The following is a 113,942-nucleotide window of genomic DNA, read 5'->3' on the forward strand; positions in this document are numbered from 1 at the left end:
GCTCAAAGCACTGCTTTGAGGTTGTGGATAGAACTGACGAGGTCAGTAACCATAGCTACGGTAAGGCGACGCTAACGTGGTTTGAAGAGATTTTCGAAGAGTATTAGATAAGTGAAGTGTTTTAAAGGAATAAAAAGGAGAAACAGAATGAAAAATAAACGTTTAATTGGAATTGTCGTTGCATTAGCAGTCTTAGTAGCAGGAAGCTTGATTTACTCTTCAATGAATAAATCAGAAGCTCAGAATAATAAGGATGAGAAGAAAATAACCAAGATTGGTGTGCTTCAATTTGTGAGCCATCCATCCCTTGATTTGATTTATAAAGGGATTCAAGATGGACTTGCAGAGGAAGGGTATAAAGATGATCAAGTTAAAATCGATTTTATGAACTCAGAAGGTGACCAAAGTAAGGTTGCGACAATGAGTAAACAATTGGTTGCAAATGGGAATGACCTTGTGGTTGGTATTGCAACACCAGCAGCCCAAGGTTTAGCTAGTGCAACAAAAGACTTACCGGTTATCATGGCCGCTATTACAGACCCAATTGGTGCTAACTTGGTCAAAGATTTGAAAAAACCAGGTGGCAACATTACAGGGGTATCTGACCACAATCCAGCTCAACAACAAGTTGAACTCATCAAGACTCTAACACCAAATGTGAAAACAATCGGAGCTCTTTATTCAAGTAGCGAAGACAATTCAAAAACACAGGTCGAAGAATTTAAGGCTTATGCTGAAAAAGCAGGTTTGACAGTAGAAACATTTGCAGTTCCTTCAACAAATGAAATTGCCTCAACTGTCACTGTTATGACTAGCAAGGTAGATGCTATTTGGGTTCCAATTGATAACACCATTGCATCAGGATTTCCAACGGTTGTCTCTAGCAATCAAAGTTCTAAGAAACCAATTTATCCAAGTGCGACAGCTATGGTAGAAGTAGGTGGTTTGGCATCCGTTGTAGTTGACCAACATGACCTTGGTGTGGCAACTGGAAAAATGATTGCGCAAGTCTTGAAAGGTGCAAAACCAGCGGATACTCCAGTCAATGTATTTTCAACTGGCAAGTCAGTAATTAACAAAAAATTGGCACAAGAGCTAGGTATTACGATTCCTGAATCTGTTCTAAAAGAAGCAGGACAAGTCATCGAATAAATAAGGTAGGGAGGAGGAGACTCTTCCCATTTTTTAAAAAGATGAATATAGAAAGGATTAAATAAAATATGATTGTTTCCATTATTTCTCAAGGATTTGTCTGGGCTATTCTAGGTCTGGGAATCTTTATGACATTTAGGATTTTGAACTTTCCAGATATGACGACAGAAGGTTCCTTCCCTCTTGGGGGAGCTGTTGCTGTCACTCTGATAACCAAAGGCGTGAACCCTTTTTTAGCGACACTGCTTGCTGTAGGAGCAGGTTGTTTAGCTGGAATGGTAGCAGGACTTCTTTATACAAAAGGGAAGATTCCAACCTTGCTCTCAGGGATTTTGGTGATGACTTCCTGTCACTCTATCATGCTCTTGATTATGGGACGTGCAAATTTAGGCTTGCTTGGAACCAAGCAAATTCAGGATGCCTTGCCTTTTGATTCAGACTTGAATCAACTTTTGACAGGTCTTATCTTTGTGAGTCTTGTCATTGCTCTCATGCTCTTTTTCTTGGACACCAAACTCGGACAAGCCTATATTGCTACAGGTGACAATCCTGATATGGCTAGAAGTTTCGGGATTCATACTGGGCGCATGGAGCTGATGGGCTTGGTCTTATCAAATGGTGTGATTGCCCTTGCAGGTGCCCTCATTGCCCAGCAAGAAGGTTATGCTGATGTATCTCGAGGAATTGGTGTCATCGTTGTGGGGCTTGCAAGTTTGATTATTGGAGAAGTTATCTTTAAGAGTTTGAGCTTGGCAGAACGTCTGGTTACCATCGTTGTCGGTTCTATTGCTTATCAATTCTTAGTGTGGGCAGTTATCGCACTTGGCTTTAATACAAGTTACCTTCGTTTGTACAGCGCCGTGATTTTAGCAGTCTGCCTCATGATTCCAACATTTAAGCAAACCATCTTGAAAGGAGCCAAGTTAAGCAAATGACAGCAATTGTAGAATTAAAAAATGCAACCAAAATCGTTAAAAATGGCTTTGATGAAGAAAAGATTATTTTAAATGATGTTTCCTTAGAAATTTTTGAACAGGATTTCATCACGATTTTAGGTGGAAATGGTGCTGGAAAATCAACTCTTTTTAACACTATTGCAGGAACCTTGTCCTTAACCAGTGGAACCATCCGTATTTTGGGTGAAGATGTTACCAAGTTTTCACCAGAGAAGCGTGCTAAGTATCTGTCTCGTGTTTTCCAAGATCCAAAGATGGGGACAGCTCCTCGTATGACGGTGGCTGAAAATCTTTTGATTGCTAAGTTTCGTGGTGAAAAGCGAGGACTCTTTCCAAGACGTTTGGCTAGCTATAAGGATGAGTTTCAGGCCACCATTGAAAAAGTGGGAAACGGTCTTGAGAAACATTTGAATACACCGATTGAGTTTTTATCAGGTGGTCAAAGACAAGCCTTGAGTCTCTTGATGGCAACCTTGAAGCGTCCTGAATTACTCTTGTTAGACGAGCATACTGCAGCCCTTGATCCAAAGACCAGTGTGGCTTTGATGGAATTGACAGATGAATTTGTCAAGAAAGATCAGTTGACAGCGCTTATGATTACCCACCATATGGAAGATGCTCTCAAATATGGCAATCGCTTAATTGTCATGAAAGAAGGACGAATTATCCAAGATTTGAACCAAGAAGAAAAAGCAAAAATGAAAATCTCTGATTATTATCAGCTCTTTGAATAAAGTAAGGAAAATGAGTGAAATGGTTTACTTTTTTTCTGAAATAAAGTATACTATATAAAGTAAACTATGATAACATGGAGGTATTGTGTATGGTTGACAAACAAGTCATTGAAGAAATCAAAAACAATGCCAACATTGTGGAAGTCATAGGAGATGTGATTTCTTTACAAAAGGCAGGACGGAACTATCTAGGGCTCTGTCCTTTTCATGGTGAAAAAACACCTTCTTTCAACGTTGTAGAGGACAAGCAGTTTTACCACTGTTTTGGTTGTGGCCGCTCGGGTGATGTCTTTAAATTCATCGAGGAGTACCAAGGGGTTCCCTTTATGGAGGCTGTCCAAATCTTAGGTCAGCGTGTTGGGATAGAGGTGGAAAAACCGCTTTATAGTGAACAAAAGCCAGTTTCTCCTCACCAAGCTCTTTATGATATGCACGAAGATGCGGCTAAATTTTATCATGCTATTCTCATGACAACGACTATGGGGGAAGAGGCCAGAAACTACCTTTATCAGCGTGGTTTGACAGATGAAGTGCTCAAACATTTTCGGATTGGTTTAGCACCTCCAGAACGCAACTATCTCTATCAACGTTTGTCTGGTCAGTATCGTGAAGAGGATTTCCTAGATTCAGGACTGTTTTATCTCTCGGATGCCAATCAATTTGTAGACACCTTTCATAATCGCATTATGTTTCCCCTGACCAATGACCAAGGAAAGGTCATTGCCTTCTCAGGTCGTATCTGGCAGAAAACGGATTCACAAACTTCTAAGTATAAAAATAGCCGATCGACTGCAATTTTTAACAAAAGTTACGAATTATATCATATGGATAGGGCAAAAAAATCTTCTGGTAAAGCCAGTGAGATTTACCTGATGGAAGGGTTCATGGATGTCATCGCAGCCTATCGGGCTGGAATCGAAAATGCTGTAGCGTCTATGGGAACAGCCTTGAGTCGTGAGCATGTTGAGCATCTGAAAAGGCTAACTAAGAAGTTGGTTCTTGTTTACGATGGCGATAAGGCTGGGCAAGTCGCGACTTTGAAAGCGCTGGACGAAATTGGTGAGATACCTGTGCAAATTGTCAGCATGCCTGATAACTTGGATCCAGATGAATATCTACAAAAAAATGGTCCAGAAGACTTGGCCTATCTATTAACGAAAACTCGTATTAGTCCGATTGAGTTCTACATTCACCAGTACAAGCCTGAAAATAGTGAAAATCTGCAGGCTCAGATTGAGTTTATTGAAAAAATAGCTCCCTTAATTGTTCAAGAAAAGTCTATCACTGCTCAAAACAGTTATATTCATATTTTAGCTGACAGTCTGTCGTCTTTTGATTATGCCCAGATTGAGCAGATTGTTAATGAAAGTCGTCAGGCACAAAGGCAGAATCGTATGGAAGGAATTTCCAGACCGACGCAAATCACTATGCCTGTTACCAAGCAGTTATCGGCTATTATGAGGGCAGAAGCTCATCTACTTTATCGGATGATGGAATCCCCTCTTGTTTTGAACGATTACCGCTTGCGAGAAGACTTTGCATTTGATACACCTGAATTTCAGGTCTTATATGACTTGCTTGGTCAGTATGGCAATCTTCCTCCAGAAGTTTTAGCAGAACAGACAGAGGAAGTTGAAAGAGCTTGGTATCAAGTTTTAGCTCAGGATTTGCCTGCTGAGATGTCACCGCAGGAACTTAGTGAAGTAGAAATGACTCGAAACAAGGCTCTCTTGAATCAGGACAATATGAGAATCAAAAAGAAGGTGCAGGAAGCTAGCCATGTAGGAGATACCGACACAGCCCTAGAAGAATTGGAACGTTTAATTTCCCAAAAGAGAAGAATGGAGTAATAATGGCAACAAAACAAAAAGAAGTAACAACATTTGACGTACAAGTAGCAGAATTTATCCGTAATCATAAGCAAAAAGGGACAGCAACAGATGATGAAATCAATGCTAGTCTTGTCGTTCCTTTTACCTTGGACGCTGATGGGATTGAAGATCTCTTGCAACGGATTCAAGATGCAGGAATTTCTATCACAGATAACGAAGGAAATCCAAGTGCGCGTGTTCTTAGCACTGAAGAAGAGCCAGAACTCAGCGATGAGGACTTGATTGGTTCAACTTCGGCTAAGGTCAATGACCCTGTTCGTATGTACTTGAAAGAAATCGGGGTCGTTCCTCTCTTGACCAATGAAGAGGAAAAAGAATTGGCACTAGCTGTTGAAGCTGGTGATATTGAAGCCAAACAACGTCTTGCGGAAGCCAACCTTCGTTTGGTTGTTTCTATTGCTAAGCGTTATGTCGGTCGTGGTATGCAGTTCCTTGACTTGATTCAAGAAGGGAACATGGGCTTGATGAAGGCGGTTGACAAGTTTGACTATTCTAAAGGATTCAAGTTTTCAACTTACGCAACTTGGTGGATTCGTCAAGCTATCACTCGTGCCATTGCGGATCAAGCTCGTACCATCCGTATCCCAGTCCACATGGTTGAAACCATCAATAAATTGGTTCGTGAACAGCGTAATCTTCTTCAAGAATTGGGACAAGACCCAACACCAGAACAAATCGCTGAACGTATGGATATGACCCCTGACAAGGTTCGTGAAATCTTGAAGATTGCCCAAGAACCGGTATCCCTTGAAACTCCTATCGGTGAAGAGGATGATAGCCACCTTGGGGACTTTATCGAAGATGAAGTGATTGAAAATCCAGTGGACTATACAACTCGTATCGTCTTACGTGAGCAGTTGGATGAGGTCTTGGATACTCTTACAGACCGTGAAGAAAATGTTTTGCGTCTGCGTTTTGGGCTAGATGATGGTAAAATGCGTACCCTTGAAGATGTGGGTAAAGTCTTTAACGTGACTCGCGAGCGTATCCGTCAGATTGAAGCTAAAGCTTTGAGAAAACTACGCCAACCAAGTCGTAGCAAACCGCTTCGTGATTTTATTGAAGATTAAGAGTGAGGATGAATATGGCTTATACAGAAGAGCAAATTGAAAACATCAAAACACGGATTTTAACAGCCTTAGAAGAAGTCATCGACCCTGAGTTGGGAATCGATATTGTCAATCTTGGTTTGATCTATGAGATTCGTTTTGACGGAGACACAGGACAAACAGAGATTGATATGACTTTGACAACTATGGGTTGTCCCTTGGCAGACCTTTTGACAGACCAGATTTATGATGCCATGACAGAGGTTCCAGAAGTAACGGATACTGAGGTCAAATTAGTTTGGTATCCAGCCTGGACTGTTGAAAAAATGAGTCGCTATGCACGCATTGCCCTAGGCATTAAGTAAACATATAAAAGCATGTGAGAGATTATTGGAAGAGCGAGGAAATTTCCCCCTCTTTTCCTCTAGTCTCTCCTTTCTTTTGCTGATTTTATTCAAAGAAAATGATATAATAGTAGTTATGGAAAAAAAGAAATTACGCATCAATATGTTGAGTTCAAGTGAGAAAGTAGCAGGACAAGGAGTTTCAGGTGCCTACCGTGAATTAGTTCGTCTTCTTCATCGTGATGCCAAGGACCAATTGATTGTTACAGAAAATCTTCCAATCGAGGCCGATGTGACTCACTTTCATACAATTGATTTCCCCTATTATTTATCAACATTCCAAAAGAAGCGCTCAGGGAGGAAAATTGGCTATGTACATTTCTTGCCAGCTACGCTTGAGGGGAGTTTGAAGATTCCATTTTTCTTAAAGGGAATTGTGAAACGCTATGTATTTTCTTTTTACAACCGGATGGAGCACTTGGTTGTGGTCAACCCGATGTTTATTGAGGATTTGGTGACAGCTGGTATTCCACGTGAGAAAGTGACCTATATCCCTAACTTTGTCAACAAGGAAAAATGGCATCCACTTCCACAAGAAGAGGTAGTCAGATTGCGAACAGAGCTAGGTCTTAGTGACAATCAGTTTATCGTAGTAGGTGCTGGGCAAGTTCAGAAACGTAAAGGGATTGATGACTTTATCCGTCTGGCTGAGGAATTACCTCAGATTACCTTTATCTGGGCGGGTGGTTTCTCTTTTGGGGGCATAACAGATGGTTATGAACGCTACAAGAAAATGATGGAAAATCCCCCTAAAAATTTGATTTTTCCAGGTATTGTATCGCCAGAGCGGATGCGCGAATTGTATGCCCTAGCGGACCTTTTCTTGTTGCCTAGTTACAATGAGCTCTTCCCTATGACTATTTTAGAGGCTGCTAGTTGTGAAGCTCCTATTATGTTGCGTGATTTGGATCTCTATAAGGTAATTTTAGAGGGAAATTATCGGGCGACAGCAGATAGAGAAGAGATGAAAGAAGCTATTTTGGAATATCAAGTAAATCCTGTTGCTTTAAAAGATCTCAAAGAAAAAGCTAAGAATATTTCTAGAGAGTATTCAGAAGAGCATCTGTTACAAATCTGGTTGGACTTTTATGAGAAACAAGCCGCTTTAGGGAGAAAGTAAAAAGTGAGGTAATCTATGCGAATTGGTTTATTTACAGATACCTATTTTCCTCAGGTTTCAGGTGTTGCGACCAGTATTCGAACCTTGAAAACAGAACTTGAAAAGCAGGGACATGCTGTTTTTATCTTTACGACGACAGATAAGGATGTCAATCGTTATGAAGATTGGCAAATTATCCGCATTCCAAGTGTTCCCTTCTTTGCTTTTAAGGATCGTCGCTTTGCCTATCGAGGATTCAGCAAGGCGCTTGAAATTGCTAAACAATATCAACTGGATATTATCCATACTCAGACAGAATTTTCTCTTGGCTTGTTGGGAATTTGGATTGCGCGTGAATTGAAGATTCCAGTCATCCATACCTATCACACCCAATACGAAGACTACGTGCATTATATTGCGAAGGGGATGTTGATTCGTCCTAGTATGGTCAAGTATCTGGTTAGAGGTTTTTTGCATGATGTGGATGGGGTGATTTGCCCGAGTGAGATTGTCCGAGACTTGCTATCTGACTATAAGGTTAAGGTTGAAAAACGTGTCATTCCAACTGGGATTGAATTAGCCAAGTTTGAACGTCCAGAAATCAAGCAAGAAAATCTAAAAGAACTGCGTAGTAAATTAGGGATTCAAGATGATGAACAGATGTTGCTTAGTCTCTCCAGAATTTCCTATGAAAAAAATATTCAAGCAGTTTTAGCAGCTTTTGCAGATGTTCTGAAAGAGGAAGACAAGGTTAAACTGGTGGTAGCTGGGGATGGTCCTTATCTGGATGACCTCAAAGATCAAGCTCAGAAACTAGAGATTCAAGACTCCGTCATCTTTACAGGCATGATTGCTCCTAGTGAGACGGCTCTTTATTATAAGGCGGCAGATTTCTTCATCTCGGCATCGACAAGTGAAACCCAAGGCTTGACCTACTTGGAAAGCTTAGCTAGTGGGACGCCTGTCATTGCTCATGGAAATCCTTATCTGGACAATCTCATCAATGACAAGATGTTTGGAACCTTGTACTATGGAGAACATGATTTGGCTGGTGCTATTTTGGAAGCCCTGATTGCAACACCAGACATGAATGAGCATACCTTATCAGAGAAATTGTACGAGATTTCGGCTGAGAACTTTGGGAAACGGGTGCATGAGTTTTATCTGGATGCCATCATTTCAAATAACTTCCAGAAAGATTTGGCTAAAGATGATACGGTCAGCCAGCGTATCTTTAAGACAGTTTTGTATTTACCGCAAAAGGTGGTCGCTGTACCGGTAAAAGGCTCTAGACGCATGCTGAAGGCTTCAAAAACACAGTTAATCAGCATCAGAGATTATTGGAAAGACCATGAAGAATAGAAAGAGGAACAGTATGAAAAAACAATTAATGAGAAGCGGTCGTGATAAAAAGATTGCTGGTGTTTGTGCCGGTGTGGCTTATTATTTTGATATAGATCCTACTATTGTTCGTGTAATATGGGGTGTTCTTGCTTTTGGTTACGGAGCAGGAATTATAGCCTATATCATTTTATGGATTATTGCACCAGTAGCAAGCGACTATTGAAAACTAGCTCAATTCATGCTAAGATAATAGAAAATAGAATATAACGAAGGAGAGAAAAATGGCATTTGGAGATAATGGAAAACGTAAAAAAACTATGTTTGAGAAATTAACCTTGCTTATCGTACTTATCATGTTAGTAGCAAGTATTTTGGGGATTTTTGCAACTGCAATTGGTGCCCTCAGTAATCTATAAAATAGATTCAAGAAAATTTAGTGACTGGGATTTCCCAGCCCTTTTTTAAAGTGAGAAGAAAAAATGAGTATGTTTTTAGATACAGCCAAGATTAAGGTCAAGGCTGGTAATGGTGGTGATGGCATGGTTGCCTTTCGCCGTGAAAAATATGTCCCTAATGGCGGTCCTTGGGGTGGTGACGGTGGTCGTGGAGGGAATGTCGTCTTCGTTGTAGACGAAGGACTACGTACCTTGATGGATTTCCGCTATAATCGCCATTTCAAGGCTGATTCTGGTGAAAAAGGAATGACCAAAGGGATGCATGGTCGTGGAGCTGAGGACCTTAGAGTTCGAGTGCCACAAGGTACGACTGTGCGTGATGCTGAGACAGGCAAGGTCTTGACAGATTTGATTGAACACGGGCAAGAATTTATTGTAGCCCACGGTGGTCGTGGTGGTCGTGGAAATATCCGCTTTGCGACACCAAAAAATCCTGCACCGGAAATCTCTGAAAATGGAGAACCAGGTCAGGAACGTGAGTTACAATTAGAACTAAAAATCCTTGCGGATGTCGGTTTGGTTGGTTTCCCATCTGTAGGGAAATCAACACTTTTAAGTGTTATCACATCTGCTAAACCTAAAATTGGAGCCTACCACTTTACGACAATTGTGCCAAATCTAGGAATGGTTCGTACCCAATCAGGTGAATCCTTTGCAGTAGCCGACTTGCCAGGTTTGATTGAAGGGGCTAGTCAAGGTGTTGGTTTGGGAACCCAGTTCCTCCGTCACATTGAGCGTACACGTGTCATCCTTCATATTATTGATATGTCAGCTAGTGAAGGCCGTGATCCTTATGAGGACTACTTAGCTATCAATAAGGAGTTAGAGTCTTATAACCTTCGTCTCATGGAGCGTCCACAGATTATCGTAGCCAACAAAATGGACATGCCTGAGAGTCAGGAAAGTCTTGAAGAATTCAAGAAGAAATTGGCTGAAAACTACGATGAATTTGAAGAGTTACCAGCTATCTTCCCGATTTCTGGATTGACCAAGCAAGGTTTGGCAACGCTCTTGGATGCGACAGCTGAATTGTTAGACAAGACACCAGAATTCTTGCTCTACGACGAGTCAGATATGGAAGAAGAAGCTTACTATGGATTTGACGAGGAAGAGAAAGCCTTTGAAATTAGCCGTGATGACGATGCGACATGGGTACTTTCTGGTGAAAAACTCATGAAACTCTTTAATATGACCAACTTTGATCGTGACGAATCAGTCATGAAATTTGCCCGCCAACTTCGTGGTATGGGGGTTGATGAAGCCCTTCGTGCGCGTGGTGCTAAGGATGGGGACTTGGTTCGCATTGGTAAATTTGAGTTTGAATTTGTAGACTAGGAGACTGGTATGGGAGATAAACCGATATCTTTCCGAGATGCGGACGGCAATTTTGTTTCCGCCGCAGACGTTTGGAATGAAAAGAAATTGGAAGAACTGTTTAATCGTCTCAATCCAAATCGTGCTCTGAGATTGGCACGAACTAAAAAAGACAATCCATCTCAGTAAAGAAGCTAAAAAATCCCGTGCCTCATCAGATACGGGATTTTGTGGTACGACGGGATGTATAGCAAACTGAATCTGGAATAGCACAGCATATCTTCTAAAATATTGTTATCAATTGATTTGAATTTCAAAATTAAATTGTTTGATTCTTATTTCACTTTGTTATAGTATATCTGATGTCAAAATTCTCGGCGAGTCAAATAGCGATTCCCAAGCCTGACTATCGTGAGGTAGCGGATTAAAACGGTCTGGGGATAGATCGTTTTAAGTCTGACGCTGGAAATAAGAATCGTCAGGGGAAGGGATAGCGAAATCGTGGCTCTACGAACAGGAACGTGATAGTAAGGCGTATATAGTGGATAAGGGAGCTCAAAACTCTAAAGTCCAAAAAGGTAGTCGTAACCTATATACATAAAGCACGAGAGTAATTGAATTCGGACTAAGATTTTCTATTTTCACTGTAACCTTTTAATGTCCTCATATCTTGTATACACGAGGAAAGATGTATGACTTATCCCGTGAGGTCTATCACTATAAAGAGAAAACGACAGATAGAGGTGATCCTGAGTCACGGTTATCTTTAAAATAGATTGTCTGATAGGATGCTAGCCTGAAAACGTCTTGTTCATGAAATATAGGACGCTATGTATAAAACGCTTCTGTGAACTGAGAGAAGGGGGAGAAGTTCTTTCTAAAGTTTAGTTGAACAGCCGTATTCCGATACTTAGATAAGGGGGTTAGTCTTAGCTCCTACTCGATTTCAGGGGACAAAAAAGGGGTAATAGCGATTCGAGAAAGATTATACTCTTCGAAAATCTCTTCAAACCACGTCAACATCGCCTTGCCGTATATATGTGACTGACNNTCTTTGATTTTCATTGAATATTAGTAATTCAGTTACTAACTCGTCAACTTTGATTTATCCAATAAAATTGAAAAGAATGGAAAAAAGGTTGCATTTATGATATAATTTATTTTAAAGACCTTATTAGAAATCTTGAAAGAGTATTAAAAACTTAGAATGAGAAAAATTGTTATCAATGGTGGATTACCACTGCAAGGTGAAATCACTATTAGTGGTGCTAAAAATAGTGTTGTGGCCTTAATTCCGGCTATTATCTTGGCTGATGATGTGGTGACTTTGGATTGCGTTCCAGATATTTCGGATGTAGCAAGTCTTGTCGAAATTATGGAATTGATGGGAGCTACTATTAAGCGTTATGACGATGTATTGGAGATTGATCCAAGAGGTGTTCAAAATATTCCAATGCCTTATGGGAAAATTAATAGTCTTCGTGCATCTTACTATTTTTATGGGAGCCTCTTAGGCCGTTTTGGTGAAGCGACAGTTGGTTTACCGGGAGGATGTGATCTTGGTCCTCGTCCGATTGACTTACACCTTAAGGCGTTTGAAGCTATGGGTGCCACTGTTAGCTACGAGGGAGATAACATGAAGTTATCTGCTAAAGATACAGGACTTCATGGTGCAAGTATTTACATGGATACGGTTAGTGTCGGTGCAACGATTAATACGATGATTGCTGCGGTTAAAGCGAATGGTCGTACTATTATTGAAAATGCAGCCCGTGAGCCTGAGATTATTGATGTAGCTACCCTCTTGAATAATATGGGTGCCCATATCCGTGGGGCAGGAACCAATATCATCATTATTGATGGTGTCGAAAGATTACATGGGACACGTCATCAGGTGATTCCAGATCGTATCGAAGCTGGAACATATATTTCTTTAGCTGCTGCAGTCGGCAAGGGAATTCGTATAAATAATGTTCTTTACGAACACCTAGAAGGATTTATTGCTAAGCTGGAAGAAATGGGAGTGAGAATGACTGTATCTGAAGACAGCATTTTTGTCGAAGAGCAGTCTAATTTGAAAGCAATCAATATTAAGACAGCTCCTTACCCAGGCTTTGCAACTGATTTGCAACAACCGCTTACCCCTCTTTTACTAACAGCTAATGGTCGTGGTACAATTGTCGATACGATTTACGAAAAACGTGTAAATCATGTTTTTGAACTAGCAAAGATGGATGCGGATATTTCGACAACAAATGGTCATATTTTGTACACGGGTGGACGTAATTTGCGCGGGGCCAGTGTTAAAGCGACCGACTTAAGAGCTGGTGCAGCTTTGGTTATTGCTGGTTTGATGGCCGAGGGACAAACTGAAATTACCAATATCGAGTTTATCTTACGTGGTTATTCTGATATTATCGAAAAATTACGTAATCTAGGAGCGGATATTACACTTGTTGAGGATTAAGCCGTAGAGGTGTTTATGAATATTTGGACCAAATTAGCAATGTTTTCTTTTTTTGAAACGGATCGCTTGTATTTGCGTCCTTTCTTTTTTAGTGATAGTCAGGACTTCCATGAGATAGCTTCGAATCCAGAAAATCTTCAATTTATTTTCCCGACTCAGGCAAGTCTGGAAGAGAGTCAATATGCGTTGGCCAATTACTTTATGAAGTCCCCTTTGGGAGTATGGGCTATTTGTGACAAGAAAACTGAAAAAATGATTGGTTCTGTTAAGTTTGAAAAGTTAGATGAAATCAAAAAAGAAGCTGAGCTTGGCTATTTTTTGAGAAAAGATGCTTGGTCGCAAGGATTTATGACAGAGGTTGTTAGAAAAATTTGTCAACTTTCTTTTGAGGAATTTGGCTTAAAACAATTATCCATCATTACCCACCTTGAAAATGAAGCAAGTCAAAAGGTTGCTCTTAGGGCTGGATTTCGTTTGTTACGTCAGTTTAAGGGAAGTGATCGCTACACAAGAAAAATGCGGGATTATCTTGAATTTCGGTATGTAAAAGGAGAATTCAATGAGTAAACATCAGGAAATTCTAAGCTATTTGGAAGAATTACCAGTAGGTAAAAGGGTCAGTGTTCGTAGCATTTCCAACCATCTAGGAGTTAGTGATGGAACAGCCTATCGGGCTATTAAAGAAGCTGAAAATCGTGGAATTGTGGAGACCCGTCCTAGAAGTGGAACAATTCGTGTTAAATCCCAGAAAGTTGCTATCGAAAGATTAACTTTTGCAGAAATTGCAGAAGTGACTTCTTCTGAGGTTCTGGCTGGGCAAGAAGGTTTAGAGAGAGAATTTAGTAAGTTTTCAATTGGTGCCATGACCGAACAAAATATCTTGTCTTACCTTCACGATGGGGGGCTCTTGATTGTCGGAGACCGAACCCGTATCCAACTGTTAGCACTTGAAAATGAAAATGCTGTTTTGGTTACAGGTGGGTTTCATGTCCATGATGATGTGCTTAAACTGGCCAATCAAAAAGGGATTCCTGTTCTGAGAAGTAAGCATGATACTTTCACTGTCGCGACCATGATCAATAAGGCCTTATCAAATGTCCAAATCAAGACTGATATTCTGACAGTTGAGAAACTTTATCGTCCGAGTCATGAGTATGGTTTTCTGAGAGAGACCGACACCGTTAAAGATTATTTGGACTTAGTTCGTAAGAATCGTAGCAGTCGTTTCCCTGTTATCAATCAATATCAGGTTGTTGTTGGGGTTGTTACTATGAGAGATGCGGGAGATAAGTCACCAGGTACCACAATTGATAAGGTCATGTCTCGTAGTCTATTTTTAGTTGGATTATCGACAAATATTGCCAATGTGAGTCAACGGATGATTGCTGAAGACTTTGAAATGGTACCGGTTGTTCGGAATAATCAAACCTTGCTTGGAGTTGTGACACGACGAGATGTCATGGAAAAGATGAGTCGTTCCCAAGTTTCGGCTCTACCAACTTTTTCTGAGCAGATTGGTCAAAAACTTTCTTATCACCATGATGAAGTCGTCATTACAGTGGAACCCTTTATGCTTGAGAAAAACGGTGTTTTAGCTAACGGTGTATTGGCGGAGATACTGACTCACATGACCCAAGATTTAGTTGTGAATAGTGGTCGCAATCTCATTATCGAGCAAATGCTAATCTACTTTTTGCAGGCTGTTCAGATAGATGATATACTGCGCATTCAAGCACGTATTATCCATCATACGAGACGATCAGCTATTATTGACTACGATATTTATCACGGTCATCAGATTGTTTCAAAAGCAAATGTGACCGTTAAAATTAATTAGAAACTAGGAGAAATAATGATAACATTAAAATCAGCTCGTGAAATTGAAGCTATGGATAAAGCCGGTGATTTCCTCGCAAGTATTCATATCGGCTTACGTGATTTGATTAAGCCTGGCGTAGATATGTGGGAAGTTGAAGAATACGTTCGCCGTCGTTGTAAGGAAGAAAATTTCCTTCCACTTCAGATTGGGGTTGACGGTGCCATGATGGACTATCCTTATGCTACCTGCTGCTCTCTTAATGATGAAGTGGCTCACGCTTTCCCTCGTCACTATATCTTGAAAGATGGTGATTTGCTCAAGGTTGACATGGTTTTGGGAGGTCCTATTGCTAAATCTGACCTGAATGTCTCAAAATTAAATTTCAACAATGTTGAGCAAATGAAGAAATACACTCAGAGCTATTCTGGTGGTCTTGCAGACTCATGTTGGGCTTATGCTGTTGGTACACCGTCCGAAGAAGTGAAAAACTTGATGGATGTAACTAAAGAAGCCATGTATAAGGGGATTGAGCAAGCTGTTGTTGGAAATCGTATCGGTGATATTGGTGCAGCCATTCAAGAATACGCTGAAAGTCGTGGTTACGGTGTAGTGCGTGATTTGGTTGGTCATGGTGTTGGCCCAACCATGCACGAAGAACCAATGGTTCCCAACTATGGTATTGCAGGTCGTGGGCTTCGTCTCCGTGAAGGAATGGTATTAACCATTGAACCAATGATCAACACAGGCGATTGGGAAATTGATACAGATATGAAGACTGGTTGGGCGCATAAGACTATTGACGGTGGCCTATCTTGTCAGTATGAACACCAATTTGTCATTACGAAAGATGGACCTGTTATCTTGACTAGCCAAGGTGAAGAAGGAACTTATTAATAAAAAGTGAAAAGACTACTGGAAGTTTATTTTGATAAAAAATCCAGTAGATCTTTTTATAATAAAATGCATTGTATCAAGCTTTTAATGCCTGGTATAATGCGTTTTTCTGATTTTAAGATTTTTTTCAACTCTGTTTGTAACCACATCATAACAGAGGATCTAGGATTCAGGGCTCTCCTCCTATATACTATTAGTAAAGCAAAACTAGGGGAGAATATTTTAGTGTCGCAATCTATTGTTCGTGTAGAGGTTTTACGATATCGTTGTTTTGGTTTTAAAAAGATAAATGGAATTCTTTTTAACGTTCGTATTGCCAATCTTAAATTTACCTTTTTTATATTGAGGTATTGAGCTAGATCATGAAAAAATTGAGTGAAAAAGTCGAGTGTTTTAGAAACCCACAGTGTAGTATTCTAGTTTCAATCCACTATATTTTGCTACTCCCCGTAAAGTTTCTATTTTCCCTGAATTCTGATATAATAGAAATATTGACTTCAAGAGTAAGGAAGAGAAGATGAACGCATTATTAAATGGAATGAATGACCGTCAGGCTGAGGCGGTGCAAACGACAGAAGGTCCCTTGTTGATCATGGCGGGGGCTGGTTCTGGAAAGACTCGAGTTTTGACCCACCGTATCGCTTATTTGATTGATGAAAAGCTGGTCAATCCTTGGAATATCTTGGCCATTACCTTTACTAATAAGGCTGCGCGTGAGATGAAAGAGCGTGCTTATAACCTTAATTCAGCTACTCAGGACTGTCTGATTGCGACCTTCCACTCCATGTGTGTTCGTATTTTGCGTCGTGATGCGGACCATATTGGCTACAACCGCAATTTCACTATTGTAGATCCTGGGGAGCAGCGAACGCTCATGAAACGCATTCTCAAACAGTTGAACCTGGATCCTAAAAAATGGAATGAACGAAGCATCTTAGGAACCATTTCCAATGCTAAGAATGATTTGGTTGATGATGTTGCCTATGCTGCCCAAGCTGGCGATATGTATACGCAAATCGTGGCCCAGTGTTACACTGCTTACCAAAAAGAGCTTCGTCAGTCAGAGTCGGTTGACTTTGATGATTTGATTATGCTGACCCTGCGTCTCTTTGATCAAAATCCTGATGTTTTGACTTACTATCAGCAGAAGTTTCAATACATCCACGTTGATGAGTACCAAGATACCAACCATGCCCAGTACCAACTGGTCAAACTCTTGGCTTCACGCTTTAAAAATATCTGTGTGGTTGGGGATGCGGACCAGTCTATTTACGGTTGGCGTGGTGCTGATATGCAGAATATCTTGGACTTCGAAAAGGATTATCCCCAAGCCAAGGTTGTTTTGTTGGAGGAGAATTACCGCTCCACCAAAACTATTCTCCAAGCGGCCAACGAGGTCATTAAAAACAATAAAAACCGCCGCCCTAAGAATCTCTGGACTCAGAATGCTGAAGGGGAGCAAATCGTTTACTATCGTGCCAACGATGAGCAGGATGAGGCTGTATTTGTAGCCAGAACTATTGATGAACTAGGTCGCAGTCAAAACTTCCTTCATAAGGATTTTGCAGTTCTCTATCGTACAAATGCGCAGTCTCGTACTATTGAGGAAGCCCTGCTCAAGTCAAACATCCCTTATACCATGGTTGGAGGAACAAAGTTCTACAGCCGTAAGGAAATTCGCGATATTATCGCTTATCTCAACCTCATTGCTAATTTGAGTGACAATATCAGTTTTGAGCGTATTATCAACGAACCGAAACGTGGAATTGGGCCAGGCACTGTTGAGAAAATTCGTGATTTTGCAAATATACAAAATATGTCTATGTTAGATGCTTCAGCAAACATCATGTTGTCTGGCATCAAAGGAAAAGCAGCCCAGTCTATCTGGGATTTTGCCAATATGATTCTGGATTTGCGGGAGCAACTGGACCAGTTAAGCATTACTGAGTTGGTTGAGGCTGTTCTAGAAAAAACAGGTTACGTTGATATTCTTAATGCCCAAGCGACTCTAGAAAGCAAAGCTCGGGTTGAAAATATCGAAGAGTTCCTCTCTGTAACGAAAAACTTTGACGACACTTCTGATATGCCAGAAGAAGAAACTGGTTTGGACAAACTAAGTCGTTTCTTAAATGACCTGGCCTTGATTGCCGACACAGATTCAGGCAGTCAGGAGACATCAGAAGTGACCCTGATGACTCTGCATGCTGCCAAAGGTCTAGAGTTTCCAGTTGTCTTCTTGATTGGGATGGAAGAAAATGTCTTTCCGCTTAGTCGTGCGGCTGAAGATCAAGATGAATTAGAAGAAGAACGCCGTCTGGCCTATGTGGGAATTACGCGTGCAGAGAAAATTCTCTATCTGACCAATGCCAACTCGCGCCTGCTTTTCGGTCGTACCAACTACAACCGTCCGACTCGTTTTATTAACGAAATCAGTTCAGACTTACTTGAGTATCAAGGTTTGGCTCGTCCAGCAAATACAAGCTTTAAGGCATCATATAGCAGTGGTGGTCTTGCCTTCGGTCAAGGTATGAGTCTTGCGCAAGCACTTCAAGACCGTAAACGTAGTGCTGCCCCAAGAACTATCCAATCAGGCGGTCTCCCATTTGGTCAATTTGCAGCTGGCGCAAAATCAGCGTCTAGTGAGACAAATTGGTCCATTGGTGATATTGCCCTCCACAAGAAATGGGGAGAGGGAACTGTTCTGGAAGTTTCAGGTAGCGGTGCTACGCAGGAATTAAAGATTAATTTCCCAGAAGTTGGCCTGAAAAAACTTTTAGCTAGTGTAGCTCCAATTGAGAAAAAAATCTAATTTTTTATCCTTCTCACGAATAATAAAGTGAGGAGGATTTTTATGTACAGTATTTCATTCCAAGAAGATTCACTATTACCAAGAGAAAGACTGGCCAAGGAAGGAGTAGAAGCGCTCAGTAATCAAGAGTTGCTAGCTATTTTACTCAGGACAGGAACACGTCAAGCTAGCGTTTTTGAAATTGCCCAGAAAGTCTTGAGCAATCTTTCAAGCCTAACTGATTTGAAAAAAATGACCCTGCAGGAGTTGCAGAGTCTGTCTGGTATTGGTCGTGTTAAAGCCATAGAATTACAAGCTATGATTGAGCTGGGTCATCGTATTCACAAACATGAGACCCTTGAAATGGAAAGTATTCTTAGCAGTCAAAAGCTGGCCAAGAAGATGCAGCAGGAGTTGGGACATAAAAAACAAGAGCACTTGGTGGCGCTCTATCTCAATACTCAAAATCAAATCATCCATCAACAGACCATTTTTATCGGTTCTGCAACTCGTAGTATTGCTGAACCACGAGAGATTCTTCACTATGCTATCAAGCATATGGCGACTTCACTCATCTTGGTTCACAATCATCCTTCAGGAGCGGTAGCGCCTAGCCGAAATGATGATCATGTTACTAAACTTGTCAAAGAAGCCTGCGACCTGATGGGAATTGTCCTCTTGGACCATTTGATTGTCTCATATTCTAGTTACTTTAGTTACCGTGAAAAAACAGATTTAATCTAAAGTTCATTAACGACATAGTCAAAGAGGTTTTTATCTTTGGGACGATTTTCAAAAAGAAACTCTGGATGCCATTGGACACCGAGAAAGGCGACATCATCCGTACTCATAACAGCTTCTATAATACCATCTTTAGGATCATGAGCCGCAATCTTTAAATTTGGTGCTAAATCCTTGATGCTCTGGTGGTGGAAGGAGTTGATATGGGAGATTTCTCCATAGATTTCTCGAAGAACAGTATTTGGTTCTGTCACCAAGCGTTGAGTTGTGTATTCGGCAGAACAATCCTGCCAGTGGTCTTCTATATCTTGGTACAAAGTTCCACCCATGGCAACGTTAAAAAGCTGAGTCCCACGACAGACAGAGAAAATCGGCTTTTGCTGTTTGATAGCTTCCTTGATGAGGGCTAGTTCGAATATATCTCTTTGAAGGTGGTAGTCATCGCTATCAATAGTTTTTGGTTCACCATAGAATTTTGGATCAACATTTTGCCCACCTGTCAAGATGAGCTTGTCAATCATACTGATATAGTGGCAGGCCATTTCTTGATCACCAATCGGTAGGATGATGGGAATCCCTCCAGCGTCTTTAACGCCTTCAACAAAGCCTTTTGCTGCGTAGCTCATCATGATGTCATCATCTGGATGAGTTTTTTCGTTTCCTGTAATCCCTATAACTGGTTTTTTCATAAAATGATTTTCGCTTTCTAATCCTCTTTTCTCATGAAATAGAGGAGGGTTTGGAGTTCACTTGTCAAATCGACATACTGAACGACCACGTCCTTTGGTAAATGCAGATGGACTGGTGAAAAACTGAGAATTCCTTTCACGCCAGCATCCACCAAGAGATTGGCAACCTCTTGTGACTTGACGCTGGGAACGGTCAGGATAGCAGTTTTGACATCAGCATCCTTGATTTTATCCTTGATTTGAGAAATTCCGTAAATGGGAATCCCATCAGGAGTTTGGCTACCGACTTCAGGATGGTCATCCAGGTCAAAGGCCATGATAATCTTCATCTTGTTACGCTCATGAAAGCGGTAGTGGAGAAGGGCATGGCCCATATTTCCAATACCAACCAGCATGACATTGGTGATGGAGTTATCATTAAGCAAATCGGCAAAAAATGTCATTAGTTTTTTGACATCATAGCCAAAACCACGACGACCTAGTTCACCAAAATAGGAAAAATCACGACGTACGGTCGCTGAATCAATACCGATAGCCTCTGCAATTTGTTTAGAGTTGGCACGTTCAATCTTTTCTGCATGAAATCTCTTAAAAATTCGATAGTAGAGAGAGAGTCTTTTCGCTGTAGCCTTTGGAATAGCAGACTGTTTATCTTTCACAAAATCACAACCTTTCTATTCTTCTATTTTATAGAAACATTGTGAAAAAATCAACAAAAACAAGAAAAAACTAAGAAAAATCTTAGTTTTGATGTAAAAAATCTGCATGTGATAGAAAACGGTAGAGGTCTCCGACCAGACCCTGATAAACTTTCTGGCCATTAAAAGTCAGAGAAGTTACATAAAGTGTATCTGGCAGGGTCACACATCCTGACAAAGCCAGCATGAGTGCCTCATAATCTTCATACTTGAGAGTCCGCTCTACATGATAGCTGTCTTTATAGGTCAGTTCAAACATATGGGACCTATCTTTCAGATTTTGTAAAGACACCACGTTCTACTAAGCTATCCATGAGGAAGTAGAATTTTTCCTGATGAATGTGGTGGTCTTCTGATTTGAAAATATCAACCAGACGAAGACCAAACTTGTCAGTGATATTGATTTTAGCTCCTGTTAGTTCTTTATTGATAATGATTTTGAGTTGGAAGCCCTCACCGCTGTTTGGTACCTTTTCAAGTAGGTGAGTCAGTTCATAGTTACCAACTTTTGTCTCAAAAAATGTGTTGTCTTTGAGGGTGAATTTTTTTACAGAAGGGCTAAGAGTATAGTCGTAACGACAATTTTTTAATTGAATGGTTTTTTCAAATGCCATATGGCTAACCTCCGATAATTTCTTTTAAGGTTTTTGCGAGGGTTTGTAGATCTTCAACAGTATTTTGTGGCGACAAACTGATACGAACGGATTCCTTCAGACGTTCTGAATTTGCCCCGTACATGGCTTCAAGAACATGGCTGGATTGGACAATGCCTGCCGTACAGGCTGAGCCAGTAGAGATTGAAATTCCAGCTAAATCTAGCCGAAGGAGTAAGAGGTCATTTTTCTGACCAGGAAATCCAATATTGAGAACATAAGGGAGATGATGTTCTCCTCTATTCACGTAATACTGAATTCCTTCTAGCTCTGCCAGAAAGGCAGTTTCTAGATTTTGTACATGTTGAAAATGTTCTTCTTGTTTTTCTAGGTCTTCTTTTAGGGCTGCAACCATGCCTATGATGGCAGCTAAATTTTCAGTTCCTGCACGTTTTTTCTGTTCTTGGTCTCCGCCATGTAGATAGGAATCAAAATCCATGCTAGACGCGTAGAGAAAGCCGATTCCCTTAGGACCATGGAACTTGTGGGCAGAAGCAGTGAGAAAATCAATGCCCAATTCTTCTGGGTGTATAGGGATTTTACCAATAGCCTGAACTGCATCGACATGATAGGCAGCTGGGTGTTGCTTGAGTATTTGGCCAATTTCAGCAATGGGTAGTAGGTTTCCTGTCTCATTATTAGCAAACATGGTAGAAACCAAAATCGTATCATCACGTAAAGCCTTTTGAATTTGCTGGGCTGTGATTTCTTGATTTTCTGGCTGGATAATGGTTGCTTCAAACCCAAAGTGTTGAACCAAGTAATCAATTGTTTCAAGGACAGCATGGTGCTCAATGGCAGTTGTGATGATATGTTTTCCTTGTTCTTGATGACGAAGGCAGTAGCCAATGATGGCAGTATTGTTGCCTTCAGTCCCACCAGAAGTGAAAAAGATATGTTGAGGTTTTGTCCCCAGTAACTGAGCTAGTTCCTGACGGGCTTCTCGCAAGAGTTTGTCAGCTTGACGACCATGTCCATGAATACTAGAAGGATTTCCATGGGTTTCTTGCATCACCTTGGTCATAGCTGAAATAGCAACTGCTGACATAGGAGTCGTTGCAGCATTGTCCAAATAAATCAAAGAATCACCTTATTTCTTTTTGTTGTAGGCAAAGAGTGGGCTGACTGGTTTTCTTTCGTGGATACGGACGATGGCATCACCAATTAACTCACTAGCAGTGATGTAGCATACGTTTTTAGGAGTTTTTTCTTTTGTTGCTACTGAATCAGTCACAAGAATTTCCTTAATATTAGTATTGTCAAGAAGTTCAGCAGCTCCTTCGACGAAGAGACCGTGGCTAGAAACAGCATAAATTTCTGTAGCTCCTTCACGTTCAACGATTTTAGCAGCTTCAGAGAAGGTACGTCCTGTATTCAGAATATCATCAATCAAGATAGCTTTCTTACCTTCAACATCACCAATAATGTAACCTTCGTTACGAGTTGCATCGTCTTGAGGGTAGTCGATAATGGCGATAGGAGCATCAAGATACTCAGCCAAGCTACGAGCACGTTTCACACCTGAATTTTTAGGGCTAACCACGACAACATCTGACCCAAGTAGACCTTTATCGCAGTAATGTTTTGCGAATAGGGGCACTGTGAAAAGATTATCGACAGGAATATCAAAGAAACCTTGAACCTGAACGGCATGTAAATCAAGAGTCAGGATACGATCAACCCCAGCCTTAACCAGCATATTGGCAACTAGTTTTGCTGTAAGTGGCTCACGTGGTGAAGCAATGCGGTCTTGACGTGCATAGCCAAAATATGGAAGGACAACGTTGATACTGTGGGCACTTGCGCGAACACAAGCATCTACCATGATTAACAATTCCATTAGGTGGTTGTTAACAGGGAAACTTGTTGATTGGATGATGTAAACATCATAACCACGGACACTTTCTTCGATATTCACTTGGATTTCTCCGTCTGAAAATTGACGTGACGATAGTTTTCCAAGTGGGACACCAACAGCTTGGGCAATTTTCTGTGCAATCTCTTGGTTAGAGTTGAGTGCGAAAAGTTTCATGTTTTTTCTATCTGACATTATAGACCGTCCTCTGTAAACTTTATAAATCCTAGTGATATTTGCCTTACATATATGAACTAGGATTAGTGTATTTTTATCTTTTCTATTTTACCAAAAAATGGAGATTATTTCAGCTATTTTTCATGCTTTTGACAAATCGGACCAATTTTGAAGGAGCTTTTTGATAAGAAATCTGATTTTCCTCTAAAAATTGCTGGAAATCTTGTTTCCCTTGCTCGTGATTTTCAACTTCAAGCTCTAATTCGTAATCTGTCATATCAAAGTACTGACTCTCATCCAATGCCATGAGACCAATAGCTGTTTGCATTTCATAGCGAAGTGTCGTTAGACAACCAAGAATCTGCCATTCACTAGTTTTAATACCATGTTTCGCCAATTCATCGAGCACAAGCCCCTGAGGAAGTTCTTCCTTAGCCAGATAGTTCTCAGCATCTTTTAGTTGCAATTTTTGATTGTATTCCATGTTTCCGACACTTTGTGGGACTTTGAGTGTCAATTCTGCCCAGTCTTCAAAGGTTCGAATGCGCATAGCAACTTTTTTTTCTCGCAGTCCAAAATCAGGTGTGTCGATGTAGTAATTTTTTTGAAGAACAGGAGTGACACCTGTGAACTGGTCTTTTAGACGATTGTATTCATCTTTTTTCAAGAGTGTTTTCAATTCAATTTCTAAATGTTTCATTTTTCTTACCTTTTCTTTATCGTTGAAAGCGGATTTATGGTATAAACTGCTCACGTCTTCCTAGTCCCTTGAAATCAGTGGGTTTTCAGTAGGTCAACTAAAAGTGAATACGAGATTGAATACGGCATGACTTTTAGCTGGAGCGGATGAAATTCATGAGTTGATCGACGACTTCAAAACGTTGATTATCATTGATGTGGGTATACATATCAAGAGTGGTTTGAACATTGTTGTGACCTAATCTGTCCGAAATGATTTTGGCTGTAACACCTGCTTCAAAGAGGAGAGAAGCGTGTGTGTGCCTGAAACCGTGAGGAGTGATTTTTTTGACATCCTTATGTTCACAAAAGAACCTTCTAAGTCTCTCTTTCACAGCTGAAGGAGAAATCCAACCTCCGAAACTATTCGTAAAGATATAATTCGAATCATGTTTGTAAGGCACACCAGACTTAAAATATTCTTTTATTTGCTGACGTTTCCAGAGTTTTAATACATTCAGAGTTTCATCATCTAAAGTGATAACCCTCTTACTCCTTTTGGTTTTAGGGTCCTGAACAGTTTGTTTTTTATTAACAACGACAGCCGTACGAGAAATATCCAATCGTTTATTTTCAAAATCAACATCTGACCAGATGAGTCCGATAGCTTCTCCAGTCCTCAATCCTGAAAAAGCGAGTAAGTGGAAAAAAGTGTAGTCTACTGGTTTGCAATTTGCTTTGTAAACTTTAAGGAACTTGGTTAGCTCCTGCTTTGTATAGTAGTTTTCTTTGGCCTTTAAAGGCTTGTTTTTAGGCTTGATAATCTTGTCCAAGGGATTTGACTTAATGATGTCAATAGAAGTGGCATACTTGAAAATACGGCTAATGACAGAGTAGTAATTGGCATAGAGGATATAGCGATTGCTTAACTTGATAGCAACCTTTTGACAATAAGCTACACTGATCTGCTGGATTTTCATATCTGTAAAATACAAGTCAATCATAACATCAAGTTTTTTTTAACGTTCTGATAGGTTGTTGGTTTTACAGTACTCTTATAGCTATCAAGCCATAACTCAGCAACTTCAGCGAAAGTAGGGTTCTGGAAATCTTCATTATTTGAAAAACCATTCTCTTCAACGTCTAAGAGAAGGTCACGTTCGGCAGCCTTTGCCTCTTTTATGGTTTTAAAACCACGGCGTGTAGTGCGTTTTTCTTTTCCGGTAGCTGGATCTATGCCCAGATATGTTTGAAAGAGATATCTAGTCTCTCCTTTTTTTGTAATATATTTTTTTATCATAAAAAGTCCTTTCTTTTCGATTGCTTGCCCGCATAGTTGAAAAGGTGTAGAACTTATGATAAACTATAGGTGTATTTTTTTATCATCCTTTCCATTGCTTGCTTGATGGAAAGTTGAATCCTCACACTCAAAGTTTGGCGATGGAGAGTGTGGGGATTTTTTATTTAGACGATAGGAATAAGTTCACCGCCTATTTGTTGGTTTATATAATCTCTATCTTCTGGATATTTCAACAGATAGGAGTTGATAGCTTCCATAATCTGGAAGTTCAATAATCCAACTGGTGATACCGGACCCCAAGTTTTGAATAAGGTTAGGGAAAATATGAGTGTTCTCAAACCGTTTTGTCCTTGCCCATTCTTGTAATCTTCTTCTGTGATGTGCAATCGATTGTGAAAGAATTTATTGTAATTGATTTTGTTCTTTTCTGTTGTGAAGTTATAAACTCTTCCAAGATGGGCACATCTGTTTCGATAGGAGAGTAAGAAGTAAAATACATTGATAAACAATTGTTTAATATCATTATCTATATTTTCTTTGTCTAGTCCTGTCATGCGCTGAATAACTTCTGTCTTTATATGCGACTTTTGTAGTTTATAAAAAGTGATTAGGTGACCAAAAGTCATCCCTTTAACAAGAATCCAAGGCGGTACGTTGCCATGCTTTTCTCGATAATGTTTATATGGTTGAGTCTTATCTTGGGTGATTTTATAGCATTTACGTAGAAACTTAGAACGTTCAGACTCTTTGAATTTTTTAGCACCTCGTTCATAGTTCTCTCTTTGAAGGTATTTATTTTGGTCTGCAGTGTAATGTTCTGCGACTACGTAGGAAAGAACGGTTCTAAGATGAGCCTCGATTTCTTGTAATGCTAGATTGATATTTGTTCGTATGCTTTTGTCCATGAGGAAAAAGTCTACGAGTTTTTCAAATGTTGCGCCCTCTTTAAATTTCTCTCCTTGTTCAATACCAATTTCTTTATAGCCGTTTATGATTTCGTAATAGCTGTATGTCGATAAAATGCTGATTGCCCTGTTTTCATCTCGGATGGTAAGCCCTCGAGATTTTAGGAGTTCTATCTGCTCTCGAAATGTTTTAAAAGGTTTTGTTTCCATATCTCTCCTCCGTAAATCAAAAAGAGCCTCTGTATAGATACAAAGACTCTTCTAGGCTCCCAGGGGGGAGCATTCACTTAGATTAATTTAATTATAGAGTCTTTTGTTGTTTTTGTCAAGCTTTTTGTTAAATTTGGTTTTATTCCCCTCTATACACTCCAACAACTGCATAGATCTTGATGTGTGTGTCTTCGGCTGGTGGGAAGTCTAGGATGATGTCTTCGTACTTGTCATTGAGTGATACGAGGCGTAAGCGTCCGTTTTCGGTATAGATCTTCTTGAAGTAAGAACGGTCTCCATATGCGATAACTGCCAAATCTCCGTTGTAGGTAGTCAGTCCCTTGTCTACTAAATAGAGAATATCTCCGTCCTGGTAGTCAGGTTGCATGGAGTCTCCGCTGACCTTAGTCGCAATATCGTGACGTGGTGGTTGCTCGTCAACCTCTATAGTCTCTCTGTCTGTATCGTCGTAGCCAAATCCATAGTTAAATCCACAAGCTGCTGCCGTCTCAGATACAACCTCAACTTGGTACAAGCTGATAACTTCCGATACTTCGTTTTTCTTCGTTTCTTCTTCGTTTTGCTCTGTGTACATCTCGCCGTTTGCTTTTTGCCTCTCCAGAAGCTCCTCAGAAGTCCGTAGGACGATTTTTTTATTATCTGGGGTTAATTGTACAACCTTGTCCGTTATCTGCTGTGTCAGCAAATCTGGAGTGTCTGGGAGGGAGTTGGTTGATTCTTCTTTAAAAGTAGTATCTATATCTGATTTTTTAACACCGAAATAATCAGCTAATTTTTGGATAACACCAAAAGAAGGAGCGCTTCTTAACTTCATATAGTCTGTCATAGTACTTGCTGTAATTCCAACTTCTTTAGCCAACTCCTTTTGGGTGATGCCACGTTGCTTTCTAAAGTGTGTAATGTTTTCAGCAATAATTTGCATTCGTTTTTTTTCATCCATTTACGATTACCTCGTATTTTTTATAATTACATTATATATCATTTTTGATTGATAAACAATCAAAAAATACGAAAAAATCCTATTTTTTGACAAAAAACTATTGATAATACGAAAAAATCATATTATAATTAAATCAAGCTTAAGGAAAAGGAGGTAAGGCAAATGATGGAACACATCATAAAAAGCCTAGCAACCAAGGACACTGCAACCGTCATCTTGGCACTAGGCTTAGTCAGAGAAGCTCGTCTTTGGCATAAGCAGTACTTAGCTTACAAGCTCAAAGACAAAGAGCTTAAGAAAAAGTAGAGAAAGGGGCGGAAGCCCCAACCTCTACTTGATAGTGTACCATCATTTGCCGTGAAAAGCAATGGATGAAAATGTTGGTTTGATAATCCTAGCAGGATTTGTGATTGTGTCTTTCACTATTCGTAAGATAGTGGAATACCGATGTGATAAAAAAGATAAGGAGTAGAGAAATGGATAGTGTTCTTTCAGCGATTCTCGTCTCAGTAATTACTTCATTTTTGGCGACGGCAATGCTATTGCGAGGATATTCGAATAGATTGACCGAAATGCTTGAAACTTTCTTCAACGAGGAATGGCAAGCAAGAAAAGAGCTACGAAAACTTGTTTTAGATACAATGGATAGAATTGCTAATAAAAAAATTCACTAAATAGGAGTAGAAGATGACTGAAGAAGAAACAATTGAATTATTGAAATTCTTATCGACAGACTACGGACGAGGGTATCTAGCTGGGTTAGCTAGTGGACTTTCAATACTTTTGAAAATTTTAAAAAAAGCAGAGTAAGTACCCTACTTTCATCAAATTATTTTTGAAACTTATCTACAGCTTTTTGAAGTTCAGCGATTCCGTTAATAGCTTTAGTAATATTTTTGATATCAACTTCGCCTGTAAAAAATTTTGAAGCGATGTCTACTTGTTGGCTTTGTTTCAAGGCATCCAGTTTCAATTCATGTTCTTTTTCAAGTCTCTGTAACTCATTTTCAGATTGTGTTTTTAATTCTTTTATTTTGGCGTTTGTTTGATGTTTATTAGTGAGATAAACAAGAAATGCAGGGACGCAGGAAGTTAAAAAAGTTATTGCAATTTGATTGAAATCCATAATTTTCTCCTTTCTATTGGAATTTTGACTAAAACGGGAGAGGTCTTAGTCAAGAATATTATAGCATAATCTAAATTAAATAACAATATGTAGTGTTTTTATATGTTTAAAACACAATATATTGGGAAAGGAACAATGTGTGTGGAAGAAGTTTAAGCATTTGTTGATTGAAAAAGGGATGACACAGAAGGCATTAGCTGAAAAAGCTGGTATCAGTCCAAATACAATCAGAAATATCAAAACCGAGCGTATTTCTTTTAAGAATATGTGCAAAATCGCTGATGCACTGGAAGTCAGCATAAATGAATTAAGATAAGGAGGTGGTAATGTGCAGTGGACTTTAGAGGCTATGAGAATCAACAAAGGACTTACTCAAGCAGAGTTGGCAGAAAAATTTGAAGTTTCAAGTCAAACAATTGCTAGATTGGAAAAAGATAGCTCTGATATTGGTTATCAACTATTGAAAAAATACATGTTTTTTTTCAATGTGAAATTTGATGATATTTTTTTAGGGAAAAAATACGAAAATTTCGTAAAAACCTAAAAATAAAAAGCACCCGACAAAGTCAGGCGCATATCAATGTTAATTTGAGAAAGGAGAGGTATGAATGAACAAGCGAGAGTTACAGAAAGGGGCTTAAATATGAGGTATGCCGTACATATTCAGAAACACTCATGGGAATTACACATCTTTGAATAATGCTTATGCTCAAGACAAACGCTTAAAGGCAACAACGATAGGTATCCTTACAGTAATCTTGATGAATAAGTCTGATTGGGTTGTGTATCCTGACGAGATTGCACGACGTCTAGGAATAAGCAGGCGCACCGTAGATGAGCACTTTAAGCTTTTAGAGAAAGCAGGCTATCTCAGGGTATACCGCTTAGGGTTAGGCAGAGGCAAAGGCGTAACGGTACATAGATTTTTTTCAGATATGCCTATTTCAGATGATTACTTTGAGTATCTAAAAACTAATCTTGAGAAAGAGTTATCCACAGATAACGGAGTTTAAAAATACAGTTGGAAAATATTGCCATGTGTAAAATTGCCCTCTAATAAATACTAACTATACAACAAGTACTAACTATACAACAATCTAAGCCTTACGGCACTAACTTAGTAATAATTACTAACTTTACAACAAACTACTACTTATCTAAATAAAAAAGGAGACTGTATGACAGACTTTAAAAATTTAGATTGTCAATTCATCTTTCAGGAATCCAACTGATGACTACACAGCTGTTAGTAATAGTTTTATCAACGACCCTGCGTTAGATTTTACAGCTGTTGGCATCATGATGGTGGTGCTGGCTAATCACCCAAACTGGCAAGTCTATCCAGAGGAGATAGGCAAGCGAAAAGGTGTTAATCGGAAGACAATCGATAAGTATTTCAAAATCTTTGAAGAGGCTGGATATTTGCGAAAAATCAGAAAAAAACCTCCTGGAAATGGAGGGAGTCATATATTCAGATTCTTTTCAGATGTAAAAATATCTGATTTCCAATTCGATATTATGAAACAGAGATTAAACCTGTCTATCAAAAAGGCGTCTATGAATTATAATTCTGACATTCCAAAAAGTGAGATGTCAGAAAGTGAGATGTCAGAAAGTGAGATGTCAGATTTTGGGCACTAATAAATATTAACTAACAACAAGTATTAAATAACAATAAATATTAAAAGACAACAAGTCCTACTTCTCTAAATAAATAAAAGAGAGAAATTTAAAATTTAGGATTTTTGTTTGAAAGGAGTAGAGATGGAAGAAACAATAAAGGAATTCCTGAAATTCAGAAGCCAATTTACAAAACGAGAATGGCTTGAAATTAACCAAGCCGTGGAAGTTTATTTAAACCAAAAAGCCGACCAGTTGAAACTGGACGACATAGATATAGAAATCATTTCTAAAAGGCTAGAAAGGAAAAAACGATGAACGATATTTCTCTAATCATAGTAACAATCGTAAATGTAGTTTGTGCTGTCATAAATCTATTTTGCTTTATTAAAGACAGGATGGAATGACTTGGATTTGAAAATGAAACGAAAGGAATGGATTATAAATATGAGACCAAGAAAATATCCGTATAGTGGGAAAAAAGAGTCCGCCTTTGTAAAGGCAGACCCTGAATTAGTTCAAGATATACTGATAGATTCAAAAAGTCTGACAACAACTTTGGATACAAAGAAAATTAGTTGTCGCTCTTTAGAAGTCCAAGTTCTAGCATGGAATTTACCAAAGTAACAATGGTGCTTTTAGAAGTTGATTTTGACACATATTCAATAATGTTGACAATATGTTGAGCTTGTTCAGTATTGATGTCGAGATCTAACGAATTTAATTCAGTTACAACGTAGTCTACTAGTTGGTTGTTTGAATTAAAATTTTGATCTATGTGTTTTGAGACAACTTCCATAAATTTATTAGAATCCATATTAAATCTCCTTTCTGTTGAAATTTTGACTAAAACGGTGAGAGGTCCTAGTCAAGATTATTATAGCAATTTAGGAGGATATTACATCAGTCTTGAGACTGATGTAGGAGGTTGAATGGAAGATAAAGTCATTGAACTTGCTGATTATTTCATCAGCGAATCGACAACGTACAGAGAAGCTAAAATAGCGTGTGAGAAGCTATTGAAACAAGTCAGCCATGAGATTGAGCTCAGGGCGCTGGAAAGCAAGACTTTTTAAACAAAAAAGCACCTGACGGCAATCAGGCGCTAATCAAAAATTACTAATTAAATTATATCACAAAAATGCTTGCCCGCATAGTTGAGAGGATGTAGAAAATGGAAGGTATCACGTTACAATTACGATTGGACGGTGAAAGTGCTGAATTGTTCACAAATCAATTACTGGCTTTTGCTGAAAAGCAGGTCAAGGAGCAGTTAGAGAATGACCGCATGCCAATCAATCAACAGGCTTTGATGAAGAAGTTTGGCTTTAATCATGCCTATGTTAAGAAGTTAGAACGCAAAGGATTAAGATTTCGTAAGCAAGGGAAAGATATTATGTATGATGTCAATGATGTTTATGAAATTTTGGAGTTAGAGAAAGAAGTACGAAAATTAAGAGTGTAAGGAGATTAAAAAATGTTTGAACCACCATTAGTTAGCCAATTATTAGGAACTGGCACAGTGATTTTAGGATTTATCGGTACAGGGCTTCTAGCTCGTCAGATGGATAAGCAGGAAGAGGAGAAAATCCGCCAGAAGGAAGAAGAGAGACGAGAAGAGCAAGAATTTGCGTCTATGATTATCCAAGGTTACAACCAAGCATACGAACGTGGTAGAGAGGTACAGCGTCAAGAAATCCGCAAGAATATCCGTCGGGAGTTCAAAGGCTTCACATTTGATAACGAACCGCCTGTAGGCTTGCGCCCTGAACCGTTAGCTTTGCCAGAACCACGAAGAGCACGCTATGCAAAGCATTTGGGATAGAGCAAAGGAGACGCTAATGACTAGAATTGAACTTGAAAACCGTGTGTGGCTTTTGGCCAATCATGAAGAAAAAAACGAATTACTGGATCTTGGACTAACATCCAAGGCCAGATATGTGAAGCGAGTGCTGGAACTTGGAAAGGTGTATGCGCATGTTTAATTATGACAGAGATATGATGCAACCACCTGAACCACGAGAAGAACTCGACTCAAGCGAGTATGTATATATTGGGTGTGGGCAGTATCGATATGTGGGTGATGAAATATGATCCAGGAGCTACACGAAGAAATCGACAACTGGAGAGCTGAATATATTCATCTTGGCCGAGAGCTGGGGCAAATCATCAACGACCAACAGGATATTATTTTGAAATTACAAAACGAAAATCGACGCTTAAAGCGTGAAAATTGGAATTTGAAGAAGACGAAAGGTAGAAAGAAATGACAAACGAACTAACACAAACAAAAGGCGCATATCTAACAGACTTGCAAAAACTAGACGGAGCAACATTGCGAAATTTTGTTGACCCAAAACATCAAGCAAGCCCACAAGAATTACAAACTTTACTGGCTATCGTGAAAAATCGTAATTTAAACCCATTCACAAAAGAAGTTTACTTTATCAAGTACGGAAACAATCCTGCACAGATTGTTGTCTCAAAGGACGCTTTTATGAAGCGTGCGGAACAAAATCAAAATTATGACGGTTTTGAAAGTGGAATTATCTACGAAGATGCAAGTGGAGAGTTAAAAAATAAAAAAGGCGTCATCTTACCTAAAAATTGTACTCTAATCGGTGGTTGGTGTGAGGTTTATCGTAAAGATAGAACTAGACCAGTATATCGTGAAGTTGAGTTGTCAGCGTATAACACTGGGAAGAACTGGTGGCAAAAAGCGCCAGGGCAGATGATTGAGAAAGTTGCAATTGTTGCAGCAGTCCGTGATTCGTTCTCAGAAGATGTGGGAGGACTTTATACAAGTGAGGAAATGGAACAAGCAGCTCCTATCGATGTAACTCCTCAAGAATCTCAAGAAGAAGTGAGAACGAGGAAAATGGCTCAGATTGAAGAGATGAAGCGAGAGCAGGAGAAACATCAAACATCAGCTTATCCAGAAGATGAAATTCCTGATTTTGAAGACGAACCACTACAAGGTGAACTCTTAGAGGAAATGGAGTACTAACATGCAAGAATTACAAGTTATTGATGATAAGAAAATCAATAAAATTTATGAAATGATTACAACGGATGAGCTTACTAGAGAGTCTTTTGAAAAAGACCTCATAGAGGCTACTGAAAAGTACAAGGACTATATTCCTACAGCTAGCACTCTCAAAGACGACAAGGCAAAGCGAGCTGAATTTAATAAGCTAATTGAGTCTAAAAATCGTATCCGTATCGACACTAAAAATTTGCTATCAGAGACGGCTAATACATGGGATAGTTATGCAAAGTCAATTATTGAACCATTTGCAACCGTAGTTAGTGAATTTGATAAAGGTATCAAGGAAATTGAAGAACATCACAGACAACTAAAAATAGATACGGTTAAGAGTTACATAGCCAATAAATCAGCTGAGTACATGCTAGATCCTCGTCTATTTGACGAGAAAGCCCTTGAGTACATCAAGGCAGGCGATTTCATGGCTGACGGTGTGACACTCAAGAAAGTAACGATGAAGTCGCTTGATGACATGATTACATTTGAGTTTCAGAAACAGCAAGAATTTGAAAAGGCTAAGTCAGCTATTTCAGGGTTATGTGCTGAGTATGGCATAACTGACTCACCTTACATCCGACAGCTGAAAGACTTGACGCTTGCTGAGGTCTTTGAACAAATTAAAGCTGATTATGAATTTGAAAAGCAAAAAGAAGAAGTTAGATTGGCTCAAGAGCGAGCTGAACGAGAACGTGAGGAAGTTTTAGCTCAGCAACAAGAGCAAGCGCCAAAATCAACGGAGACCGCAAAATTTGACCCAGAGACGGGCGAAATCTTAGACGGTGGGCAATTATCCCAAAATCGACAAGAAGTCGTCAGAGGGGCTGAAAATGACTTAAAACGATATACCCAAAAAATGACCTTGGAAGTGTATTTCACTGACACGGAAGAAAAAGACTATTTCAAGAATAGCCTTGCGGATTTGGGATTTGAATACAAGAAAAACTACACTGTTCAAGGTTATCAACGAATTGAACCGTTGACACAGGCAGAATTGGATGAACTGATTAAATAAAACAACGTGCCGTGAACCACGAAAAAAGCGAACTAGAAAATGCGTCAGTAAAGGTTATGTAACCTTGGACGAATGACGCAAAGAATTTCACTCACGCTTGCTTTGCTCACAATTTGGCAGGCGTGGGATTTTGGTAGGAAGTATGGCAGAGAGGAGATTATGAAACTGAATGAGGTCCTTGGATGAATAGACTAAAAGAATTGAGAAAAGAAAAAAAGCTAACTCAAAAAGAGTTAGCTGAAAATATCAGGGTTCATTATCGGACTCTTCAAAATTGGGAAAACGGAGAAAGCCAAATTAAACCAGAAAAAGCCCAACAACTAGCTGATTACTTTGGGGTAAGCATTGGGTATCTGTTGGGGGATGAAAGTAACCCATTGGAACGACTGGAAAGCTTAGTTGATGAACTAAAGGAACACAAGGACTTGATAGGAGTTCTGGATTGGTACACAGTTTTTGATTTAGCTAATGACATCCTTGCAATAGCAAGCGTGGAAAAAGCTAGGTGTTTAGGGAGGTTGAATGAAGGAGAGATTGATTCTTAAATTTGAGTTAAACAGAAAGCAGATGATTAACTCAAATGATAGACCGCACTTTCATCAAAAGGCTAAAATCACTAAGTTTTTACGGCAGTTAGCTGCATATGAGGGCAACAATGTACTGAGAGATTACTTTGGGCTGCCTTACAGCGAGGACAAGCCTTGCAAGGTTAAGGTTCGGATATATCCTCCGACAAATCGGAAGTATGACCCACCGAACTGGTCACCTACAAGCAAGGCTTTGTTTGACGGTTTGACGGACGCTAAGATTTGGACAGATGATAATTACAACGTGATAGTATCGACTGAGTTCATGCACGGTGGCAAGTCCGGAAATAAGAATTATAGGATTGAGCTGGAGATTTACGAATATCACGAGATATTGCAGAGGATAGTGGATGGGATTTGATAAGCAATAATTGATAAAAGGTTATCAACGCACAATCAAGCAAAACGAAGAGAAGATAATCGAGTATTCGAAGCCGTGCGATGCACGGAAAAGACGCATTAGAGCGCTGGAGCGCGATTTGTTGAAGAAAAAGAATAAAGAATTAAGGCAGAAAGTAGAGGAGTTGAAAGATGAATAAGCAGGAATTGATTGAGAAATACGAAGCGGTTGAATGTCTTGTAGGTATTGTTAGCGGAAAAACTATTCTAAAAAGCGTTCTAAGAGACTTGCAACAACTAGACGAACCAGAAAAAGTCAAGGTTCCGCAGTTTGTGGCGGATTGGATTGAGTATTGTAAAGTCAAGAAAATCACTTTAGCTCACGCATTCTATCGTTCTGAAGAAGCAGAAAACAAAAACGTTTTTAGTTGGATTGTCAAAGACTCAGGCAACCAAGAAACATTCGCACAAGCTTGGATTTTCGGCTACGAGGTCGAGAAAGAGAAGCGGTATTTGGTGAAAGTGAAAGGTATCGTAAACGCATTGAGCTTTTTGAGCTATCACAAAAATGCTGATATATGGACGGTCACAGATAAAAATAATTCAGACGGACACGGAGCACACCACACCCGAAAAGAACTAGAAGAAGCTGGTTTCGGCTGGGTATTCGATTGCCCAGGGATTGAGATTGAGGAGGTGGAGTGATGAATATAAAAGATTTGGAAAAAGCAGGAGAAATCAGGCAACAGATTAAAGAACTTGAAAAGTTTATCAATCACAAAAAAACGCCCCTTGAAGAAGCTTTAATATTGAGACAAGATCCGAAATTTAGGTTATCAATTAAAAATTGTACATTTTATTCTGATACAACGTTGTTTATTACATCTGAAGTTTTATCAGATGCGATTAAGGTTGTTTTGACGCGAACAATCGAGGATTTAAAAGAGCAGTTGATAGAGTTAGGAGTTGAAGTAGATTGAAACGATTCATAGCTATCTGGATTCTGCTATCTGCTGGACTAAACATCTGGCAGATGGACAGGATTCGAGATTTGGAAGAGAAGAAGCCAATGGTTATCTACAAGGCGGATAACGCAGGCGCGGAGATATTTGGTAAGGTTGTTGAGAAAGGACGACACGGCAAGCTATATACGCTTACCATTCGTGACTACGGTGTGTTCGTGGTTACGAAGGACGTGTATGAGAAAGTGAAAGTTGGGGATGAGGTGATGTTATGACACCAGTTGAAATTTGGGCTAGTCAGGAGCTAGATACTAGTTCTGAAAAACTAGCGGAACTAGCAGCGTTATTTGAAATATAAGCTATGATTTTGTTCTTTGAAAACTGAATAATGAATGGGTGCGAGAACTTTTTTGTTGAAAAATAAAAAAGCTGTACAAAACTATTGACATGTACAGCGTTAAGTATTATAATAGTCTATGTAAGGTTGAGAAATCTAACAAATCCAACAGAAAGGACTTAGCAGATGGCTAAACACGACAAGAAGAAAAAGCGATTAAAACTAAATGAGATCACAATCACCCTCGATCTCGTAGTAGTTAAAATCACTTTTAAACTTTTGTAAGGTAGTAGGAGCGAAAGCTCCTCGCTACTGTTTAGTTCATTCTAGCATAAGGAAAGGTAAAAAGCAAATGAAAGACAATGTACTTTACCACAAGAAGTTCAAGCGTGCAGAAATTACGATTGAGCGGACGACCTTGAAAGAAAAAGTTCAAGGTGTTGTTGGCATTGCCGTCCTTGCCTTGGCTATTTGGTATTTTACTAGATAGTTATGGCAAAGAAAATGGGGCGACCTCTAAAAGGAGAGAGCAAGCGAGATAAGCGCGTCACGATTCGTTTGACTGAAGATGAGTTTGCTTTTGTTGATGAAGTATCTACAAAAGTTGGACTATCAAAGACTGAAACGATATTAACAGCCGTCGAGTTGCTCTACACCTCATTAGAGGAATAAAAAAATACCATGTAACTAGTCGGATTGGCGTTTGAGTAGTTACATGGTGCCTCGCACCCATTCATAATGAATAGGATACGCATATAGTATATCATGCGTACCCTTATTCATGCAACAGTTTTATAGAAAGGGTACGCTTTTTGTGTACAGAAAATCATGGAAAATCAAGATTTTATCAACGAATTACATATGGCCTTTAGATCAGAAGCAAGGACTGAGGAGTTAGAAAAGTGGGACGCACTTCTAGCTGCAATCATCAGAAAACATTTTCCAGAGGAACAGGCGAGAGTATTCTTTGATGTTCAGGCAACTTTTATGGCAGTTTTTGCCAATGATCTAATTAATTTTATTATTAACTATTTTACAGAAGAAGAGGAAACAAATGAATAACGTAATTTTGCTGAATAATCAGCAAGAAGTAATTAACGAAGAACCTTGGACTTATAAACAGTTCAAAGATTGGGTAGATAATCAAGTTGACTTTGCAGAAGCTATGAGTTTACCTGCTAATAAAAAAGTGCTTGATATTATGATGGAAAAAAATGCAGAGGCTTGGGCGGAAATTGCAGATATGCTTGATAACCGCGAGTTGATTTATAAGATGAAGAAAGGATAAAGGAAATGGAATTACAAATTTTTAAAAATGAACAGTTCGGTCAAGTTCGTATGGTAGAGATTGAGGGTCAACCTTGGCTAGTCGGGAAAGATGTTGCGGATATTCTTGGATATGTAAATTCAAGAGATGCTCTGGCAAAACACGTTGATGAAGATGATAAGCTGACGTCGCAAATCGCGACGGCAGGTCAGATGAGAAATCAGACAGTCATCAACGAATCTGGTCTTTACTCGCTCATCCTATCCAGTAAGCTCCCACAGGCTAAGGAGTTTAAACGCTGGGTGACTAGTGAAGTGTTACCGTCTATCCGCAAGCATGGAATGTATGCGACAGACCAGCTACTTAACGATCCAGACCTAGCTATTGCAGCTTTTCAAGCTCTGAAAGCAGAACGAACAAAAAATAAGGAACTTGAAGTGCAGAATAGTAAATTGCAATCCGAACTAGACGAAATGAAACCAAAAGCAGACTATGTAGATGTAATGTTGGCTAACAAGGGTTTAATTTCTACAACTGCTATTGCTAAGAACTATGGAGAAAGTGCTAAAAAATTCAATTTGCGACTGAAAGACCTAGGTATTATATTTAAGCAAGGGAAGGTGTGGCTTCCTTATGCTAAATATCATACTAAAGGCTATGTGCATATTGAACCGCATCCTATTACACATAAAAATGGTATACCAGATGTCTCTTTGCATACGAAATGGACAGTGAAAGGGCACTTCTTCTTGTATGAAATTTTAAAAGACAATGGCATTCTGCCGTTAATTGAACGTGAAGATGTAGCTTAGGTAGAACAAAAGCCCAATCCATAAGGACTAGGCTTCGAAGATGAAATTGTAGAGTTGGACAACCTTCTGAAAACTGGTTGTATCCATGGTTGTGATTTTTTGAGCCTTGCGCTCTCTAAAGTCAAAAGTATAGAGTTGGAGTGGATTGACAGAGCCATCTACATTATTGGAACGCACAGGAACGAGCAGGCCTTGTTCTTCTAGTCTGTTTTGACCGTGTGTAATAGGGCATACAGCCACAAATCCCGTCCGCTCCGAATATTCTCTACGCGAGACGACAATAGCAGGACGGCGTTTCTGAATCTCACGTCCAACAGACGGGTCAAAGTCAATCCAGATGATGTCCTGTTTTTCTGGGATGTAATCATATTTCGCTGTCAAGGAATTTCACCCCCTCGAAGTCATCTTCCATACGTAGGTCTGCATCGCCACTAAATGGGTCTGGAATTTTTGGAGCAAGGACAATGACATTATCCACCCCCTTGTAGACAAACATCTCCTGCCCCTCTGGAACGTTGAGTGTTTTTGGGATGGTCACAGTGACAGAGTTCCCAACCTTACGAGTTTTAACAGTATTCATTTGTTTCTCCTTTATTTTGTATACATACAGTATACACCTAAAAAGGGAGTAAGGCAAGAAAAAAGCCAGCACAGCTGACTTCTCGTGTTATAGTTTCGCATAACTATTATATCATGAGGAGGAGTTCGTGTGCAAATAGAGTTATTGGATATCATCGATGAAAAGAAAACCAGAAAGGAAGCTATCAAAGTCCTAAAAAAATACAGTCGTCTGAGACGGATTGCTGGAGAAGAATACGCTCCGAAAATAACAATATCCTACTCACTTGAGCCAAGATCATCAAGTGGTCAGACAAGCAAGCAGGTAGAAAGCATGGTCTTGCGTAGAGTATCAGCTCAGCAGGATTTAGAACTAATCGCTAAAGCAATCAACAATCTTTCCGATATGGAATATACACGTATCCTAATCGAACGATATTGCAGGAAAAAGAGGAGGGAAGACTACAGCATCTACTCAGAACTAGGCTACTCATCCAGTGAGTATTATCGGATATTGAACAAAGCTCTATTAGAGTTTGCGGAGTCCTATCAAGCCAGCAACCTTTTGGTCTACAAGTGATTTCTGGGAAAATCTTGGGAAAAATCTGGGAAAACCTTGGGAGAATTGGAACGGAAAAACGTGCTAAAATAGTATTATCCAATGATTGACAACGAACAGTCATGAGGACTCCTAAAAATATAGAGGTTTCGGCCTCTTAGACAGTAAGGATAGGTTAGCAGGTTGTTTGGGTCTCCTTGAAACTTTTACCAAACGTGCGTTTTACTGCTAGACCAGCTGGTTCAATTCCAGCTACTGTCATATTCAATGCCGCGACTAGTGGCTTTTTTGATTATTTGAAAAGGTGGTGATGGACATTGGGTTAAATCAAAGACAAAAGATGTTTGCGAGCGAGTATTTGAGGACTGGAAATGTCTATCAATCCGCAATATTCGCAGGTTATAGTGAAGCGTATGCTAAGACAACCGCTAGTAAATTGCTAGAAAATGCAAGCGTTAAAACGTTTATACAAACCGAAACTGAAAAGATGCATGATGAAAATATTTTGAGTGCTAAAGAGGCTCTTTCAATTCTCTCAGACATCGCAAGAGGCCAGCGACTTGAGGAAGTTTTGATAATGAACCCTGTCACTGGTGAGGTGGATAGAGTTACGAAAAAGGCAGATAATAACACAGTTATTAAAGCGATAGCTGAGATATTGAAGCGTTATCCGACTGCTAAACAAGCTGAGAAACTAGAACTTGAAATCGAAAAACTTAAATCACAAATCGGTGTGGATAATGAGCAAGACGATAAATTGATAGAGTTTGCTAAGGCTTTGAGAGGTGCTTTTGACGACAAATAAATTTACGAAACGACAAGAAGAAGTACTTACACGAGTATTGAATGATGATTTTTTTATCTGTGGTCTCCATGGTGCAAAACGTTCAGGTAAAACTGTTCTAAACAATATGGTCTTCATGAATGAGATTGCACGAGTGAGAGAAACAGCGGATAGATTAAACATAGATGAGCCAATGTATATACTAGCTGGAACATCTTCAACATCGATACAAAACAATATCATTCAGGAACTGTATAACATGTTTGATATTGAACCTAAATACGATAAGCACGGAGCTTTTACCCTTTGCGGTGTCAAGGTAGTTCAAGTCTACACTAGTTCTATATCTGGTTTAAAGCGCGCCCGTGGCTTTACTGCTTTTGGAGCTTATGTAAACGAGGCATCTCTTGCTAACGAACAAGTATTTAAAGAAATCATCTCACGTTGCTCAGGAGAAGGCGCAAGGATTGTTTGGGACAGTAACCCAGACATCCCAACTCACTGGCTTAGACGGGATTATATCAACTCAGGCGACGATATGATTATAGACTTTCATTTCAAGCTAGATGATAATACATTCATGTCTGATAGATACCGTGAGAATATCAAAAATGCTACGCCAGCTGGTGTCTTTTATGATAGAGACATCCTTGGTTTGTGGGTAACTGGCGAAGGTGTGGTCTATCGTGATTTTAGTGAGAATATGTTTGTGGATAACGTACCAGAAGATATCACTAAAGTCTACGCTGGTGTTGACTGGGGATATGAACACTTTGGCTCTATCGTTGTTGTTGGAGAAACATCTGACGGTTCGGTTTATCTGTTAGAGGAACATGCGCATCAGTACAAAGAGATAGACTTTTGGGTAGACCTCGCTAAGAATATCAAGGTACGATACGGGAATATTACGTTCTGGGCAGATAGCGCACGACCTGAACACGTTGCAAGATTTCAAAGAGAGCAATTAAGAACATTCAACGCTAATAAAGCGGTATTGTCTGGTATTGAAGAAGTAGCCAAGCTGATGAAAGCTGGGCACTTTTTTGTTGTATCAAACAAGGTCAGCAAGTTCAAAGATGAGGTCTATCAATACATCTGGAACGAAAAGACAGGCGAGCCAGTAAAAGAAAATGATGACGTTCTGGATGCAGTGCGTTATGCGATTTACTCGCAACATACGCAACCAAAAGCAACTGTCCGCAGACGTTCTGATTATGGTCTATAGAGAGGAAAGACATGTACCAATATTTAACCTATCCACGGGATGGATATGATGAGGGTTCTTTGAAGAAAGACCTGATTTATAAATTGATAACGAAGCATAGCACTGAAGGCTCACGTTTGAAGAAGCTTAAAAGCTACTACTTGGGTGAACATGCTATCTTAAATCACAAGAGACGCAACGAGAACGCACCCAATTACAGGACGGTAGCTAATCATGCCAAGGATATCGCAGACACGGCTACGGGCTATTTTATGGGCAATCCTATCAAGTACAATAACACTGCTGACGGTGATATTGATGAGCTGCTTACAGCTTTTGATGGTGCTGAGATTGACCAAGTAGATGCGCAGAATGCTTTGAACATGGCTATCTATGGTCGTGCTTATGAATACATCTATGCTAAAGAGGGATTGACTGAGTTGGACTCAACTAGTATTGATCCAGAGAATACCTTCATGGTCTATGATGATAGCATTGAGCGGAAGCCTTTGTTTGCGGTCTATTACTATCAAGTTAAAGATGATACGAAAGACACGACTAAGTATCAGGCTGAGGTCTTTACAGAAAATCTGCATTATCACATGGTGCTGAGAAGTACAGATTCAGGAACAACTCAGAACGAGCAAGTAGAACCTCACAACCTTGGTCAAATCCCAATTATCGAGTATCGCAATAATCACTTCGCGATTGGCGACTACGAGCAACAGATTAGCTTAATTGACGCTTATAATTCCTTGATGGGTAACCGTGTCAATGATAAGGAGCAGGCAGTAGAGTCTATCCTTGTCTTATATGGTACGCAGTTAGCTGACACGCCAGAAGATGCCAAGGTAGCGATGAAGATTCTTTCTGAAGAAGGTCTTTTGGAATTACCGGGCGATAGTGCAAGAGCTGAGTTCTTGAAGAACACGCTGGACGAAAGTGCTACTGAAATCTTGCGTACAGCTCTGAAAGAAGACATCTACACATTCAGCCATGTGCCTAACTTGACTGATGAGAACTTCGCAGGGAATACGTCAGGGGTAGCCATGGAATTCAAGCTGATGGGTCTTGAGATGATTACCAAGACCAAGGAGGCGAACTACAAGCGAGGATTACGTCAACGGATTGCGATTTTTGCTCATTATTTAGGTATGAAGCAGATTGCACTAGAGTCTCATTCAATTGTTCCACAGTTTAGCCGTGGTTTACCTAAGAACTTACTGGAAATCTCTCAGATTGTGAACAACTTGGAAGGCAAAGTGACCAATAGACAACTTATTTCTCTCTTGCCGTTTGTGGAAGACCCTGACGCTGAGCTGGAAGCCTTGGAAGAAGAAAAAAAGAAGAACATGGAAAGAATGCCAATGTTCAACCAAGACAACACGAAACCCGAAGATGAGGTAGAGGATGAAGAATCAGGAGTACTGGGCGAAGAGGAAAGCCAATCTGATTTACCAGCAGATGGACAAGGCCGAAAAGCAGGCAGACCAGTTCGATAAGGTCTATCAAGAAGCTAAGACATACTTGGATAAGGAAATCAATAAGATTTTTGATAATTTCCAACGTGATTATGGTTTAAGTCAGGTAGATGCTAGACAAGTCTTGAAGAACATGAAAGATAAGAAAGACCTGAATGAACTTCGTAAGGTGCTTGAAGCGAGACCGAATGACCCGAACATTCAAAGGCTACTGGCTGACTTAGATAGTCCGGCTTATTCTTTTCGTATGAAGCGCCTAGAGCGTTTGAACAACGATTTAGATCGTATGCGTGAGTCTATCTACCGCTCTGAGAAAACGGGCTCAGATGCCTTTTATAGCGACTTGATGAAGGATAGTTACTACAAGGCTACCTTTGACCTGCAGCAGCAGACAGGACTAGCATACGGCTTTTCTGGGCTTCCTGAGAGCGAGATTAAACATCTACAGTCTTTTAGTTGGGTAGGTGACGGAAGTACCTACTCAACAGACATCTGGAAGAACACAGGGAAGCTTACTTCAAGCCTAAAAGATGAACTCCTCATAAGCCTTATGACAGGCCGAGGAACACGAGAAACTGCACAAGCGATTGCTGAGCGGTTTAATGTAGGTCAGAACGATGCAAGGCGTTTGGTTCGGACGGAATCAGCCTTTTTTCATAACCAAATGGAACTACTCAGCTATGAAGAAGCAGACATAGAAAAGTATATCTTTGTGGCCGTCTTAGACAAGCGTACATCACGCATTTGCCAAGAGCATGACAATCAGGTCTATGATAGGGATAAGGCTGTCCCTGGCGTCAATTGTCCGCCTATGCACCCTTGGTGTAGGTCTACTACTGTTGGATACGACGAGGACGCAGACTACAGCAAGTTGAAGCGCAGAGCAAGGAATCCAGTGACAGGTAAGACCGAGCTAGTGCCTGCCGATATGACTTATAAAGAGTGGTATAGCAAGTATGTTGCGAAAGACGGGGAAAAGGTGTATAATCAAGATACAAGAGAAGCCAATGCGAAATTTTATAGCGAACAACTATTGTCCAAAATTTCAGGAGTTGAGCCAAAAATTACAAGTGATATGCAACGTATCGCAGGAGAAAACAAATTGGCAGGTCTTGAATTTAGGAAGAAAACAGTTGAGTCGTTATCACGTAAAATTATTGCAGATAGCCTAGTTGAAAATATAAGTTTGTCAAAAGCCGTGAGTAAGATTAATGACGCCTTAAGGTACACAACTATTTTCGATTCCGATACTTTTACAGAAGAGTATTTGAAGATGAAACAGAAGCTTGTCGCAGAAGGTTATAAAATTGTAAAAGTAAAAAACACTTGGTTAGTAGATGGACCATACAAAGGTGTGAATACAGTCGTTGAAAAAGATGGTATCAACTTTGAAATGCAGTATCATACTCAGGAAAGTTTCGACTTAAAAAATGGTTCATTACATGAACTCTATGAGAAGTATCGTGATACGAATACATCTGATCTAGAACGCATGAAATTATTTAAGGAAATGCTTGATTTAAGCAATGGGCTTGAGATTCCTAAAAATATAGAGAGGGTGAAGTGATATGAAAGATATTAAATACTACCGCACAACGACGAACAATGCTCAAGTACTTCGTTTGATTGATGGTGTCATGCAAGTTTTTGACATTGAAAAAAAGTGGGTTAATAGCATAGATTGGTTTAATAAAATCTTTTTTAATGACTTTACGGATTTTGAAGAAATTTCAGAAAATGATGCATTTACTTATATTGACAGGATGGTAGCGGCATGATTGATATTGCCTTGGTTATCGCTAAAAAAGCACATGCAGGGCAGGTAGATAAAGCGGGTGTTGATTACATACAGTATCCTCTCTATGTGGCCAGTCAAGTCAACACTGAACAAGAAAAAGCTGTCGCTCTTTTACATGATGTGATTGAGGATAGCGATATAACTGCTGCCGATTTATTAGCGTCTGGTTTGTCAAATGAAGTTGTTGCAGCGGTACAAATTTTGACAAAGAAAAAAGGTCAAAGTTATCAAGAATATCTTGGGAAAGTAAAATCAAATAATTTAGCAAGAGTTGTAAAACTTGCAGATTTGAAACACAACTCAGATTTATCACGTTTGAAATCTGTTACCAATACAGACTACGAGCGTGTTAAAAAATATAAAAATGCAATTTATTACTTAAGCACCTAGAGAAATCTAAGCGCTTTTTTCGTGCTCGGAAAGGATTGAAAATGAAAGTTAAAGAACTTTGTAAAGTGATAGAAAAAGAGTCTTATGTAACTGTTGAACATCACGGCAAACAATTGGAGGGCGACTATCCTTGTTGCTTTCTTGATTGTGAGTTAGAAGTCAAAAGAGTTTCCGTCATAATCGGAGATGTTATCCTTATAGAAACATAAAAGAAAGGAACTAAAAATGGAAGATTGGAAAGAACGCTTTAAAAAAGAATACTACGAATTGAAAGAACGATTCCAGAAGTTAGACATGATGATTGGTCGATACGAAAAAGGGCAACTTGAGTTTGAACCTAGATGTCCTATCGATTTGTTAAAGAGGCAACGTTCGGTTATGTGGGATTACCTTTCAACTCTAGAACAGCGTGCAAAAATTGAAGAAATTAAACTATAAAATCTAACCGCATCGAAATCGAGGCGGTTTTTATATTGTCCAAGCATTGAAGACTCTAAAAGCTATGGAAATTACAGTCGGGGACGACTTTAAAAATAGGAGGTTCGCAATGAACGAAGAAACACAAACAGTCGAAACGGTTGAAGAACAAAAGGTACCTGCAGAACCTGCACAACAACCGCAAGACGAGAAGAAGTACACGGACGCAGACGTCGATGCTATCATCGATAAGAAGTTTGCCAAGTGGAAATCAGAGCAAGAAGCCAAGGAAAACGAAGCTAAGAAGCTTGCTAAGATGAACGCTGACGAGAAACAGAAATATCAGTTAGACCAGCGTGAGCAAGAACTAGCTGACCGTGAAAAGGCTATTGCTCGTAAGGAATTGACCGCAGAAGCTAAAGCAATGTTAAGTGAACGTGACTTACCTGTTGAGTTAGTAAATGTAGTTGATTTGACAAGCGCAGAGACGGTATCTGAATCTGTCGCTGTATTGCAGAAATCATGGGAACAAGCCGTGCAGAAAGGCGTACAAGAAAAGCTAAAAGGCGGAGCTCCAATGAAGCAAGCGCCAGTTGACAGCGACGGTATCACAAAAGAAGAATTCGCTCGTATGGGTTATCAGAGTCGAAATGAACTCTATCAAAAGAACCCAGAACTCTATAAGAAATTGAAAGGTTAAAATAAATGACAGCAGGACAAACTAAATTAGCCACTATGGTTAACCCAGAAGTGATGGCGGACATGGTTTCCGCTAAACTACCTAAATTGATTAAATTCACTCCACTTGCTTATGTGGAAACAGCACTCCAAGGCCAACCAGGGAATGCCCTAACAGTTCCAGCATGGGAGTACGCAGGAGATGCGGCTGAGGTTGGAGAAGGTAAAGCTATTTCTCCAGACCAATTGACTACTAAAAAGACTACTATGACCATCAAAAAGGCTGCTAAAGGTTATGAAATTACCGATGAAGCTCTTTTGTCAGGTCTTGGTGACCCACTAGGTCAAGCGACTTACCAGCTTGGTTTGGCTATTGCTAACAAGATTGATGATGATTTGGTCGCAGTAGCTAAGACTGCAACACAGCACGTTGCAGAAGCTCCTACAACAGGAGCAGCTCTTGATAAAGCACTTGCTATTTTTGACGATGAAGAAGATGCAAAATATGTAGCTCTTATCAATCCAGCAGATGCCATTGATTTGCGTGCTAACACTGTGAAAGAATGGATTTCAGGCACAGAAGTAGGAGCGAATACAGTTGTTTCTGGTACATTTGGAGAAACACGAGGTGTTCAAATTGTGCGTACTAAGAAAGTTGAAAAAGGTAAAGGCTTTATCGTCAAGGTGTCTCCTAGCCAAACTCAGACAGATGACGCCAATAAATACGGTGCATTTGTTATTATGCTAAAACGTGATGTGGCTATTGAAACAGACCGTGACATCCTTAAAAAGACAACAGTTATCACTGGTGATGAACACTACGGCGTTTACCTATACGACCCTACACGAGTTGTAAAATTCGGTGAGTAAGAGGTGGCGATATGAGCTTATTGCTACGACGTCATTATATCCAAGAGGAGCAGGCTAACCAGTATTCTGATTTAGAGAATAAGACTTTAGAAGAGTTGAAGAATCTAGCTAAGGAAGCTGGCATAACTGGTGCCTATAAGTTATCAAAAGCCGAAATTGTAGAGGTGTTGGAGGATTTAAAAAGTGAAATTTAAAGTCAAACAAGATTTCTATGATTGGGAATCAAATGTGAAACGACTGGTAGGGGAGGAGCTTGAGATTACTGAGGAACGATATGCCGAGCTGGCTGACAATTTTGCTAGCAATGGTGTCACTATCTCAGATGTTCTTGAGGAAATCTTTCCTGAACCTGAGTTCTTAGAAGAGGATTGATATGTCTATAGAGTTGCTGAAGAAATTAACAGGCGAAGAAGATACTCAGCTTCTCATGTTGCTCCAAACGAGGGCTACAAATCTTATCTTGTCAGAGACTAATCGCACATCTTTGACACCTGCTTTAAGTCTCTTAATACCTGAGGTTGCTATCGAGCTCCACAACCGCTCAGGAGCGGAGGGAGAGCGCTCTAGAACCGAAGGTGGTATAGCAGTAGTCTACGGAGAAAACGGCCTGTCTACGGGTCTTTTACAGCGTATACGCATGCATAGACTAGCAAGGGTGGCAGGCCATGTTTTTGAAGCAGAGTAGACTGAAACCTTATCCAATGCGGCGGTTTGAAAAGACTGTCACAGAGGAGGGAGTCGCAAAAGAAGGGTATGCCAAGGAAGCTGAGACAGTCCGCCTTGAATTGTGGCCAGCTAGTAGCAAACTACAATCTGAATTGTATGGCGAGCGTGTCAATGACATTTTGAACGCAAATGCCAACAAGTCAGCTACTATCAAAGTAAAGGATGGTGTGTGTATCGATAGCCCGACGGAAGTTACTCACAGGGTTATTTCTAAAAAGGTCTACACACATCATCAAGTTTTGGAGTTAGAGCGTGTCAGAGCTACTAGGGGCAGATAGGCTTATAGCTAAATGTAGACGATTGGCTAGCAAAAAAACTGGCGAGGGTATCGTCTTACGTGCGGTACACAATGCTGCTATAAAGGTTGTCCAAGCTGATGCTAAAAGACTTGCACCAGGCAACAATGGAAAGCTTATAATTAGTATCAAAACTAGAGCAAAAATGGACGGAGATAGGGCTATAGGTGAAGTTTACACTAATCTAAAATATGCTCCTTACGTTGAATTCGGAACAGGACCAAAAGGGCAGGCTAGCCATTCTGGTATCTCTCCAGAAGTCAGCGTGACTTACAAGTCTAATCCTTGGTATGTGCATGAAGACCAAATCAATGTAGGGCCTTACCACTTTCAAAAGATTGGGGAGTTCTACAAGATGTATGGTCAACCTGCACAGCCTTATCTTTATCCAGCTTTGAGAGACAATCAAGAGCGTGTGTCTAAGAATATTTCGAATTATGTGCGTAGAAAGATAAGAGAACAAATAAAATGATCAATATCAAGCCTGTTATTTATAAAGAATTGCAAAAGGTCGCAGATAATGTGACTGATACTTATCCTAGCGATTGGGAGACTTTTCCAGTCGTTATTTTTTTGGAAGAACAAAACAAGCCCGGAGAGTGGTTTGACGACCAGGAACAAAAATCATCTATCCGCTACAAGGTGGATATCTTTGATGATACTAGCACTAGTGAGTTAGCTGTTAAAATCAATCAGATTTTTGAATCTTTAGGTTTGCGAAGAACCGACTGCCAAGACGTACCAGACCCGTCTCATTTGAGACATAAGGTCATGCGTTTTGAAGGTGTCGTTGACTTACACTCAGAGCTTGTTTTTCAATTTAGAATGGAGAATTAAACATGTTAGCAAATGGAATTACGCTTTCTTATAGCAAAACAAAAGGTGGCTATACTAAGCTTGTTGGATTGAAAGAAGTACCAGAATTTGGTATCGAACCTGAAAAAGTAGAGAATACTACTCTTGAAGATAAAGTTAAGAAGTATGAGTTCGGTATTGGAGACGCAGGGGAATTGGAATACAAATTCTCTTACAAGAACGACGGAGAAACTGCACCTTATCGTGTATTGCGTAAAGCGGCAGACAATAAGGAAAAACTCTTCTTTGAACAGACTTATCCAGATAACACGAAAGTTCATTTTGAAGGTCAAGTATCTGTTAAGCTTGGCGGTGGCGGTGTCAATGCCGTTATCGAGTTTACCCTTAAAATTGCGTTACAGTCAGAGTTGGAATTTACAGATGGTCTTGGAGGTTAATTAAATGGCGTTAAAATACACAACTTGGAAAGTTACTGATGAAAAAGAGTTGAAGCTACGTTTGACATCTCATCAAGCTGCAACTGTGGAAGAAAAAATCGGCATGAACTTGTTAAAGATTTTTATGCCTGAAGCTGGTGAAGAATTCACTTTACCGCCTTTGAAAGTTATGTTGTTGTTAGTTCATGGAGCCTTGCAGCAGTATGAACATGGGTATTCCTTTGAGGATGTCTACGATCTATGCGATGAATACGTGGACAACGGTGGAGACCAAACAACCTTCATGTCAGAGGTTTTAATGCCACTCTTTGAAGTATCGGGTTTTACTCCACGAGGAAGCAAGGACAAGAAAACTTCCAAGAAGAAAATGACAGTAGTCGAGTAATCTTAACGGTAACGCAGATTATTGAGAGGCTTTACCCTATGTTTTTGGACATCGGGGGTAAGCCTCTTGATTTTTGGGATTTGACGGTGCTTGAAATCAGAGAAATGATAGAAAGCTACAACCGTGTCAAAATCCGAGAGCGTAAAGAGAAGATTATTGACTCATACAGACTTTCGCAGATGATATCTAACCACGTTTCCTTATTGTTATCCAAAGATGCCAAGGTCTTTGAGTTCTGGGAATATGCGCCTGAGTTATTTGTAGAAGAGCAACAAGCGATAGAACAGGAACGGCAGAGACAAGCGCTTTTGCTACATAAGGAACGAATGCGTGAATTTGCAGAAAGACATAATCTCAAAAGGAAGGAGGAAATGAATGGCAACTCTTGACGAATTGAAAGTCATGATTGACGCTGAGATAGCGCCTTTCAGGAAGAAGATGAAAGAAGTCGAGAATCAGGTCAAAGGAACATCTGACCAAGTGAAGAATGCCACTGCCAAAGTTCGTGAACAGTCGAACTCTATCGGTAGTGCGTTTGGTAAACTAGCCAAGTTCGCTGGTTTTGCAATCCTTGGTAAGAAATTGCTTGATGTTGGGATGTATTCAGCGCAGACGGCTCTTGAAGTATCAGCGTCTATGAACCAAATCAAGCGACAGATGGGCGAGAGTTCGCAATCTTTCTTAAAATGGGCTAACGATAACGCTAACGCTATGAATATGGGGGTGGGTGAGGCTACCAACTACGGTGCAGTCTACTCAAACTTATTTTCTGGATTTATAAAAGATACCAACAAGCTAAGCGCCTATACTGCTAAGATGCTGCAGACATCGGCAGTTGTTGCTGAAGGTTCAGGGCGTAGCATTACAGACGTTATGGAGCGGATTCGCTCTGGTTTACTAGGTAACACCGAAGCAATTGAGGACCTAGGAATCAACGTTGAAGTTGCTATGATTGAGTCCACTGAAGCCTTTAAGAAGTTCGCAAACGGACAGAGCTGGCAACAGTTGGACTACCAAACCCAGCAACAAATCCGCCTTATGGCTATTCTGGAACAGGCTACAGCCAAGTATGGGAATACCTTGTCCAATTCTGTAAATGGACGTATTAGTCTATTTAAGTCTCTGATGAAGGACGCTGCATTGAACCTTGGTAACTCTATGTTGCCGATTATCAATGCCATTATGCCTGTCTTGAACTCTTTTGCCATGGTCTTAAAGAATGTTACTGCTAAACTCGCTGAGTTTATCGCTTTGATGTTCAACAAGAAAGCGACAGTTAAAGATGGTGTTGGTGGAGCAGTTGGAGACATGGGTAACGCCATGAAAGACGCTGCAGGCGGAGCAGGAGACCTTGCTGATAATCTTGGAGACTCGGCCAAAAACGCTAAGAAGGCCGCTAAAGAGTTGCTAGGTCTTTTGGGATTTGATGAGATTAACATCTTGCAAAAACCAAAAGACGACGATGCAGGCGGTTCTGGAGGCGGTGGCGGAGGCAAAGGTGGTAAAGGAAAGGGAGGCGGTGGTGGACCTTTCAAAGACATCTTGCCAGAAGTCGAGTTGACCGACATGGACAACCAATTCAAGAGCATTTTCGATGGCCTTGGGGATAAGCTGAAAGGGTTGTTTGACCTCTTCAAAAAAGGTTTTGATGCAGCCTTTAGACCAGAAGGTATTGAACGCATTAAGACCGCCTTAGACCAAATAGCTAAGATACTAGGAGAAATCGCCACTGACCCAAGGGTTGTGAATGCCTTTAACCGAATGGCTGAGAAAATTGCTTATGCTTTAGGGCAAGTGACAGGCTCAATAGCTACTATCGGTTTGGGTATCGGTGTTTTCCTTGCCGAAAGTATTGCAAATGGTCTTGGAAGGCAAAAGGAACGCATTATCAGGGCGCTAGTTGCTTTGTTTGATAATATTGGTAACATTGCAGAGGCAGTAGGAAACATCGCTCAGGCCTTTTCTAGTGCTTTCTACGATGTCATTACCTCAACTGGTGCGGTTCGTATCGGTAGCGCTATTGTGTCAACATTTTTGAGTTTGAGTTCAAAAGCTGTTGAGATTGGAAGCAAGCTTGGCGGTGATTTATTCAAGGGCTTAGAACGCATTGTGACAGATAACGCTCCGAAATTATCAAGTTCTTTACAGGGAGCTTTAGATGCAATTGCTCCAGTATTCGAAACAATAGAGAAAGCAGTGAACCGTTTCGGAGATGCATTTAGTCGTGTGTATGATGAGCATGTTAGCCCATTTATAACAACTATTTCTAGCGGTATTTCTCAAATTGTATCAGTCTTTCTAGACAGTTTTGACAACAATGTTACTCCAGCTTTACAAAGATTCTCAGATGGATTTGAAGATGTCTATAACAATCATATCGGTCCAGCAATTGATTCTTTAAGCCAAGCTTTTGGAGGACTGGTTGATGTTCTCAAACAAGTCTGGGAAGATAATATGCAATCTTTTGCTGAGTTTTTAGCTGATACATTCGGTATCAACATTGGTGAAGTTGCCGATGTGCTAGGCGGAGCTATTTTAGAGGCTTTAAAAATTCTAGCTGATACAGTAAAAGTCGTTAGCGATGCTTTCGTTGCTTTTTCCGATTGGTGTAAGGATAACCGAGAGATAGTTTCAGCCATGGCCACCGCAATCGGTCTGGTATCGACAGCTTGGGAAGGAATTAAATTCATGTCTTGGGCTGAGCAGGCTGGTGGTCTTGCAGCAGGAATTGGTAAATTAAGCGGAGCTTTCACTGATTTAGTTGGTGCTGTAAAAGGCTTGACAGTTGACAAAATCAAGGACTTTGCAGAAAGCGTGTATTTGAACACCTTATATGCAAAAGACTTTGTGGTCAATTCAGGTAAATTGATTGTAGAGTTAGGAAAAACTGCTCTAGAACTTGGGAAATCAGCACTAGCGTGGGGTGTTCATGCGGCACAAATGGGACTTGCAGCAGCCGCAGAAATCGCTCAATCAGTTGCAGCAGGAGTTGCAGCAGCCGCAACATGGGCGCTCAATGGAGCTATTGCAGTCTTGACTAGTCCGATAACTTTAGTTATTGCAGCAATCGCAGCCTTAATTGGTATCGGTGTCTTGCTCTACCAAAACTGGGACACTGTTGTTGAGTTTGCTAAAACTGCATGGCAAGGACTATGTGATTTTATCAGTGGTATTTGTCAAGCGATTGGCGAATTTTTCAGCGGTCTATGGACGAAACTACAAGAAATCTTTGAGCCGATAGGTCAATGGTTTGGCGAGAAGTTCCAGCAAGCATGGGATGCTATTGTAAACATCTTCACACCGATTGGCTCATGGTTTGGACAACGTTGGGCGGATGTGACGAGTGCTTTGGCTAATATCGGGGCATGGTTTACTGACATGTTCCAAAAAGCATGGACTGGTCTAACAAACATCTTCAGCAAACTAGGTTCATGGTTTGGCGAAAGATGGAACGATGTTACAAGTGCGCTTTCCAGCGTTTCAAACTGGTTTGGTGAGATGTTCACTAATGCTTACAACGCTGTAAAAGATGCTTTCAGTTCTATCGGAGATTTCTTCAGTGGAGTTTGGGAAACTGTAAAAGGTATCTTCGTAAACGCTGGCCAGATGGTCGGTGAGGCAGTAGGTGGAGCGTTTAAGAGTGCTGTTAATGCGGTTCTTGGCACCATTGAGAATGTGGTTAATGGATTTATCGGCATGATTAATGGTGTTTTAGATGTTGTCAGAAACTTACCTGGTCTGGGATGGATTGGAAGTGTAAGCACAGTTAGCCTCCCTCGTCTTGCCCGTGGTGGTATCGTCGATAGTCCAACTATTGCCATGATTGGTGAAGCAGGTAAAGAAGCGGTCGTACCACTTGAAAATACAGGATTTATCCAAACACTTGGGCGAGTTGTCAGCAGTGCGGTAGTAAATGCCATGGCTGGTGTAAGTCCACAAGGTGGATTTTCTGGTGACGGCGACATCGTTATCCAAATCGCAGGCCATGAGTTCGGACGGGTAGCCATCCAAGAAATTAACAAGGAACATGAACGAGCAGGTCAAACCTTGCTCAAGATTTAGGAGGTTAAATGGCACAATTGACAATCAATGGGGTGGCTGTGAAGCCTCCCAAATCTTTTCAGGTCGGAATTCAAGATATCGATGGAGAAACAGGGCGTAATGCCAATGGCGACATGGTGCGTGACCGTATCACGACTAAGCGAAAACTAGACTGTGAATGGGGCATGCTGACTCAGGAAGAAATGAGTCAGCTTTTAAATGCTGTTTCAGCAGTCTTTTTTGAGGTCTCATATCCTGACCCTGTTAAAGGTCAGACGACTGGGACTTTCTATGTCGGTGATAGGACAGCTCCAAGCTATACCTTTACTGAGAAGTTCAAACCTTGGTCTGGCGCTAAATTTAATCTGATAGAGAGGTAAGAAAATGGACGCTTTAACCAGACGACAATTTGACAGAGCCATGTTTGCCAAGGAAAGGACGCTGGCTATCCGTGTTGGTGATTATGCTTCACGAGATGTCAAAGAGGCTAGTTTTGAGTATGGCTATATAAAAGGCGATACTTATAAGCCCGGTGGAACGTGTGCTGGTAGCGGTAAGATTACCTTTACTAGCATCATAACCACATTCAATAAGCTGGATATCCTACACCCTGAGATTGGTCTACTGGTTGGGAATACCTACCAGTGGGTTAAGATGGGGGAATACTTCATTAATGATATTGAGATTGACCGAAACCGAAACACAACCACGCTGGAGCTCATGGACGGTATGTTTAAGCTCAATCGTGAGTATGTGACGGATTTGCGTTTCCCAGCTGAGGTACGAGAGGTTATTCAGGAAATCTGCCTGAAAACAGGCATTGAGTTAGCGAATGATTATTTCGGAATCAGTGCTATGCGTTATCATATTGAGCAAGTTCCTGAAGGCAAGAAACTTTCATTTAGGGATATGTTGAGCGCTATGACTCAGATGATTGGGATGTCTTGCTTTTTCAACCGAGAAGGCAAGATGGAAATCCGTGATTTAACTGAGTCCAACATCACGATCAACGCAGATAGTTACTTCTTGCATGGCTTGACCAAGAGTGAGATTGAGTATCAGATAGCTGGTATCACTTGTAAGACGGACAAGAAGTCTCTGACGGTCGGTATGAAGACAGGTCGATCTTTGGAACTGGACAATGTTTTCATGACCCAGAGCGCTTTAAATGACTTATATTACAAACTGAAAAACCTAACTTACTACCCTTATAATCTCAACTACCAAGGGCATTTACTGCTTGAGGTTGGGCAGTCGGTAACCATTCAGACTAACAAGAGAGAAACCTTTAAAGTTCCTGTCTTAAGTCAGAGCTTCACTTTTAAAGGTGGTCTGAGAGGTCGTATAAGTGCAGATAGTAAGGCTGGAAACGATACTCAGTATTCTTACGAGGGTACGATTACCAAGCAGATTAAGCAACAAGATGGCATTGAAGCGAAAATCCAAGCGCAGATAGAAGCAGCAGACGCAGCCTTTGAAGCAGAGTTTGAAAAGCGTAAAAAAGTGATTGATGATGCAATCGAAAAATACAAAGCAAATGCTGAAGAAATGGGCGCTAAAATTCACGAAGAAATGGAGAAAGAGCGTCCTGAGTTCGTGAAGCGCATCCGTGAGGAACTGATGAGTGGCGCTGACTCAATCGCTGAACTGAGTAAGAAACTGGAACAGGTCAGTGAGACTGCAAGGGTCAACGCAAGCCTGATTGGTGGTGACGGAAATACTCAGTACAATAAGAACCGCTTGAACGGTGGCACGGCTAAAAAAATCAGTTACGGAACGGATTTCGTGGAAGTCGGACACAACGGAGAGGGTTTTGAAATTGGCAAAAAATACGTCATCAGCTGGTCAGCAACCTGCACGCCTTACGGTAAGACAGATTTGACTGTGGTAGTCAATAAGACACCGTTTTACGGTGGACACGTCCATTTAGCGCCTGCTAATACAGTCATGCCAGCAATTGATAAAGACCTAACCCAGAAAGAGGAGCAGGTCTTGGCGGTCTACTACGGTGCCTATCGTCTGACCTTCTCAGGGGACTGGTATCAGAATGTAGAGCAGTCTGTGACGATTGACAATCAGACAAGACGGATTGAACTAGCGCCAGTCTACAGGACGGTTGCGGACGGGCAAAATGCTAGATATGAGGGAAGTTGGAGCGAGAGTCCAACTTTTATTTTTGACGGAGGAAGAACATGACAGAAACAATCCCGGTAAGGGTTCAACATAAGCGTATGTCAGCGAGTGACTGGGCAAGTAGCACTCTGGTCTTACTTGATGGAGAGTTAGGTATCGAGAGCGATACAGGAAAGGTCAAGGTCGGAAATGGCCGTGACCGATTTTCAGCTCTTCAATATCTGACGGGACCAAAAGGAGACCGTGGCGAACGTGGGGAAACAGGACCACGAGGCGCAGACGGAGTTATGCGGTTCGAGAACCTGACGAGTCAACAGAGAGAGGGGCTGAAAGGCGCACAAGGTCCACAGGGTGCGAGAGGTCCGGCAGGACCAACAGGACCAGCGGGTCCAACAGGCGCAGTAGGACCGAGAGGCCCAGAAGGTCAACGAGGACCCCAAGGAAATGTAGGCCCTGCAGGAGCGCCCGGCCAAAATATCATCAACCAGAACGGCGGTCAACCGATGAAGTATTGGTCTGGTACAAGGGCTCAATATGACGCGATTCCTAACAAGGATAGCAATACTATCTATGACATCTATAGTAGTTCGTAGGAGGTAGTATGGCTAGAGAAGGAATTTACGTGGGTGGCAAGGAAGTTGTTCAGCGTTATGTAGGAACACGGTTGGTTTGGGAAAAAAGAATACGAGTTTTAGAACTTTTTGGCAAAAGAGTTATCGCCTCTCCAAGTTACGGAGAGAATGTAATGCATATATACGATTATGCATTTGGCTTCCAGAACAATTCGATTGACGATGTTCGATTTATCGGTAAAACTGAATCAAATGTTATTCCAGTAACACTAGAACGAGGCTATAGTAACAACCACATTAAAGCCCGTTTTAGAACTACCGAAGATTTTGAGAAAGCAAAAAGTTTATTTAACTCATCAAACGGAGAAACTTATATGAGCTTCTATTCTACATGGAGGTAACACATGGATATTACCATTCAAAACGTTCGTTCGCCTGCTCTTGAGCACAACGGACGATATTACAAGGTCTTTCAGCCACGGACACGAGATGAACTATTAAAGCTTCATCATATGGGCTGTGTGGGTGACACGGTGCTGACGGATATCCAGCTGGAGCAGGGGGATTTCCCGACGAGTTTCGTGGAGCCTACTATAACGCAACGTACCTTGTCAGGTCTCTTCAAGGATATGCGTTCTATTGAACTGGAATTGAGAGACCCAAACAGTACTCTCTGGGGCAAAATCCAGCAGAATAATCAAGGGGCGCTGACCCAGTTCTTTGATACAAATGTAAAGAGTGCCATCGCTCAGACGGCCAAAGAAATCAGGCAGGAGGTGCGAGATGCTGCTAATAGTGCGAGGGTACGAGTGACGCCTGAAGGTGTGACCATCGGCTCTACCACTCTGACTGGTGAGCAGTTAGCTTCTACCATTTCCGCAAGTCCGAGAGGCGTTGACATCATCGCCCCAAAAGTCAGAGTGAAATCTGACATGATTGTTGATGGTGCGGTGACTGCTGGGAAGTTAGCAGCTGGGTCTGTGACTGCTGAAAATATCCAAGCTGGTGCCATTACGGGCGATAAAATCAGCGTAGATGATGCCTTGATTCGGAACCTGACCGCTAGAGATGCCTTGATTGACAAGCTGACATCCAAACAAATCTTCACAACCAAGATTGAATCAGTCGTGTCTAGTTCAACCTTCTTACAAGCCTATCAGGGTGAAATTGGAGGGTTTACCATCGGGAGTTTCCCAAACGGGAGTGGCAAGTGGATATCTGGCACAAATACGTTTGCGGTAGGAATGGGAAATGGTGGTGGTTTTGGCGAGACCAGAACAGCCTTCTGGGCGAATTGGGGGAGTAATTGGAATTACGCAGGACCTAATGCCTGGTACGTGACAACCGCAGGGGAAATGAAGTGTAAGAATAATGCGGATTTTAGCGCTAAGGTTGACTTTTCAGAGTCATCCAACGCTAGGTTTTATGGACGGACAGAATTTCAAAAATCGCCTATTTTTGTCAATGGGATTCATATGTACGAACAAGAAATTTTGGGAAATGGTTGGAGTCCGAGAGAGGGACATCAAAATAAGGTCGTGTGGTGGAACCAGGTAGGCGAGGGAACGGTAAAACACTGGATAGATAAATCTTCAGATAGACGCTTGAAAGAAAACATCACAGAAACAGCTGTGAAAGCCTTGGATAAAATCAACAGACTAAACTTGGTCGCTTTTGATTTTATCGAAAGTAAGAAACACGAAGAAATTGGTTTGATTGCTCAAGAGGCTGAGACTATCGTTCCAGAAGTTATCTCACGAGACCCTGAGAATCCAGATGGCTATCTACACATCGACTATACCGCATTCGTCCCCTACTTGCTGAAGGCTGTCCAAGAACTAGACCAGAAAATCAAAGAAATGGAGAACACACATGGATAATCACACAATCGACAAGCTAGTAGCTGAGTCGCTCGCTAACCGTTTGAGAGAAGGTGAATTGTATAGTGCGCATTTAGAAGCGCACTATACGCTGGCTTTAGCTGAATTGCAGGCCTTTAAGGCAGTTCTGGAATATGAACCAGCCCTCAAAGAACTATTTGACGAAACGCAAGCAAAAATGAAAGGAACTAACAAATGAGCTATGAACTTGCAATCAAGCCCTACTTGAAAGGTGGGGAAAATATAACAGTTGTCGCCATCAAGATGGAAAACAAGGGGCGCTATTCTTATGAGCAGTGCGAATTACTAGGTGACCATACACAGGATAGCGAGGATGCCCTTATCCAAGCGGTTTTGGAATTGGTTCGCACCGAACTTGACCCGACTAGCGCCATTGTCAAAAACCAAGAACAATTGGCTAAAACGACGGAAGCGCTGGAGAAAGCCAACCAACTCATGGATGGCATGCAGAAGGTCAATCTCCAGAACGCTCAGGATATTGAGGATATCTTAGCGCGATTGGAAGAGCTGGAAGCTCAAGGAGAGCCTGACCAGGGGGAGAAAGAGGAGGCAGGAGAGAACGCCCCTCAGGTTACGGACACAGAAAACCAAGCTGATGAAACAGAACCAGCACCAGTTCAACCAACTACTGAACAACCGGTAGTAGAAGCGTCTACACAACCAACCCCAGTAGCAGAAGAGAAGAAAGAAAGCGAGAAAGAAGATGACATTTCTGAAACGACAAACCAAGAGAGCCCTAGTGAAGACAATGGAGGTAGCAACGATGAGTAAGATTACACTAGACCAAGCAAAAATCGACATGTACATCAACCTACTGGAACGTGGAGCAGTTGACTTTTCATGGGTACATAAACGCTGGAAAGACCGTGTGCGCAAGGAATTGAAGCGACGTGGTTTGAGCCATCTAGCAAACTAGCGAGGTTTTTATGACAGAGATTGAGCACTTATTGATTCGGTTTCTCTTTTCTCTGATTCCTGTGGTTGTCTTGTACTTTTCCATGAAGGACAGGGCAACCAAACAGGAAAATCGCATGACAGCCATAGAAAAAGACATTGAGAACTTACGCGAATTTCGAATGTCGGCTAACAAAAGACTGGATAACCATGACGAACAAAATAAGGCTATTCTGGTGCTGGCTGAACAGGTCAAATCGCTAGGCGAAGATGTGAGAGAACTGAAAACCTTGATACAAAGTAAACAGTAAAGAAAGAGGTGCAGAATGGTCTGTAATCTCAATATGACCAATCTCGCACAGATTGACGGTGGTCACCTGATTAAGCAAGGGGACTTGGCTTCCACCTTTGGTTTTGCCCTCTTAGACGAAGACTACCAAGTGATTTCCTCTCTGGAAGGGGAGGAGGCGCTGATCAGTCTGACCAAGGAGAGCTACCAGTGGAAGAAGCAGGTAGCTGTTACCAGTCAAGGTGTGAGTTTTCATCTGGACGCTATCTTGCCCATTGGGAGTTATCGCTTGGAAATCACGGCTGGAGGCTATGTTTTCCCCAGTGATAAATCTGTCCATATCAAGATAGTCGCCTCAGATAAGGAATTGGTCACAGAAGAAGTCCATGCTTTAAAAGAGCTGGATATTGCAAAAGAAGTCGAAAAACAGCTTGCAGGTAGAACTGTAGGCGAGAGCCCAGCAGGTCAGGAATTGCCAGACCTGCTCTTTTATTACAATTTAGGAAAGGTGTAACACAAAATGGATACTACAAAATTAACAGCATTCGCACAGGCAGTGGGGGAAGATAACAAAAAGGTAAACGAAGAGCTGAAAACGAAAGTCAGCACGTCTGCCATGAACCAAGCTATCTCTCAAGCTAAATCCGAGGTTAAGGCTGAAATCTTGGGTGAAGGAGCGCCTGAGAATCTGGATACGCTGAAAGAAATCGCGGAAAAAATCACAAGTATGGGACAAGATGAAAATAGCGCACTTCTTGGCAAAGTAACTGAAGTCAGCGGACGTGTAGACCAGATTGCCAATGTTGACTTGGTCGCAACCTATAACGCAGCGAAAGCGTGAGTGCTATGAGTAACCTTGAAAATCTAGCAACAGCTATTGGTAGGGATGTCAAGGCTATCAAAGAAGACTCAGAGCTAAAGGATAGGGAGGTTCAGGGAAGGCTGGACTCCCTTGAGAGTAGACCGAGAGTCAATCCAGAAATCCTCGTTACAAAAGCGGAGCTGGAAGAGAAAGGCTACTTGACCTCCCACCAAGACTTGTCTACTTATGCCCAAAAATGGGAGTTGTACAATGATATCCCCATCAAGGCTAGGATTTCCGCCTTGGAAAATCGCCCGTCATTTGACAATCTGACCTCCAGTCAGAGAGAAAGCTTAAAAGGGGAAAATGGGCATAGTTTGAATGCCAGCGTTCGTATTGAGGGTTCTTATAAGAATGGCTCTACTAGCCAATTGAATCTGTTTGCGGATGTATTCTACGATGGCGAAGCAGTCACGAGTGGCTATACTCTTGATTATTACTACCGTGGTTTTGGGAATAATAGCTGGGGTGTTTTGAGAAATCAAACGCCTGATGCAAATGGTAAATTTGGTCAGTGGAATGCTACTCAGCGCTCTGGTGGCTGGTTCGAAGTCCGCATTGAAGTGAATTATAGAGGATTGAGAGCCTCTGCTTTTACCCATTTAGATAATGTTAACGATGGCGAACGAGGCGCAACGGGGGCGCCTGGTCAGAACATTGTCAATCAGAACGGTTCGCAGGCACTCAACTATTGGGCAGGTACGCAAGAGCAGTACGATGCTATTACTACCAAAGACCCTCACACGATTTACGATATTTTTAAGTAGGTGAAGCTATGAGAGATAGAGTAAGAATCATGTTAGGAAGTAGAGAGATTGTCAAGCGCTATATTGGCGATAGGTTGGTGTGGAAATTGGATCCGCTACAAAAAATCACGATCGTTGGTATTGAAACGAAATTATATGGTAGATTCATTGCGTTTCGTGTTAATGATCATTCTTCAAAATTTAATGGTAAGGTTATTAAAAAAATCCATATCGACGGCGCTAAAGAGGTTCTAAGAATACCTTCAAATTCCCAAACGCCACAATTATCAGGAAGTTCAATGTACATCAATAATATCAACGAAGATATTAAGAGATATTTCTCTGAAAACGGAGCTAGTAGTAGCGATTTCAAGTTTATGAATATTATATTTTTTGTTGAATAGAAAGGAAAAACATATGACACAATTTAATGAATTTATCATTGCCTTTGCGACAGGCTTTTTAGCAGTAGCAGTAGGCGGTATTGTAAAGGCAGTGAAAGACTACCTTTTGCGTAAAGGAGGAGAGAAAGCGGTTATTATCGCTGAAATCCTAGCTAAAAATGCAGTCAATGCAGTTGAGCAGGTCGCCACTGAAACAGGCTACAAGGGAGATGAAAAACTGGCACAGGCTCGTACTAAAATCCGTACTGAGTTGACCAAATATAATATCAGCATGACGGACAAGGACTTGGATACCTTTGTAGAGTCAGCCGTGAAGCAGATGAATGACGCTTGGAGGGAGTAAGGATGGATATCGATACAAGCAGACTACGTACAGGCTTGCCACAAGTCGGAGTGCAACCTTATAGACAAGTACATGCTCACTCAACAGGCAACCGCAACTCAACAGCTCAGAATGAGGCGGACTACCACTATAGAAAGGACCCTGAACTTGGGTTCTTTTCTCATGTGGTCGGAAACGGACGTGTCATGCAGGTAGGTTCTGTAAATAACGGCTCGTGGGATGTTGGTGGCGGTTGGAATGCTGAGACCTATGCAGCAGTTGAATTGATTGAAAGCCATTCAACTAAGGAAGAGTTCATGACAGACTACCGTCTGTATATCGAACTCTTACGCAATCTAGCAGATGAAGCAGGCTTGCCGAAGACTCTTGACACAGACGACTTGGCAGGTATCAAGACGCATGAATACTGTACCAATAACCAGCCTAACAACAACTCAGACCACGTTGACCCGTATCCTTATCTTGCGAAATGGGGCATCAGCCGTGAACAGTTCAAGCAGGATATTGAAAACGGCTTGACAATTGAAGCAGGCTGGAAGAAAAACGATACAGGCTACTGGTACGTACACTCAGATGGCTCTTATCCAAAAGACAAGTTTGAGAAGGTCAACGGAACCTGGTATTACTTCGACGGTTCAGGCTACATGCTTGCAGACCGCTGGAAGCAGCACACAGACGGCAACTGGTACTGGTTTGACCAATCTGGCGAAATGGCGACAGGCTGGAAGAAAATCGCTGATAAGTGGTATTATTTCGACGTAGAGGGTGCCATGAAGACAGGTTGGGTCAAATACAAGGACACATGGTACTACCTAGACGCTAAAGAAGGCGCCATGGTATCAAATTCCTTTATCCAATCAGCTGATAAAAAAGGCTGGTACTACATTAAACCAGATGGAACACTGGCAGATAAGCCAGAATTCACAGTAGAGCCAGAAGGCTTGATTACAGTTAAATAAATAGAAAGGAAACTTTCTAAAATGTTCTTTCACCGCAGGCTCAGGCTTGCGGTTTTTTTGTTTGCTCTGAAATTGACTTGTTGACATCAACAAATAGCTTCACAAAGCGCTTGGTTGTCAATTTTGTTGACGTTAACAAAATTAGAGTTTGTATTTCTATTTTGCAAAAACACGCATTTTGAACGATTAGAAATCAAAATCTAAATCCTATTGTTCAAAAAAGCGTTTTCTTGAAGAATAGGGAGGAGTAATGGCAGGGTATTATTGTCAAAAACGGTGTTTTGTTAAAAATAAAAAAACAGTGACCGAAATCACTGCTTATCAGTTGTAGCAAATTCATAAAGTTTTTCCGCTGTGAGAAGTGCCATTTTGTCCATACTTGTTTTTCCTTTTCTGAGGTCAGAAACGGTAGTCCATGGAACTCCAGCGCCTTGCGAAATAGCAGATGTAGACATCGAACTGTCTAACAATTCTTGAATAACTTTTCTCATCTTATTTGTCCTTTTTGTTTTTTAGATAAATGTATACATTAATTGCAATTATAAAAATAGCTATTGCACTAACCATTGCATTTCCTCGTTCCATTTGATAAAATAGAGGTGTGAGGGGCTTTCGCCCCAACCTCTTAGCGTTTACCTTTTTCTTTTGCGGGATTTCGGTTTACGCTTTTTGTTTTGCCTTGCGACCGTTATTGCGGTCACTAGACTTGCGATAGCAGTTACTGTTTCAGGAATATTGTCTATTGCCTTTTCAAGTAACCTAAGCCAATCTTCTTTGTTCAACTTCATCACCCCCTTTCCTTATCTTGATTATATTATATCACGGTATACCGAGAAAGTCAAGAGTTTTGATGGAGTTTTTTTATTTTATTTTTTAAAAAAAAGACCGTGAGTAATCACAGTTTTCTATTTGTCAACTATTGAACTTTAAGTTGGAACCTTCTCAACTATGCGGGCAAAAGTGAATACGATGATGAATACGATTAAAAAAAATGATAGCAATTAACGAAAATGATTTTAACGAAAAATAAGTAAAAACTCAACTATTTACAAGTGATGATAACTATTTGTAAACGTTTTTCACTTATGGTATAATAAGCATTGTATTTATTGTATATGAATCTGGAGAAAAAATCAAAGATATTTTTGAAGGATAATATGAGAACAAGGGAGAAGATATGACCTTAGAATGGGAAGAATTTCTAGATCCTTACATTCAAGCTGTTGGTGAGTTAAAGATTAAACTACGTGGTATTCGCAAGCAATATCGTAAGCAAAATAAGCATTCTCCGATTGAATTTGTGACTGGTCGAGTCAAGCCGATTGAGAGCATAAAAGAAAAAATGGCTCGTCGCGGCATTACTTATGCGACATTAGAACACGATTTACAGGATATTGCTGGTTTACGTGTGATGGTCCAGTTTGTAGATGACGTCAAGGAAGTAGTGGAGATTTTGCACAAGCGTCAGGATATGCGTATCATACAGGAGCGAGATTACATTACTCATCGAAAAGCATCAGGCTATCGTTCCTACCATGTGGTAGTAGAATATACGGTTGATACCATCAATGGGGCCAAGACCATTTTGGCAGAAATTCAAATACGTACCTTGGCCATGAATTTCTGGGCAACGATAGAACATTCTCTCAACTACAAGTACCAAGGGGATTTCCCAAATGAGATTAAGAAGAGACTGGAAATTACAGCTAGAATCGCCCATCAGTTGGATGAAGAAATGGGTGAAATTCGTGATGATATCCAGGAAGCCCAGGCTCTTTTTGATCCTTTGAGTAGAAAATTAAATGACGGTGTAGGAAACAGTGACGATACAGATGAAGAATACAGGTAAACGAATTGACTTGATAGCCAATAGAAAACCGCAGAGTCAAAGGGTTTTGTATGAATTGCGAGATCGTTTGAAGAGAAATCAGTTTATACTCAATGATAGCAGTCCGGACATTGTCATTTCCATTGGTGGAGATGGCATGCTCTTGTCGGCCTTTCATAAGTACGAAGACCAACTTGATAAGGTACGCTTTATCGGTCTTCATACAGGACATCTGGGCTTTTATACCGATTATCGTGATTTTGAGTTGGATAAGTTAATGACCAATTTGCAGCTAGATACCGGAGCAAGGGTTTCTTACCCTGTTCTAAATGTGAAGGTTTTTCTTGGAAATGGAGAGGTCAAGATTTTTCGTGCCCTCAACGAAGCCAGCATTCGCAGGTCTGATCGAACCATGGTGGCAGATATTGTCATCAATGGTGTTCCCTTTGAACGTTTTCGTGGAGACGGGCTAACAGTTTCGACACCGACTGGTAGTACTGCCTATAACAAGTCTCTTGGTGGTGCTGTTTTACACCCTACCATTGAAGCTTTGCAATTAACGGAGATTGCCAGCCTCAATAATCGTGTTTATCGAACGCTAGGTTCGTCCATTATTGTTCCGAAGAAGGATAAGATTGAACTCATTCCAACAAGAAACGATTACCATACTATTTCGGTTGACAATAGCGTTTATTCTTTCCGTAGTATCGAGCGAATCGAGTATCAAATTGATCATCATAAGATTCACTTTGTCGCGACTCCTAGCCATACCAGCTTCTGGAACCGCGTTAAGGATGCTTTTATCGGCGAGGTGGACGAATGAGGTTTGAATTTATCGCAGATGAACATGTCAAGGTTAAGACCTTCTTAAAAAAGCACGAGGTTTCTAAGGGATTGCTGGCCAAGATTAAATTTCGTGGTGGAGCTATTCTGGTCAATGACCAACCACAAAATGCAACCTATCTATTGGATCTTGGAGACCGCGTTACCATTGACATTCCCGCTGAGGAAGGCTTTGAAACTCTAGAAGCAATCGAGCGCCCACTGGATATTCTCTATGAGGATGACCATTTTCTAGTCTTGAATAAACCCTATGGAGTTGCCTCTATTCCTAGTGTCAATCACTCTAATACCATTGCCAATTTTATCAAGGGTTACTACGTCAAGCAAAATTACGAAAGTCAGCAGGTTCACATTGTAACCAGGCTTGATAGAGATACTTCTGGCTTGATGCTCTTTGCCAAGCACGGCTATGCCCATGCACGATTAGACAAGCAGTTGCAGAAGAAATCTATCGAGAAACGCTACTTTGCTCTGGTTAAAGGAGATGGATATTTGGAACCAGAAGGAGAAATTATTGCCCCGATTGCGCGTGATGAAGACTCCATTATTACCAGACGAGTGGCTAAAGGTGGAAAGTATGCCCATACTTCCTACAAGATTGTAGCTTCTTATGGGAATATTCACTTGGTTGATATTCGTCTGCACACTGGTCGAACCCACCAAATCCGAGTCCACTTTTCTCATATTGGTTTTCCTTTGTTGGGAGATGATTTGTATGGTGGTAGTCTGGACGACGGCATTCAACGTCAGGCTCTGCATTGCCATTACCTATCCTTTTATCATCCATTTTTAGAGCAAGACTTGCAGTTAGAAAGTCCCTTGCCGGATGATTTCAGTAACCTTATTAAACAGTTATCAACTAATACTCAATAAAAAATATTAGAGTATAATTTATTATTTTAAAGGAGAAAACTCATGGAAGTTTTTGAAAGTCTAAGAGCCAACCTAGTTGGTAAAAATGTCCGCATTGTTCTACCTGAAGGAAAAGAACCTCGTATTCTTCAAGCTACGAAACGCTTGGTAAAAGAAACAGATGTTATTCCAGTCTTGCTTGGTAAACCAGAAAAAATTAAAATTTACCTTGAAATTGAAGGGATTCACGAGGGTTATGAAGTCATCGATCCTGACCACTACGCTAAGTTTGACGAAATGGTTGCTGCGCTCGTTGAACGTCGAAACGGTAAGATATCAGAAGAAGAAGCTACTAGACTCTTACGTGAAGACGTTAACTACTTTGGTGTAATGCTAGTATATATGGGCTTGGTTGACGGTATGGTTTCAGGTGCACTTCACTCAACTGCTGCAACAGTTCGTCCAGCCCTTCAAATCATTAAAACTCGTCCTAATGTTACTCGTACTTCAGGTGCCTTCCTAATGACTCGTGGTTCAGAACGTTACCTATTTGGTGACTGTGCTATCAATATCAATCCTGATGCAGATTCCTTGGCTGAAATTGCGATTAATTCAGCAATCACTGCGAAAATGTTTGGTATAGAACCCAAAATTGCTATGTTGAGCTATTCAAGTAAAGGTTCTGGTTTTGGTGAGAACGTTGATAAGGTAGTAGCAGCTACACAACGTGCGCACGAACTACGCCCAGACCTTGAAATAGATGGGGAATTGCAATTTGACGCTGCCTTCCACCCTGAAACAGCAGCTTTAAAAGCTCCAGGAAGTAAAGTGGCTGGACAAGCAACTGTATTCATCTTCCCAAGTATCGAAGCTGGAAATATCGGTTACAAGATTGCAGAACGTCTCGGTGGTTTCTCTGCTGTAGGACCTGTTTTACAAGGTTTGAATAAGCCAGTTAATGACCTTTCACGTGGATGTAGTGCAGAAGATGTTTACAATTTAACCCTTATCACAGCAGCTCAAGCTGTTCATCAATAGTGAAAACTATAAAGCGATATACTATGCTATACTGTAGTTATGAAACTATGTACGAAAAGCACTGCCATTAACTCCTGAGAACTAAATTACTGATTGGTGTCAAAAAGGACAACTTCCAAGCGATGATATCCTGTCTATATACGACCTATAGAAATCTGTAATATACATGTCCGTAAAACGATAAATTCCCTTTTGGATTTTATACTCAATAAAAATCAAAGAGCAAACTAGAAAGATAGGCGCAGGCAGTACTTGAGTACGACAAGCCGACGCTGATATGGTTTGAATTTGATTTTTGAAGAGTATTAAATGAGTATGAAAAGAGAATTTTTTCATGAGAAAACGCATAATATTGAGTGTTTTGACACCTGATATTATGCGTTTTTTATAATTTTTGCACCTTTCTTAGCCTTTGTTATCGACAAGTATTGTTCTAGCTCCTTGTTTTTAGAATGGCAATTTCCCAGCGAAAGCACCCAGTTTTTTCTTGGTAGTTTCATCGATTTGTTCAAGAGCAGAATTGATGGCTTGAACGGTCATATCAGAAAGAGTTTCAAGGTCCTCTGGGTCAACGACAGCTGGATTGAAATCAATGCTGACAACTTTCTTATCTCCAGTTAAGGTCGCTTGGACAAGGTCTTGAGCAGATTTGCCAACAAATTGCATGGCAGCAAGTTCGGCCTGGCTTTGTTCCATTTGTTTTTGAAGTTTTTGTGCTTGACGCATCATGTTTTGCATGTTCATCATAAGATTTCTAAAGTTCCTTTCATCTCAAGGGGATAATCCCTGTTGTTAACAAGTGCCTGATTTTCTCTCCTAATTGTTATTAGTAGCATAGCTATCAAGCCCAAGTATTGATTTTATTATACCATTTTTTTAAGACATAGTCTTTTATTGATGAGAGTTATTTATGTCAAGGAGTGATTAGAAATCATTTAAAATAATGATTTTTGCTAAGAGGGGCTCTATTCTGGTTTCATGGAAATGATTTTACTAAAGGTTCGTATGCTTTGTTTACAAACATGTTACCTCTATCTATTTTTGGATAAATAGTTGTCTATTATTATTTTTATGCTAATAGTAAAATCTAAATGGTAGTCTACGATTTTTTAGAAAGAAAATGGTACAATATTTCTAAGAGAAAATACAATGGGAGGTAAAATGAGGTTATTACCTATAAGAAAAATATCACGTCAGTCTAAAAGGTTAGCACTTTTTTTGACGTTTTGTGCTGGATATGTGGATGCTTACACTTTTATTGTACGAGGGAATACCCTTGTAGCTGGACAAACTGGAAATGTCGTCTTTCTTTCAGTAGAATTAATTCAAAATAATGTTTCAGATGTTAGGGACAAGGTTCTTACCTTGCTAGCTTTTATGATGGGGGTCTTTTTATTAACTGTTTATAAGGAAAAATTGAGAATTGTAAAAAAACCGATTCTGTCACTGATTCCTTTGGCAATACTATCAATCATTATTGGTTTTGTGCCGCAAACTGTAGATAATATCTATCTAGTACCGCCCTTAGCCTTTTGTATGGGCTTGGTGACAACTGCCTTTGGTGAGGTTTCGGGTATTGCTTACAATAATGCCTTTATGACAGGGAATATCAAACGAACAATGCTGGCTTTTGGGGATTATTTCCGAACCAAGCACACTCCTTTTTTGCGTGAAGGGTTCATATTTGTTAGCCTGCTTAGTAGTTTTGTCCTTGGTGTTGTCTTTTCAGCCTATTTGACGATTTTCTATCATGAAAAGACTATTCTTGGTGTTCCTATTATGATGAGTATTTTTTACCTTAGCATGCTTTTTGCCTCTTGGCAGAAAAAAGTAAAAGAAAAAGCTTGATTTTAGGTGTTATTACTTGTAAGAAAATAGGAGATATGCTATACTTGAAGAGTTGACTATGCACGATCCTGTGCAACCGCACGAACATCGTTGCTTGATTATTCAAGTTTAAGTGGTTCGTCCCACGATGCTAGGCGAGTCTTCACAAAAAAATCGGGGAAACCCATAAAAATCATAGGAGGTGCATAATGAGCACATACGCAATTATCAAAACTGGCGGAAAACAAGTTAAAGTTGAAGTTGGTCAAGCAGTTTACGTTGAAAAATTGAACGTTGAAGCTGGTCAAGAAGTTACTTTTAACGAAGTTGTTCTTGTTGGTGGTGAAAACACTGTTGTCGGAACTCCACTTGTTGCTGGAGCTACTGTAGTTGGAACTGTTGAAAAACAAGGAAAACAAAAGAAAGTTGTTACTTACAAGTACAAACCTAAAAAAGGTAGCCACCGTAAACAAGGTCACCGTCAACCATATACTAAAGTTGTCATCAACGCAATTAACGCTTAATTTTAAGGAGAACACATGATACAGGCAGTCTTTGAGAGAGCCGAAGATGGCGAGCTGAGGAGTGCGGAAATTACTGGACACGCCGAGAGTGGCGAATACGGCTTAGATGTCGTGTGTGCATCGGTTTCTACGCTTGCCATTAACTTTATCAATTCTATTGAGAAATTTGCAGGCTATGAACCAATCCTAGAATTAAACGAAGATGAAGGTGGCTATCTGATGGTTGAAATACCAAAAGATCTTCCTTCACACCAGAGAGAAATGACCCAGTTATTCTTTGAATCATTTTTCTTAGGTATGGCAAACTTATCGGAGAACTCTTCTGAGTTCGTCCAAACTAGAGTTATCACAGAAAACTAACACGGAGGAAAACATTATGTTAAAAATGACTCTTAACAACTTGCAACTTTTCGCCCACAAAAAAGGTGGAGGTTCTACATCAAACGGACGTGATTCACAAGCGAAACGTCTTGGAGCTAAAGCAGCTGACGGACAAACTGTAACAGGTGGATCAATCCTTTACCGTCAACGTGGTACACACATCTATCCAGGTGTAAACGTTGGTCGTGGTGGAGACGATACTTTGTTCGCTAAAGTTGAAGGCGTAGTACGCTTTGAACGTAAAGGACGCGATAAAAAACAAGTTTCTGTTTACCCAATCGCTAAATAAAAAGGTTCAGTGAACCTTTTTATCCTGAGCCTTGAAATGTAAAGGCGAGGAAGCTAGAAATAGCATTAAATAAGGCTTTCCGAGTTTTCGGAGAGCCTATTTTTTTGTTTTGGTACCCATACTTTTTAATATGTATAGTGGATTGAATCTGGAATAGAACACTGCTAAAAATTGATTTGAGTTTCCTAATCGATTTCTTCAGATTCTCTATAAGAACTGTTATCTGGTTTCAAATATTGGCTTGTCGTCCCTTCACTTGTCTGAATGGCTTGAGCCGTTCCTTCTGATAAGGGAAAAGATATTCTTTAGCTGAAACTGTCTGAGAATCCAAGCTAACAGATGGAGAGAAAAATAGCGCCAGTCTGAAGCATACTAGATGAGAGTTGTTGGAAGGCAGTCATCTAGTTTTTCTTTTCTGCTTTGGCTTTTTTCTCTTTGTCATCAGGGAAAGTAACTTGTTTCAAATCAGGGAGTTTCGCAAACTCTTCAAACATTTTGTCCAAGTCGTCTCGTTTTGTAAATTTTACAGCCATAGGTGTACCTCGATTCTAAATTCTACCTTTTCAGCACCAACTAGTAATTTAAAGTTCTCAGGAGTTAGTTGCATTGCTTTTTCATACATAAGCATAGTATGACACTTTATGGTTATTGAACAAGTCTAATCACTCCTTTCAAACTTTTGAAGATGTCCTACAAGTTTTTGAGAAGAATATTGCAAAGTTCATAGTTGAGCAACGATAGAATGAAGTGCTTTTTGAAAACAGCTACACTTCAGGTTAAAAAAATGACATTTCAGATTTTCTGTTCCAGAAATAGCTATCGCTATGATATAATTAGTTTATGATTATTACTATTCCTATAAAAAACCAAAAAGATATTGGCACACCATCTGATTCAGTCGTAGTCCTTGGCTATTTTGATGGTATACACAAGGGGCATCAAGAATTATTTCGTGTTGCCAATAAGGCTGCGAGAAAGGATTTATTGCCTATCGTGGTTATGACCTTTAATGAATCACCAAAGATTGCTTTAGAGTCTTATCATCCGGATTTATTTTTGCATATTTTGAACCCTGCTGAACGTGAAAGAAAATTAAAGCGGGAAGGTGTAGAAGAATTATATCTCCTTGATTTTAGTAGTCAATTCGCTAGTCTCACGGCAGAAGAATTTTTTGCAACTTATATCAAGGCTATGAATGCCAAAATTATTGTTGCAGGTTTTGATTATACATTTGGTTCTGACAAAAAAACAGCAGAAGATTTAAAGGATTACTTTGATGGAGAAGTTATCATTGTTCCACCTGTAGAAGATGAGAAAGGAAAGATTAGTTCAACTCGTATCCGTCAAGCTATTTTAGATGGAAATGTGAAAGAAGCAGGAGAACTTTTGGGGGCACCGCTTCCATCAAGAGGGATGGTGGTTCATGGCAATGCTCGTGGTCGTACGATTGGTTATCCAACAGCTAATTTGGTGCTTTTAGACCGTACTTATATGCCAGCAGATGGCGTTTATGTCGTTGATGTTGAGATTCAAAGACAGAAGTATCGTGCTATGGCTAGTGTCGGGAAAAATGTGACCTTTGATGGAGAAGAAGCACGTTTTGAAGTCAATATTTTTGATTTTAATCAAGATATTTATGGGGAAACCGTCATGGTTTATTGGCTTGATCGCATTCGAGATATGACAAAATTTGATTCTGTTGACCAATTAGTGGATCAGTTAAAGGCTGATGAAGAAGTCGCTCGGAATTGGTCTTAAGAGTTTGAGTAAAGAAAAAAGAGGTTGTTTGTAACCCAAAAGATAGATGATTTAGTCTAACTTTTGAGGTCACGACATTACCTCTTTTTATTCTTTTTCAAAGGTAAATCCTTCTCCAAGGATTTCATGGGCTTCTGTAATGGTTATAAAGGCTTGAGGATCGATTCGATGAATCATTTCCTTCATTTTCACAATCTCATTCCTACCGACAATACAGTAGATAATCTTCAAATCTTTTTGACTATAGTAGCCTTGACCTGAGATGAAAGTAACACCTCTTCCTAGGTCATCATTGATCGCCTTAGCAAGTTGGTCAGGACGTTTTGTGATAATCATAAAGCCTTTACCTGCGTAGCCACCTTCGCCAATCAAATCAATAACACGCGAAACGATAAAATCAAATAAGAGTGTGTAGGAAACCAATCTCAAATCCTTGAAGATAAGGAGAATGAGCATGAGAATACAAAAATCTAAGATAAAAAGTAGTTTCCCCATTGATATATGAGTGTATTTGTTGAGAATACGAGCTAGAATATCAGTTCCGCCAGTTGTACCTCCAGCATTAAAGATAATTCCAAGACCAATTCCCAAGAGAATCCCAGCTATAAGGGCAGTGATTAGTAAATCACCTTGAAGGTTAATATGAAGGGGAATACGCTCAAAAAAAGCCAACCAAGCTGACAAAGCTATGGTTCCCAGTAAACTAGAATAGAGAGATTTTGCTCCAAATATTTTCCAAGCTAGGATGAAAAGGGGAATGTTAATCAGCAAGTTCATGAGCGAAACAGGGATTTTAAAAAGATAAAAGGTGATAAGGGTAATACCTGTTGCCCCTCCTTCAAAGAGATGATGAGGAACTACAAAATAAGTCAGACCAAAAGCATAAATAGCAGCACCTAGTAAAATGGTTAAAATAGGATAAATTTTTTTAATCATAGGACACCTCTTTTCTTATAAGTTGATTATATCAAATTTTTACGGAAAATTTGAGTGACTCCATTAGGATTTTTAATCTTTTTTTGATATAATTAGAAGTAAGAAAACCAATCTGAATCCTAAAATAGAAAGATTGATACTATGACAAAAATTAAGATTGTAACCGATTCATCTGTTACTATTGAATCTGAACTTGTAAAACAATTAGATATTACAATTGTTCCATTATCTGTAATGATTGATAATGTTGTTTATTCTGATGCTGATTTGAAAGAAGAAGGTAAATTTCTTCAGTTGATGCAAGAAGCTAAGAATCTTCCGAAAACAAGTCAGCCACCTGTAGGTGTCTTCGCTGAAGTTTTTGAAGACCTATGCAAGGATGGTAGCCAGATTCTTGCTATTCATATGTCCCATGCCCTTTCTGGTACTGTAGAAGCAGCACGCCAGGGTGCTAGTTTATCTACTGCAGATGTGACTGTTGTTGATAGTTCCTTCACTGACCAAGCCTTGAAATTCCAAGTTGTTGAGGCTGCTAGATTAGCTCAAGAAGGCAAAGACATGGAGACAATTTTATCTCATGTAGAAGAGGTTAAAAACCACACAGAACTTTATATTGGCGTTTCAACTTTGGAAAATCTTGTCAAAGGTGGACGAATTGGCCGTGTAACTGGATTGTTGAGCTCACTTCTCAATATCCGTGTTGTCATGCAGATGAAAGACCATGAATTGCAGCCAATGGTTAAAGGTCGTGGAGCTAAAACTTTTAAAAAATGGTTAGATGAGTTGATAACATCGCTTTCTGAACGTTCTGTAGCAGAGATTGGAATTTCATATTCTGGTAGTGATGATTGGGCAAAAGAGATGAAAGAAAGCTTACAAGCTTATGTTGAAAAGCCAATTTCTGTTTTGGAAACGGGTTCCATTATTCAAACTCACACGGGTGAGAACGCTTGGGCTATTTTGGTACGTTACCACTCCTAAAAAAATAAATAAAATGGGAAGAAATAGCGTTTTTAACTTGACCTAAAAGGGATTTTAGGATATGATTATATTTGTTAATTAGAAATTATTTGGAGGAATCGTTAACATGGCAAACAAACAAGATTTGATCGCTAAAGTAGCAGAAGCTACAGAATTGACTAAGAAAGACTCAGCAGCAGCAGTTGAAGCTGTATTTGCAGCAGTAGCTGACTATCTTGCAGCTGGTGAAAAAGTTCAATTGATCGGTTTTGGTAACTTTGAAGTTCGTGAGCGTGCAGAACGTAAAGGTCGCAACCCACAAACTGGTAAAGAAATGACAATTGCAGCTTCTAAAGTTCCAGCATTCAAAGCTGGTAAAGCTCTTAAAGACGCTGTTAAATAATCAGCCTTTGAAAAGCCTATTGTATCAAGCTTTCTAGCTTGGGCAGTAGGCTTTTTACGTACGATAGGCATGTCGTATATCTGAGGTGTAAGTCCTCGGTGGGCACCTGCTACCGGTGAACCCAATAGCGATTCCCAAGCCTGACTATCGTGAGGTAGCGGATTAAAATGGTCTGGGGATAGACCGTTTTAAGTCTGACGTTGGAAATAAGAATCGTCAGAGGAAGGGATGGCGAAATCGTGGCTCTACGAACAGGAACGTGATAGTAAGGCGTATATAGCGGATAAGGGGGCTCAAAACTCTAAAGTCCAAAAAGGTAGTCGTAACCTATATGCGTAAATCATGAGAGTAATTGAATTCGGACTAAGGTTTGTGTGAAAAAGATAAATCTTCCTAGTGCCTAAAGACTCTGCGTCAGATTTCCTATTTTCACTGTAACCTTCTAACGTCCTCATATCTTGTATAAACTAGGAAAGATGTACGACTTATCCGCGAGGTATCATGAGCGCTGAAAGCGTAGTAACAACGAATCATGAGAAGTCAGCCGAGCCCATAGTAGTGAGGAAACTTCTGTAATGGAAGTGGAGCGAAGGGGGGAATAATCTAGTAATAAATAGAGTTAAAAAGTTGAATACTCCGAAAATATTGTATATATAGTAGTTGAATCTAAAATAGTACGAAACAATTTCTAAAACATTTATAGAAATTAATTTTACTTTCCCAATCGATTTGTTCTCATCTTATTTCAATTTGCTATACGTACGTATATAATGAAAAGAATTAAATAATAGACTTGTGCGATAACTATTTGAAGCAAGATTAGCTGGTTAGAAAATCCAACAAGATAGCGAAGGAATATAACACAAATTTTACATAATTTATTTTATGTTGCATATCCTTCGCTAAAATACTTACCATTATCTTGAATGCCTTAGGGAAACATGCTATACTACTTGTATGATTATTTTACAAGCTAATAAAATTGAACGTTCTTTTGCAGGAGAGGTTCTTTTTGATAATATTAACATACAAGTTGATGAACGTGATCGGATAGCCCTTGTTGGGAAAAATGGTGCAGGAAAGTCTACTCTTTTGAAGATTTTGGTTGGAGAAGAGGAGCCAACTAGTGGAGAAATCAATAAGAAAAAAGATATTTCTCTATCTTACCTAGCCCAAGATAGCCGTTTTGAGTCTGAAAATACCATCTACGATGAGATGCTTCATGTCTTTGATGACTTGCGTCGGACTGAGAAACAACTGCGTCAGATGGAGCTGGAGATGGGTGAAAAGTCTGGTGAGGATTTGAATAAACTGATGTCAGATTACGACCGCTTATCTGAAAATTTTCGTCAGGCAGGTGGCTTTACCTATGAAGCTGATATTCGAGCGATTTTGAATGGATTCAAGTTTGACGAGTCTATGTGGCAGATGAAAATTGCTGAGCTTTCTGGTGGGCAAAATACTCGCTTAGCTCTAGCCAAAATGCTCCTTGAAAAGCCCAATCTCTTGGTCTTGGACGAGCCAACCAACCACTTGGATATTGAAACTATTGCCTGGCTAGAGAATTACTTGGTAAATTATAGCGGCGCGCTCATTATTGTCAGCCACGACCGTTATTTCTTGGACAAGGTTGCGACAATTACGCTAGATTTGACCAAGCATTCCTTGGATCGCTATGTGGGTAATTACTCTCGTTTTGTCGAATTAAAGGAGCAGAAGCTAGCTACTGAAGCAAAAAACTATGAAAAGCAACAAAAGGAAATCGCTGCTCTGGAAGACTTTGTCAATCGCAATCTAGTCCGAGCTTCAACGACCAAACGTGCTCAATCGCGTCGCAAACAACTGGAAAAAATGGAGCGTTTGGACAAGCCAGAAGCTGGCAAGAAATCAGCCAATATGACTTTCCAGTCGGAAAAAACGTCTGGTAATGTTGTTCTGACTGTCGAAAATGCAGCTATTGGCTATGACGGGGAAATATTGTCAGAGCCTATCAATCTAGACCTTCGTAAGATGAACGCTGTTGCTATTGTTGGACCAAACGGCATTGGAAAGTCAACCTTTATCAAGTCAATTGTGGACCAGATTCCTTTTATCAAGGGAGAGAAGCGATTTGGCGCTAATGTGGAGGTGGGTTACTATGACCAAACTCAAAGTAAGCTGACAGCAAGTAATACGGTCCTTGATGAACTCTGGAATGATTTTAAACTGACACCTGAAGTTGAAATCCGCAATCGTCTAGGTGCTTTCCTTTTCTCAGGAGATGATGTTAAAAAATCAGTAGGCATGCTGTCAGGTGGCGAAAAAGCTCGCTTACTTTTAGCTAAACTGTCTATGGAGAACAACAACTTCTTGATTCTGGATGAGCCAACTAACCACTTGGATATTGATAGCAAGGAAGTGCTAGAAAATGCCTTGATTGACTTTGATGGAACTCTTCTATTTGTCAGCCACGACCGTTACTTTATCAATCGTGTAGCAACTCATGTACTTGAATTGTCTGAGAATGGCTCGACTCTCTACTTGGGAGATTACGACTACTATGTTGAGAAGAAAGCAGAAATAGAAATGAGCCAGACTGAGGAAGCTTCAACCAGCAATCAAGCAACAGAAGCAAGTCCAGTCAATGACTATCAAGCTCAGAAAGAAAGTCAAAAAGAAGTTCGTAAGCTCATGCGACAAATAGAAAGTCTAGAAGCTGAAATTGAAGAGTTAGAAAGTCAAAGTCAAGCCATTTCTGAACAAATGTTGGAAACAAACGATGCCGACAAACTCATGGAATTGCAGGCAGAGCTGGATGAAATCAGCCATCGTCAGGAAGAAGCTATGCTTGAGTGGGAAGAATTATCAGAGCAGGTGTAAAGATGGAACATCTTGGAAAAGTATTTCGTGAATTTCGAACAAGTGGAAATTATTCTTTAAAGGAGGCGGCAGGGGAGTCTTGCTCTACCTCTCAGTTATCTCGCTTTGAGCTTGGGGAGTCTGACCTAGCAGTCTCACGGTTCTTTGAGATTTTGGATAATATTCATGTCACAATCGAAAATTTCATGGATAAGGCAAGAAATTTTCACAATCATGAACATGTTGCCCTGATGGGACAAATTATTCCGCTTTACTACTCAAATGATATTGCAGGTTTTCAAAAGCTTCAAAGAGAACAACTTGAAAAGGCTAAGAGTTCGACCAATCCTCTTTATTTTGAGCTGAACTGGATTTTGCTACAGGGTCTGATTTGTCAAAGAGATTCGAGTTATGATATGAAGCAAGATGATTTGGATAAGGTGGCAGATTATCTCTTCAAAACAGAAGAATGGACCATGTATGAGTTGATTCTTTTCGGTAACCTTTATAGTTTCTACGATGTGGACTATGTAACTCGGATTGGTAGAGAAGTCATGGAGAGGGAGGAATTTTACCAAGAGATTGGTCGCCATAAGAGATTGGTGTTGATTTTGGCCCTCAATTGTTACCAGCATTGTTTAGAGTATTTTTCTTTTGACAATGCTAGCTATTTTGAGGCTTATACAGAGAAGATTATTGGTAAAAACATTAGTCTGTATGAACGGAATATTTTACATTACTTAAAAGGTTTTGCTTTGTACCAAAAAGGAAAGTGTAAAGAAGGTTGTAGCCAGATGCAAGAGGCCATGCATATTTTTGACGTGCTAGGTCTCCCAGAGCAAGTAGCCTACTATCAAGAACATTACGAAAAATTTGTCAAAGATTAATTTTCCCAAATAAGGGAAAAAATAAAAAGCTCCTTTCGGTTTTGATACAATAGTTTCAAAATTTGAGAGGAGTTTTTATATGAATCGCTATGCCGTACAGTTGATTAGTCGTGGAGCTGTTAACAAGATAGGGAATATGCTCTATGATTATGGAAATAGTGTCTGGTTGGCTTCCATAGGGACTATCGGACAGACAGTTTTAGGAATGTATCAGATTTCTGAACTCTTCACATCTATTCTCGTAAATCCTTTTGGTGGAGTCATTTCAGACCGATTTTCTCGTCGTAAGATTTTAATGGTGACAGACCTTGTTTGTGGGATTCTTTGTCTGGCTATTTCTTTCATAAGGAATGACAGCTGGATGATTGGAGCTTTGATTGGGGCTAATATTGTGCAGGCGATTGCTTTTGCCTTTTCTAGACCGGCAAATAAAGCTATTATAACTGAGGTTGTTGAGAAAGATGAGATTGTGATCTATAACTCTCGCTTAGAGCTGGTTTTGCAGGTTGTAGGTGTTAGCTCTCCTGTTCTTTCCTTCCTTGTTTTACAGTTTACAAGTCTCCATATGACGCTACTGCTAGACTCGCTGACTTTTTTCATTGCTTTTGTTCTAGTGGCTTTTCTTCCAAAAGAGGAAGCAAAAGTTCAAGAGAAAAAGGCTTTTACTGGGAGAGATATTTTTGTAGATATCAAGGATGGGTTACACTATATCTGGCATCAGCAAGAAATTTTCTTCCTTTTGCTGGTAGCTTCCAGCGTTAATTTCTTTTTTGCCGCTTTTGAATTTCTCCTCCCCTTTTCGAATCAGCTTTACGGGTCAGAAGGAGCCTATGCAAGTATTTTAACTATGGGGGCTATTGGTTCCATCATTGGGGCTCTTCTAGCTAGTAAAATTAAAGCTAATGTTTATAATCTTTTGATTTTACTAGCTTTGACAGGTGTCGGAGTTTTTATGATGGGATTACCACTGCCAACTTTTCTTTCCTTTTCTGGAAATTTAGTTTGTGAATTGTTTATGACGATTTTTAATATTCACTTTTTTACTCAAGTACAAACCAAGGTTGAGAGCGAATTTCTTGGGAGAGTACTGAGTACAATTTTTACCTTAGCTATTCTATTTATGCCTATTGCAAAAGGATTTATGACAGTCTTGCCAAGTGTACATCTCTCTTCTTTCTTGATTATTGGACTTGGAGTTGTAGCCTTATCTTTCTTAGCTCTCGGATATGTTCGGACTCATTTTGAAAAAGAGACATAAGTCTGTTTGAGTTTTAAAAATAATTCCAATCTAAGTATTTTTTCCGCCCTTCTCGTTTGTGAGGAGGGCTTGTTTTATGGTAAAATGGTCTTATGAATAAAAGAATGAATGAGTTAGTCGCCTTGCTCAATCGCTATGCGACTGAGTACTATACTAGCGATAATCCCTCGGTTTCAGACAGTGAGTATGACCGCCTTTACCGTGAGTTGGTTGAGTTGGAGGCTGCCTATCCAGATCAAGTATTAGCAGACAGTCCGACCCATCGTGTTGGTGGCAAGGTTTTAGATGGTTTTGAAAAATACAGTCATCAGTATCCTCTTTATAGTTTGCAGGATGCTTTTTCACGTGAGGAGCTTGAAGCTTTTGATGCGCGTGTTCGTAAGGAAGTGGCTCATCCAACCTATATTTGTGAGCTGAAAATCGATGGCTTATCTATCTCGCTGACGTATGAAAAGGGGATTTTAGTTGCAGGTGCAACACGTGGAGACGGTTCTGTTGGGGAGAACATCACAGAAAATCTTAAGCGTGTTAAAGACATTCCTTTAACTTTGCCAGAAGAACTAGATATCACAGTTCGTGGGGAATGTTATATGCCACGCGCTTCTTTTGACCAGGTTAATCAAGCTCGCCAAGAAAATGGAGAGCCTGAATTTGCCAATCCCCGTAATGCGGCGGCAGGCACACTACGTCAGCTGGATACAGCAGTAGTTGCCAAGCGCAATCTTGCAACGTTTCTCTATCAAGAAGCCAGCCCGTCAACTCGTGACAGCCAAGAAAAGGTTTTGAAGCACCTAGAACAACTTGGTTTTGTAGTCAATTCTAAACGAATTCTGGCTGAAAGCATGGATGAGATTTGGAATTTTATCCAAGAAGTAGGAGAGGAACGGGAAAATCTGCCTTATGATATTGATGGAGTTGTAATCAAGGTCAATGACCTAGCAAGCCAAGAAGAACTCGGTTTTACCGTCAAGGCTCCAAAGTGGGCAGTAGCCTACAAGTTTCCTGCTGAAGAAAAAGAAGCTCAACTCTTATCAGTTGATTGGACAGTTGGTCGTACCGGTGTTGTAACCCCAACTGCAAATCTGACACCTGTTCAGCTTGCTGGTACAACTGTTAGCCGTGCGACCCTGCACAATGTGGATTATATTGCTGAAAAAGATATTCGCAAAGACGACACGGTCATCGTCTATAAGGCCGGGGACATCATCCCTGCCGTTTTACGTGTGGTAGAGTCCAAACGGGTTTCTGAAGAGAAACTAGATATTCCTACAAACTGTCCAAGTTGTAACTCTGACTTGTTGCACTTTGAAGATGAAGTGGCTCTCCGTTGTATCAATCCGCGTTGCCCTGCTCAAATCATGGAAGGTTTGATCCACTTTGCCTCTCGAGATGCCATGAATATTACAGGCCTTGGACCATCAGTAGTTGAGAAATTATTTGCTGCAGATCTAGTCAAGGATGTGGCAGATATTTACCGTTTGAAAGAAGAAGATTTTCTCCTTTTAGAGGGGGTCAAGGAAAAGTCCGCTTCTAAACTATATCAGGCTATCCAAGCATCTAAGGAAAATTCAGCCGAGAAACTCTTGTTTGGTTTGGGAATTCGTCATGTCGGCAGTAAGGCCAGTCAGCTTTTACTTCAACATTTTCTCTCAATCGAAAATCTGGCTCAGGCAGATCCAGAGGAAGTGGCTAGTATTGAAAGCCTGGGTGGTGTGATTGCCAAGAGTCTTCAGACTTACTTTGCTACAGAAGGCTCTGAAATTCTTCTCAGAGAATTAAAAGAAGCTGGGGTCAATCTGGACTATAAAGGTCAGACAGTAGTAGCGGATGCAGCCTTGTCAGGTTTGACCGTGGTATTGACTGGAAAATTGGAACGTCTCAAGCGCTCAGAAGCCAAAAGTAAACTCGAAAGTCTGGGTGCCAAGGTAACAGGCAGTGTGTCTAAAAAGACCGACCTCGTCGTGGCAGGAGCAGATGCTGGAAGTAAACTTCAAAAGGCACAAGAACTTGGTATTGAGGTTAGAGACGAGGCATGGCTAGAAAGTTTGTAATGATCTTTTAAAAATAGAGTTTAGATAGAATGACAATATTTGTTAATCGGGACAAAATCGGTCAAGAATTTATTAGTGAAACAGAAATAAAATAAAAAGGAAAAATAAAAATGTATACCTACCCTATGCGCATTCATTACCATCGCAAGAATGGTGAATATGACACTTGCTCTTTTGTAAAAAGCCAGGATCAACGAATTGATTTACTAACTTACCAAGAAGATTATTTTGGTGCCTTATTTAGCTTTGAACACCCAAGTGTTCATCCCTTAGAAAGCTTGAATTTTGTGGTTCATACCGGCCAAATCAGTAAAGAATATGCTATCCGTTTTAATCACTATCCCCTCTTAACAGAGGTCTGGATTTTGGAAGGCGATGATCGGATTTATTACTCTGAAAATCCTGCTATTGCCAGTCCTTTCTATAAAAATCAAAATCCTTTTGCCTTTGATAAGGCCATTAACAGCGCTAGTTTTGACCATCATTGGGGTTACCAAGGGGAATTGGGTTGCCATGTAGAGGACAATCAGGCTCATTTTTCCCTCTGGTCACCAACAGCGACAGAAGTGCAGGTGGTTGTTTATGAATCAGCTGCTAATGATGCGCCTGTTTGGAAGACTTTTGATATGGAGAGAGGTAATCGCTACTCTTATAACCATAAGGACAATACTATTGGGGTCTGGAGTTTGGATGTTGAGGAAGATTTGACTGGTAAGGCTTATCAGTATCAAGTCCAATTCCCTCATCACGAAACACTGACACGTGATCCTTATACAATAGCGACCAGCCCTGATGGCAAACGTTCTGCTATTCTGAGCCATGCAGAAAAACAAGTCGAAAATTTCGAGGTCAAGCATGGTTCTGATGCTGCTTGGCGTTTGGAAAATCCATGTAAGGCAGTTATTTGTGAAATGCATATTCGTGATTTGACCCAATCACCGACCTCAGGTGTGGATGAACATCTTCGAGGAACGTTCTTGGGTGCTGCTCAGACTGGAACGGTTAACCAGTACGGTCAGTCAACTGCTTTTGATCATATCAAGAAGTTGGGCTACAATTATGTTCAGTTGCAACCAATTGCAGACCGTCACAAAGAATACGATGAGGACGGGAATGTAACCTACAACTGGGGTTATGATCCACAAAACTATAACGCACCAGAAACTAGTTTTTCAACTAATCCAGATGATCCAGCTCAGGTCATTCGTGATTTGAAGACCATGGTTCAAGCTTACCACGATGCGGGTATTGGTGTCATTATGGATGTGGTCTATAACCATACCTTTTCAGTTGTTGATGCACCTTTCCAAACAACTGTCCCTGATTACTATTATCGTATGAATCCAGACGGTACCTTCCAGAATGGAACGGGTGTTGGAAATGAAACAGCCAGTGAACACGAAATGTTTCGCAAGTATATGATTGATTCTCTTCTATACTGGGTGCAGGAATACAATATTGACGGATTCCGTTTTGACTTGATGGGGATTCATGATGTCAAGACCATGCAGATGATTCGTCAGAGTTTGGATGAAATTGACCCTAACATTATCCTCTATGGAGAAGGTTGGGATATGGGAACAGGTCTTGCCCCTTATAATAAGGCTAAGAAAGACAACGCCTACGAAATGCCAAATATTGGTTTCTTTAATGACAATCAGCGTGATGCTGTCAAAGGTGGAGAAGTTTACGGTGCTATCAAATCAGGTTTTGTCAGTGGTGCTGCGACAGAGCCAATTCTAGCTAAAGCAATCCTAGGAAGTCGTGAATTAGGAACCTATACACATCCAAATCAGGTGCTTAACTATGTGGAAGCCCATGACAATTACAATCTTCACGATTTATTGGCAACCCTTCATCCAGACCAAAGTTCAGAACAAATCATGCGCAAGGTTGAGACAGCCACAGCCATGAATCTGCTCATGCAAGGAATGGCCTTTATGGAAATCGGTCAAGAATTTGGTCGTACCAAACTGGTTGCGACTGGTGAGAATGGTGAGTTGACCCATGATGATAGAGAGCGTGCGATGAATAGCTATAATGCTCCTGACAGTGTGAACCAAGTCAACTGGGATTTGATCAATGAGCGTCAAGATAGTATTGAGTTTATCCGTCAAGTCATCCGATTGAAGACAAAAACTGGTGCCTTTTCTTACTCTAGCTATGATGAAATTTACCATCATGTCTTTGTGCATTCTGCGATTGAACATAGCGGCTGCCTTATCTATGAAGTTCACGGCAAAGAACATCTCTTGGTGGTTGTGAATGCTAAATCAGAACCCTATCCATTTGAAAATGCAGGAAATTTAGCTATGTTGGTAACCAATAGTCGTTCAAAAGAAGACAATGTGTTAGACGATATTAGTCTAGCTGTCTTGAGTGTTTTATAAAGACCATCTATCTCGCTATTCTAACACATCATTGGAAATGAACGAATAGAAAGAACTTAGCTGATAACTCACTTGTATAGAAAATTTGATAAATATTTTCATCAAACGTGTAAAATCAGGAAATTGTTTTCCTGGTTTTATTTTTTGCTATAAAAAATAATATTGGTAGCAAAAATACGAACTTTTTGGTATTATAGTAGAGAAAAGAAAGGCGTTTTCACATTTTTTTGAAAAAATATTGCTTTACAATTGAACGAGAAAGTGAACTTTTTGTAGATTTTCAAAATAATTTTAAATAAGTATAGTAATTTACTTGAATCTTCTCTAAAAAGGTAGTATAATAAAAACATAGAAAACGCTTACAGAAAAGAGGGGGTATTATGGATAAAAGAGAAGCTTTGCGCACCTTTATGACAGGAGAGAATTTTCACCTTCAGCATTATCTAGGAGCACATAAAGAGCAAGTGAATGGAGAGTATGGCTATACTTTCCGTGTTTGGGCACCTAATGCTCAGGCTGTCCACTTGGTGGGGGATTTTACCAACTGGATTGAGGGTCAGATTCCAATGGTAAGAAATGACTTTGGGGTCTGGGAAGTCTTTACCAATATGGCTCAAGAAGGGCATATTTACAAATATCATGTCACACGTCAAAATGGTCATCAACTGATGAAGATTGACCCTTTTGCTGTCAGATATGAGGCGCGTCCAGGAACAGGGGCAATCGTAACAGAGCTTCCTGAGAAGAAATGGAGGGATGGACTTTGGCTGGCACGAAGAAAACGTTGGGGCTTTGCTGAACGTCCTGTCAATATCTATGAAGTTCACGCTGGCTCATGGAAAAGAAATCCTGATGGTAGTCCTTATAGTTTTGCCCAGCTCAAGGATGAACTCATTCCTTATCTCGTTGAAATGAACTATACTCATATTGAGTTTATGCCCTTGATGTCCCATCCACTAGGTTTGAGTTGGGGGTATCAGCTTATGGGTTACTTCGCTTTAGAGCATGCTTATGGCCGACCAGAGGAGTTTCAAGATTTTGTCGAGGAGTGTCATATCCATAATATTGGGGTTATTGTAGACTGGGTACCTGGTCACTTTACCATCAATGATGATGCCTTAGCCTATTATGATGGGACACCGACTTTTGAGTACCAAGACCATAATAAGGCTCATAACTATGGTTGGGGCGCTCTCAATTTTGACCTTGGAAAAAATGAAGTCCAGTCCTTCTTGATTTCTTGTATTAAGCATTGGATCGATGTCTATCATTTGGATGGTATTCGTGTGGATGCTGTTAGCAACATGCTTTATTTGGACTATGATGATGCTCCATGGACACCTAACAAAGATGGGGGAAATCTCAACTATGAAGGTTATTATTTCCTTCAACGCTTGAATGACATTATTAAGTTAGAATATCCAGATGTGATGATGATTGCAGAAGAAAGTTCGTCTGCAACCAAGATTACGGGAATGAAAGAGCTTGGTGGCCTAGGATTTGACTACAAATGGAACATGGGCTGGATGAATGATATCCTCCGTTTCTACGAAGAAGATCCTATTTACCGTAAATATGACTTTAATTTGGTGACTTTCAGCTTTATGTATGTTTTCAATGAAAACTATCTCTTGCCATTCTCGCACGATGAAGTGGTTCATGGTAAGAAGAGTATGATGCATAAGATGTGGGGAGATCGTTACAATCAATTCGCAGGCTTGCGCAATCTCTATACGTACCAAATTTGTCACCCTGGTAAGAAATTGCTCTTCATGGGTAGCGAATACGGTCAATTCCTAGAATGGAAATCCGAAGAACAGTTGGAATGGTCTAACCTAGAAGACCCAATGAATGCTAAGATGAAGTATTTCACTTCTCAGCTAAACCAGTTTTACAAAGACAACCGCTGTCTGTGGGAAATTGATACCAGCTATGATGGTATTGAAATCATTGATGCGGATAATCGAGACCAGAGTGTTCTTTCCTTTATTCGTAAGGGTAAAAAGGGAGAAATGTTAGTTTGTATCTTTAACATGGCACCTGTTGAACGGAAAGATTTTACAATCGGACTTCCTGTTGCAGGGATTTACGAAGAAGTCTGGAATACTGAGTTAGAAGAGTGGGGAGGCGTTTGGAAAGAACATAATCAAACTGTTCAAACGCAAGAAGGACTATGGAAAGATTATGAGCAGACCTTAACCTTTACCCTACCAGCTATGGGAGCTAGTGTCTGGAAAATCAAACGCCGCTTGAAATCTGCAAAAACTGTCACAAGTAAAAACCAAAAAGGAGTAGAAAATGAAGAATGAAATGTTAGCTTTGATTCTTGCTGGTGGGCAAGGAACTCGTCTCGGTAAACTCACTCAAAGCATCGCAAAACCAGCTGTGCAATTTGGTGGGCGCTACCGTATCATTGACTTTGCCCTATCAAACTGTGCCAACTCAGGAATTCATAATGTTGGGGTCATTACACAGTATCAACCTCTTGCTCTCAACAATCATATTGGGAATGGTTCAAGCTGGGGACTAGATGGTATCAATTCGGGTGTTTCTATTCTTCAACCTTATTCTGCAAGTGAAGGAAATCGTTGGTTCGAAGGGACTAGTCACGCTATTTACCAAAATATCGATTATATTGACAGTGTCAATCCTGAGTATGTCTTGATTTTGTCTGGGGATCACATCTACAAAATGGACTATGATGATATGCTCCAGTCTCATAAGGATAATAATGCCAGCTTGACAGTAGCAGTTTTAGACGTCCCTCTTAAAGAAGCGAGCCGTTTTGGTATCATGAATACAGATGCTAACAATCGTATTGTTGAATTTGAAGAAAAACCAGCTCAACCTAAATCTACAAAAGCTTCTATGGGAATCTACATTTTTGATTGGCAACGCCTTCGTAATATGTTAGTCGCTGCTGAAAAGAGCAATGTAGATATGTCAGACTTTGGTAAAAATGTCATTCCGAATTACCTTGAGTCAGGTGAAAGTGTTTATGCTTACGAATTTAGCGGTTACTGGAAAGATGTTGGTACGATTGAGTCTCTTTGGGAAGCGAACATGGAGTACATTTCTCCAGAAAATGCCTTGGATAGTCGTAACCGTCAATGGAAGATTTACTCAAGAAACTTGATTTCACCACCAAACTTCCTCGGAGCAAATGCTGATGTGGAAGATTCCTTGGTTGTCGATGGCTGTTTTGTAGATGGAACTGTTAAACATTCTATCCTTTCAACAGGTGCGCAAGTTCGCGAAGGAGCGGAAGTTGTTGATTCAGTTATCATGAGTGGAGCTATCATTGGTCAAGGAGCTAAGATTAAACGTGCCATTATTGGTGAAGGTGCGATTATTTCTGACGGTGTCGAAATTGATGGAACAGATGAAGTACAAGTTGTAGGATATAATGAAGTAGTGGGGGTAGCAACAGATGAAGATTGATAAATATTCTGCCATTTTAGGAAATACAGTTGGTTTTCATGATATGTCGACATTGACGGACCACCGTCCAGTAGCAAGTTTGCCATTTGGTGGGAAATATCGTTTGATTGACTTCCCGCTTTCTAGTCTTGCTAATGCAGGTGTTCGTAGCGTCTTTGGTATTTTCCAGCAGGATAATATCAGCTCAGTCTTTGACCATATTCGTTCAGGACGCGAGTGGGGCTTATCAACTCTTCTTAGCCATTACTATCTAGGAATTTATAATACACGCGTTGAGAGTAGCACAGTTGGAAAAGAATACTACCAACAGCTTCTTACTTATTTAAAACGCTCTGGATCAAACCAAACAGTATCACTCAACTGTGATGTTTTGATTAATATTGATTTGAACCAAGTTTTCCACCTTCATAACACAACGAAGGGGCCTATTACAGTTGTTTATAAGAAACTTCCTAAGAAAGATATTTCAGAAGTGAACGCAATCTTGGAAGTAGATGAAACAGACCATGTTCGTTCTCATAAACTCTTTGATAGCAAGTCAACATCTGAAACGTTCAATATGTCTACAGATATCTTTGTCGTTGATACACCTTGGTTGATTGAACGATTGGAAGAAGAAGCTAAAAAAGAACATCCAGAGAAGTTGCGCTATGTTTTACGTGATTTAGCTACTAAAGAAGGGGCTTTCGCCTACGAGTATACAGGTTATCTGGCAAATATTCACTCTGTAGAGTCTTATTACCAAGCTAATAAAGATATGCTTGAATCGCAAAAATTCTATTCTCTTTTCTCACCAAACCAAAAGATTTATACAAAGGTCAAAAACGAAGAGCCGACTTACTATGCTAATACATCTAAGGTAAGCACTTCTCAGTTTGCGTCTGGTAGTATCATTGAAGGTCAAGTTGCTAATTCTGTTCTATCACGTAATATTCATGTTCACAAGGATAGCCTGGTTAAAGATAGCCTGCTCTTCCCTCGTGTTGTGATTGGAGAAGGTGCTCAGGTCGAATATGCTATCTTGGACAAGGGTGTTGAAGTTGAGCCTGGTGTTGTGATTCGAGGAACGGCAGAACATCCAGTTGTCGTTAAGAAAGGTAGCAAAGTAACAGAGGATATTCATTCATGAAAATTTTATTTGTAGCAGCAGAGGGTGCACCCTTTTCAAAAACAGGTGGTTTGGGAGACGTCATTGGCGCTCTTCCTAAATCACTGGTAAAAGCGGGACATGAAGTTGCAGTGATTTTACCCTACTATGACATGGTAGAGGCTAAATTTGGAAATCAGATTGAAGATGTGCTTCATTTTGAGGTGAGCGTCGGTTGGCGCAGACAGTACTGTGGGATTAAGAAAACCGTCTTAAACGGTGTAACCTTCTACTTTATTGACAGCCAATATTATTTCTTCCGTGGTCATGTTTACGGTGATTTTGATGACGGAGAGCGCTTTGCCTTTTTCCAACTTGCTGCCATTGAGGCTATGGAAAGAATTGACTTTATTCCTGACCTTCTCCATGTTCATGACTACCATACAGCTATGATTCCTTTCTTGTTAAAGGAAAAATACCGTTGGATTCAAGCCTATCAAGGTATTAAAACTGTTTTAACCATTCATAATTTGGAATTTCAAGGACAATTTTCAGAAGGAATGTTATGGGATTTGTTTGGAGTTGGCTTTGAACGTTATGCTGATGGTACCCTTCGCTGGAACAACTGTCTGAACTGGATGAAGGCTGGAATTCTTTACGCAGACCGTGTTTCAACAGTTTCACCTAGCTATGCTCATGAAATTATGACCAGTCAGTTTGGATGTAATTTGGATCAGATTCTTAGAATGGAGTCTGGTAAGGTATCTGGTATCGTGAATGGGATTGATGCTGATCTTTATAATCCTCAGACGGATGCTCTTTTAGACTATCATTTCAATCAGGAAGATTTGTCTGGGAAAGCCAAAAACAAGGCAAAATTACAAGAGAGAGTTGGCTTGCCAGTTAGATCTGACGTTCCACTGGTGGGAATTGTTTCTCGTTTGACACGTCAAAAAGGTTTTGATGTGGTGGTCGAAAGTCTTCACCATATCTTGCAAAATGATGTTCAGATTGTTCTTTTAGGAACTGGTGATCCAGCCTTTGAAGGAGCTTTCTCATGGTTTGCTCAGATTTACCCAGACAAGCTATCAGCAAATATCACTTTTGATGTCAAACTTGCTCAAGAAATCTACGCTGCTTGTGATCTCTTCCTCATGCCAAGTCGTTTTGAACCGTGTGGCTTGTCTCAAATGATGGCTATGCGTTATGGAACCTTGCCATTGGTCCATGAAGTTGGTGGCTTGCGAGATACCGTTCGCGCTTTCAATCCAATCGAAGGAAGCGGTACTGGTTTTAGCTTTGACAATCTATCTCCTTATTGGTTAAATTGGACTTTCCAAACAGCTTTGGACTTGTATAGAAACCATCCTGATGTTTGGAGAAACCTACAAAAACAAGCTATGGCGTGTGATTTCTCATGGGATACAGCCTGCAGGTCATATCTTGACTTGTACCATAGTTTAGTTAATTAATAGATAAAATCGTATGATGACTTCATACGATTTTTAGGCTGTTTAGAGAGGAGAACTGATGTCTCAAGTAAAAGGCTTGTGTGTCATGGATGTTGACGGCACCTTAATCCTAGAAGAAGTGATTGATTTGTTGGGTAGAGAGGCAGGTTGTGAGGAGGAAATTTCGCAGATTACAAGTCAGGCAATGCGAGGAGAGTTGGACTTTGAAAGCAGTTTACGAGACAGAGTGTCCTTCTTGGAAGGTCTTCCTGTTTCGGTTTTTGATAAAGTCTTCAACACTATTCATCTATCGCCAAATGCCCAGGAATTCATCTCCATTCTCCAAAAGAATGGTATCCTAGTTGGTCTGGTGTCCGGTGGCTTTACACCAATAGTTGAAAGATTGGCAAAATCTCTTGGAATTGCCTATTTCTCTGCCAACCAACTTGAAGTCAAAGGTGGCTTTCTAACAGGAAAGTTAGTTGGACAAATTATTAATCCCGAAGTCAAAAAAGCAACTCTGGAAAAATGGAGAGAGAAACTAAAACTCCCTAAAGAAAGAACGATTGCAATCGGCGATGGAGCCAATGACCTATTAATGTTGAAGTCGGCAGGACTTGGAATCGCCTTTTGTGCCAAAGAAGTGCTCAAAAAAGAAATACCGAATCATGTTGACAAGAGGGATTTTTTAGAAGTTCTTCCTTTGATTGACTGTTTAGAATGAGGGAAAATATGAAGATTGTAATTGCACCAGATTCATTTAAGGAAAGCTTGACCGCTGAAGAGGTAGCTGAATCTATTAAAAGAGGCTTCCAACAATCGATAGCAGATGTAGAATGTCTTCTCTGCCCTGTTGGTGATGGTGGCGAAGGTACTGTAGATGCTATACGACATTCTCTTGAGCTAGAAGAAAAATGGATCCAAGTGACAGGCCCTTTTGGCCAAAAAGAAGCCATGCGCTATTTTCAAAAAGAACAACTGGCACTATTTGAAGTGGCTGACTTAGTTGGTCTTGGAAAAATTCCGATAGAGAAACGAAATCCACTGCAAATCCAAACTTGTGGAATAGGGGAATTGATTCGTTATCTCATTGCTCAAGGGATTAAAGATATCTATATCGGTGTTGGTGGCACAGCCAGTAATGACGGAGGAATTGGGATCGCTGCTGGATTGGGGTATCAATTTTATGATAGGGATGGAAATGTCTTGCCTACATGTGGTCAATCCTTACTAGACTTAGCTTCTGTCTCAACAGAAAATCGCTATAAAATTCCTGAAGATGTTCAAATTCGTATTTTAGCAGATGTCGCGAGTCCCTTATGTGGTCATCAAGGTGCGACCTACACTTTTGGAAAGCAAAAAGGTTTAGATCCTACTATGTTTGCAGTCGTAGATCAGGCAATCCAATATTTTTATGAAAAAGCCTCACCTGTAACATTGGAAATTAAAGGAGCAGGAGCTGGTGGAGGCCTTGCTGGCGGTTTGTGCGCCTTTGCTCAGGCAAATATCGTGTCTGGAATTGATACCTGCTTGAACTTAATCAACTTTGATAAGAAAGTGTCAGATGCTGACATGGTTATTGTTGGAGAAGGAAGGCTAGATCGTCAAAGTTTAGCAGGTAAAGCGCCTATAGGTATTGCAAAAAGAACCCCTGTCGGAGTTCCTGTCATTGCTATTTGCGGTAGTCTTGCTGAAGATTTACCTTCCCTACCATTTGAAAATATTCAAGCTGCCTTTTCTATTTTAGAGAAAAGTGAACCTCTAGAAGATAGTTTGAAAAATGCCCGCCTCTATCTGGAGCGCACGGCAGCCAATATTGGGCGTTTATTAAGTCTGAGTAAGATTTAGCCAAACCATTTCTTCCAGATGGATGTTTTGGCAGGTTCTTCCTTTTTACCTTCCCAAAGTTTTGGAAAAGCAAGTCGAAGGTTCTTTTCTTCTACTTGTACTGGTGCATTGCTATGGATAATCAGACCAAAAGGAGAAGAAGCGTGGTTTTCAGATACTATGGTTGCTTGACTATCGATTTCTTTTGATTCTTTTAAGTAGAAAACTTGCTTGTCAAATTCGATAGTTGGTGAAATCTTCACAAATAGTGGTTCTGCTTTTTCCTGAAGTTTTTCTAAAATAGATAAAAAGCCTTTTTCTAACTGAGGGCTATTTGCTGTATCAATATCTGCATATCCAAGAACTCTTTCCTCAAAAGTACCAAGATAGCGTCTTTGCTCATCAGGATTTAATTTTGGCCCACCATGAGCTTTTTCAAGTAATTGTTTTGATAAATCTGTCATGAAAACAGTATATCATAAAAGTTAGAATAAAACAGACAAAAGAAAGCGATTACTTTATAAAGTTAAGGAAAATTTGCACAAAGATAACGTTTTTTCTTGAAAAAGGAGGGCTTTTAAGGTATTATAGAGGTGTAAAAAATTTAACTCATAAGGAGAGTAAAAAATGTCAATTATTACTGATGTTTACGCTCGCGAAGTCCTAGACTCACGCGGTAACCCAACACTTGAAGTAGAAGTTTACACTGAATCAGGTGCTTTCGGACGTGGTATGGTTCCATCAGGAGCTTCTACTGGTGAACACGAAGCAGTTGAACTTCGCGACGGTGACAAATCTCGTTACGGTGGTCTTGGTACACAAAAAGCTGTTGACAACGTAAACAACATCATTGCTGAAGCTATCATCGGCTACGATGTACGTGATCAACAAGCTATCGACCGTGCTATGATCGCTCTTGACGGTACTCCTAACAAAGGTAAATTGGGTGCGAATGCAATCCTTGGTGTGTCTATCGCTGTAGCTCGTGCTGCTGCTGACTACCTTGAAATCCCACTTTACAGCTACCTTGGTGGATTCAACACTAAAGTTCTTCCAACTCCAATGATGAACATCATCAACGGTGGTTCTCACTCAGATGCTCCAATCGCTTTCCAAGAGTTCATGATCTTGCCAGTTGGTGCTCCAACATTTAAAGAAGCTCTTCGTTACGGTGCTGAAATCTTCCACGCTCTTAAGAAAATCCTTAAATCACGTGGTTTGGAAACTGCCGTAGGTGACGAAGGTGGATTCGCTCCTCGTTTCGAAGGAACTGAAGACGGTGTTGAAACTATCCTTGCTGCGATCGAAGCTGCTGGATATGTTCCTGGTAAAGACGTATTTATCGGATTTGACTGTGCTTCATCAGAATTCTACGATAAAGAACGTAAAGTTTACGACTACACTAAATTCGAAGGTGAAGGAGCAGCTGTACGTACTGCTGCAGAACAAATCGACTACCTTGAAGAATTGGTAAACAAATACCCAATCATCACTATCGAAGATGGTATGGATGAAAATGACTGGGACGGTTGGAAAGCTCTTACTGAACGTCTTGGTAAGAAAGTACAACTTGTTGGTGACGACTTCTTCGTAACAAACACTGACTACCTTGCACGTGGTATCCAAGAAGGTGCTGCTAACTCAATCCTTATCAAAGTTAACCAAATCGGTACTCTTACTGAAACTTTTGAAGCTATCGAAATGGCTAAAGAAGCTGGTTACACTGCCGTTGTATCACACCGTTCAGGTGAAACTGAAGATTCAACAATCGCTGACATCGCAGTTGCAACTAACGCAGGACAAATCAAGACTGGTTCACTTTCACGTACAGACCGTATCGCTAAATACAACCAATTGCTTCGCATCGAAGACCAACTTGGTGAAGTAGCTGAATACCGTGGATTGAAATCATTCTACAACCTTAAGAAATAATCGTTGATTTAACAACGTTTCTAGCCCCTCGGAATTTATCCGAAGGGCTATTTTTGTATTTAGGGGGCAAAAAAGGGGCAAAACTTTTTAAAAAATCTTTTTCATAACTTTATCCAGTACATTGATTGCTTCATCTTTCATGTTCTTTGTGACGTGGGTATAGATGGAATTAGTAACATCAGAATCAGAATGTCCAACCCTATCCATGATTGTTTTTAGCGGAATTTTATTTTCAGCTAAAATGCTAATAGTTGTATGTCTGAAGATGTGAGGGGATAGATGTTTGGGAATTGGTTTCTTTAGGCGTTCATTTGCTCGCTGGAGAGACTTGCTTAGGATGGAGCTATGAACGGGCTTTCCCGTATTTGTAACAAAGATGCGGTCACTTTTATGCCAATTCTTATCGGTTGTTTCGCTTAGACGATTTAATTCAATCATTTTATCAAGTATTTCAATCTCTCTTTTTGTGAGGTGTGTTATCCTGAAGCTTGCAAAAGTCTTAGTACCGTCATCATCTGGAATGTATCGGTTGAATGTTGTATGGATGTCTAATGTATTGCTATCTTTGTGATATTTATCTAACATAAGACTAGCCAATATCTCCAAACAATTGAGAACTATAAAAGTTTGATTAGTAGCTGACTAGTCCTTGTGTTATCTTGCTATATCGTGCAGAAATATTTCTATGTACAGGGTTCTAATACCTATATTTTTGACAATAATATAAGAAAATAGTATACTAAATAGACAGTCATTGATTGTAGTGATAACGGTTAGGAGAAAATAGTGTTAAAACGTATTTTAAATATAGCATTAGCTTATGTCGGTGTTGTTATTGGTGCTGGATTATCTTCAGGCCAAGATTTAATGCAATACTTTGTTAGTTTTGGTAAATGGGGTATCATTGGAACGATTGTTCTTGGAATCATAAGTATTATTTTTGGTAAAATTATCATTACCTTAGGAAGCTATTTCCGTTCAAATGATCATTTTGAAGTTCTTTCCCAAATTGCCGGGCCTATTACTAATAAGATTCTTGATTTTGCTTTAATTGTTTCCTGCTTTGTAATTGGTTTTGTTATGATTGCTGGGGCTGGTTCAAACCTTAACCAACAATTTGGTTTGCCATTTTGGTTGGGAGGATTGATTTGTGCTATCTTGGTCATTATTGTCAGTTTTCTTAATTTTGAAAAGATTACCAGCGTTCTTGGGATATTTACTCCTTTGGTCTTTGTCATGATTATCATTATGGCAGTACATACTTTCGTAGGGAAAAGTTTTGATTTTGAAGAATTAGAAGCAATCACAGCTACACTTTCTTCTCCGATGCCCAATGTCTGGGTTTCTTTACTAAATTATTTCGCACTAACTGTTATGACTGGTGTATCCATGGCATTTGTCTTAGGAGGTTCTGTCATGAGAATTGGTGTTGCGGAAAAAAGTGGTCTCTTAGGTGGACTTGTAGTTAGTTTGATTATTACCGTAGCAACTGGTATTTTATACGCCAATATAAAACTTGTTTCAACTGTTGATATTCCTATGTTAACAATTGCGGAGCAAATTCATCCTCTATTTTCTTTACTGTATGCTCTAATTATTTTTGGACTTATTTTTAATACAGCTTTCAGTTTATTTTATGCCTTGGCAAAACGTTTCTCTTCAAACAAACCGAAGCGCTTTTACCCTATTCTAATTGCTACGGTCGCTATAGGATATGGTTTATCTTTTATGGGATTTAAAGAATTAGTCTCCATTATGTATCCTCTTTTAGGTTATGTCGGTTGTCTAATGCTGGTCATTTTAGCAGTGGCATGGATAAAAGAAAGAGGAAACATCAAAGGGGAAAAATCTTTAAGACGAAAGATGATTCGATTGATAACCAAAAAATATGACGATGAACAAGAATATACTATTAGAGATAAAGCGACATTTCACCAACTAGGTGAAGATTCTATTATAGATACTAAGAGTATCAAAAGTGATATAAAGGATTTGGTAAAAGAACAGTTTGTTGATGATGATGCAAAACATGATGGAAGCGTCTTATCTTAAATAATAAAGTTAGAGAAAAATATTTACAAACAGGAAAGCGCATCTTATCAGGTGTCAAAAACACTTGATAATATGCCTTTTATTATAGAGATATTCATCCTCTTCGAAAATTTCTTCAAAGCATGTCAGTCTAATCTACAAATTCAAAACAGTGTCTTGAGCTGACCCGTTAGTTTGATATGTAACCTCAAAGTCCTGCTTTAAGCAAGCTGTAGCTAGCTTTCTAGTTTGCTATTTGATTTTGATTGAGTATTATTTCATATTCTCTTAAAAATTAAGTTTTTTCATCCTTATCTGTGCCTGCCTCTGAAGTATTTTCATCTTCACAAATAGACAATAAACATTAACTCATCTATTTGCTAGTAGCTAGTCAGACAAAGACTGACTTATATATGGGGAAAATCTTCTTTCAAGTGAGTTTTATCTTTATCCAGAACTAGAAAATAGCAATAATATCTACGAACTATATTCCATCGTGTGGAGGAGAGAGACTAGTTTGGATGATTAAGAACAACATACTAGTAAAAAATAGATCATTTTTTAATATGAGATAAAAACTGATATTAAAAGCAATTTATTTCTATTTTTTAACATTTCATTGTATAATAGCAATATACGCAAATATCATGTGTCATCAGGTTAATACTCTTAGAAAATCTTTTTAAACCACGTCAGGCTAATATACAGACTCAAAACAGTGTCGTGAGTAGCCTACGGCTAGTTCCCTAGTTTACGCTTTGATTTTCATCGAGAATAACCTTTCTATTTCAATTTTAAGGAGAAAATACAGAGTGAAAAAAATAATGCTAATTATCAATCCAACTTCTGGAGGAGAAAAAGCTTTAGATTACAAAGAGAAGCTGGAGAATAAAGCAAGAGAGTATTTTGATGATGTGGAAACTAAAATTACTCAAAAAGCCAAAGATGCTACAAATTTCGCAGAAGAAGCTGCTAGAGAAAGATATGAATCAATTCTAGTTTTTGGTGGAGATGGTACAGTCAATGAAGTTATTTCAGGGATTGCTGAAAGGGACTATATTCCTAAACTGGGAATTATACCAGGTGGTACGGGTAACCTTATTACAAAACTTTTAGAAATCAATCAAGATATTGACGGAGCTATTGAAGAACTAGATTTCAATTTAACTGATAAGATTGATATCGGAAAAGCAAATGGTCACTATTTTGGATATATCTTTAGTATCGGGTCTCTCCCTGAAGCCATTCATAATGTTGAAATTGAAGATAAAACGAAATTTGGTATCTTGGCTTATGCAGTTAATACCATGAAGTCTGTCATGACAGATCAAGTCTTTAACATTAAAGTTGAAACCGAAAATGGAAATTACCTTGGGGAAGCAAGTCATGTTTTAGTACTTCTAACAAATTATTTTGCAGATAAAAAAATCTTTGAAGAAAACAAGGATGGATATGCAAATATTCTAATTTTGAAAGATGCTTCTATATTCTCTAAATTATCTTTGATTCCGGATTTGTTAAAAGGAGATCTTGTAGAGAATGAAAATATTGAATATATAAAGGCACGTACTATTAAAATTTCTTCTGATATCGAATTAGAGTCGGATGTTGATGGCGATAAATCAGATAATCTACCAGTCGACATCAAGGTACTAGGACAACACATTGAAGTGTATTCCGTACCTAAGAAACAATCATAAAACTCAAAGCCTTGTTACCGAGGCTTTTTTCATTATGTGATTTTCAGTAGGCAGATTTATTCTATCTATAATACAAGTAAAATTAAGTATTTAAGATCTAGCAGATTTAGCAGATGATGAATAAAAGAAAGGATGGCCTAAATATTTTAACAGATTTACGAGACTAATCATGGTATAATATAGGGTAATGAAAAATTCCAACGAGGCAGAGATGAAATTACTTTATACTGATATTCGGACTTCTTTGACCGAGGTTCTAACTAGAGAAGCAGAAGAGCTAGTTGCTGCTGGCAAGCGAGTCTTCTATATCGCTCCTAACTCTCTTTCTTTTGAAAAGGAACGCGCCGTGCTGGAATGCTTGTCCCAGCAGGCTTCTTTTGCGATTACCGTCACGCGCTTTACTCAAATGGCTCGTTACCTGATTTTGAATGATTTGCCTGCCAAGATCAGTCTTGATGATATTGGTCTTGGGATGGCCTTTTACAAATGCCTTGCCGAACTTGATCCTAAGGATTTACGTGTTTATGGCGCTATCAAGCAAGATCCTCAATTTATCCAGCAGTTGATTGAGCTTTACCACGAGATGACCAAAGCTCAGATGAGTTTTTTGGACTTGGAGAGTTTGACGGATGAGGAAAAGAGGGTCGATTTACTCTTGATTTTTGAGAAGGTAACGGCCTACCTCAATCAAGGTCAGTTGGCTCAGGGAAGTCAGTTGTCCCACTTGATAGAGGCTATTGAGAATAACAAAGTTAGCAGTAATTTTACTCAAATCGCCTTGGTCATTGATGGATTTACCCGTTTTTCCGCCGAAGAAGAGCGAATTGTGGACTTACTTCATTGCAAGGGTGTTGAGATTGTCATTGGGGCTTATGCTAGTAAGAAAGCCTATACTAGCCCTTTTAGCGAGGGCAATCTCTACCAAGCCAGTGTGGAGTTTCTCCATCATCTAGCCTCTAAATACCAAACACCTGCTCTGGACTGTTCTCAAACTCATGAGAAGATGGATAGTTTTGACAAGGCCTCTCGTTTGCTGGAGTCTTCTTATGACTTTTCAGAACTCGCTTTGGATGTCGATGAGAAAGACCGTGAAAACTTACAAATCTGGTCTTGCTTGACACAAAAGGAGGAGTTGGAGTTGGTAGCCCGTAGCATTCGTCAGAAATTACATGAGAACTCAGACCTGAGCTACAAGCATTTTCGTATTCTCTTGGGGGATGTAGCTTCTTACCAGTTATCGCTGAAAACCATTTTTGACCAGTATCAGATTCCTTTCTATCTTGGTAGAAGCGAATCCATGGCGCACCACCCCTTGACACAGTTTGTCGAGTCTATTTTAGCTTTGAAACGCTATCGTTTCCGTCAGGAGGATTTGATAAACCTTCTTAGAACAGGTTTGTATACAGACTGCAGTCAGGCCGATATTGATGCTTTTGAACAATATCTTCGCTATCTTGGTATCAATGGCTTGCCATCCTTTCAGCAAATCTTTACCAAATCCCACCATGGAAAATTTAATCTGGAACGTTTAAATGCTCTTCGTCTGCGTATTTTAACACCTCTTGAAACCCTCTTTGCCAGTCGAAAACAAAAGGCTGAAAATCTCTTGCAAAAGTGGAATGTCTTTCTAAAAGAAGGAGCAGTAACTAAGCAGTTACAAGATTTGATAGCTACTATGGAAGCTGTAGAACAGGAAAGACAGGCCGAAGTTTGGAAGGCTTTCTGTCATGTTTTAGAACAATTTGCGACCGTTTTTGCTGGTTCGCCAGTTAGTCTGGAGGACTTCCTTGCCTTGCTTCATTCTGGAATGAGCCTATCTCAATATCGTACCATTCCAGCGACAGTGGACACTGTTCTGGTGCAGAGTTACGATTTGATTGCTCCTCTGACTGCTGACTTTGTCTACGCCATTGGGCTAACTCAGGACAATTTACCAAAAATCGCGCAGAATACCAGTCTTTTGACAGATGAAGAAAGGCAAAACCTAAACCAATCGACAGAAGACGGGGCGCAATTGCTGATTGCCAGCAGTGAAAATCTCAAGAAAAATCGCTACACTACGCTTTCCTTGGTCAATTCTGCTCGTAAGCAGTTGGTCTTGTCGGCTCCAAGCCTTTTTAATGAAAGTGAAAGCAAGGAATCAGCTTATCTTCAAGAGCTAGTTCATTTTGGATTTAGGCGGAGAGAGAGGAGGATGAATCACAAAGGGCTATCTAAGGAGGATATGGGTTCCTATCACAGTCTTTTGTCCAGTCTGGTTGCCTATCACCAGCAGGGGGAGATGAGCGATACTGAGCAAGATTTGACCTTTATTAAGGTTCTGGCGCGTGTCATGGGTAAAAAACTAAACCAGCAAGGTTTAGAAAATCCTGCCCTCCCAACCAGTCCAAGCAGTAAGCAGTTGGCCAAGGATACCTTACAGGCTCTCTATCCATCTGACAAGGAATTTTACCTGTCTACCTCTGGTTTGACGGAGTTTTACCGAAACCAATACAGTTATTTCCTCCGTTATGTTTTAGGCTTGCAGGAAGAATTGCGCCTGCGTCCAGATGCCCGTAGTCACGGGAATTTTTTGCACCGCATTTTTGAACGTGCCTTGCAGTTGCCTGACGAAGATTCTTTTGACCAACGTTTAGAACAAGCTATTCAAGAAACCAGTCAAGAACGCGAATTTGAAGCTATTTATCAAGAAAGTTTGGAAGCCCAGTTTACCAAGGAAATTCTGCTTGATGTTGCACGGACAACTGGACATATTCTCCGACACAATCCAGCCATCGAAACCATCAAAGAGGAAGCAAATTTCGGTGGGAAAGAGCAATCTTTTATTCAATTGGACAATGGTCGCAGTGTCTTTGTACGAGGTAAGGTGGACCGGATTGATCGTTTGAAAGCTGATGGGGCGATAGGAGTGGTAGACTACAAATCCAGTATGACTCAGTTCCAGTTTCCCCATTTCTTTAATGGGCTTAATTCCCAACTGCCAACCTATTTAGCTGCCCTTAAAAAGGAAGGGGAGCAGAACTTTTTCGGCGCCATGTACTTGGAAATGGCTGAGCCTGTCCAATCTTTGATGCCCGTTAAAAGTCTGGCAGGTGCAGTAGTAGAAGCTAGCAAGTCAATGAAATACCAAGGCCTCTTTTTAGAAAAAGAAAGCAGTCATTTGGGCGAATTTTATAACAAAAACAAGGCTAATCAGCTGACGGATGAGGAATTCCAGCTCCTACTGGACTACAATGCCCATCTTTATAAAAAAGCGGCTGAGAAGATTTTAGCAGGCCAGTTCGCCATTAACCCTTATACTGAAAATGGCAGAAGTATTGCACCGTATGTTCAGCAACACCAAGCCATCACTGGATTTGAAGCCAATTACCACTTGGGCCAAGCCCGTTTTCTAGAAAAGTTGGACTTAGCTGATGGCAAACGACTGGTCGGAGAAAAACTTAAGCAAGCTTGGTTTGAAAAAATAAGAGAGGAGTTGAATCGATGAAGCCCATTCCCTTTTTAACTGAGGAGGAAATTCAAAAACTGCAAGAGGCAGAAGCAAATTCGAGCAAGGAACAAAAGAAAACTGCCGAGCAAATTGAAGCTATCTATACTTCTGGTCAGAATATTCTTGTCTCAGCGTCGGCTGGTTCTGGTAAAACTTTTGTCATGGCAGAGCGCATTCTAGATCAATTGACGCGTGGTGTCGAAATTTCTCAACTCTTTATCTCAACCTTTACCGTCAAGGCTGCCACAGAGCTTAAGGAACGTTTGGAGAAAAAAATCAGCCAACAAATCCAAGAAAGCAGCGATGTCGACCTCAAACAACACTTGGGTCGCCAGTTGGCAGACCTACCCAACGCTGCCATCGGAACCATGGACTCTTTCACACAAAAATTCCTTGGTAAACATGGCTATCTGATTGATATTGCACCTAATTTCCGTATTTTACAAAACCAAAGCGAGCAACTTCTTCTCAAAAACGAAGTCTTTCATGAGGTCTTTGAAGCGCATTACCAAGGTAAACAGAAAGAGACCTTTAGTCATTTGCTGAAAAACTTTGCTGGACGTGGCAAGGACGAACGGGGGCTGCGCCAGCAGGTCTATAAAATCTATGACTTCCTCCAATCCACCAGCAATCCTCAGAAATGGCTGAGTGAGTCTTTTCTCAAAGGCTTTGAAAAAGCTGATTTTACCAGTGAAAAAGAAAAACTGACCACACAAATCCAGCAAGCCCTTTGGGATTTGGAAAGCTTTTTCTGTTATCATCTGGATAATGATGCCAAGGAGTTTCCAAAGGCTGCTTATCTAGAAAATGTCCAGTTTATTCTGGATGAAATTGGCTCCTTAAATCAAGAGTCCGATAATCAGGCTTATCAAGCAGTGCTTGCGCGTGTTGTCGCCATTTCGAAAGAGAAAAACGGCCGATCTCTGACGAATGCCAGTCGTAAGGCTGATTTGAAGCCACTGGCCGATGCCTACAACGAAGAGAGAAAGACCCAGTTTGCTAAACTAGGACAACTGTCAGACCAGATAACCATTCTTGACTATCAAGAACGTTATCATGGAGAGACCTGGGAACTAGCTAAAACCTTCCAATCTTTCATGAGGGATTTTGTGGAGGCTTATCGTCAGCGTAAGCGCCAGGAAAACGCCTTTGAATTCGCTGATATTAGCCATTATACCATTGAGATTTTGGAGAATTTTCCGCAAGTCCGTGAGGCTTATCAGGAGCGCTTCCATGAAGTCATGGTCGATGAGTATCAGGATACCAACCATATTCAAGAACGGATGTTGGAATTGCTGTCTAATGGTCACAATCGCTTTATGGTGGGAGATATTAAGCAATCTATCTATCGTTTCCGTCAAGCAGACCCGCAGATTTTCAATGAGAAATTCCAACGCTATGCGCAAAATCCACAAGAAGGCAAGCTGAATCTCCTCAAAGAAAATTTCCGTAGTAGTTCAGAAGTGCTATCTGCAACCAATGATGTTTTTGAACGTCTTATGGACCAAGAAGTCGGAGAAATCAACTATGATAACATGCACCAGCTTGTTTTTGCCAATACCAAACTGACTCCCAATCCAGATAACAAGGCAGAATTTCTCCTCTACGACAAGGACGACACAAGTGAGGAAGAAGAGAGTCAAACAGAAACGAAACTAACAGGTGAAATGCGCTTAGTTATCAAAGAAATTCTGAAACTTCATCAGGAAAAAGGGGTTGCATTTAAGGAAATTGCCCTTCTAACCTCCAGTCGCAGTCGTAATGACCAAATTCTCCTCGCCCTGTCTGAGTATGGGATCCCTGTCAAAACTGACGGAGAGCAAAACAATTATCTCCAATCCCTAGAAGTGCAAGTCATGCTAGACACCCTTCGTGTCATTCACAATCCTCTTCAAGACTATGCCTTGGTTGCCCTTATGAAGTCTCCAATGTTTGGATTTGACGAAGACGAGTTAGCACGTTTGTCCCTTCAGAAAGCAGATGATAAAATTCAAGAGAATCTCTATGAGAAACTGGTCAATACTCAAAAACTGGCAAGTAGTCAAAAAGGATTGATTCACACAGCTCTAGCTGAAAAACTAGAGCAATTCATGGATATACTAGCTTCTTGGCGCTTGTATGCCAAAACCCACTCCCTCTATGACTTGATTTGGAGGATTTACAACGACCGTTTTTATTATGACTATGTTGGGGCTTTGCCCAATGGTCCTGCTAGACAGGCCAATCTCTATGCCCTAGCACTGCGTGCTGATCAGTTTGAAAAGAACAATTTCAAGGGTTTGTCAAGATTTATTAGCATGATTGACCAAGTTTTAGAAGCCCAGCACGATTTGGCAAGCGTGGCCGTCGCACCACCAAAAGATGCAGTAGAACTCATGACCATCCACAAGAGTAAAGGACTGGAGTTTCCTTACGTCTTTATCCTCAATATGGATCAAGACTTTAACAAGCAAGACAGCATGTCAGAGGTCATTCTCAGCCGTAAAAATGGACTGGGTGTCAAATATATTGCCAAAATGGAGACAGGAGCAGTGGAAGATCACTATCCTAAAACCATCAAACTCTCCATTCCTAGTCTAACCTATAGACAGAACGAAGAAGAATTACAGCTGGCAAGCTATTCAGAGCAGATGCGTTTGCTGTATGTTGCTATGACGCGGGCTGAGAAAAAGCTCTATCTTGTCGGTAAGGGCTCTCGTGAAAAGCTGGAGGGCAAAGAATTTCCTGCAGCTAAAAATAGAAAACTAAACAGCAACACTAGACTTCAAGCAAGGAATTTCCAAGATTGGATTTGGGCTATCAGTAAAGTATTTACCAAGGATCATCTCAACTTTAGCTATCGTTTTGTTGGTGAAGATCAGCTGACTAGAGAAGCTATCGGTCAGTTGGAAAACAAAAGCCCTCTCCAAGATAGCTCCCAAGCAGACAATCGCCAGTCTGAAACTATTAAAGAAGCTCTTGAAATGCTAAAAGAGGTGGAAGTTTATAATACTCTTCACCGGGCAGCCATTGAACTGCCTAGTGTTCAAACCCCAAGTCAAATCAAGAAATTCTACGAACCAGTTATGGATATAGAAGGTGTTGAGATTGCAGGTCAAGGCCAGTCAGTAGACAAGAAAATCAACTTTGATTTGCCAGATTTTTCAACCAAAGAAAAGGTAACAGGAGCTGAGATTGGTAGTGCTACCCACGAACTGATGCAGAGAATGGACCTCAGCCAGCAACCAACCCTTGCTAGCCTGACAGAAACTCTCAAACAAGTTCAAACTAGCCCAGCTGTCAGAGACAAGATTAATCTTGCTAAAATTCTTGCATTCTTTGACACAGCACTCGGTCAGGAAATTCTCGCTAATACCAACCATCTTTATCGCGAGCAACCTTTCTCCATGCTCAAACGAGATCAAAAGAGTAACGAAGACTTTGTTGTCCGTGGTATCCTTGATGGCTATCTGCTCTATGAGGACAGGATTATTCTGTTCGACTATAAGACAGACCGCTATGATGATCCAAGTCAAATCATAGATCGCTATCGTGGTCAGTTAGCCCTTTATGGAGAGGCCTTATCACGAGCCTATTCGATTGAAAATATAGAGAAATACTTGATTTTACTAGGTAAAGACGAGGTTCAAGTTGTAAAAGTATAATCTAGAAAGGAGACCTCATGACACTTCCAGTTAGAAAATCCCTACATGATGCGGTTTTACAGGCTTCAAAAGCTGATACTTGGGAACAAGCTACCAAGGAATGGAATGAAGTTTCCTTGATTTTTAACGGTATCGGCCGTAGCAATTGTGTCTGTGGAAATGCCATCAAATACGCTTATGAACTCTTTAACGGTGTCACAGGCCAACGCCTCTTTCCAATTGGTAGCGACTGTGTTCGTCATTTTCATCGATTGACCCTTGACCAGCAACTGGAAGAGGAAGAAAAACTGCTCAGAAAGGTTGAAAATCTGACCAGAAAAGCCCAGAAAAAGGAAAAAATCAAGGTCAATAAAAGTGACTTTGACGAGCGTCTTCTAAAATGGCTCTGGGAAAAAGGTGTTTTCAAGCCTGATCGCGGCAATCAATTTGCAAATGAGAGAGACTACCAGCTCTTCCTAGAAGTCTTTCAAGGAGGAAGTTGGACCAAGGCGGAGCCAAAGAAAAAGGCTCGGATGGAAGAAGTCCTTGAAAAGTGTATCAAACCCTTTTTACTTGGAAAACCAGATGACCAACTCTACCTTGTCAAGCTAGGAAAGGAGAAAATTGACTACGAACAAGAACTCCGTATCCAGGCAGAGAAAGAGCGCAAAAAAAGGGATAAAATTGCCAAGCAATATGCAGACAATCTAGTCCTAGCCATGGGACCCGCAGAGCGTGCTTATCAAGATTACTTTGGCTTTACAGAGACCCTAACTCAAGAAGAACGCAAGTGGGAGAAAATTCTTTTTGGTAAAAATCGGACAGAACGGGCTATCAAGGCCAAACAATACCAAAAAGAGTTGGAAAAAGACCAACGAATTGCCAGTCAGGATCCAATTGAAAGAAAACAGAAGCAGACCTGGCTCCTCAATTCCTATTTTCGTGAGCTTCCTGAAGAAAAAGCCAGATTTGCTCGACTCTTATTAGAATATCGAAAAAGTGGAGAAGTTCCCTTTTCAACTGAATATCTGTCAGATCATCTGCTCGACTTTTTCTATAAAATGAAAGCTTTTGAGTTTGAAATCGCACCAGAACAAGTCCGAGATTTTCTAAAAGAAAGTCTCCAGTCAGAACATCTATCCTCAGCACAAGAAAGCTGGATAGAAGGAATTCTCCTCAACTGCATCAAACCATTTTTAGAACGATTATTGATATGAGTAACACCTACCGTGGAAGTTTCATGGTAGGTGTTATTTTATCCAAAAAAATATAAAACAAAGTATGAAAACGCTACGCAATTTTAAGACATTTCAGTAAATAAAGAGTATAATTAAGGTATATTGCCTTTTTTATAGATAATACACTAATATAATAAAGGTCTCTGTAACATTTATAAATTGTATTTCAAGGAGGAATCATGGAAAAGTATTTTGGTGAAAAACAAGAACGTTTTTCATTTAGAAAATTATCAGTAGGACTTGTATCTGCAACGATTTCAAGTTTATTTTTTATGTCTGTATTAGCTAGTTCATCTGTGGATGCTCAGGAAACTGCGGGAGTTCACTATAAATATGTGACAGAGTCAGAGCTATCATCAGAAGAAAAGAATCAGCTCGTTTATGATATTCCGACATACGTGGAGAATGATGATGAGACTTATTATCTTGTTTATAAGTTAAATTCCCAAAATCAACTGGCGGAATTGCCAAATACCGGAAGTAAGAATGAGATGCAAGCCTTAGTTGCTGGTACTAGCTTAGCAGCTCTGGGGATTTTAATTTTTGCTGTTTCCAAGAAAAAAGTTAAGAACAAAACGGTACTACATTTAGTATTGGTTGCAGGGATAGGAAATGGTGTCCTAATTTCAGCCCATGCTTTAGAAAATCATCTTTTGCTAAATTACAATACGGACTATGAATTGACCTCTGGAGAAAAATTACCTCTTCCTAAAGACATTTCAGGTTATACATATATTGGATATATTAAAGAGGGGAAAACGACTTCTGATTCTGAAGTAAGTAATCAAGAGAAATCATTAGCTACTCCAACAAATCAACAAAAGGTAGATTATAGTGTTACATCGAATTTTGTAGAACATCCATCAACAGTACAAGCTATTCAGGAAGAAAAAACAGCTTCTTCAACTAAGCCGACAGAAGTTCAAGTAGTTGAAAAACCTTTCTCTACTGAATTAATCAATCCAAGAAAAGAAGAGAAACAATCTTCAGATTCTCAATCACAATTAGCAGAACATAAGAATCTAGAGACGAAGAAAGAGGAGAAGAATTCTCCAAAGGAAAAGACTGGGGTAAATACACTAAATCCACAGGATGAAGTTTTATCAGGTCAATTGAACAAACCTGAACTCTTATATCGTGATGAAACTATAGAGACAAAAATAGATTTTCAAGAAGAAGTTCAGGAGAATCCTGATTTAGCTGAAGGAACTGTAAGAGTAAAACAAGAAGGTACATTAGGTAAAAAAGTTGAAGTCATCAGAATATTCTCTGTAAACAAGGAAGAAGTTTCGCGAGAAATTGTTTCAACTTCAACGACTGCGCCTGTTTCAAGAATAGTCGAAAAAGGTACTAAAAAAACTCAAGTTATAACGGAACAACCTGAGACTGGTGTAGAACATAAGGATGTACAGTCTGGAGCTATTGTTGAACCCGCAGTCCAGCCTGCGTTACCCGAAGCAGTTGTGACTGAAAAAGAGGAACCAGAAGTACAACCAGAGTTACCCGAAGCAGTTGTAGCAGACAAGGGTGAACCAGAACAGGTAGCCACTCTACCAGAATATACAGGCGTACAAGCCGGAGCGATAGTAGAATCAGAAAAAGTAGAGCCACCAAAAGAGTACACAGGCGTACAAGCTGGAGCAATAGTAGAACCTGAGCAGATTGCACCACTACCAGAATACACAGGTCCACAGGCTGGTGCTATTGTTGAACCTGAGCAGATTGCACCACTACCAGAATACACAGGTCCACAGGCTGGTGCTATTGTTGAACCGGAGCAGGTAGCACCGCTACCAGAATACACAGGGGTGCAAGCCGGAGCGATAGTCGAGCCAGAGAAAGTAGAAGCACCGAAAGATTATACTGGTAAAATTGAACAACCTAGTGCAGAAGAGACTAAATCAAATAATGAAAATACTAATACACCAGAAGAAATGAGTATTCAGAAAAAATCTAGTGCATTAATTAATATGAACTTTATTACAGATTCGTCGAAGGTTACTGGAGTAGGATCAGCTACTTTTATTGCACCAAATGTACTTTTAACAGTAGCACATAATTTCATTAATAATTCTACTGATAATACTACGGGCGAATTTAGAGGTGATAAATCTAAAAACGTATATGAGTGGGTGACTCCTGATGGACAAAAAGGAACATTTACTGCTAACAATATTCATTTTTATAATAAAAAAGATTATCCAAAAGGATTTATCTATGATTTAGCAGTGATTAAGCTACCTGAAACAACTGGCAGAGAACATGTAGAATTAGTTAAAAATTATACTAAAGTAAATCTTAATGACAAACTAAATGTTCATGGATATCCAGCTGGGAAATACACTCACTTAAAAGATGCTACGGTAGAAATGGAACAAGAATATGCGAATAACACCTACGGTGTTCAATATCAAGGTGGAAATCCTGGTATGAGTGGTGGAGGAATATTTAATGCTAATGGTGAAGTTATTGGTGTGCATCAAAATGGAGCACAAAATCGCTCAGGCGGATTGATTTTATCTCCTACACAATTAGCTTGGATTAAGAGCATTATAGCAGGTAATGAAATTACCCCAGTATACGATAAACTTTATCGTCATAAAGATGAGAAAAAAGATGACGCTAAAGATGAAAAAGAAGTTATTAAGAAATTAGAACTTAGAAATATATCTTCTGTAGAACTATATTCAAAAGATGGTAATAAGTATCGACATGTAACTTCACTTGCTTCTTTACCAAGTAATGCAGAAAATTACTTTATGAAAGTTAAATCAGAGAATTTTAAAGATGTGATGCTACCAGTTACAAGCATTACTAATGCTAATAAAGATAATAGAGATGTTTATAAAATAGTAGCAAGTGTAAATAATCTGATACAACATGAAAATAATAATGTACTAGAAAATTATACATACTATTTACCAAAAACTCAGCAAAGTGAAACTGGTGTCTATACATCATTTAAAAATTTAGTAGATGCAATGAATAACACTCCTAATGGCACATTCCGTTTAGGTGCAACTATGGATGCTCGTGAACTTGAACTTCCAGATGGTCAAGAAAGTTATGTGAAAAATGAATTCCATGGAACATTAGTAGGTACAAATAATGAGAAATATTATGCTATTTATAATTTGAAAAAACCATTATTTGGAGGATTAAATGGTGCTACAGTAGAAAATCTTTCACTAAAAGATGCCAATATTTCAGCAAAAGAAGATGCTGCAACACTTGCAAAAGAAGCGAGAAATGGAACTGTAATTAGTAATGTTCATGCTGATGGAGCGATAGCTGGTGAACATGGAATAGGAGGATTAGTATCACAAGTTAATAATTCTACTATTTCTAACAGTAGCTATACAGGTAGAATAACTAATACATATAAAACAGTTGCTAGTTATCAAATCGGAGGTTTAGTAGGTAAACTTTCTGGTTCGGGAGCATTAATAGACAAGTCGATTGCATCTATCGATATGGCGACGAATGCAACGCAAGGTGATCAGTCTATTGGTGGAATAGTTGGTGCAGTAGAAGATAGTGCGCTAATTAGTAATAGTTATGCTGAAGGAAATCTTAATAATGTGCAACGTTTTGCAAACGTTGGTGGAGTAGTTGGTAATCTTTGGGACCCAGTAGGCGGATTAGAAAAATCTGGTCAACTATCTAATGTGCTAAGCGATGTTAATGTTACGAACGGTAATGCAATAACTGGAAAAGATTTCACTGACATGAAAGCAAATCATGTATATAGCAACAAAAATAATAAGGTTGTAAACGTAGTACAAGAAGATGATGAAATCTTAACTAAGGATTCTACTGTTCAAAGAGGAGAAGTATTAGAAGACGCACAAATTAGAGAGAAAAAAGCTGCTTTTGTATCTAAAAATACTACTAAAACAGAAGATTTTAACTTCTCTTCTAGATATGTAACTGACTATAGAAGTCTTGAGAATGCTGATTCATCAAAAGAAAAAGTATATAAAAATATAGAAAAACTATTACCATTCTATAATAGAGAAACAATAGTTAAGTACGGAAATTTAGTAGAGTCAAGTAGTAATCTTTATAATAAAGAATTATTATCAGTTGTTCCAATGAAAGATAATGAAGTAATTAGTGATATTAACAAATACAAATCAAGTATAAATAAATTATTGCTATATTACGCAGACAATACATCAGAGAAACTTAATGTAAATTATCAAAGTGATTTTTCAAATGTAGCTGAGTATAGAATAGGCGATACAAAATTAATTTACACACCAAATACATTACTTCGCAATTATAATAATATTTTAGATAAAGTATTACCAACGTTAAATAGTATAGAATATAAATCAGACGCAATTAGAAAAGTATTAGATGTTTCTAATGATGTTAGCTTAACGGAATTATATTTAGAAGATCAATTCAATACTACAAAAACTAATTTGAAAGATAGTTTGACGAAACTTCTTACTGCAGATGCTGCAATAGCAGAAAATAACAATAAGGTAATAGATAATTATGTAATTGAAAAAATTAAAAACAATAAGGAAGCATTACTTCTAGGATTAACATACTTAGAGCGTTGGTACAATTTCAAATATGGTGAAACAAAAGCGAAAGATTTAGTTATGTACCACTTGGATTTCTTTGGTAAATCAAATAGTTCAGCGTTAGATAATGTTATCGAATTAGGTAAATCTGGATTTAATAATTTACTAGCGAAAAATAATGTTATAACTTATAACGTTTTATTAGCAAAAAATTATAAAACTAATAATTTATTTGATGCATTAGAAAAATATAGAAAAGCTTTTGTACCAGATAAAACAAATAACGAGTGGTTTAAAGAACAAACTAAAGCCTATATTGTAGAAGAAAAATCTACAATTAAAGAAGTAAGTGATAAGCAATCAATAGCTGGTAGTCCATATTCAATTGGAGTATATGATAGATTAACTAGCCCATCTTGGAAATACCCAAGTATGGTCTTGCCGCTATTAACATTACCTGAAAAATCGGTGTTTATGATTGCGAACATTTCGACTATAGGATTTGGGGCTTATGATAGATATAGAAGTAAAGAACATCCAGCAGGAACTAATTTAAATGACTATGTTGAGACAAAAGCTAAAGAAGCGGCAGCTAGATTTAGAGATCACTATGATTATTGGTATAAAATATTAGATGATAAAAATAAAGAAAAATTATATAGAAGTGTTCTAGTCTATGATGCATTTAGATTTGGAAATGATAAAGATAATAAGATACAAGAAGCTAATTTTGAAACTAATCATCCAGCGATAAAACATTTCTTCGGTCCAGCGGGAAATAATGTTGTTCATAATTCTAATGGAGCCTACGCTACAGGGGATGCATTCTATTATATGGCATATCGTATGCTTGATAAAGATGGTGCGGTAACTTATACACATGAAATGACACATAACTCAGATCGAGAAATTTATCTTGGAGGCTATGGAAGACGAAATGGACTTGGACCAGAGTTTTATGCTAAAGGATTGTTACAAGCTCCTGATCATCCTGATGATCCTACTATTACGATTAACTCTATATTGAAGTATGAAAAATCAGAAGATCCAACTAGACTTCAGGTAAAAGATCCTACAAAACGATTTAATAATGCAGAAGACTTGCAAAAATATATGCATAATCTGTTTGATGTAATTTATATGCTAGAATATCTAGAAGGTAATGCAGTTGTTAACTTAGATATTTCTAAGAAAAATGAGTTGTTGAGAAAAATAGAAAATAAATTTGAACCGGATCCAGACGGAAGTAAAGCATATGCAACTAATACTATTCGTTACTTAAATGAAAGTGAACTTAGCAAATTAACTACATTTAATAGTTTAATAGAAAATGACGTTATTACAAGAAGAGGATACGAAAATGGAAATGATGATACCTTTAAACGAAATGGCTATTATACAATTAAACTATTTTCACCAATATATTCAGCTTTAAGTAATAATGAAGGAACGCCGGGTGATTTAATGGGACGTCGTATGGCGTTTGAATTGTTAGCTGCAAAAGGATTTAAAGATGGAATGGTACCATATATTTCTAATCAATACGCAGAAGAAGCGAAAGCTAAAGGTAAAGTGATTAAGTCATATGGTAAGGAAGTTGGTAATGTAACTGATGAGTTAGTACTTCAAAAAATATTTAATAATAGTTACTCATCTTGGGTAGACTTTAAAAAAGCAATGTATGAAGAGCGAAAAGCTAAATTTAATAAATTAATGAGCATTAGCTTCGATAACCCAAATGGAAATTGGTTCAGAAAAGATAGAGTGACAATAAAAAATATAGAAGAGCTTCAAAGTATGATAACTGCTGCTGTCAAAGCTGATGCAGAGGATGAACGTGTAAATATTTATCCTGAATATAGTAGAGTTCTAAAATTGAAAAAAGCAATATATAAAGCCTATCTTGACCAAACAAATGATTTTAGAAGTTCAATTTTTGAGAATAAAAAATAGTGTTTACTATTAGAAAATAAACTTAAAGAAGGTGATTACGCTTGTCATTATTTAAAAAAGAACGGTTTTCAATCCGAAAAATCTGTGGGATTGTTGGTTCGGTATTACTCGGAAGTATCTTGGTTGCACCGTCAATCATTCATGCTTCTACCTATCATTACATTGAAAAAAGCTCTCTTACACAAGAAGAACAAACAAAGATTCAGGCAGGAATTCCTACTGATAATGAGAAAACTTATGCTCTTATTTATCAGCAGGAAGCTCTTCCTGTAACAGGATCCTCGACTTCTTTGCTTACAGCTTTAGGTCTATTAGCTGTTGGTAGTTTAGTCCTTTTGGTTCATAAAAAGAAAAAAGTTAGTAGTTTGTTCTTAGTTACTACGATTGGACTAATCAGTCTTTCTAGCATGCAAGCACTCGATATAAACAATCCTTTGAAAGCTTCAAGTAATGAAGGAGTAGTTCAAATTGCTGGATATCGTTATATTGGATACTTCCCCCTTGATGATGATGCAATTTCAGAAATTCAACATAAGGATGAGGGGACAAAGGATATTCTAGCGCCAGATAAAACGGTGATTCGTTCTATTCAAAGTGAAATAAACACATCATTTACTCAATCAGAAAAGCCTGAAATTCATGAAAGTATCCCTAATGAAGCGCCTAAAACTGACAAACCTGAATACACTAAACCTGTAGATATGGCTCCAGATGAAGCTCCTAACGAGGCAACTAAAGCAGAGAAACCTGAACATACAGCACCAGTTGGTGGTAATCTGGTAGAGCCTGAAATTCATGAAAAATCAGAATATACTGAACCGGTAAATACAGTTCCTGATTTGGCGCCTAAAGTAGAGAAGCCTGAATATACGCAACCAATAGGTGCAAACCTTGTAGAATCTGAAGTTCATAAGAAATCTGAACATACAGCACCAGTTGATGGTAATCTGGTAGAGCCTGAAGTTCATGAGAAACTAGCATACACTGAGCCAGTAGGTACAACAGGAGTGGATGAAAACGGAAACTTGATTGAACCACCTGTTAACGACATCCCAGAATATACTGAGCCAGTAGGTACAACAGGAGTAGACGAAAACGGAAACTTAATTGAACCACCTGTTAACGACATCCCAGAATATACTGAGCCAGTAGGTACAACAGGAGTGGACGAAAACGGAAACTTGATTGAACCACCTGTTAACGACATTCCAGAGTATACTGAACCAGTAGGTACAACAGGAGTGGACGAAAACGGAAACTTGATTGCACCACCTGTTAACGACATTCCAGAGTATACTGAACCAATATCTACAGTTTCAGAAGTTGCATCAGAAAGAGAAGAGTTGCCTTCTTTACATACCGATATCCGGACCGAGACTATTTCTAAAACGACTATAGAAGAATCTGATCCTACCAAATTTATAGGCGATGATTCTGTTAAACAAGTTGGTGAGGATGGCGAACGTCAAATTGTTACTAGCTATGAAGAGTTACATGGCAAAAAAATTAGTGGACCAGTTGAAACAGTAACTATTTTGAAAGAAATGAAGCCTGAAATTCTTGTAAAAGGTACAAAAGAAAAGCCTAAAGAAAAAACGGCTCCTGTTTTGACTTTGGAGCGGACAGATACAAATGTATTAGACCGCTCCGCAAATCTTTCTTATCATTTGGTTAATACAGATG

At 39.8% G+C, this 113,942-nt stretch carries 128 protein-coding genes, 4 pseudogenes and 1 other annotated feature (1 of these 133 running past the window's edge); of the genes and pseudogenes, 109 read left to right on the plus strand and 23 right to left on the minus strand.

Translation table 11 applies throughout. From position 1 onward, the window contains the following. The first annotated feature begins 147 nt into the window (after window positions 1-147). The 18 genes from trpX to radC all read left to right on the plus strand — a co-directional run bounded on the left by trpX (window position 148) and on the right by radC (window position 19,111). Window positions 148-1,152, plus strand: a complete 1,005-nt coding sequence (gene trpX, locus HT730_RS05090) for a tryptophan ABC transporter substrate-binding protein (protein WP_173307000.1) — start codon at window positions 148-150, stop codon at window positions 1,150-1,152. Between the two features lie 68 nt (window positions 1,153-1,220). Next, on the plus strand, window positions 1,221-2,087 hold the full coding sequence (locus HT730_RS05095; protein ID WP_050207529.1) for an ABC transporter permease: 867 nt from the start codon (window positions 1,221-1,223) through the stop codon (window positions 2,085-2,087). After that, a complete protein-coding gene (locus tag HT730_RS05100) occupies window positions 2,084-2,842 on the plus strand; it encodes an ABC transporter ATP-binding protein (RefSeq protein ID WP_173307001.1) in 759 nt (252 codons plus the stop codon). The genes HT730_RS05095 and HT730_RS05100 overlap by 4 nt, the downstream gene beginning before the upstream one ends. Before the next feature lie 89 nt (window positions 2,843-2,931). Next, entirely contained in the window at window positions 2,932-4,692 is a 1,761-nt protein-coding gene (gene dnaG / locus HT730_RS05105) for a DNA primase (protein WP_173307002.1), read from the plus strand. A gap of 2 nt (window positions 4,693-4,694) precedes the next feature. Beyond that, a complete protein-coding gene (gene rpoD / locus HT730_RS05110; protein ID WP_000201907.1) occupies window positions 4,695-5,804 on the plus strand; it encodes an RNA polymerase sigma factor RpoD in 1,110 nt (369 codons plus the stop codon). Between the two features lie 14 nt (window positions 5,805-5,818). Then, on the plus strand, window positions 5,819-6,148 hold the full coding sequence (locus HT730_RS05115; protein ID WP_000331929.1) for a metal-sulfur cluster assembly factor: 330 nt from the start codon (window positions 5,819-5,821) through the stop codon (window positions 6,146-6,148). A 115-nt stretch (window positions 6,149-6,263) separates the two neighbouring features. Beyond that, window positions 6,264-7,307 (plus strand): alpha-galactosylglucosyldiacylglycerol synthase, encoded by a 1,044-nt coding sequence (cpoA, locus tag HT730_RS05120; protein WP_173307003.1) that lies wholly within the window; start codon window positions 6,264-6,266, stop codon window positions 7,305-7,307. 15 nt (window positions 7,308-7,322) lie between these two features. Further along, window positions 7,323-8,648, plus strand: coding sequence for a glycosyltransferase family 4 protein (locus HT730_RS05125; RefSeq protein ID WP_173307004.1), 1,326 nt, complete (start codon window positions 7,323-7,325; stop codon window positions 8,646-8,648). A gap of 28 nt (window positions 8,649-8,676) precedes the next feature. Continuing rightward, a complete protein-coding gene (locus HT730_RS05130; RefSeq protein ID WP_173307061.1) occupies window positions 8,677-8,853 on the plus strand; it encodes a PspC domain-containing protein in 177 nt (58 codons plus the stop codon). Between the two features lie 58 nt (window positions 8,854-8,911). Beyond that, a complete protein-coding gene (locus HT730_RS05135) occupies window positions 8,912-9,046 on the plus strand; it encodes a DUF4044 domain-containing protein (RefSeq protein WP_000863852.1) in 135 nt (44 codons plus the stop codon). A gap of 63 nt (window positions 9,047-9,109) precedes the next feature. Continuing rightward, a complete protein-coding gene (gene obgE / locus HT730_RS05140; RefSeq protein WP_173307005.1) occupies window positions 9,110-10,420 on the plus strand; it encodes a GTPase ObgE in 1,311 nt (436 codons plus the stop codon). A 9-nt stretch (window positions 10,421-10,429) separates the two neighbouring features. Next, the gene (locus HT730_RS05145; RefSeq protein WP_007284777.1) at window positions 10,430-10,588 is read left to right on the plus strand and encodes a hypothetical protein; all 159 of its coding nucleotides are present in this window, start codon (window positions 10,430-10,432) and stop codon (window positions 10,586-10,588) included. Window positions 10,589-11,606: 1,018 nt separating this feature from the next. Continuing rightward, complete coding sequence (locus tag HT730_RS05150; protein WP_173254325.1) at window positions 11,607-12,866, plus strand: UDP-N-acetylglucosamine 1-carboxyvinyltransferase; 1,260 nt, start codon at window positions 11,607-11,609, stop codon at window positions 12,864-12,866. A gap of 15 nt (window positions 12,867-12,881) precedes the next feature. Continuing rightward, a complete protein-coding gene (locus HT730_RS05155) occupies window positions 12,882-13,433 on the plus strand; it encodes a GNAT family N-acetyltransferase (RefSeq protein ID WP_173307006.1) in 552 nt (183 codons plus the stop codon). Further along, on the plus strand, window positions 13,426-14,703 hold the full coding sequence (gene spxR, locus HT730_RS05160; protein ID WP_173307007.1) for a CBS-HotDog domain-containing transcription factor SpxR: 1,278 nt from the start codon (window positions 13,426-13,428) through the stop codon (window positions 14,701-14,703). The genes HT730_RS05155 and spxR overlap by 8 nt, the downstream gene beginning before the upstream one ends. A gap of 15 nt (window positions 14,704-14,718) precedes the next feature. Further along, window positions 14,719-15,579 carry a methionyl aminopeptidase gene (locus HT730_RS05165; protein WP_000631543.1) on the plus strand — a complete coding sequence of 287 codons (861 nt, stop codon included), beginning with the start codon at window positions 14,719-14,721 and terminating at the stop codon, window positions 15,577-15,579. Between the two features lie 517 nt (window positions 15,580-16,096). Next, window positions 16,097-18,388 (plus strand): DNA helicase PcrA, encoded by a 2,292-nt coding sequence (gene pcrA / locus HT730_RS05170; protein WP_173307008.1) that lies wholly within the window; start codon window positions 16,097-16,099, stop codon window positions 18,386-18,388. Between the two features lie 42 nt (window positions 18,389-18,430). Beyond that, window positions 18,431-19,111 carry a DNA repair protein RadC gene (gene radC, locus HT730_RS05175; RefSeq protein ID WP_173307009.1) on the plus strand — a complete coding sequence of 227 codons (681 nt, stop codon included), beginning with the start codon at window positions 18,431-18,433 and terminating at the stop codon, window positions 19,109-19,111. Here radC and HT730_RS05180 read toward each other — a convergent pair. The 11 genes from HT730_RS05180 to HT730_RS05225 all read right to left on the minus strand — a co-directional run bounded on the left by HT730_RS05180 (window position 19,108) and on the right by HT730_RS05225 (window position 27,234). Then, the gene (locus tag HT730_RS05180) at window positions 19,108-19,797 is read right to left on the minus strand and encodes a gamma-glutamyl-gamma-aminobutyrate hydrolase family protein (protein WP_023935878.1); all 690 of its coding nucleotides are present in this window, start codon (window positions 19,795-19,797) and stop codon (window positions 19,108-19,110) included. The two genes, radC and HT730_RS05180, sit on opposite strands and share 4 nt — an antisense overlap. Before the next feature lie 17 nt (window positions 19,798-19,814). Then, window positions 19,815-20,456, minus strand: coding sequence for a redox-sensing transcriptional repressor Rex (locus HT730_RS05185; protein WP_000653414.1), 642 nt, complete (start codon window positions 20,454-20,456; stop codon window positions 19,815-19,817). A gap of 82 nt (window positions 20,457-20,538) precedes the next feature. Continuing rightward, entirely contained in the window at window positions 20,539-20,754 is a 216-nt protein-coding gene (locus tag HT730_RS05190) for a DUF4649 family protein (RefSeq protein ID WP_000462492.1), read from the minus strand. A 7-nt stretch (window positions 20,755-20,761) separates the two neighbouring features. Further along, window positions 20,762-21,109: a DUF1831 domain-containing protein gene (locus HT730_RS05195; RefSeq protein WP_173307010.1), complete on the minus strand. Its 348-nt coding sequence runs from the start codon at window positions 21,107-21,109 to the stop codon at window positions 20,762-20,764. Window positions 21,110-21,113: 4 nt separating this feature from the next. Beyond that, entirely contained in the window at window positions 21,114-22,229 is a 1,116-nt protein-coding gene (locus tag HT730_RS05200) for a cysteine desulfurase family protein (protein WP_173307011.1), read from the minus strand. A gap of 9 nt (window positions 22,230-22,238) precedes the next feature. Beyond that, window positions 22,239-23,198: a ribose-phosphate diphosphokinase gene (locus HT730_RS05205; protein WP_001283818.1), complete on the minus strand. Its 960-nt coding sequence runs from the start codon at window positions 23,196-23,198 to the stop codon at window positions 22,239-22,241. A 112-nt stretch (window positions 23,199-23,310) separates the two neighbouring features. Continuing rightward, on the minus strand, window positions 23,311-23,880 hold the full coding sequence (locus HT730_RS05210; RefSeq protein WP_173307012.1) for a CYTH domain-containing protein: 570 nt from the start codon (window positions 23,878-23,880) through the stop codon (window positions 23,311-23,313). 133 nt (window positions 23,881-24,013) lie between these two features. Beyond that, window positions 24,014-24,862, minus strand: coding sequence for a site-specific integrase (locus HT730_RS05215; RefSeq protein ID WP_240151463.1), 849 nt, complete (start codon window positions 24,860-24,862; stop codon window positions 24,014-24,016). Further along, window positions 24,859-25,158, minus strand: coding sequence for an Arm DNA-binding domain-containing protein (locus HT730_RS10465; RefSeq protein ID WP_226946477.1), 300 nt, complete (start codon window positions 25,156-25,158; stop codon window positions 24,859-24,861). The genes HT730_RS05215 and HT730_RS10465 overlap by 4 nt, the downstream gene beginning before the upstream one ends. Before the next feature lie 164 nt (window positions 25,159-25,322). Beyond that, window positions 25,323-26,273 carry an Abi family protein gene (locus HT730_RS05220; RefSeq protein ID WP_050242927.1) on the minus strand — a complete coding sequence of 317 codons (951 nt, stop codon included), beginning with the start codon at window positions 26,271-26,273 and terminating at the stop codon, window positions 25,323-25,325. A gap of 139 nt (window positions 26,274-26,412) precedes the next feature. Beyond that, window positions 26,413-27,234, minus strand: a complete 822-nt coding sequence (locus tag HT730_RS05225) for a S24 family peptidase (protein WP_050242928.1) — start codon at window positions 27,232-27,234, stop codon at window positions 26,413-26,415. Window positions 27,235-27,396: 162 nt separating this feature from the next. Here HT730_RS05225 and HT730_RS05230 point away from each other — a divergent pair, with 162 nt between their 5' ends. The 3 genes from HT730_RS05230 to HT730_RS10625 all read left to right on the plus strand — a co-directional run bounded on the left by HT730_RS05230 (window position 27,397) and on the right by HT730_RS10625 (window position 28,044). Further along, complete coding sequence (locus HT730_RS05230; RefSeq protein ID WP_078748297.1) at window positions 27,397-27,540, plus strand: hypothetical protein; 144 nt, start codon at window positions 27,397-27,399, stop codon at window positions 27,538-27,540. 170 nt (window positions 27,541-27,710) lie between these two features. After that, complete coding sequence (locus HT730_RS05235; RefSeq protein WP_050242929.1) at window positions 27,711-27,908, plus strand: hypothetical protein; 198 nt, start codon at window positions 27,711-27,713, stop codon at window positions 27,906-27,908. A 13-nt stretch (window positions 27,909-27,921) separates the two neighbouring features. After that, window positions 27,922-28,044 (plus strand): hypothetical protein, encoded by a 123-nt coding sequence (locus HT730_RS10625; RefSeq protein ID WP_000133947.1) that lies wholly within the window; start codon window positions 27,922-27,924, stop codon window positions 28,042-28,044. A gap of 19 nt (window positions 28,045-28,063) precedes the next feature. Here HT730_RS10625 and HT730_RS05240 read toward each other — a convergent pair whose 3' ends face one another. Continuing rightward, window positions 28,064-28,360, minus strand: a complete 297-nt coding sequence (locus tag HT730_RS05240; RefSeq protein WP_000347144.1) for a hypothetical protein — start codon at window positions 28,358-28,360, stop codon at window positions 28,064-28,066. Between the two features lie 139 nt (window positions 28,361-28,499). Between HT730_RS05240 and HT730_RS05245 the strand changes: the two genes are divergently transcribed. The 4 genes from HT730_RS05245 (at window position 28,500) to HT730_RS05260 (ending at window position 30,298) form a co-directional block, all read left to right on the plus strand. Further along, entirely contained in the window at window positions 28,500-28,676 is a 177-nt protein-coding gene (locus HT730_RS05245) for a helix-turn-helix transcriptional regulator (protein WP_050242930.1), read from the plus strand. A 12-nt stretch (window positions 28,677-28,688) separates the two neighbouring features. Beyond that, window positions 28,689-28,904, plus strand: coding sequence for a helix-turn-helix transcriptional regulator (locus HT730_RS05250; protein WP_078748298.1), 216 nt, complete (start codon window positions 28,689-28,691; stop codon window positions 28,902-28,904). A gap of 148 nt (window positions 28,905-29,052) precedes the next feature. Next, window positions 29,053-29,373 carry an HTH domain-containing protein gene (locus tag HT730_RS05255; RefSeq protein WP_226946478.1) on the plus strand — a complete coding sequence of 107 codons (321 nt, stop codon included), beginning with the start codon at window positions 29,053-29,055 and terminating at the stop codon, window positions 29,371-29,373. A 751-nt stretch (window positions 29,374-30,124) separates the two neighbouring features. Continuing rightward, on the plus strand, window positions 30,125-30,298 hold the full coding sequence (locus HT730_RS05260) for a hypothetical protein (RefSeq protein WP_173307013.1): 174 nt from the start codon (window positions 30,125-30,127) through the stop codon (window positions 30,296-30,298). 256 nt (window positions 30,299-30,554) lie between these two features. Here the strand turns inward: HT730_RS05260 and HT730_RS05265 are convergent, their stop codons facing one another. After that, entirely contained in the window at window positions 30,555-30,797 is a 243-nt protein-coding gene (locus tag HT730_RS05265; protein ID WP_050242933.1) for a hypothetical protein, read from the minus strand. Between the two features lie 115 nt (window positions 30,798-30,912). On the opposite strand from HT730_RS05265, the gene HT730_RS05270 reads away from it, so the two are divergent. The 17 genes and pseudogenes from HT730_RS05270 (at window position 30,913) to HT730_RS05350 (ending at window position 38,342) form a co-directional block, all read left to right on the plus strand. Continuing rightward, complete coding sequence (locus HT730_RS05270) at window positions 30,913-31,056, plus strand: hypothetical protein (protein ID WP_173307014.1); 144 nt, start codon at window positions 30,913-30,915, stop codon at window positions 31,054-31,056. Between the two features lie 98 nt (window positions 31,057-31,154). After that, complete coding sequence (locus tag HT730_RS05275) at window positions 31,155-31,445, plus strand: hypothetical protein (RefSeq protein WP_050242934.1); 291 nt, start codon at window positions 31,155-31,157, stop codon at window positions 31,443-31,445. Between the two features lie 12 nt (window positions 31,446-31,457). Then, window positions 31,458-31,805: a hypothetical protein gene (locus HT730_RS05280; RefSeq protein ID WP_050242935.1), complete on the plus strand. Its 348-nt coding sequence runs from the start codon at window positions 31,458-31,460 to the stop codon at window positions 31,803-31,805. A 16-nt stretch (window positions 31,806-31,821) separates the two neighbouring features. After that, window positions 31,822-31,965: a hypothetical protein gene (locus tag HT730_RS05285; protein ID WP_000196747.1), complete on the plus strand. Its 144-nt coding sequence runs from the start codon at window positions 31,822-31,824 to the stop codon at window positions 31,963-31,965. Between the two features lie 105 nt (window positions 31,966-32,070). Continuing rightward, window positions 32,071-32,250, plus strand: coding sequence for a hypothetical protein (locus HT730_RS05290; RefSeq protein ID WP_050242936.1), 180 nt, complete (start codon window positions 32,071-32,073; stop codon window positions 32,248-32,250). Continuing rightward, the gene (bet, locus tag HT730_RS05295) at window positions 32,247-32,987 is read left to right on the plus strand and encodes a phage recombination protein Bet (RefSeq protein WP_050242937.1); all 741 of its coding nucleotides are present in this window, start codon (window positions 32,247-32,249) and stop codon (window positions 32,985-32,987) included. Before HT730_RS05290 ends, bet begins: the two co-directional genes overlap by 4 nt. Window position 32,988: 1 nt before the next feature. Then, window positions 32,989-34,038, plus strand: coding sequence for a DUF1351 domain-containing protein (locus HT730_RS05300; protein ID WP_050242938.1), 1,050 nt, complete (start codon window positions 32,989-32,991; stop codon window positions 34,036-34,038). 182 nt (window positions 34,039-34,220) lie between these two features. Continuing rightward, window positions 34,221-34,400 (plus strand): annotated as a pseudogene (locus HT730_RS10470) (helix-turn-helix transcriptional regulator); the annotation flags it as partial. A gap of 205 nt (window positions 34,401-34,605) precedes the next feature. After that, the gene (locus HT730_RS05310; protein WP_240151464.1) at window positions 34,606-34,986 is read left to right on the plus strand and encodes a hypothetical protein; all 381 of its coding nucleotides are present in this window, start codon (window positions 34,606-34,608) and stop codon (window positions 34,984-34,986) included. A gap of 170 nt (window positions 34,987-35,156) precedes the next feature. After that, entirely contained in the window at window positions 35,157-35,669 is a 513-nt protein-coding gene (locus HT730_RS05315) for a DUF1642 domain-containing protein (RefSeq protein WP_173307016.1), read from the plus strand. Continuing rightward, window positions 35,669-35,944, plus strand: coding sequence for a hypothetical protein (locus tag HT730_RS05320; RefSeq protein ID WP_050242942.1), 276 nt, complete (start codon window positions 35,669-35,671; stop codon window positions 35,942-35,944). Before HT730_RS05315 ends, HT730_RS05320 begins: the two co-directional genes overlap by 1 nt. Next, window positions 35,941-36,201: a DUF1372 family protein gene (locus HT730_RS05325; protein WP_050242943.1), complete on the plus strand. Its 261-nt coding sequence runs from the start codon at window positions 35,941-35,943 to the stop codon at window positions 36,199-36,201. Before HT730_RS05320 ends, HT730_RS05325 begins: the two co-directional genes overlap by 4 nt. Window positions 36,202-36,615: 414 nt before the next feature. Further along, the gene (locus HT730_RS05330; protein WP_166736852.1) at window positions 36,616-36,753 is read left to right on the plus strand and encodes a hypothetical protein; all 138 of its coding nucleotides are present in this window, start codon (window positions 36,616-36,618) and stop codon (window positions 36,751-36,753) included. 2 nt (window positions 36,754-36,755) lie between these two features. Beyond that, window positions 36,756-36,935 (plus strand): hypothetical protein, encoded by a 180-nt coding sequence (locus HT730_RS05335; protein WP_050242944.1) that lies wholly within the window; start codon window positions 36,756-36,758, stop codon window positions 36,933-36,935. Window positions 36,936-37,091: 156 nt separating this feature from the next. Then, on the plus strand, window positions 37,092-37,325 hold the full coding sequence (locus HT730_RS05340) for a hypothetical protein (RefSeq protein ID WP_050242945.1): 234 nt from the start codon (window positions 37,092-37,094) through the stop codon (window positions 37,323-37,325). Next, the gene (locus HT730_RS05345) at window positions 37,318-37,551 is read left to right on the plus strand and encodes a hypothetical protein (protein WP_050242946.1); all 234 of its coding nucleotides are present in this window, start codon (window positions 37,318-37,320) and stop codon (window positions 37,549-37,551) included. Before HT730_RS05340 ends, HT730_RS05345 begins: the two co-directional genes overlap by 8 nt. Before the next feature lie 5 nt (window positions 37,552-37,556). Then, window positions 37,557-38,342 (plus strand): phage antirepressor, encoded by a 786-nt coding sequence (locus tag HT730_RS05350; RefSeq protein ID WP_050242947.1) that lies wholly within the window; start codon window positions 37,557-37,559, stop codon window positions 38,340-38,342. A 27-nt stretch (window positions 38,343-38,369) separates the two neighbouring features. Here HT730_RS05350 and HT730_RS05355 read toward each other — a convergent pair whose 3' ends face one another. Together HT730_RS05355 and HT730_RS05360 are read right to left on the minus strand one after the other, a co-directional pair. Next, window positions 38,370-38,723, minus strand: a complete 354-nt coding sequence (locus tag HT730_RS05355; protein WP_050242948.1) for a type II toxin-antitoxin system PemK/MazF family toxin — start codon at window positions 38,721-38,723, stop codon at window positions 38,370-38,372. Then, window positions 38,707-38,922, minus strand: coding sequence for an AbrB family transcriptional regulator (locus HT730_RS05360; RefSeq protein ID WP_001098945.1), 216 nt, complete (start codon window positions 38,920-38,922; stop codon window positions 38,707-38,709). Before HT730_RS05360 ends, HT730_RS05355 begins: the two co-directional genes overlap by 17 nt. A gap of 129 nt (window positions 38,923-39,051) precedes the next feature. On the opposite strand from HT730_RS05360, the gene HT730_RS05365 reads away from it, so the two are divergent. The 37 genes and pseudogenes from HT730_RS05365 (at window position 39,052) to HT730_RS05540 (ending at window position 62,885) form a co-directional block, all read left to right on the plus strand. After that, window positions 39,052-39,480: an ArpU family phage packaging/lysis transcriptional regulator gene (locus HT730_RS05365; protein ID WP_001165368.1), complete on the plus strand. Its 429-nt coding sequence runs from the start codon at window positions 39,052-39,054 to the stop codon at window positions 39,478-39,480. 289 nt (window positions 39,481-39,769) lie between these two features. Then, window positions 39,770-40,264, plus strand: a complete 495-nt coding sequence (locus HT730_RS05370) for a terminase small subunit (RefSeq protein ID WP_050242949.1) — start codon at window positions 39,770-39,772, stop codon at window positions 40,262-40,264. Beyond that, window positions 40,251-41,468 carry a PBSX family phage terminase large subunit gene (locus HT730_RS05375; RefSeq protein ID WP_173307017.1) on the plus strand — a complete coding sequence of 406 codons (1,218 nt, stop codon included), beginning with the start codon at window positions 40,251-40,253 and terminating at the stop codon, window positions 41,466-41,468. Before HT730_RS05370 ends, HT730_RS05375 begins: the two co-directional genes overlap by 14 nt. Window positions 41,469-41,479: 11 nt before the next feature. Then, window positions 41,480-42,949: a phage portal protein gene (locus tag HT730_RS05380; protein ID WP_164226342.1), complete on the plus strand. Its 1,470-nt coding sequence runs from the start codon at window positions 41,480-41,482 to the stop codon at window positions 42,947-42,949. Then, window positions 42,858-44,495 (plus strand): minor capsid protein, encoded by a 1,638-nt coding sequence (locus HT730_RS05385; RefSeq protein WP_173307018.1) that lies wholly within the window; start codon window positions 42,858-42,860, stop codon window positions 44,493-44,495. Before HT730_RS05380 ends, HT730_RS05385 begins: the two co-directional genes overlap by 92 nt. Window position 44,496: 1 nt before the next feature. Continuing rightward, window positions 44,497-44,706, plus strand: a complete 210-nt coding sequence (locus HT730_RS05390; RefSeq protein WP_000651746.1) for a hypothetical protein — start codon at window positions 44,497-44,499, stop codon at window positions 44,704-44,706. Further along, the gene (locus tag HT730_RS05395) at window positions 44,703-45,116 is read left to right on the plus strand and encodes a GTP pyrophosphokinase (RefSeq protein WP_173307019.1); all 414 of its coding nucleotides are present in this window, start codon (window positions 44,703-44,705) and stop codon (window positions 45,114-45,116) included. Before HT730_RS05390 ends, HT730_RS05395 begins: the two co-directional genes overlap by 4 nt. Before the next feature lie 41 nt (window positions 45,117-45,157). After that, window positions 45,158-45,325, plus strand: coding sequence for a hypothetical protein (locus HT730_RS05400; protein WP_156916953.1), 168 nt, complete (start codon window positions 45,158-45,160; stop codon window positions 45,323-45,325). 16 nt (window positions 45,326-45,341) lie between these two features. Next, window positions 45,342-45,554 (plus strand): hypothetical protein, encoded by a 213-nt coding sequence (locus HT730_RS05405; protein WP_173235128.1) that lies wholly within the window; start codon window positions 45,342-45,344, stop codon window positions 45,552-45,554. 109 nt (window positions 45,555-45,663) lie between these two features. Continuing rightward, complete coding sequence (locus HT730_RS05410; protein WP_153195600.1) at window positions 45,664-46,233, plus strand: DUF4355 domain-containing protein; 570 nt, start codon at window positions 45,664-45,666, stop codon at window positions 46,231-46,233. Between the two features lie 5 nt (window positions 46,234-46,238). Continuing rightward, window positions 46,239-47,081 carry a N4-gp56 family major capsid protein gene (locus HT730_RS05415; RefSeq protein ID WP_173307020.1) on the plus strand — a complete coding sequence of 281 codons (843 nt, stop codon included), beginning with the start codon at window positions 46,239-46,241 and terminating at the stop codon, window positions 47,079-47,081. Between the two features lie 11 nt (window positions 47,082-47,092). Then, window positions 47,093-47,275 carry a Rho termination factor N-terminal domain-containing protein gene (locus HT730_RS05420; RefSeq protein WP_050242956.1) on the plus strand — a complete coding sequence of 61 codons (183 nt, stop codon included), beginning with the start codon at window positions 47,093-47,095 and terminating at the stop codon, window positions 47,273-47,275. After that, window positions 47,265-47,453, plus strand: a complete 189-nt coding sequence (locus HT730_RS05425) for a hypothetical protein (protein WP_173307021.1) — start codon at window positions 47,265-47,267, stop codon at window positions 47,451-47,453. The genes HT730_RS05420 and HT730_RS05425 overlap by 11 nt, the downstream gene beginning before the upstream one ends. Window position 47,454: 1 nt before the next feature. Continuing rightward, a complete protein-coding gene (locus HT730_RS05430; protein WP_000021222.1) occupies window positions 47,455-47,766 on the plus strand; it encodes a phage head-tail connector protein in 312 nt (103 codons plus the stop codon). Then, window positions 47,747-48,085 (plus strand): hypothetical protein, encoded by a 339-nt coding sequence (locus HT730_RS05435; RefSeq protein ID WP_061654281.1) that lies wholly within the window; start codon window positions 47,747-47,749, stop codon window positions 48,083-48,085. The genes HT730_RS05430 and HT730_RS05435 overlap by 20 nt, the downstream gene beginning before the upstream one ends. Further along, the gene (locus tag HT730_RS05440; protein WP_173307022.1) at window positions 48,060-48,575 is read left to right on the plus strand and encodes an HK97-gp10 family putative phage morphogenesis protein; all 516 of its coding nucleotides are present in this window, start codon (window positions 48,060-48,062) and stop codon (window positions 48,573-48,575) included. Before HT730_RS05435 ends, HT730_RS05440 begins: the two co-directional genes overlap by 26 nt. Then, window positions 48,572-48,940 (plus strand): hypothetical protein, encoded by a 369-nt coding sequence (locus HT730_RS05445; protein WP_050242960.1) that lies wholly within the window; start codon window positions 48,572-48,574, stop codon window positions 48,938-48,940. Before HT730_RS05440 ends, HT730_RS05445 begins: the two co-directional genes overlap by 4 nt. Window positions 48,941-48,942: 2 nt before the next feature. Beyond that, window positions 48,943-49,356, plus strand: coding sequence for a phage tail tube protein (locus tag HT730_RS05450; RefSeq protein ID WP_050242962.1), 414 nt, complete (start codon window positions 48,943-48,945; stop codon window positions 49,354-49,356). Window positions 49,357-49,360: 4 nt separating this feature from the next. Then, a complete protein-coding gene (locus tag HT730_RS05455) occupies window positions 49,361-49,741 on the plus strand; it encodes a DUF6096 family protein (protein ID WP_173307023.1) in 381 nt (126 codons plus the stop codon). A gap of 38 nt (window positions 49,742-49,779) precedes the next feature. Beyond that, window positions 49,780-50,130, plus strand: a complete 351-nt coding sequence (locus HT730_RS05460) for a hypothetical protein (RefSeq protein WP_173307024.1) — start codon at window positions 49,780-49,782, stop codon at window positions 50,128-50,130. Further along, window positions 50,117-53,803, plus strand: a complete 3,687-nt coding sequence (locus tag HT730_RS05465) for a hypothetical protein (protein ID WP_173307025.1) — start codon at window positions 50,117-50,119, stop codon at window positions 53,801-53,803. The genes HT730_RS05460 and HT730_RS05465 overlap by 14 nt, the downstream gene beginning before the upstream one ends. An 8-nt stretch (window positions 53,804-53,811) precedes the next feature. Beyond that, a complete protein-coding gene (locus tag HT730_RS05470) occupies window positions 53,812-54,162 on the plus strand; it encodes a DUF6711 family protein (RefSeq protein ID WP_173307026.1) in 351 nt (116 codons plus the stop codon). 4 nt (window positions 54,163-54,166) lie between these two features. Further along, window positions 54,167-55,978 (plus strand): pblB, encoded by a 1,812-nt coding sequence (locus tag HT730_RS05475; protein WP_345890425.1) that lies wholly within the window; start codon window positions 54,167-54,169, stop codon window positions 55,976-55,978. After that, window positions 55,975-56,508 (plus strand): hypothetical protein, encoded by a 534-nt coding sequence (locus HT730_RS10630; protein ID WP_173307027.1) that lies wholly within the window; start codon window positions 55,975-55,977, stop codon window positions 56,506-56,508. Before HT730_RS05475 ends, HT730_RS10630 begins: the two co-directional genes overlap by 4 nt. An 8-nt stretch (window positions 56,509-56,516) precedes the next feature. Further along, complete coding sequence (locus tag HT730_RS05485) at window positions 56,517-56,888, plus strand: hypothetical protein (RefSeq protein ID WP_173307028.1); 372 nt, start codon at window positions 56,517-56,519, stop codon at window positions 56,886-56,888. Between the two features lie 3 nt (window positions 56,889-56,891). Next, window positions 56,892-57,269, plus strand: a pseudogene (locus HT730_RS10480) (gp58-like family protein); the annotation flags it as partial. Window positions 57,270-57,458: 189 nt separating this feature from the next. Next, window positions 57,459-58,367, plus strand: a pseudogene (locus HT730_RS10485) (tail fiber domain-containing protein); the annotation flags it as partial. Then, window positions 58,360-58,566, plus strand: coding sequence for a hypothetical protein (locus tag HT730_RS05495; protein ID WP_173307030.1), 207 nt, complete (start codon window positions 58,360-58,362; stop codon window positions 58,564-58,566). The pseudogene HT730_RS10485 and the gene HT730_RS05495, both read left to right, overlap by 8 nt. Beyond that, on the plus strand, window positions 58,563-59,159 hold the full coding sequence (locus HT730_RS05500) for a hypothetical protein (protein WP_173307031.1): 597 nt from the start codon (window positions 58,563-58,565) through the stop codon (window positions 59,157-59,159). Before HT730_RS05495 ends, HT730_RS05500 begins: the two co-directional genes overlap by 4 nt. After that, a complete protein-coding gene (locus tag HT730_RS05505) occupies window positions 59,152-59,304 on the plus strand; it encodes a hypothetical protein (protein ID WP_000036642.1) in 153 nt (50 codons plus the stop codon). Before HT730_RS05500 ends, HT730_RS05505 begins: the two co-directional genes overlap by 8 nt. A 10-nt stretch (window positions 59,305-59,314) precedes the next feature. Further along, on the plus strand, window positions 59,315-59,593 hold the full coding sequence (locus HT730_RS05510) for a hypothetical protein (RefSeq protein ID WP_000134981.1): 279 nt from the start codon (window positions 59,315-59,317) through the stop codon (window positions 59,591-59,593). A gap of 15 nt (window positions 59,594-59,608) precedes the next feature. Beyond that, window positions 59,609-60,085, plus strand: a complete 477-nt coding sequence (locus HT730_RS05515; RefSeq protein ID WP_173307032.1) for a hypothetical protein — start codon at window positions 59,609-59,611, stop codon at window positions 60,083-60,085. 6 nt (window positions 60,086-60,091) lie between these two features. Then, the gene (locus HT730_RS05520; RefSeq protein ID WP_050242974.1) at window positions 60,092-60,412 is read left to right on the plus strand and encodes a hypothetical protein; all 321 of its coding nucleotides are present in this window, start codon (window positions 60,092-60,094) and stop codon (window positions 60,410-60,412) included. Window positions 60,413-60,417: 5 nt separating this feature from the next. Further along, a complete protein-coding gene (locus HT730_RS05525) occupies window positions 60,418-61,200 on the plus strand; it encodes a hypothetical protein (protein WP_050242975.1) in 783 nt (260 codons plus the stop codon). Window positions 61,201-61,208: 8 nt separating this feature from the next. Beyond that, window positions 61,209-61,583: a hypothetical protein gene (locus HT730_RS05530; RefSeq protein ID WP_050242976.1), complete on the plus strand. Its 375-nt coding sequence runs from the start codon at window positions 61,209-61,211 to the stop codon at window positions 61,581-61,583. A 13-nt stretch (window positions 61,584-61,596) separates the two neighbouring features. Next, the gene (locus tag HT730_RS05535; RefSeq protein WP_050242977.1) at window positions 61,597-61,926 is read left to right on the plus strand and encodes a phage holin; all 330 of its coding nucleotides are present in this window, start codon (window positions 61,597-61,599) and stop codon (window positions 61,924-61,926) included. 2 nt (window positions 61,927-61,928) lie between these two features. Next, entirely contained in the window at window positions 61,929-62,885 is a 957-nt protein-coding gene (locus HT730_RS05540) for an N-acetylmuramoyl-L-alanine amidase family protein (RefSeq protein ID WP_173275481.1), read from the plus strand. Window positions 62,886-63,196: 311 nt separating this feature from the next. On the opposite strand, the gene HT730_RS05545 is transcribed toward HT730_RS05540, so the two are convergent. Both HT730_RS05545 and HT730_RS05550 read right to left on the minus strand, forming a co-directional pair. Continuing rightward, a complete protein-coding gene (locus HT730_RS05545; protein ID WP_023937752.1) occupies window positions 63,197-63,376 on the minus strand; it encodes a hypothetical protein in 180 nt (59 codons plus the stop codon). A gap of 141 nt (window positions 63,377-63,517) precedes the next feature. Next, on the minus strand, window positions 63,518-63,667 hold the full coding sequence (locus tag HT730_RS05550) for a hypothetical protein (protein ID WP_162489709.1): 150 nt from the start codon (window positions 63,665-63,667) through the stop codon (window positions 63,518-63,520). A 395-nt stretch (window positions 63,668-64,062) separates the two neighbouring features. On the opposite strand from HT730_RS05550, the gene HT730_RS05555 reads away from it, so the two are divergent. Genes HT730_RS05555 through pta form a run of 4 tightly spaced genes read left to right on the plus strand, consistent with a single transcriptional unit; the run spans window position 64,063 to window position 67,446 of the window. Then, a complete protein-coding gene (locus HT730_RS05555) occupies window positions 64,063-64,734 on the plus strand; it encodes a GTP pyrophosphokinase family protein (RefSeq protein ID WP_173274507.1) in 672 nt (223 codons plus the stop codon). Next, on the plus strand, window positions 64,718-65,536 hold the full coding sequence (locus HT730_RS05560) for an NAD kinase (RefSeq protein ID WP_000799049.1): 819 nt from the start codon (window positions 64,718-64,720) through the stop codon (window positions 65,534-65,536). The genes HT730_RS05555 and HT730_RS05560 overlap by 17 nt, the downstream gene beginning before the upstream one ends. Continuing rightward, complete coding sequence (locus HT730_RS05565) at window positions 65,533-66,429, plus strand: RluA family pseudouridine synthase (RefSeq protein WP_173307033.1); 897 nt, start codon at window positions 65,533-65,535, stop codon at window positions 66,427-66,429. Before HT730_RS05560 ends, HT730_RS05565 begins: the two co-directional genes overlap by 4 nt. A gap of 42 nt (window positions 66,430-66,471) precedes the next feature. Beyond that, a complete protein-coding gene (gene pta / locus HT730_RS05570) occupies window positions 66,472-67,446 on the plus strand; it encodes a phosphate acetyltransferase (protein ID WP_173307034.1) in 975 nt (324 codons plus the stop codon). 447 nt (window positions 67,447-67,893) lie between these two features. Here pta and HT730_RS05575 read toward each other — a convergent pair whose 3' ends face one another. Further along, a complete protein-coding gene (locus tag HT730_RS05575; RefSeq protein WP_000981526.1) occupies window positions 67,894-68,193 on the minus strand; it encodes a YbaB/EbfC family nucleoid-associated protein in 300 nt (99 codons plus the stop codon). Between the two features lie 414 nt (window positions 68,194-68,607). On the opposite strand from HT730_RS05575, the gene HT730_RS05580 reads away from it, so the two are divergent. From HT730_RS05580 to rpmA, 4 genes are all read left to right on the plus strand, one after another. Further along, window positions 68,608-69,294, plus strand: a complete 687-nt coding sequence (locus tag HT730_RS05580; RefSeq protein WP_240151465.1) for a YoaK family protein — start codon at window positions 68,608-68,610, stop codon at window positions 69,292-69,294. A 64-nt stretch (window positions 69,295-69,358) separates the two neighbouring features. Then, window positions 69,359-69,446: a sequence feature (ribosomal protein L21 leader region), on the plus strand. Window positions 69,447-69,482: 36 nt separating this feature from the next. Beyond that, window positions 69,483-69,797, plus strand: coding sequence for a 50S ribosomal protein L21 (gene rplU, locus HT730_RS05585; protein ID WP_000109141.1), 315 nt, complete (start codon window positions 69,483-69,485; stop codon window positions 69,795-69,797). 15 nt (window positions 69,798-69,812) lie between these two features. Further along, window positions 69,813-70,157, plus strand: a complete 345-nt coding sequence (locus tag HT730_RS05590; RefSeq protein ID WP_000613699.1) for a ribosomal-processing cysteine protease Prp — start codon at window positions 69,813-69,815, stop codon at window positions 70,155-70,157. A 16-nt stretch (window positions 70,158-70,173) separates the two neighbouring features. After that, on the plus strand, window positions 70,174-70,467 hold the full coding sequence (gene rpmA / locus HT730_RS05595; protein ID WP_000916509.1) for a 50S ribosomal protein L27: 294 nt from the start codon (window positions 70,174-70,176) through the stop codon (window positions 70,465-70,467). A 209-nt stretch (window positions 70,468-70,676) separates the two neighbouring features. Here the strand turns inward: rpmA and HT730_RS10490 are convergent. Further along, a pseudogene (locus HT730_RS10490) lies at window positions 70,677-70,813 on the minus strand (TIGR03943 family protein); the annotation flags it as partial. 55 nt (window positions 70,814-70,868) lie between these two features. Next, complete coding sequence (locus tag HT730_RS10635; RefSeq protein WP_000268685.1) at window positions 70,869-71,000, minus strand: SPJ_0845 family protein; 132 nt, start codon at window positions 70,998-71,000, stop codon at window positions 70,869-70,871. A gap of 307 nt (window positions 71,001-71,307) precedes the next feature. Here HT730_RS10635 and HT730_RS05605 point away from each other — a divergent pair, with 307 nt between their 5' ends. Next, a complete protein-coding gene (locus HT730_RS05605; protein ID WP_173274508.1) occupies window positions 71,308-72,225 on the plus strand; it encodes a bifunctional riboflavin kinase/FAD synthetase in 918 nt (305 codons plus the stop codon). A gap of 87 nt (window positions 72,226-72,312) precedes the next feature. Here HT730_RS05605 and HT730_RS05610 read toward each other — a convergent pair whose 3' ends face one another. Next, on the minus strand, window positions 72,313-73,161 hold the full coding sequence (locus tag HT730_RS05610; protein WP_173274509.1) for a YitT family protein: 849 nt from the start codon (window positions 73,159-73,161) through the stop codon (window positions 72,313-72,315). A 141-nt stretch (window positions 73,162-73,302) separates the two neighbouring features. Here HT730_RS05610 and HT730_RS05615 point away from each other — a divergent pair, with 141 nt between their 5' ends. The 13 genes from HT730_RS05615 (at window position 73,303) to HT730_RS05675 (ending at window position 91,775) form a co-directional block, all read left to right on the plus strand. Next, window positions 73,303-74,142, plus strand: coding sequence for a DegV family protein (locus HT730_RS05615; RefSeq protein WP_173274510.1), 840 nt, complete (start codon window positions 73,303-73,305; stop codon window positions 74,140-74,142). Between the two features lie 106 nt (window positions 74,143-74,248). Beyond that, window positions 74,249-74,524 carry an HU family DNA-binding protein gene (locus HT730_RS05620; RefSeq protein WP_001284639.1) on the plus strand — a complete coding sequence of 92 codons (276 nt, stop codon included), beginning with the start codon at window positions 74,249-74,251 and terminating at the stop codon, window positions 74,522-74,524. Window positions 74,525-75,481: 957 nt separating this feature from the next. Then, window positions 75,482-77,383, plus strand: coding sequence for an ABC-F family ATP-binding cassette domain-containing protein (locus tag HT730_RS05625; RefSeq protein ID WP_173307036.1), 1,902 nt, complete (start codon window positions 75,482-75,484; stop codon window positions 77,381-77,383). A gap of 2 nt (window positions 77,384-77,385) precedes the next feature. Then, the gene (locus tag HT730_RS05630; protein WP_173307037.1) at window positions 77,386-78,249 is read left to right on the plus strand and encodes a MutR family transcriptional regulator; all 864 of its coding nucleotides are present in this window, start codon (window positions 77,386-77,388) and stop codon (window positions 78,247-78,249) included. A gap of 79 nt (window positions 78,250-78,328) precedes the next feature. Continuing rightward, the gene (locus tag HT730_RS05635; protein WP_173307038.1) at window positions 78,329-79,507 is read left to right on the plus strand and encodes an MFS transporter; all 1,179 of its coding nucleotides are present in this window, start codon (window positions 78,329-78,331) and stop codon (window positions 79,505-79,507) included. 92 nt (window positions 79,508-79,599) lie between these two features. Continuing rightward, a complete protein-coding gene (ligA, locus tag HT730_RS05640) occupies window positions 79,600-81,558 on the plus strand; it encodes an NAD-dependent DNA ligase LigA (protein ID WP_173307039.1) in 1,959 nt (652 codons plus the stop codon). Window positions 81,559-81,668: 110 nt separating this feature from the next. Then, complete coding sequence (pulA, locus tag HT730_RS05645) at window positions 81,669-83,948, plus strand: type I pullulanase (protein ID WP_173307040.1); 2,280 nt, start codon at window positions 81,669-81,671, stop codon at window positions 83,946-83,948. 380 nt (window positions 83,949-84,328) lie between these two features. Then, window positions 84,329-86,257 (plus strand): 1,4-alpha-glucan branching protein GlgB, encoded by a 1,929-nt coding sequence (gene glgB / locus HT730_RS05650; protein WP_173307041.1) that lies wholly within the window; start codon window positions 84,329-84,331, stop codon window positions 86,255-86,257. Next, entirely contained in the window at window positions 86,247-87,389 is a 1,143-nt protein-coding gene (locus tag HT730_RS05655; RefSeq protein ID WP_000787253.1) for a glucose-1-phosphate adenylyltransferase, read from the plus strand. The genes glgB and HT730_RS05655 overlap by 11 nt, the downstream gene beginning before the upstream one ends. After that, window positions 87,379-88,518 carry a glucose-1-phosphate adenylyltransferase subunit GlgD gene (glgD, locus tag HT730_RS05660; RefSeq protein WP_173307042.1) on the plus strand — a complete coding sequence of 380 codons (1,140 nt, stop codon included), beginning with the start codon at window positions 87,379-87,381 and terminating at the stop codon, window positions 88,516-88,518. The genes HT730_RS05655 and glgD overlap by 11 nt, the downstream gene beginning before the upstream one ends. Then, entirely contained in the window at window positions 88,515-89,948 is a 1,434-nt protein-coding gene (glgA, locus tag HT730_RS05665) for a glycogen synthase GlgA (protein WP_173307043.1), read from the plus strand. The genes glgD and glgA overlap by 4 nt, the downstream gene beginning before the upstream one ends. Window positions 89,949-90,006: 58 nt before the next feature. Further along, window positions 90,007-90,651 (plus strand): phosphoserine phosphatase SerB, encoded by a 645-nt coding sequence (serB, locus tag HT730_RS05670; RefSeq protein WP_173307044.1) that lies wholly within the window; start codon window positions 90,007-90,009, stop codon window positions 90,649-90,651. 8 nt (window positions 90,652-90,659) lie between these two features. Continuing rightward, on the plus strand, window positions 90,660-91,775 hold the full coding sequence (locus HT730_RS05675) for a glycerate kinase (protein WP_173307045.1): 1,116 nt from the start codon (window positions 90,660-90,662) through the stop codon (window positions 91,773-91,775). Here the strand turns inward: HT730_RS05675 and HT730_RS05680 are convergent. Next, window positions 91,772-92,218 carry a DUF1694 domain-containing protein gene (locus HT730_RS05680; protein WP_173307046.1) on the minus strand — a complete coding sequence of 149 codons (447 nt, stop codon included), beginning with the start codon at window positions 92,216-92,218 and terminating at the stop codon, window positions 91,772-91,774. The genes HT730_RS05675 and HT730_RS05680 overlap by 4 nt on opposite strands. A 163-nt stretch (window positions 92,219-92,381) precedes the next feature. Here HT730_RS05680 and eno point away from each other — a divergent pair, with 163 nt between their 5' ends. Continuing rightward, window positions 92,382-93,686, plus strand: a complete 1,305-nt coding sequence (gene eno, locus HT730_RS05685) for a surface-displayed alpha-enolase (protein WP_173307047.1) — start codon at window positions 92,382-92,384, stop codon at window positions 93,684-93,686. Between the two features lie 87 nt (window positions 93,687-93,773). On the opposite strand, the gene HT730_RS05690 is transcribed toward eno, so the two are convergent. Beyond that, window positions 93,774-94,271, minus strand: a complete 498-nt coding sequence (locus HT730_RS05690; protein ID WP_345890268.1) for a tyrosine-type recombinase/integrase — start codon at window positions 94,269-94,271, stop codon at window positions 93,774-93,776. A gap of 201 nt (window positions 94,272-94,472) precedes the next feature. On the opposite strand from HT730_RS05690, the gene HT730_RS05695 reads away from it, so the two are divergent. The 7 genes from HT730_RS05695 to HT730_RS05725 form a co-directional block, all read left to right on the plus strand. Beyond that, entirely contained in the window at window positions 94,473-95,738 is a 1,266-nt protein-coding gene (locus HT730_RS05695; RefSeq protein WP_050242696.1) for a hypothetical protein, read from the plus strand. A gap of 791 nt (window positions 95,739-96,529) precedes the next feature. Then, on the plus strand, window positions 96,530-97,417 hold the full coding sequence (locus HT730_RS05700; RefSeq protein WP_050253051.1) for a diacylglycerol kinase family protein: 888 nt from the start codon (window positions 96,530-96,532) through the stop codon (window positions 97,415-97,417). A gap of 211 nt (window positions 97,418-97,628) precedes the next feature. Beyond that, window positions 97,629-100,904 (plus strand): ATP-dependent nuclease subunit B, encoded by a 3,276-nt coding sequence (rexB, locus tag HT730_RS05705; protein WP_173307048.1) that lies wholly within the window; start codon window positions 97,629-97,631, stop codon window positions 100,902-100,904. After that, window positions 100,901-104,551, plus strand: a complete 3,651-nt coding sequence (gene addA, locus HT730_RS05710; RefSeq protein WP_173307049.1) for a helicase-exonuclease AddAB subunit AddA — start codon at window positions 100,901-100,903, stop codon at window positions 104,549-104,551. Before rexB ends, addA begins: the two co-directional genes overlap by 4 nt. Window positions 104,552-104,568: 17 nt before the next feature. Beyond that, complete coding sequence (locus HT730_RS05715; RefSeq protein WP_173307050.1) at window positions 104,569-105,747, plus strand: hypothetical protein; 1,179 nt, start codon at window positions 104,569-104,571, stop codon at window positions 105,745-105,747. Window positions 105,748-105,947: 200 nt separating this feature from the next. Beyond that, window positions 105,948-112,259, plus strand: a complete 6,312-nt coding sequence (locus tag HT730_RS05720) for a ZmpA/ZmpB/ZmpC family metallo-endopeptidase (RefSeq protein WP_173307051.1) — start codon at window positions 105,948-105,950, stop codon at window positions 112,257-112,259. 41 nt (window positions 112,260-112,300) lie between these two features. Beyond that, window positions 112,301-113,942: the 5' end (the start) of an SIALI-17 repeat-containing surface protein gene (locus tag HT730_RS05725; protein ID WP_173307052.1), read on the plus strand. Its footprint extends 4,013 nt past the window's final position; only the first 1,642 of its 5,655 coding nucleotides appear in the window; the start codon lies at window positions 112,301-112,303; its stop codon lies beyond the right edge, outside the window.

Source organism: Streptococcus sp. k-628, from assembly GCF_013277475.1.
Classification (GTDB): Bacteria; Bacillota; Bacilli; order Lactobacillales; family Streptococcaceae; genus Streptococcus.

Excerpts from the sequence above, each read along its gene's own strand:
- trpX (WP_173307000.1), top strand. The coding sequence starts at position 148 with ATGAAAAATAAACGTTTAATTGGAATTGTCGTTGCATTAGCAGTCTTA.
- HT730_RS05095 (WP_050207529.1), top strand. The coding sequence starts at position 1,221 with ATGATTGTTTCCATTATTTCTCAAGGATTTGTCTGGGCTATTCTAGGT.
- HT730_RS05100 (WP_173307001.1), top strand. The coding sequence starts at position 2,084 with ATGACAGCAATTGTAGAATTAAAAAATGCAACCAAAATCGTTAAAAAT.
- dnaG (WP_173307002.1), top strand. The coding sequence starts at position 2,932 with ATGGTTGACAAACAAGTCATTGAAGAAATCAAAAACAATGCCAACATT.
- rpoD (WP_000201907.1), top strand. The coding sequence starts at position 4,695 with ATGGCAACAAAACAAAAAGAAGTAACAACATTTGACGTACAAGTAGCA.
- HT730_RS05115 (WP_000331929.1), top strand. The coding sequence starts at position 5,819 with ATGGCTTATACAGAAGAGCAAATTGAAAACATCAAAACACGGATTTTA.
- cpoA (WP_173307003.1), top strand. The coding sequence starts at position 6,264 with ATGGAAAAAAAGAAATTACGCATCAATATGTTGAGTTCAAGTGAGAAA.
- HT730_RS05125 (WP_173307004.1), top strand. The coding sequence starts at position 7,323 with ATGCGAATTGGTTTATTTACAGATACCTATTTTCCTCAGGTTTCAGGT.
- HT730_RS05130 (WP_173307061.1), top strand. The coding sequence starts at position 8,677 with ATGAGAAGCGGTCGTGATAAAAAGATTGCTGGTGTTTGTGCCGGTGTG.
- HT730_RS05135 (WP_000863852.1), top strand. The coding sequence starts at position 8,912 with ATGGCATTTGGAGATAATGGAAAACGTAAAAAAACTATGTTTGAGAAA.
- obgE (WP_173307005.1), top strand. The coding sequence starts at position 9,110 with ATGAGTATGTTTTTAGATACAGCCAAGATTAAGGTCAAGGCTGGTAAT.
- HT730_RS05145 (WP_007284777.1), top strand. The coding sequence starts at position 10,430 with ATGGGAGATAAACCGATATCTTTCCGAGATGCGGACGGCAATTTTGTT.
- HT730_RS05150 (WP_173254325.1), top strand. The coding sequence starts at position 11,607 with ATGAGAAAAATTGTTATCAATGGTGGATTACCACTGCAAGGTGAAATC.
- HT730_RS05155 (WP_173307006.1), top strand. The coding sequence starts at position 12,882 with ATGAATATTTGGACCAAATTAGCAATGTTTTCTTTTTTTGAAACGGAT.
- spxR (WP_173307007.1), top strand. The coding sequence starts at position 13,426 with ATGAGTAAACATCAGGAAATTCTAAGCTATTTGGAAGAATTACCAGTA.
- HT730_RS05165 (WP_000631543.1), top strand. The coding sequence starts at position 14,719 with ATGATAACATTAAAATCAGCTCGTGAAATTGAAGCTATGGATAAAGCC.
- pcrA (WP_173307008.1), top strand. The coding sequence starts at position 16,097 with ATGAACGCATTATTAAATGGAATGAATGACCGTCAGGCTGAGGCGGTG.
- radC (WP_173307009.1), top strand. The coding sequence starts at position 18,431 with ATGTACAGTATTTCATTCCAAGAAGATTCACTATTACCAAGAGAAAGA.
- HT730_RS05180 (WP_023935878.1), bottom strand. The coding sequence starts at position 19,797 with ATGAAAAAACCAGTTATAGGGATTACAGGAAACGAAAAAACTCATCCA.
- HT730_RS05190 (WP_000462492.1), bottom strand. The coding sequence starts at position 20,754 with ATGTTTGAACTGACCTATAAAGACAGCTATCATGTAGAGCGGACTCTC.
- HT730_RS05195 (WP_173307010.1), bottom strand. The coding sequence starts at position 21,109 with ATGGCATTTGAAAAAACCATTCAATTAAAAAATTGTCGTTACGACTAT.
- HT730_RS05205 (WP_001283818.1), bottom strand. The coding sequence starts at position 23,198 with ATGTCAGATAGAAAAAACATGAAACTTTTCGCACTCAACTCTAACCAA.
- HT730_RS05210 (WP_173307012.1), bottom strand. The coding sequence starts at position 23,880 with ATGAAACATTTAGAAATTGAATTGAAAACACTCTTGAAAAAAGATGAA.
- HT730_RS05215 (WP_240151463.1), bottom strand. The coding sequence starts at position 24,862 with ATGATTGACTTGTATTTTACAGATATGAAAATCCAGCAGATCAGTGTA.
- HT730_RS10465 (WP_226946477.1), bottom strand. The coding sequence starts at position 25,158 with ATGATAAAAAAATATATTACAAAAAAAGGAGAGACTAGATATCTCTTT.
- HT730_RS05220 (WP_050242927.1), bottom strand. The coding sequence starts at position 26,273 with ATGGAAACAAAACCTTTTAAAACATTTCGAGAGCAGATAGAACTCCTA.
- HT730_RS05225 (WP_050242928.1), bottom strand. The coding sequence starts at position 27,234 with ATGGATGAAAAAAAACGAATGCAAATTATTGCTGAAAACATTACACAC.
- HT730_RS05230 (WP_078748297.1), top strand. The coding sequence starts at position 27,397 with ATGATGGAACACATCATAAAAAGCCTAGCAACCAAGGACACTGCAACC.
- HT730_RS05235 (WP_050242929.1), top strand. The coding sequence starts at position 27,711 with ATGGATAGTGTTCTTTCAGCGATTCTCGTCTCAGTAATTACTTCATTT.
- HT730_RS10625 (WP_000133947.1), top strand. The coding sequence starts at position 27,922 with ATGACTGAAGAAGAAACAATTGAATTATTGAAATTCTTATCGACAGAC.
- HT730_RS05240 (WP_000347144.1), bottom strand. The coding sequence starts at position 28,360 with ATGGATTTCAATCAAATTGCAATAACTTTTTTAACTTCCTGCGTCCCT.
- HT730_RS05260 (WP_173307013.1), top strand. The coding sequence starts at position 30,125 with ATGGAAGAAACAATAAAGGAATTCCTGAAATTCAGAAGCCAATTTACA.
- HT730_RS05265 (WP_050242933.1), bottom strand. The coding sequence starts at position 30,797 with ATGGATTCTAATAAATTTATGGAAGTTGTCTCAAAACACATAGATCAA.
- HT730_RS05270 (WP_173307014.1), top strand. The coding sequence starts at position 30,913 with ATGGAAGATAAAGTCATTGAACTTGCTGATTATTTCATCAGCGAATCG.
- HT730_RS05275 (WP_050242934.1), top strand. The coding sequence starts at position 31,155 with ATGGAAGGTATCACGTTACAATTACGATTGGACGGTGAAAGTGCTGAA.
- HT730_RS05280 (WP_050242935.1), top strand. The coding sequence starts at position 31,458 with ATGTTTGAACCACCATTAGTTAGCCAATTATTAGGAACTGGCACAGTG.
- HT730_RS05285 (WP_000196747.1), top strand. The coding sequence starts at position 31,822 with ATGACTAGAATTGAACTTGAAAACCGTGTGTGGCTTTTGGCCAATCAT.
- HT730_RS05290 (WP_050242936.1), top strand. The coding sequence starts at position 32,071 with ATGATCCAGGAGCTACACGAAGAAATCGACAACTGGAGAGCTGAATAT.
- bet (WP_050242937.1), top strand. The coding sequence starts at position 32,247 with ATGACAAACGAACTAACACAAACAAAAGGCGCATATCTAACAGACTTG.
- HT730_RS05300 (WP_050242938.1), top strand. The coding sequence starts at position 32,989 with ATGCAAGAATTACAAGTTATTGATGATAAGAAAATCAATAAAATTTAT.
- HT730_RS05310 (WP_240151464.1), top strand. The coding sequence starts at position 34,606 with ATGATTAACTCAAATGATAGACCGCACTTTCATCAAAAGGCTAAAATC.
- HT730_RS05315 (WP_173307016.1), top strand. The coding sequence starts at position 35,157 with ATGAATAAGCAGGAATTGATTGAGAAATACGAAGCGGTTGAATGTCTT.
- HT730_RS05320 (WP_050242942.1), top strand. The coding sequence starts at position 35,669 with ATGAATATAAAAGATTTGGAAAAAGCAGGAGAAATCAGGCAACAGATT.
- HT730_RS05330 (WP_166736852.1), top strand. The coding sequence starts at position 36,616 with ATGAAAGACAATGTACTTTACCACAAGAAGTTCAAGCGTGCAGAAATT.
- HT730_RS05335 (WP_050242944.1), top strand. The coding sequence starts at position 36,756 with ATGGCAAAGAAAATGGGGCGACCTCTAAAAGGAGAGAGCAAGCGAGAT.
- HT730_RS05340 (WP_050242945.1), top strand. The coding sequence starts at position 37,092 with ATGGAAAATCAAGATTTTATCAACGAATTACATATGGCCTTTAGATCA.
- HT730_RS05345 (WP_050242946.1), top strand. The coding sequence starts at position 37,318 with ATGAATAACGTAATTTTGCTGAATAATCAGCAAGAAGTAATTAACGAA.
- HT730_RS05350 (WP_050242947.1), top strand. The coding sequence starts at position 37,557 with ATGGAATTACAAATTTTTAAAAATGAACAGTTCGGTCAAGTTCGTATG.
- HT730_RS05360 (WP_001098945.1), bottom strand. The coding sequence starts at position 38,922 with ATGAATACTGTTAAAACTCGTAAGGTTGGGAACTCTGTCACTGTGACC.
- HT730_RS05370 (WP_050242949.1), top strand. The coding sequence starts at position 39,770 with ATGGACATTGGGTTAAATCAAAGACAAAAGATGTTTGCGAGCGAGTAT.
- HT730_RS05380 (WP_164226342.1), top strand. The coding sequence starts at position 41,480 with ATGTACCAATATTTAACCTATCCACGGGATGGATATGATGAGGGTTCT.
- HT730_RS05385 (WP_173307018.1), top strand. The coding sequence starts at position 42,858 with ATGAAGAATCAGGAGTACTGGGCGAAGAGGAAAGCCAATCTGATTTAC.
- HT730_RS05390 (WP_000651746.1), top strand. The coding sequence starts at position 44,497 with ATGAAAGATATTAAATACTACCGCACAACGACGAACAATGCTCAAGTA.
- HT730_RS05395 (WP_173307019.1), top strand. The coding sequence starts at position 44,703 with ATGATTGATATTGCCTTGGTTATCGCTAAAAAAGCACATGCAGGGCAG.
- HT730_RS05400 (WP_156916953.1), top strand. The coding sequence starts at position 45,158 with ATGAAAGTTAAAGAACTTTGTAAAGTGATAGAAAAAGAGTCTTATGTA.
- HT730_RS05405 (WP_173235128.1), top strand. The coding sequence starts at position 45,342 with ATGGAAGATTGGAAAGAACGCTTTAAAAAAGAATACTACGAATTGAAA.
- HT730_RS05410 (WP_153195600.1), top strand. The coding sequence starts at position 45,664 with ATGAACGAAGAAACACAAACAGTCGAAACGGTTGAAGAACAAAAGGTA.
- HT730_RS05415 (WP_173307020.1), top strand. The coding sequence starts at position 46,239 with ATGACAGCAGGACAAACTAAATTAGCCACTATGGTTAACCCAGAAGTG.
- HT730_RS05420 (WP_050242956.1), top strand. The coding sequence starts at position 47,093 with ATGAGCTTATTGCTACGACGTCATTATATCCAAGAGGAGCAGGCTAAC.
- HT730_RS05430 (WP_000021222.1), top strand. The coding sequence starts at position 47,455 with ATGTCTATAGAGTTGCTGAAGAAATTAACAGGCGAAGAAGATACTCAG.
- HT730_RS05435 (WP_061654281.1), top strand. The coding sequence starts at position 47,747 with ATGTTTTTGAAGCAGAGTAGACTGAAACCTTATCCAATGCGGCGGTTT.
- HT730_RS05445 (WP_050242960.1), top strand. The coding sequence starts at position 48,572 with ATGATCAATATCAAGCCTGTTATTTATAAAGAATTGCAAAAGGTCGCA.
- HT730_RS05450 (WP_050242962.1), top strand. The coding sequence starts at position 48,943 with ATGTTAGCAAATGGAATTACGCTTTCTTATAGCAAAACAAAAGGTGGC.
- HT730_RS05455 (WP_173307023.1), top strand. The coding sequence starts at position 49,361 with ATGGCGTTAAAATACACAACTTGGAAAGTTACTGATGAAAAAGAGTTG.
- HT730_RS05460 (WP_173307024.1), top strand. The coding sequence starts at position 49,780 with ATGTTTTTGGACATCGGGGGTAAGCCTCTTGATTTTTGGGATTTGACG.
- HT730_RS05465 (WP_173307025.1), top strand. The coding sequence starts at position 50,117 with ATGGCAACTCTTGACGAATTGAAAGTCATGATTGACGCTGAGATAGCG.
- HT730_RS05470 (WP_173307026.1), top strand. The coding sequence starts at position 53,812 with ATGGCACAATTGACAATCAATGGGGTGGCTGTGAAGCCTCCCAAATCT.
- HT730_RS05475 (WP_345890425.1), top strand. The coding sequence starts at position 54,167 with ATGGACGCTTTAACCAGACGACAATTTGACAGAGCCATGTTTGCCAAG.
- HT730_RS10630 (WP_173307027.1), top strand. The coding sequence starts at position 55,975 with ATGACAGAAACAATCCCGGTAAGGGTTCAACATAAGCGTATGTCAGCG.
- HT730_RS05485 (WP_173307028.1), top strand. The coding sequence starts at position 56,517 with ATGGCTAGAGAAGGAATTTACGTGGGTGGCAAGGAAGTTGTTCAGCGT.
- HT730_RS05495 (WP_173307030.1), top strand. The coding sequence starts at position 58,360 with ATGGATAATCACACAATCGACAAGCTAGTAGCTGAGTCGCTCGCTAAC.
- HT730_RS05500 (WP_173307031.1), top strand. The coding sequence starts at position 58,563 with ATGAGCTATGAACTTGCAATCAAGCCCTACTTGAAAGGTGGGGAAAAT.
- HT730_RS05505 (WP_000036642.1), top strand. The coding sequence starts at position 59,152 with ATGAGTAAGATTACACTAGACCAAGCAAAAATCGACATGTACATCAAC.
- HT730_RS05510 (WP_000134981.1), top strand. The coding sequence starts at position 59,315 with ATGACAGAGATTGAGCACTTATTGATTCGGTTTCTCTTTTCTCTGATT.
- HT730_RS05515 (WP_173307032.1), top strand. The coding sequence starts at position 59,609 with ATGGTCTGTAATCTCAATATGACCAATCTCGCACAGATTGACGGTGGT.
- HT730_RS05520 (WP_050242974.1), top strand. The coding sequence starts at position 60,092 with ATGGATACTACAAAATTAACAGCATTCGCACAGGCAGTGGGGGAAGAT.
- HT730_RS05525 (WP_050242975.1), top strand. The coding sequence starts at position 60,418 with ATGAGTAACCTTGAAAATCTAGCAACAGCTATTGGTAGGGATGTCAAG.
- HT730_RS05530 (WP_050242976.1), top strand. The coding sequence starts at position 61,209 with ATGAGAGATAGAGTAAGAATCATGTTAGGAAGTAGAGAGATTGTCAAG.
- HT730_RS05535 (WP_050242977.1), top strand. The coding sequence starts at position 61,597 with ATGACACAATTTAATGAATTTATCATTGCCTTTGCGACAGGCTTTTTA.
- HT730_RS05540 (WP_173275481.1), top strand. The coding sequence starts at position 61,929 with ATGGATATCGATACAAGCAGACTACGTACAGGCTTGCCACAAGTCGGA.
- HT730_RS05545 (WP_023937752.1), bottom strand. The coding sequence starts at position 63,376 with ATGAGAAAAGTTATTCAAGAATTGTTAGACAGTTCGATGTCTACATCT.
- HT730_RS05555 (WP_173274507.1), top strand. The coding sequence starts at position 64,063 with ATGACCTTAGAATGGGAAGAATTTCTAGATCCTTACATTCAAGCTGTT.
- HT730_RS05560 (WP_000799049.1), top strand. The coding sequence starts at position 64,718 with ATGAAGAATACAGGTAAACGAATTGACTTGATAGCCAATAGAAAACCG.
- HT730_RS05565 (WP_173307033.1), top strand. The coding sequence starts at position 65,533 with ATGAGGTTTGAATTTATCGCAGATGAACATGTCAAGGTTAAGACCTTC.
- pta (WP_173307034.1), top strand. The coding sequence starts at position 66,472 with ATGGAAGTTTTTGAAAGTCTAAGAGCCAACCTAGTTGGTAAAAATGTC.
- HT730_RS05575 (WP_000981526.1), bottom strand. The coding sequence starts at position 68,193 with ATGATGAACATGCAAAACATGATGCGTCAAGCACAAAAACTTCAAAAA.
- HT730_RS05580 (WP_240151465.1), top strand. The coding sequence starts at position 68,608 with ATGAGGTTATTACCTATAAGAAAAATATCACGTCAGTCTAAAAGGTTA.
- rplU (WP_000109141.1), top strand. The coding sequence starts at position 69,483 with ATGAGCACATACGCAATTATCAAAACTGGCGGAAAACAAGTTAAAGTT.
- HT730_RS05590 (WP_000613699.1), top strand. The coding sequence starts at position 69,813 with ATGATACAGGCAGTCTTTGAGAGAGCCGAAGATGGCGAGCTGAGGAGT.
- rpmA (WP_000916509.1), top strand. The coding sequence starts at position 70,174 with ATGTTAAAAATGACTCTTAACAACTTGCAACTTTTCGCCCACAAAAAA.
- HT730_RS10635 (WP_000268685.1), bottom strand. The coding sequence starts at position 71,000 with ATGGCTGTAAAATTTACAAAACGAGACGACTTGGACAAAATGTTTGAA.
- HT730_RS05605 (WP_173274508.1), top strand. The coding sequence starts at position 71,308 with ATGATTATTACTATTCCTATAAAAAACCAAAAAGATATTGGCACACCA.
- HT730_RS05610 (WP_173274509.1), bottom strand. The coding sequence starts at position 73,161 with ATGATTAAAAAAATTTATCCTATTTTAACCATTTTACTAGGTGCTGCT.
- HT730_RS05615 (WP_173274510.1), top strand. The coding sequence starts at position 73,303 with ATGACAAAAATTAAGATTGTAACCGATTCATCTGTTACTATTGAATCT.
- HT730_RS05620 (WP_001284639.1), top strand. The coding sequence starts at position 74,249 with ATGGCAAACAAACAAGATTTGATCGCTAAAGTAGCAGAAGCTACAGAA.
- HT730_RS05625 (WP_173307036.1), top strand. The coding sequence starts at position 75,482 with ATGATTATTTTACAAGCTAATAAAATTGAACGTTCTTTTGCAGGAGAG.
- HT730_RS05630 (WP_173307037.1), top strand. The coding sequence starts at position 77,386 with ATGGAACATCTTGGAAAAGTATTTCGTGAATTTCGAACAAGTGGAAAT.
- HT730_RS05635 (WP_173307038.1), top strand. The coding sequence starts at position 78,329 with ATGAATCGCTATGCCGTACAGTTGATTAGTCGTGGAGCTGTTAACAAG.
- ligA (WP_173307039.1), top strand. The coding sequence starts at position 79,600 with ATGAATAAAAGAATGAATGAGTTAGTCGCCTTGCTCAATCGCTATGCG.
- pulA (WP_173307040.1), top strand. The coding sequence starts at position 81,669 with ATGTATACCTACCCTATGCGCATTCATTACCATCGCAAGAATGGTGAA.
- glgB (WP_173307041.1), top strand. The coding sequence starts at position 84,329 with ATGGATAAAAGAGAAGCTTTGCGCACCTTTATGACAGGAGAGAATTTT.
- HT730_RS05655 (WP_000787253.1), top strand. The coding sequence starts at position 86,247 with ATGAAGAATGAAATGTTAGCTTTGATTCTTGCTGGTGGGCAAGGAACT.
- glgD (WP_173307042.1), top strand. The coding sequence starts at position 87,379 with ATGAAGATTGATAAATATTCTGCCATTTTAGGAAATACAGTTGGTTTT.
- glgA (WP_173307043.1), top strand. The coding sequence starts at position 88,515 with ATGAAAATTTTATTTGTAGCAGCAGAGGGTGCACCCTTTTCAAAAACA.
- serB (WP_173307044.1), top strand. The coding sequence starts at position 90,007 with ATGTCTCAAGTAAAAGGCTTGTGTGTCATGGATGTTGACGGCACCTTA.
- HT730_RS05675 (WP_173307045.1), top strand. The coding sequence starts at position 90,660 with ATGAAGATTGTAATTGCACCAGATTCATTTAAGGAAAGCTTGACCGCT.
- HT730_RS05680 (WP_173307046.1), bottom strand. The coding sequence starts at position 92,218 with ATGACAGATTTATCAAAACAATTACTTGAAAAAGCTCATGGTGGGCCA.
- eno (WP_173307047.1), top strand. The coding sequence starts at position 92,382 with ATGTCAATTATTACTGATGTTTACGCTCGCGAAGTCCTAGACTCACGC.
- HT730_RS05690 (WP_345890268.1), bottom strand. The coding sequence starts at position 94,271 with ATGTTAGATAAATATCACAAAGATAGCAATACATTAGACATCCATACA.
- rexB (WP_173307048.1), top strand. The coding sequence starts at position 97,629 with ATGAAATTACTTTATACTGATATTCGGACTTCTTTGACCGAGGTTCTA.
- addA (WP_173307049.1), top strand. The coding sequence starts at position 100,901 with ATGAAGCCCATTCCCTTTTTAACTGAGGAGGAAATTCAAAAACTGCAA.
- HT730_RS05715 (WP_173307050.1), top strand. The coding sequence starts at position 104,569 with ATGACACTTCCAGTTAGAAAATCCCTACATGATGCGGTTTTACAGGCT.
- HT730_RS05720 (WP_173307051.1), top strand. The coding sequence starts at position 105,948 with ATGGAAAAGTATTTTGGTGAAAAACAAGAACGTTTTTCATTTAGAAAA.